This window comes from Breznakiella homolactica, assembly GCF_016616095.2.
GTDB classification, from domain to species: Bacteria; Spirochaetota; Spirochaetia; order Treponematales; family Breznakiellaceae; genus Breznakiella; species Breznakiella homolactica.
In genome coordinates, this window is the sequence record NZ_CP067089.2 from 518115 (window position 1) to 631162 (window position 113048).

115 protein-coding genes and 1 tRNA gene (1 of these 116 only partly in view) are annotated in these 113048 nt (G+C 54.0%); 61 read left to right on the top strand and 55 right to left on the bottom strand.

Annotated elements, in window-relative coordinates:
- The 6 genes from JFL75_RS02575 to JFL75_RS02600 form a co-directional block, all read right to left on the bottom strand.
- Positions 1-1198 carry the 5' portion of a glycoside hydrolase family 127 protein gene (locus JFL75_RS02575; protein ID WP_215625134.1) on the bottom strand. 755 nt of this gene lie to the left of the window's left edge, so only the first 1198 of its 1953 coding nucleotides appear in the window; its start codon is at positions 1196-1198; its stop codon lies beyond the left edge, outside the window.
- 20 nt (positions 1199-1218) lie between these two features.
- The gene (locus JFL75_RS02580; RefSeq protein WP_215625135.1) at positions 1219-2070 is read right to left on the bottom strand and encodes a carbohydrate ABC transporter permease; all 852 of its coding nucleotides are present in this window, start codon (positions 2068-2070) and stop codon (positions 1219-1221) included.
- Between the two features lies 1 nt (position 2071).
- Entirely contained in the window at positions 2072-2959 is an 888-nt protein-coding gene (locus JFL75_RS02585; protein ID WP_215625136.1) for a carbohydrate ABC transporter permease, read from the bottom strand.
- Between the two features lie 71 nt (positions 2960-3030).
- The gene (locus tag JFL75_RS02590; RefSeq protein WP_215625137.1) at positions 3031-4419 is read right to left on the bottom strand and encodes an ABC transporter substrate-binding protein; all 1389 of its coding nucleotides are present in this window, start codon (positions 4417-4419) and stop codon (positions 3031-3033) included.
- 29 nt (positions 4420-4448) lie between these two features.
- Positions 4449-5081 carry a cysteine hydrolase family protein gene (locus JFL75_RS02595; RefSeq protein WP_215625138.1) on the bottom strand — a complete coding sequence of 211 codons (633 nt, stop codon included), beginning with the start codon at positions 5079-5081 and terminating at the stop codon, positions 4449-4451.
- A gap of 182 nt (positions 5082-5263) precedes the next feature.
- Complete coding sequence (locus JFL75_RS02600; protein ID WP_215625139.1) at positions 5264-5914, bottom strand: GntR family transcriptional regulator; 651 nt, start codon at positions 5912-5914, stop codon at positions 5264-5266.
- 188 nt (positions 5915-6102) lie between these two features.
- On the opposite strand from JFL75_RS02600, the gene JFL75_RS02605 reads away from it, so the two are divergent.
- From JFL75_RS02605 to JFL75_RS02630, 6 genes are all read left to right on the top strand, one after another.
- Complete coding sequence (locus JFL75_RS02605) at positions 6103-8883, top strand: SEL1-like repeat protein (protein ID WP_215625140.1); 2781 nt, start codon at positions 6103-6105, stop codon at positions 8881-8883.
- An 87-nt stretch (positions 8884-8970) separates the two neighbouring features.
- Positions 8971-9351 carry a RidA family protein gene (locus JFL75_RS02610; RefSeq protein WP_215625141.1) on the top strand — a complete coding sequence of 127 codons (381 nt, stop codon included), beginning with the start codon at positions 8971-8973 and terminating at the stop codon, positions 9349-9351.
- Positions 9352-9597: 246 nt separating this feature from the next.
- A complete protein-coding gene (locus tag JFL75_RS02615) occupies positions 9598-10515 on the top strand; it encodes an RICIN domain-containing protein (protein WP_215625142.1) in 918 nt (305 codons plus the stop codon).
- Positions 10516-10639: 124 nt separating this feature from the next.
- Positions 10640-11347 (top strand): hypothetical protein, encoded by a 708-nt coding sequence (locus tag JFL75_RS02620; RefSeq protein ID WP_215625143.1) that lies wholly within the window; start codon positions 10640-10642, stop codon positions 11345-11347.
- Positions 11337-11855, top strand: coding sequence for a hypothetical protein (locus tag JFL75_RS02625; protein ID WP_215625144.1), 519 nt, complete (start codon positions 11337-11339; stop codon positions 11853-11855). Before JFL75_RS02620 ends, JFL75_RS02625 begins: the two co-directional genes overlap by 11 nt.
- Positions 11856-11885: 30 nt before the next feature.
- Positions 11886-12407 carry a hypothetical protein gene (locus JFL75_RS02630; RefSeq protein WP_215625145.1) on the top strand — a complete coding sequence of 174 codons (522 nt, stop codon included), beginning with the start codon at positions 11886-11888 and terminating at the stop codon, positions 12405-12407.
- A gap of 119 nt (positions 12408-12526) precedes the next feature.
- On the opposite strand, the gene JFL75_RS02635 is transcribed toward JFL75_RS02630, so the two are convergent.
- Together JFL75_RS02635 and JFL75_RS02640 are read right to left on the bottom strand one after the other, a co-directional pair.
- The gene (locus JFL75_RS02635) at positions 12527-13402 is read right to left on the bottom strand and encodes an AraC family transcriptional regulator (RefSeq protein WP_215625146.1); all 876 of its coding nucleotides are present in this window, start codon (positions 13400-13402) and stop codon (positions 12527-12529) included.
- 21 nt (positions 13403-13423) lie between these two features.
- Positions 13424-14539 carry a C45 family autoproteolytic acyltransferase/hydrolase gene (locus JFL75_RS02640; RefSeq protein WP_215625147.1) on the bottom strand — a complete coding sequence of 372 codons (1116 nt, stop codon included), beginning with the start codon at positions 14537-14539 and terminating at the stop codon, positions 13424-13426.
- Positions 14540-14733: 194 nt separating this feature from the next.
- Here JFL75_RS02640 and JFL75_RS02645 point away from each other — a divergent pair, with 194 nt between their 5' ends.
- Positions 14734-15108: a DUF1304 domain-containing protein gene (locus JFL75_RS02645; RefSeq protein ID WP_215625148.1), complete on the top strand. Its 375-nt coding sequence runs from the start codon at positions 14734-14736 to the stop codon at positions 15106-15108.
- An 18-nt stretch (positions 15109-15126) separates the two neighbouring features.
- On the opposite strand, the gene JFL75_RS02650 is transcribed toward JFL75_RS02645, so the two are convergent.
- The 3 genes from JFL75_RS02650 to JFL75_RS02660 form a co-directional block, all read right to left on the bottom strand.
- Positions 15127-15426, bottom strand: coding sequence for a YciI family protein (locus JFL75_RS02650; protein ID WP_215625149.1), 300 nt, complete (start codon positions 15424-15426; stop codon positions 15127-15129).
- 2 nt (positions 15427-15428) lie between these two features.
- Positions 15429-15761: a TfoX/Sxy family protein gene (locus tag JFL75_RS02655; protein ID WP_215625150.1), complete on the bottom strand. Its 333-nt coding sequence runs from the start codon at positions 15759-15761 to the stop codon at positions 15429-15431.
- 143 nt (positions 15762-15904) lie between these two features.
- Positions 15905-16360, bottom strand: coding sequence for a MarR family winged helix-turn-helix transcriptional regulator (locus JFL75_RS02660; protein ID WP_215625151.1), 456 nt, complete (start codon positions 16358-16360; stop codon positions 15905-15907).
- 137 nt (positions 16361-16497) lie between these two features.
- Between JFL75_RS02660 and JFL75_RS02665 the strand changes: the two genes are divergently transcribed.
- Together JFL75_RS02665 and JFL75_RS02670 are read left to right on the top strand one after the other, a co-directional pair.
- The gene (locus tag JFL75_RS02665) at positions 16498-17631 is read left to right on the top strand and encodes an aldo/keto reductase (protein WP_215625152.1); all 1134 of its coding nucleotides are present in this window, start codon (positions 16498-16500) and stop codon (positions 17629-17631) included.
- A gap of 129 nt (positions 17632-17760) precedes the next feature.
- A complete protein-coding gene (locus tag JFL75_RS02670) occupies positions 17761-18993 on the top strand; it encodes an ankyrin repeat domain-containing protein (RefSeq protein WP_215625153.1) in 1233 nt (410 codons plus the stop codon).
- 12 nt (positions 18994-19005) lie between these two features.
- On the opposite strand, the gene JFL75_RS02675 is transcribed toward JFL75_RS02670, so the two are convergent.
- A complete protein-coding gene (locus tag JFL75_RS02675) occupies positions 19006-19776 on the bottom strand; it encodes a tetratricopeptide repeat protein (RefSeq protein ID WP_215625154.1) in 771 nt (256 codons plus the stop codon).
- Between the two features lie 95 nt (positions 19777-19871).
- Between JFL75_RS02675 and JFL75_RS02680 the strand changes: the two genes are divergently transcribed.
- A complete protein-coding gene (locus tag JFL75_RS02680; protein ID WP_215625155.1) occupies positions 19872-20447 on the top strand; it encodes a hypothetical protein in 576 nt (191 codons plus the stop codon).
- 8 nt (positions 20448-20455) lie between these two features.
- On the opposite strand, the gene JFL75_RS02685 is transcribed toward JFL75_RS02680, so the two are convergent.
- Together JFL75_RS02685 and JFL75_RS02690 are read right to left on the bottom strand one after the other, a co-directional pair.
- Positions 20456-21010: a flavodoxin family protein gene (locus JFL75_RS02685; protein ID WP_215625156.1), complete on the bottom strand. Its 555-nt coding sequence runs from the start codon at positions 21008-21010 to the stop codon at positions 20456-20458.
- A 19-nt stretch (positions 21011-21029) separates the two neighbouring features.
- The gene (locus tag JFL75_RS02690) at positions 21030-21488 is read right to left on the bottom strand and encodes an RrF2 family transcriptional regulator (protein WP_215625157.1); all 459 of its coding nucleotides are present in this window, start codon (positions 21486-21488) and stop codon (positions 21030-21032) included.
- 266 nt (positions 21489-21754) lie between these two features.
- Between JFL75_RS02690 and JFL75_RS02695 the strand changes: the two genes are divergently transcribed.
- Positions 21755-22282, top strand: a complete 528-nt coding sequence (locus JFL75_RS02695; protein ID WP_215625158.1) for a nitroreductase family protein — start codon at positions 21755-21757, stop codon at positions 22280-22282.
- 34 nt (positions 22283-22316) lie between these two features.
- On the opposite strand, the gene JFL75_RS02700 is transcribed toward JFL75_RS02695, so the two are convergent.
- From JFL75_RS02700 to JFL75_RS02730, 7 genes are all read right to left on the bottom strand, one after another.
- Positions 22317-22940 carry a TetR/AcrR family transcriptional regulator gene (locus JFL75_RS02700; protein WP_215625159.1) on the bottom strand — a complete coding sequence of 208 codons (624 nt, stop codon included), beginning with the start codon at positions 22938-22940 and terminating at the stop codon, positions 22317-22319.
- Positions 22941-23052: 112 nt separating this feature from the next.
- A complete protein-coding gene (locus JFL75_RS02705; protein WP_215625160.1) occupies positions 23053-23679 on the bottom strand; it encodes a HEAT repeat domain-containing protein in 627 nt (208 codons plus the stop codon).
- Positions 23680-23757: 78 nt separating this feature from the next.
- Positions 23758-24006: a DUF2200 family protein gene (locus tag JFL75_RS02710; RefSeq protein WP_223292827.1), complete on the bottom strand. Its 249-nt coding sequence runs from the start codon at positions 24004-24006 to the stop codon at positions 23758-23760.
- 66 nt (positions 24007-24072) lie between these two features.
- Positions 24073-24888 carry an EFR1 family ferrodoxin gene (locus JFL75_RS02715; RefSeq protein WP_215625161.1) on the bottom strand — a complete coding sequence of 272 codons (816 nt, stop codon included), beginning with the start codon at positions 24886-24888 and terminating at the stop codon, positions 24073-24075.
- A complete protein-coding gene (locus tag JFL75_RS02720) occupies positions 24888-25529 on the bottom strand; it encodes a TetR/AcrR family transcriptional regulator (RefSeq protein WP_215625162.1) in 642 nt (213 codons plus the stop codon). Before JFL75_RS02720 ends, JFL75_RS02715 begins: the two co-directional genes overlap by 1 nt.
- Positions 25530-25750: 221 nt before the next feature.
- Positions 25751-26356, bottom strand: coding sequence for a DUF6273 domain-containing protein (locus tag JFL75_RS02725; RefSeq protein ID WP_215625163.1), 606 nt, complete (start codon positions 26354-26356; stop codon positions 25751-25753).
- Between the two features lie 4 nt (positions 26357-26360).
- Complete coding sequence (locus tag JFL75_RS02730; protein ID WP_215625164.1) at positions 26361-27365, bottom strand: MerR family transcriptional regulator; 1005 nt, start codon at positions 27363-27365, stop codon at positions 26361-26363.
- A gap of 721 nt (positions 27366-28086) precedes the next feature.
- Between JFL75_RS02730 and JFL75_RS02735 the strand changes: the two genes are divergently transcribed.
- From JFL75_RS02735 to JFL75_RS02750, 4 genes are all read left to right on the top strand, one after another.
- A complete protein-coding gene (locus JFL75_RS02735; RefSeq protein ID WP_215625165.1) occupies positions 28087-28329 on the top strand; it encodes a type II toxin-antitoxin system Phd/YefM family antitoxin in 243 nt (80 codons plus the stop codon).
- Positions 28330-28333: 4 nt separating this feature from the next.
- Positions 28334-28594 carry a Txe/YoeB family addiction module toxin gene (locus tag JFL75_RS02740; RefSeq protein WP_215625166.1) on the top strand — a complete coding sequence of 87 codons (261 nt, stop codon included), beginning with the start codon at positions 28334-28336 and terminating at the stop codon, positions 28592-28594.
- Between the two features lie 306 nt (positions 28595-28900).
- The gene (locus JFL75_RS02745) at positions 28901-29140 is read left to right on the top strand and encodes a CopG family ribbon-helix-helix protein (protein WP_215625167.1); all 240 of its coding nucleotides are present in this window, start codon (positions 28901-28903) and stop codon (positions 29138-29140) included.
- Entirely contained in the window at positions 29137-29547 is a 411-nt protein-coding gene (locus JFL75_RS02750) for a putative toxin-antitoxin system toxin component, PIN family (protein WP_215625168.1), read from the top strand. Before JFL75_RS02745 ends, JFL75_RS02750 begins: the two co-directional genes overlap by 4 nt.
- A 30-nt stretch (positions 29548-29577) precedes the next feature.
- Here the strand turns inward: JFL75_RS02750 and JFL75_RS02755 are convergent, their stop codons facing one another.
- Positions 29578-30147 carry a TetR/AcrR family transcriptional regulator gene (locus JFL75_RS02755; protein ID WP_215625169.1) on the bottom strand — a complete coding sequence of 190 codons (570 nt, stop codon included), beginning with the start codon at positions 30145-30147 and terminating at the stop codon, positions 29578-29580.
- A gap of 131 nt (positions 30148-30278) precedes the next feature.
- Between JFL75_RS02755 and JFL75_RS02760 the strand changes: the two genes are divergently transcribed.
- The 7 genes from JFL75_RS02760 to JFL75_RS02790 all read left to right on the top strand — a co-directional run bounded on the left by JFL75_RS02760 (position 30279) and on the right by JFL75_RS02790 (position 34403).
- The gene (locus JFL75_RS02760) at positions 30279-31334 is read left to right on the top strand and encodes an acyltransferase family protein (protein WP_215625170.1); all 1056 of its coding nucleotides are present in this window, start codon (positions 30279-30281) and stop codon (positions 31332-31334) included.
- A 137-nt stretch (positions 31335-31471) separates the two neighbouring features.
- Entirely contained in the window at positions 31472-31711 is a 240-nt protein-coding gene (locus tag JFL75_RS02765; protein WP_215625171.1) for a DUF6364 family protein, read from the top strand.
- Positions 31704-32120, top strand: a complete 417-nt coding sequence (locus JFL75_RS02770) for a type II toxin-antitoxin system VapC family toxin (protein ID WP_215625172.1) — start codon at positions 31704-31706, stop codon at positions 32118-32120. Before JFL75_RS02765 ends, JFL75_RS02770 begins: the two co-directional genes overlap by 8 nt.
- A 108-nt stretch (positions 32121-32228) precedes the next feature.
- On the top strand, positions 32229-32717 hold the full coding sequence (locus JFL75_RS02775) for a TspO/MBR family protein (RefSeq protein WP_215625173.1): 489 nt from the start codon (positions 32229-32231) through the stop codon (positions 32715-32717).
- A 122-nt stretch (positions 32718-32839) separates the two neighbouring features.
- On the top strand, positions 32840-33070 hold the full coding sequence (gene vapB / locus JFL75_RS02780) for a type II toxin-antitoxin system antitoxin VapB (protein WP_215625174.1): 231 nt from the start codon (positions 32840-32842) through the stop codon (positions 33068-33070).
- Entirely contained in the window at positions 33071-33466 is a 396-nt protein-coding gene (gene vapC, locus JFL75_RS02785) for a type II toxin-antitoxin system tRNA(fMet)-specific endonuclease VapC (protein ID WP_215625175.1), read from the top strand.
- A gap of 313 nt (positions 33467-33779) precedes the next feature.
- Entirely contained in the window at positions 33780-34403 is a 624-nt protein-coding gene (locus JFL75_RS02790) for a DUF6266 family protein (RefSeq protein ID WP_215625176.1), read from the top strand.
- Between the two features lie 32 nt (positions 34404-34435).
- Here the strand turns inward: JFL75_RS02790 and JFL75_RS02795 are convergent, their stop codons facing one another.
- Positions 34436-34663 carry a hypothetical protein gene (locus tag JFL75_RS02795; RefSeq protein ID WP_215625177.1) on the bottom strand — a complete coding sequence of 76 codons (228 nt, stop codon included), beginning with the start codon at positions 34661-34663 and terminating at the stop codon, positions 34436-34438.
- Positions 34664-34809: 146 nt separating this feature from the next.
- Between JFL75_RS02795 and JFL75_RS02800 the strand changes: the two genes are divergently transcribed.
- The 3 genes from JFL75_RS02800 to JFL75_RS02810 all read left to right on the top strand — a co-directional run bounded on the left by JFL75_RS02800 (position 34810) and on the right by JFL75_RS02810 (position 37150).
- The gene (locus JFL75_RS02800; RefSeq protein WP_215625178.1) at positions 34810-35016 is read left to right on the top strand and encodes a helix-turn-helix domain-containing protein; all 207 of its coding nucleotides are present in this window, start codon (positions 34810-34812) and stop codon (positions 35014-35016) included.
- A gap of 161 nt (positions 35017-35177) precedes the next feature.
- The gene (tcmP, locus tag JFL75_RS02805) at positions 35178-36374 is read left to right on the top strand and encodes a three-Cys-motif partner protein TcmP (RefSeq protein WP_215625179.1); all 1197 of its coding nucleotides are present in this window, start codon (positions 35178-35180) and stop codon (positions 36372-36374) included.
- 17 nt (positions 36375-36391) lie between these two features.
- On the top strand, positions 36392-37150 hold the full coding sequence (locus JFL75_RS02810; protein WP_215625180.1) for a radical SAM protein: 759 nt from the start codon (positions 36392-36394) through the stop codon (positions 37148-37150).
- 163 nt (positions 37151-37313) lie between these two features.
- Here the strand turns inward: JFL75_RS02810 and JFL75_RS02815 are convergent, their stop codons facing one another.
- The 12 genes from JFL75_RS02815 to JFL75_RS02870 all read right to left on the bottom strand — a co-directional run bounded on the left by JFL75_RS02815 (position 37314) and on the right by JFL75_RS02870 (position 49292).
- Positions 37314-38612: a HAMP domain-containing sensor histidine kinase gene (locus JFL75_RS02815; protein ID WP_215625181.1), complete on the bottom strand. Its 1299-nt coding sequence runs from the start codon at positions 38610-38612 to the stop codon at positions 37314-37316.
- A complete protein-coding gene (locus JFL75_RS02820; RefSeq protein WP_215625182.1) occupies positions 38605-39306 on the bottom strand; it encodes a response regulator transcription factor in 702 nt (233 codons plus the stop codon). Before JFL75_RS02820 ends, JFL75_RS02815 begins: the two co-directional genes overlap by 8 nt.
- An 81-nt stretch (positions 39307-39387) precedes the next feature.
- A complete protein-coding gene (locus JFL75_RS02825; protein ID WP_215625183.1) occupies positions 39388-40269 on the bottom strand; it encodes a DUF4405 domain-containing protein in 882 nt (293 codons plus the stop codon).
- 141 nt (positions 40270-40410) lie between these two features.
- On the bottom strand, positions 40411-42195 hold the full coding sequence (locus JFL75_RS02830) for a sensor histidine kinase (RefSeq protein ID WP_215625184.1): 1785 nt from the start codon (positions 42193-42195) through the stop codon (positions 40411-40413).
- Positions 42192-42887, bottom strand: coding sequence for a response regulator transcription factor (locus JFL75_RS02835; protein ID WP_215625185.1), 696 nt, complete (start codon positions 42885-42887; stop codon positions 42192-42194). The genes JFL75_RS02830 and JFL75_RS02835 overlap by 4 nt, the downstream gene beginning before the upstream one ends.
- Positions 42888-42899: 12 nt before the next feature.
- A complete protein-coding gene (gene phoU / locus JFL75_RS02840) occupies positions 42900-43556 on the bottom strand; it encodes a phosphate signaling complex protein PhoU (RefSeq protein WP_215625186.1) in 657 nt (218 codons plus the stop codon).
- Between the two features lie 136 nt (positions 43557-43692).
- Positions 43693-44451: a phosphate ABC transporter ATP-binding protein PstB gene (gene pstB / locus JFL75_RS02845; RefSeq protein WP_215625187.1), complete on the bottom strand. Its 759-nt coding sequence runs from the start codon at positions 44449-44451 to the stop codon at positions 43693-43695.
- Positions 44448-45359: a phosphate ABC transporter permease PstA gene (pstA, locus tag JFL75_RS02850; RefSeq protein WP_223292750.1), complete on the bottom strand. Its 912-nt coding sequence runs from the start codon at positions 45357-45359 to the stop codon at positions 44448-44450. The genes pstB and pstA overlap by 4 nt, the downstream gene beginning before the upstream one ends.
- Positions 45359-46552: a phosphate ABC transporter permease subunit PstC gene (gene pstC / locus JFL75_RS02855; protein WP_215625188.1), complete on the bottom strand. Its 1194-nt coding sequence runs from the start codon at positions 46550-46552 to the stop codon at positions 45359-45361. The genes pstA and pstC overlap by 1 nt, the downstream gene beginning before the upstream one ends.
- Before the next feature lie 91 nt (positions 46553-46643).
- Positions 46644-47474 carry a phosphate ABC transporter substrate-binding protein gene (locus JFL75_RS02860; RefSeq protein WP_215625189.1) on the bottom strand — a complete coding sequence of 277 codons (831 nt, stop codon included), beginning with the start codon at positions 47472-47474 and terminating at the stop codon, positions 46644-46646.
- 140 nt (positions 47475-47614) lie between these two features.
- A complete protein-coding gene (locus JFL75_RS02865) occupies positions 47615-49132 on the bottom strand; it encodes a DUF2828 family protein (protein ID WP_215625190.1) in 1518 nt (505 codons plus the stop codon).
- Positions 49133-49179: 47 nt separating this feature from the next.
- Positions 49180-49292, bottom strand: a tRNA-OTHER gene (locus tag JFL75_RS02870).
- Positions 49293-49641: 349 nt separating this feature from the next.
- On the opposite strand from JFL75_RS02870, the gene JFL75_RS02875 reads away from it, so the two are divergent.
- Positions 49642-50445 (top strand): hypothetical protein, encoded by an 804-nt coding sequence (locus JFL75_RS02875; RefSeq protein WP_215625191.1) that lies wholly within the window; start codon positions 49642-49644, stop codon positions 50443-50445.
- A gap of 71 nt (positions 50446-50516) precedes the next feature.
- Here the strand turns inward: JFL75_RS02875 and JFL75_RS02880 are convergent, their stop codons facing one another.
- Entirely contained in the window at positions 50517-51338 is an 822-nt protein-coding gene (locus JFL75_RS02880) for a MerR family transcriptional regulator (protein WP_215625192.1), read from the bottom strand.
- A gap of 84 nt (positions 51339-51422) precedes the next feature.
- Between JFL75_RS02880 and JFL75_RS02885 the strand changes: the two genes are divergently transcribed.
- Entirely contained in the window at positions 51423-52757 is a 1335-nt protein-coding gene (locus tag JFL75_RS02885) for an MATE family efflux transporter (protein WP_215625193.1), read from the top strand.
- Here JFL75_RS02885 and JFL75_RS02890 read toward each other — a convergent pair whose 3' ends face one another.
- From JFL75_RS02890 to JFL75_RS02900, 3 genes are all read right to left on the bottom strand, one after another.
- Positions 52758-54296: a DUF1302 family protein gene (locus JFL75_RS02890; protein ID WP_215625194.1), complete on the bottom strand. Its 1539-nt coding sequence runs from the start codon at positions 54294-54296 to the stop codon at positions 52758-52760.
- Positions 54297-54316: 20 nt separating this feature from the next.
- On the bottom strand, positions 54317-55108 hold the full coding sequence (locus JFL75_RS02895; protein ID WP_215625195.1) for an outer membrane lipoprotein-sorting protein: 792 nt from the start codon (positions 55106-55108) through the stop codon (positions 54317-54319).
- A 162-nt stretch (positions 55109-55270) separates the two neighbouring features.
- Positions 55271-58024 carry an efflux RND transporter permease subunit gene (locus tag JFL75_RS02900; RefSeq protein ID WP_215625196.1) on the bottom strand — a complete coding sequence of 918 codons (2754 nt, stop codon included), beginning with the start codon at positions 58022-58024 and terminating at the stop codon, positions 55271-55273.
- Positions 58025-58170: 146 nt separating this feature from the next.
- Between JFL75_RS02900 and JFL75_RS02905 the strand changes: the two genes are divergently transcribed.
- On the top strand, positions 58171-58551 hold the full coding sequence (locus JFL75_RS02905; protein ID WP_215625197.1) for an ArsR/SmtB family transcription factor: 381 nt from the start codon (positions 58171-58173) through the stop codon (positions 58549-58551).
- A gap of 22 nt (positions 58552-58573) precedes the next feature.
- Here the strand turns inward: JFL75_RS02905 and JFL75_RS02910 are convergent, their stop codons facing one another.
- Positions 58574-59188, bottom strand: coding sequence for a DUF488 domain-containing protein (locus JFL75_RS02910; RefSeq protein WP_215625198.1), 615 nt, complete (start codon positions 59186-59188; stop codon positions 58574-58576).
- Between the two features lie 121 nt (positions 59189-59309).
- Here JFL75_RS02910 and JFL75_RS02915 point away from each other — a divergent pair, with 121 nt between their 5' ends.
- From JFL75_RS02915 to JFL75_RS02985, 15 genes are all read left to right on the top strand, one after another.
- On the top strand, positions 59310-60440 hold the full coding sequence (locus JFL75_RS02915) for an aldo/keto reductase (RefSeq protein WP_215625199.1): 1131 nt from the start codon (positions 59310-59312) through the stop codon (positions 60438-60440).
- 72 nt (positions 60441-60512) lie between these two features.
- The gene (locus JFL75_RS02920; protein WP_215625200.1) at positions 60513-60950 is read left to right on the top strand and encodes a VOC family protein; all 438 of its coding nucleotides are present in this window, start codon (positions 60513-60515) and stop codon (positions 60948-60950) included.
- Between the two features lie 111 nt (positions 60951-61061).
- Positions 61062-62600 carry a sulfatase-like hydrolase/transferase gene (locus JFL75_RS02925; protein ID WP_215625201.1) on the top strand — a complete coding sequence of 513 codons (1539 nt, stop codon included), beginning with the start codon at positions 61062-61064 and terminating at the stop codon, positions 62598-62600.
- On the top strand, positions 62597-63613 hold the full coding sequence (locus JFL75_RS02930; RefSeq protein ID WP_215625202.1) for a LacI family DNA-binding transcriptional regulator: 1017 nt from the start codon (positions 62597-62599) through the stop codon (positions 63611-63613). The genes JFL75_RS02925 and JFL75_RS02930 overlap by 4 nt, the downstream gene beginning before the upstream one ends.
- A gap of 78 nt (positions 63614-63691) precedes the next feature.
- Positions 63692-64972, top strand: coding sequence for an ABC transporter substrate-binding protein (locus JFL75_RS02935; protein ID WP_215625203.1), 1281 nt, complete (start codon positions 63692-63694; stop codon positions 64970-64972).
- A 58-nt stretch (positions 64973-65030) separates the two neighbouring features.
- A complete protein-coding gene (locus JFL75_RS02940; protein ID WP_215625204.1) occupies positions 65031-65939 on the top strand; it encodes a carbohydrate ABC transporter permease in 909 nt (302 codons plus the stop codon).
- Between the two features lie 10 nt (positions 65940-65949).
- Positions 65950-66786: a carbohydrate ABC transporter permease gene (locus tag JFL75_RS02945; RefSeq protein ID WP_223292751.1), complete on the top strand. Its 837-nt coding sequence runs from the start codon at positions 65950-65952 to the stop codon at positions 66784-66786.
- A 176-nt stretch (positions 66787-66962) separates the two neighbouring features.
- A complete protein-coding gene (locus tag JFL75_RS02950) occupies positions 66963-67745 on the top strand; it encodes an IclR family transcriptional regulator (RefSeq protein ID WP_215625205.1) in 783 nt (260 codons plus the stop codon).
- A 119-nt stretch (positions 67746-67864) separates the two neighbouring features.
- A complete protein-coding gene (locus tag JFL75_RS02955; RefSeq protein ID WP_215625206.1) occupies positions 67865-68791 on the top strand; it encodes a dihydrodipicolinate synthase family protein in 927 nt (308 codons plus the stop codon).
- 10 nt (positions 68792-68801) lie between these two features.
- Positions 68802-69686, top strand: a complete 885-nt coding sequence (locus JFL75_RS02960) for a carbohydrate ABC transporter permease (protein WP_215625207.1) — start codon at positions 68802-68804, stop codon at positions 69684-69686.
- Positions 69687-69762: 76 nt separating this feature from the next.
- The gene (locus JFL75_RS02965) at positions 69763-70602 is read left to right on the top strand and encodes a carbohydrate ABC transporter permease (RefSeq protein ID WP_215625208.1); all 840 of its coding nucleotides are present in this window, start codon (positions 69763-69765) and stop codon (positions 70600-70602) included.
- Positions 70603-70655: 53 nt separating this feature from the next.
- A complete protein-coding gene (locus JFL75_RS02970) occupies positions 70656-71942 on the top strand; it encodes an ABC transporter substrate-binding protein (RefSeq protein ID WP_215625209.1) in 1287 nt (428 codons plus the stop codon).
- 33 nt (positions 71943-71975) lie between these two features.
- On the top strand, positions 71976-73508 hold the full coding sequence (locus tag JFL75_RS02975) for an FAD-dependent oxidoreductase (protein ID WP_215625210.1): 1533 nt from the start codon (positions 71976-71978) through the stop codon (positions 73506-73508).
- Positions 73509-73610: 102 nt separating this feature from the next.
- Positions 73611-75377, top strand: coding sequence for an L-fucose isomerase (locus tag JFL75_RS02980; RefSeq protein WP_215625211.1), 1767 nt, complete (start codon positions 73611-73613; stop codon positions 75375-75377).
- A 101-nt stretch (positions 75378-75478) separates the two neighbouring features.
- The gene (locus tag JFL75_RS02985; RefSeq protein WP_215625212.1) at positions 75479-77128 is read left to right on the top strand and encodes a ribulokinase; all 1650 of its coding nucleotides are present in this window, start codon (positions 75479-75481) and stop codon (positions 77126-77128) included.
- Between the two features lie 77 nt (positions 77129-77205).
- On the opposite strand, the gene JFL75_RS02990 is transcribed toward JFL75_RS02985, so the two are convergent.
- Both JFL75_RS02990 and JFL75_RS02995 read right to left on the bottom strand, forming a co-directional pair.
- The gene (locus tag JFL75_RS02990; protein ID WP_215625213.1) at positions 77206-78000 is read right to left on the bottom strand and encodes an HAD family hydrolase; all 795 of its coding nucleotides are present in this window, start codon (positions 77998-78000) and stop codon (positions 77206-77208) included.
- 35 nt (positions 78001-78035) lie between these two features.
- A complete protein-coding gene (locus tag JFL75_RS02995; protein WP_215625214.1) occupies positions 78036-78836 on the bottom strand; it encodes a TrmH family RNA methyltransferase in 801 nt (266 codons plus the stop codon).
- Between the two features lie 114 nt (positions 78837-78950).
- On the opposite strand from JFL75_RS02995, the gene JFL75_RS03000 reads away from it, so the two are divergent.
- The 4 genes from JFL75_RS03000 to JFL75_RS03015 all read left to right on the top strand — a co-directional run bounded on the left by JFL75_RS03000 (position 78951) and on the right by JFL75_RS03015 (position 82555).
- Positions 78951-79691 (top strand): hypothetical protein, encoded by a 741-nt coding sequence (locus tag JFL75_RS03000; protein ID WP_215625215.1) that lies wholly within the window; start codon positions 78951-78953, stop codon positions 79689-79691.
- Positions 79692-79698: 7 nt separating this feature from the next.
- Positions 79699-80826, top strand: a complete 1128-nt coding sequence (locus JFL75_RS03005) for a conjugal transfer protein TraF (protein ID WP_215625216.1) — start codon at positions 79699-79701, stop codon at positions 80824-80826.
- A gap of 2 nt (positions 80827-80828) precedes the next feature.
- Complete coding sequence (locus tag JFL75_RS03010) at positions 80829-81629, top strand: Sir2 family NAD-dependent protein deacetylase (protein WP_215625217.1); 801 nt, start codon at positions 80829-80831, stop codon at positions 81627-81629.
- A 119-nt stretch (positions 81630-81748) separates the two neighbouring features.
- Entirely contained in the window at positions 81749-82555 is an 807-nt protein-coding gene (locus JFL75_RS03015) for a hypothetical protein (protein ID WP_215625218.1), read from the top strand.
- A 46-nt stretch (positions 82556-82601) separates the two neighbouring features.
- Here JFL75_RS03015 and rocF read toward each other — a convergent pair whose 3' ends face one another.
- Both rocF and gltX read right to left on the bottom strand, forming a co-directional pair.
- Positions 82602-83510, bottom strand: a complete 909-nt coding sequence (rocF, locus tag JFL75_RS03020) for an arginase (protein ID WP_215625219.1) — start codon at positions 83508-83510, stop codon at positions 82602-82604.
- The gene (gene gltX, locus JFL75_RS03025) at positions 83507-85000 is read right to left on the bottom strand and encodes a glutamate--tRNA ligase (RefSeq protein ID WP_215625220.1); all 1494 of its coding nucleotides are present in this window, start codon (positions 84998-85000) and stop codon (positions 83507-83509) included. The genes rocF and gltX overlap by 4 nt, the downstream gene beginning before the upstream one ends.
- Positions 85001-85646: 646 nt before the next feature.
- Here gltX and JFL75_RS03030 point away from each other — a divergent pair.
- Positions 85647-87080, top strand: coding sequence for a four-carbon acid sugar kinase family protein (locus tag JFL75_RS03030; RefSeq protein ID WP_215625221.1), 1434 nt, complete (start codon positions 85647-85649; stop codon positions 87078-87080).
- Positions 87081-87082: 2 nt separating this feature from the next.
- Positions 87083-88105, top strand: coding sequence for an L-threonine 3-dehydrogenase (tdh, locus tag JFL75_RS03035; protein ID WP_215625222.1), 1023 nt, complete (start codon positions 87083-87085; stop codon positions 88103-88105).
- Between the two features lie 38 nt (positions 88106-88143).
- Here tdh and treR read toward each other — a convergent pair whose 3' ends face one another.
- From treR to clpS, 8 genes are all read right to left on the bottom strand, one after another.
- Positions 88144-88857 carry a trehalose operon repressor gene (gene treR, locus JFL75_RS03040; protein ID WP_215625223.1) on the bottom strand — a complete coding sequence of 238 codons (714 nt, stop codon included), beginning with the start codon at positions 88855-88857 and terminating at the stop codon, positions 88144-88146.
- 166 nt (positions 88858-89023) lie between these two features.
- Positions 89024-90682 carry an alpha,alpha-phosphotrehalase gene (locus JFL75_RS03045; RefSeq protein WP_215625224.1) on the bottom strand — a complete coding sequence of 553 codons (1659 nt, stop codon included), beginning with the start codon at positions 90680-90682 and terminating at the stop codon, positions 89024-89026.
- Positions 90683-90782: 100 nt separating this feature from the next.
- Entirely contained in the window at positions 90783-92021 is a 1239-nt protein-coding gene (locus JFL75_RS03050; protein ID WP_215625225.1) for a sugar ABC transporter substrate-binding protein, read from the bottom strand.
- A gap of 60 nt (positions 92022-92081) precedes the next feature.
- The gene (locus JFL75_RS03055; protein WP_215625226.1) at positions 92082-92900 is read right to left on the bottom strand and encodes a carbohydrate ABC transporter permease; all 819 of its coding nucleotides are present in this window, start codon (positions 92898-92900) and stop codon (positions 92082-92084) included.
- On the bottom strand, positions 92893-93750 hold the full coding sequence (locus tag JFL75_RS03060) for a carbohydrate ABC transporter permease (RefSeq protein ID WP_215625227.1): 858 nt from the start codon (positions 93748-93750) through the stop codon (positions 92893-92895). Before JFL75_RS03060 ends, JFL75_RS03055 begins: the two co-directional genes overlap by 8 nt.
- 108 nt (positions 93751-93858) lie before the next feature.
- Complete coding sequence (gene aat, locus JFL75_RS03065; protein WP_215625228.1) at positions 93859-94671, bottom strand: leucyl/phenylalanyl-tRNA--protein transferase; 813 nt, start codon at positions 94669-94671, stop codon at positions 93859-93861.
- Between the two features lies 1 nt (position 94672).
- A complete protein-coding gene (gene clpA, locus JFL75_RS03070; RefSeq protein WP_490337720.1) occupies positions 94673-97123 on the bottom strand; it encodes an ATP-dependent Clp protease ATP-binding subunit ClpA in 2451 nt (816 codons plus the stop codon).
- Positions 97124-97220: 97 nt separating this feature from the next.
- Positions 97221-97532 (bottom strand): ATP-dependent Clp protease adapter ClpS, encoded by a 312-nt coding sequence (gene clpS / locus JFL75_RS03075; protein WP_215625230.1) that lies wholly within the window; start codon positions 97530-97532, stop codon positions 97221-97223.
- Between the two features lie 525 nt (positions 97533-98057).
- Between clpS and JFL75_RS03080 the strand changes: the two genes are divergently transcribed.
- The 12 genes from JFL75_RS03080 to JFL75_RS03135 all read left to right on the top strand — a co-directional run bounded on the left by JFL75_RS03080 (position 98058) and on the right by JFL75_RS03135 (position 110078).
- Positions 98058-98834, top strand: a complete 777-nt coding sequence (locus JFL75_RS03080; RefSeq protein ID WP_215625231.1) for an exodeoxyribonuclease III — start codon at positions 98058-98060, stop codon at positions 98832-98834.
- Positions 98835-98857: 23 nt separating this feature from the next.
- Positions 98858-99424, top strand: a complete 567-nt coding sequence (locus JFL75_RS03085; RefSeq protein WP_215625232.1) for a rhomboid family intramembrane serine protease — start codon at positions 98858-98860, stop codon at positions 99422-99424.
- Between the two features lie 97 nt (positions 99425-99521).
- Positions 99522-100211, top strand: a complete 690-nt coding sequence (locus tag JFL75_RS03090; protein WP_215625233.1) for a DUF1538 domain-containing protein — start codon at positions 99522-99524, stop codon at positions 100209-100211.
- Positions 100208-100999: a DUF1538 domain-containing protein gene (locus JFL75_RS03095; RefSeq protein WP_215625234.1), complete on the top strand. Its 792-nt coding sequence runs from the start codon at positions 100208-100210 to the stop codon at positions 100997-100999. Before JFL75_RS03090 ends, JFL75_RS03095 begins: the two co-directional genes overlap by 4 nt.
- A gap of 24 nt (positions 101000-101023) precedes the next feature.
- Positions 101024-101380 carry a P-II family nitrogen regulator gene (locus JFL75_RS03100; protein ID WP_215625235.1) on the top strand — a complete coding sequence of 119 codons (357 nt, stop codon included), beginning with the start codon at positions 101024-101026 and terminating at the stop codon, positions 101378-101380.
- 205 nt (positions 101381-101585) lie between these two features.
- The gene (locus JFL75_RS03105; protein ID WP_215625236.1) at positions 101586-102848 is read left to right on the top strand and encodes an ABC transporter substrate-binding protein; all 1263 of its coding nucleotides are present in this window, start codon (positions 101586-101588) and stop codon (positions 102846-102848) included.
- 153 nt (positions 102849-103001) lie between these two features.
- Positions 103002-103916, top strand: coding sequence for a carbohydrate ABC transporter permease (locus JFL75_RS03110; protein WP_215625237.1), 915 nt, complete (start codon positions 103002-103004; stop codon positions 103914-103916).
- Positions 103913-104770, top strand: coding sequence for a carbohydrate ABC transporter permease (locus JFL75_RS03115; protein WP_215625238.1), 858 nt, complete (start codon positions 103913-103915; stop codon positions 104768-104770). Before JFL75_RS03110 ends, JFL75_RS03115 begins: the two co-directional genes overlap by 4 nt.
- A gap of 78 nt (positions 104771-104848) precedes the next feature.
- Complete coding sequence (locus JFL75_RS03120; RefSeq protein WP_215625239.1) at positions 104849-106291, top strand: hypothetical protein; 1443 nt, start codon at positions 104849-104851, stop codon at positions 106289-106291.
- 121 nt (positions 106292-106412) lie between these two features.
- Complete coding sequence (locus JFL75_RS03125; protein WP_215625240.1) at positions 106413-108236, top strand: class I mannose-6-phosphate isomerase; 1824 nt, start codon at positions 106413-106415, stop codon at positions 108234-108236.
- 10 nt (positions 108237-108246) lie between these two features.
- Entirely contained in the window at positions 108247-109167 is a 921-nt protein-coding gene (locus JFL75_RS03130; protein ID WP_215625241.1) for an ROK family protein, read from the top strand.
- On the top strand, positions 109164-110078 hold the full coding sequence (locus JFL75_RS03135) for a GNAT family N-acetyltransferase (RefSeq protein WP_215625242.1): 915 nt from the start codon (positions 109164-109166) through the stop codon (positions 110076-110078). Before JFL75_RS03130 ends, JFL75_RS03135 begins: the two co-directional genes overlap by 4 nt.
- Positions 110079-110116: 38 nt before the next feature.
- Here JFL75_RS03135 and JFL75_RS03140 read toward each other — a convergent pair whose 3' ends face one another.
- The 3 genes from JFL75_RS03140 to JFL75_RS03150 all read right to left on the bottom strand — a co-directional run bounded on the left by JFL75_RS03140 (position 110117) and on the right by JFL75_RS03150 (position 113036).
- A complete protein-coding gene (locus JFL75_RS03140; protein WP_215625243.1) occupies positions 110117-110980 on the bottom strand; it encodes a MurR/RpiR family transcriptional regulator in 864 nt (287 codons plus the stop codon).
- Positions 110981-111054: 74 nt separating this feature from the next.
- On the bottom strand, positions 111055-111378 hold the full coding sequence (locus JFL75_RS03145; RefSeq protein WP_215625244.1) for a hypothetical protein: 324 nt from the start codon (positions 111376-111378) through the stop codon (positions 111055-111057).
- Positions 111379-111446: 68 nt separating this feature from the next.
- Positions 111447-113036: a P83/100 family protein gene (locus JFL75_RS03150; RefSeq protein WP_215625245.1), complete on the bottom strand. Its 1590-nt coding sequence runs from the start codon at positions 113034-113036 to the stop codon at positions 111447-111449.
- Positions 113037-113048 lie beyond the last annotated feature (12 nt).

A 113048-nucleotide genomic window follows, 5' to 3' on the forward strand; every position in this document is an offset into this window, starting at 1 on the left:
CCGCGGCGCTGGCATGCTCAAACCGCTCGGGAAGGGCGGACAGATAGTTGGCATAAAAGAATTTATTTCCCAGCACGTCCACACTGGCCAGAATTACATTGTAGAGTGTCTGTTCCAGAATATCCGGATACCGGCTGTCGCAGTCAAACTGAACCATCCGGTTTGCCCACATGGCCAGCGCCACCGAAGCGCAGCTCTCATTGTAGGTATACTCGTTGGGAATGTCATAGGCAAAGGTAAACCGTTCTCCGTCTGAGGAAGGGCCTATACCGCCGATAATGGCGTATTGGGTATTGGCCATAGCGTCCCAGATGGTTTTGCACGCGTTGTACAGGGCCACATCATCATAGGCGTCGGCAATATCGCTCATGCCGCTGTAGAGGTACATGGCCCGGACCGCGTGTCCCACGGGTTCTTTCTGTTCCCGGACCGGCAAATGGGACTGGTATTCCGCGTAAGGCCCCCGGCTTTTTAAATAATATTTCAGATGCCTTTTTTGGTTAGCCGTTTTGGTGGTATCCACTCCGTAGGCGAGGGATTCCTGTTCAAAGAAATACGGCTGCGTTCCCCGTTCATCGATAAAATATTTGCTCAGATTAAGATGCTTTTCGTTTTGGGTAACACCGTAGAGCCGGACCAGGGCAAGTTCAATTTCCGGATGGCCGCAGTAACCCCGTTTTTTGCCGGGCTCACTGCCGAAGGTATCATCGATGAGGTCTACGTATCTGCACATGATATCCAGGAATTTTCTTTTTCCCGTGGCTTCAAAATACGCTACCGCCCCTTCAATCAAATGACCGGCGCAGTAGAGTTCATGCATATAATACAGATTGGTAAACCGGTTCTTAATCTCACAGGTTTTAAAATACGTATTCAGGTACCCGTCGGGAAACTGTTCCTGTTCCAGCATATCCACAATACGGTCAACTTTTTCTTCCAGGTCCTCGGAGGGGTTTGTGATTAAGCTGTAGGAAATGGCTTCAATCATTTTTCCGATGTCCGAATCCCAGAAAGGATGAGGCTTGTTGGGATCCCCGGGTTTCCACCGGCAGTATAGTGAATCGATTCTGCCGGTCGTATCCAGCTCATGGTATATATGGGGAACCGTGATCTCGGTATTCAGCTTCTGGCGTTCGGCCAGCAGTCCCGACGTCAGCCGGACGTGTTTCATGTTCACGGGAGTATACTGTCTCATCATGATTTTCTCCTTTTAATGGATTATCCCTTTAACCCTGTGGTGGCAATGCCTTCGACAAAATACCGCTGACCGATCAAAAACACCAGCAATACCGGAACGACGGCAACCAATGACGCCATCATGAGCAGGTTCCACTGGGAAGTATACATGCCGATAAAGGTTCTGAGCCCCATCTGAATGGTGTATTTCCGTTCGTTGCTCAGGAATATGAGGGGGTTGATAAAATCGTTCCAGGTGTTGAGAAACGTAAAGAGCCCCACACTTATCAGTGCCGGCTTCGAGAGGGGCAGTACGATTTTAAGGAAAATGGTGAAATGTCCCGCACCATCCACAAAGGCCGCCTCATCCAGTTCCTTGGGGATGGTCCGGAAAAACTGGCGAAGCAGGAAAATATTGAACATGCCTCCGCCGAAAATACTGGCGGTTCCCATGCCGAACCAAGAGGGCAGCATCAGGGGCACAAAGGTATTGATAAGCCCTAACTTTGTCCAGAGAATAAAATTGGGAATGAGGGTGGCAAAGTATGGAAGCATGATGCTGGACATGAGGATGTAAAAAATCTTGTCCCGGTGTTTCCATTGGACCCTGGAGAAACCGTACGCGCTCAAGGAACAGGAACAGAGAATACCCGTCACACAGACCGCCACAATTAAAAAAGTATTTTTAAAATAGTCCTTAAACGGCAGGGAAGTCAGCGCGTTCGGCAGATTTTCCCAGTGAATGGGATTGGGAAACACCACCGGAGGATAGGAAAATATCTGTTCCATCCCCATGAATGCGCTCCGCAGCATCCAGTAAAAGGGAACCAGCCAGATGAAAGCGATTATAAAAACGATGATGCTGTACAGATACTGTATTGGTTTCTTTGCCATGCTATTCATCTCCGTAGAATACCCAATATTTTGATGACCAGAACAGCAGCGCCGAAACCGCCGCGATCATCACGAACAGAATCCAGCCCAGGGAATTTGCTTTCCCGATTTCCCCGAATTCGAAGGCTTCCCGGTATAGGTTGTAGACGAGAAAATTCGTGGCGTTGTTGGGGCCGCCTTTGGTCATAATGTAAGCCTGGAGGAATGCCTGCATGCTGGAAATCAGGAACATGAGGGTATTAAAGAAAATCGTCGGCGTCATCATCGGCAGCGTGACATGCCGGAATTTCGTAAACGCGTTGCCGCCGTCCACCACCGTGGCTTCGTAGAGCTGTGTCGGGATGCTCTGCAGCCCCGCCAGGAATACCACCATGATGTTCCCGCTTCCCCAGGCGGTCATAATAAGGAGGGAAGGCAGAACCGTTTTTTCCGAATAAATCCATTTGCTGGGTGGAATCCCGAATATTTCAAGAACCGCGTTAAACAGCCCGAAATCGGGGCTCATCATCCACATAAAGATCATGGCAGTGGCGATTATGGGCACAATGGTCGGTACATAGAACATGGACCGGAGCGCGGAAAGCCCTTTTAGGTTTTTGCTGTTTAGGAGCATGGCAATGATAAAGGCCGTTCCGATACAGACCGGAACGTTCATCAGCGCGAAGATAATGGTGACCTTCAGGGAATTGTAGAAAAAGGGATCATTCCCCTGGAAATAGTTCAGGTAATTTTCCGCACCGATAAATTCGAAGGGTCTGGTTATTGAATAGTTTGTAAAACTGAGAACAAAGCTGGCGATCATCGGCCCCGCGGAGAATGCTATAAACCCAATAATTGACGGGAGTATAAACAGCACCCCGACAAGGGTTTCATTCTTTTTCTTTCCCATGGATCCTCCACTGTGCTAAGGGATATCCGAATCACGGGTATGTTTCGGATATCCCGGATTTTTACAGTCCGCTACCAGATATACTTTCCCTGGATCAGTTTGTTTACTTCAGGCTCAATCTTTTTCATAGCCTGTTCCGCGGTTTCCTGGCCAAGGTACATCCGCTCCAGAGCGGGCTGTACCAGAGCGTCAATTTTGGGGAAGTTCATGACATACGATGACGGATGCGTTTTGAGGTTATTCAGTACGGGCAGCATGATTGCGTCGGTGTATCCTTCGGGGTGGGCTTTGTTGCCCCGGGCCCAGAGACTTACCAGGCTATTGTCGGTGTAGTATTTTTTCATCATCGGCATCCAGAGGCCGGCCTTGTGGGTTTCCAGGGAGTTGGCGGGATCGGTAATCCACTTCCAGAAGAGGTAGGCTTCTTCGGGGTGTTTTGTGGTCTTGAAAATACCGATGGTTCCCCAGCCCGGCGACGTTACATAGGTTCCGTAGTTGGGAAGAACACCCACTCCAAAATCGGCGCTCCCCTGGGCGAGGTCGAGCAGTACCCACTGGCCGATCATGATGATGGCCGCCTGTTTGTTGATCAGGCTTACCGCCGCGGAGGGAAGGGCACTGGCTTCCGCGGGTGCCGGGGCTACGCCGTGTTTGACCGTGAGATCCGCCATATTCTGGAGAACCTTCAGTGCCGCGGGCTGGGTCAGCCCGAATTTATTGTCGTCGGTTACGTAATCGCCGCCGTTGGATCTGACCAGAGGCATGTACGCGCCCTGGTTGAAATCAAAGCGGAGACCGTACTGCCGGATTCTCGTCCTGTCAAACCCGGGTTCGGTGGCATTTTTGCCGTTTCTGTCAATGGTAAGTTTCTTTGTAATTTCCACAAACTGATCCCAGGTGAGGGCGCTTTCCATTGTTGTGGGGAGATCGGGGATTCCCGCGTCCCTGAAGGCCTGCTTATTGTAAAACAGCCCGTAGGATTCGGCGGCGGTAAACATTCCGTATGATTTTCCCTTGTCCCAGTACAGGAAGAGATCTTCAATAAAATCGTCCCGCTGGATACTGCTGTCCGCGTCGATGAGGTCAAAAATATTGTAGAGCATATTTTCTTTCGCGTAATCCAGGGCCATCCAGTCCCGGATATACCCAAGATCGGGCGCCTGGTTCCCCGCGACCATGGCGCTCATCTTGGCTTCATAGTCCGCGGGTATATGCTGGCCCTGTACTTTGATGTGGGGATACTTCGCCTCAAATGATGCAATCATATTTTCGATGGTTGGTTTTTCATAGGGACCTCCCCAGTAGGTAAAGTTGAGGACCACCGTATCCTGGGAAGCGGATTTTTCGCTGCCGCCCCCGGCATACACAAAAACACTGAGAGTAAGACACATTAATATGGAAATAAATACTTTGTATTTTCCGACTGTTTCATTCTGCACCTCCAGTTTTTTCCGGAACATAGGGTCTCCCCGTATGTTCCGCGGTTCCGTTATTCTAATGCTTCCAGGAATTGATCAGCGGTCATCACTGTTCCGATCTTGGGGAAGATAACCTCTTCTGCGTATTTCTGTTCCCGCTCCGTATCGGTTGCGGTGCAGTCCGAAATAACCGTTACACGGTACCCATGGTCATACGCGGACCGGGCGGATGATTCAACACACCAATTGGTATGGAATCCGGTGAACGCCACGTGTTCGATTTCATTGGCCCGGAGCAGGTAATTCAGCGGCGTGGAATGGAACGCATCCAGGGTCATTTTTCCCCGGATAACGATATCACCTTTTTCGGGAGTCAGCTCCTTGATGATCTCCGGCCCAGGCGTTCCCGCCACCCAGGCGCCGGTTCCCCAGTCGGCCTTCATTTCCATCTCGATACCGCGCAAGCCGCCGGTCCCGGGTCCGGTGGGTTTCAGTTCCGGGAACCCGGGCTGGAAGGCTTCAAAGGGACAGTAAAAAATCTTTACCTTTCCCCGGGCACCCTTGAGCAGTTTCTGCAAGTTCCCGATCACCCCCCGTTCTTTCAGCTGATCCTCGATGTACTGAAACATGGTGCCGCCCTTTGAAAGAAAATCATTCTGGGGTTCAATCAAAACGATGGCTGTTTTCTCTTTTGGCAGTTTCATTCTATACCTCCTTAAATCTAAGATTTCACCTGCACAGACTTCTCTCCCGCTAAAAATAGAATTGTTAGAGGTTCAAAATATGTAATGGTGTTGGTTTAAATAGGGTATTATTATTAGTTGATTTTAAAATTCAATTTTTCGTTTTAGAAAGAACTATGTAACGCTCTGTATGCGGCTCCTCTTTACACAGAGCCGGAATCGGCTACATTCCGGATAAGGCTTTTCATCCGTTCGTTATGGATACGGAAAGATTCCCTGGCCGCCTGGGGATCTCCGGCCTTTAATGCGTTAAAAAGGATCGTATGATCCGTATACAGATCATTTAATATATCCTGCATGTGCATAACCATGGGGCGCATCTTCTTCTGGATATCCCCCAGAATATCGATGAGGTAATTATTCGTGGATGCTTTGTAAACCGACTCATGGAACAGCGCGTCGAGGCGGCCATAGGCTACCAGATCCTTGGCGGCAATGACTTCCCGCTGTTCCGCCAGGTTTTTTTCCATCCGGTCTATGGTTTTGCCGGTAATGTGCACCGCCGCCAGTTCCGCGGCCATGCATTCCAGGACCTCACGGACGGAATACAGGTCTATGGATTCCTCCGGCGAAAGAACTTTGACAAAAACGCCCTTATTGGGAACGGATACTAGAAGACCCTCCTTCTCAAGTTTACCGATGGCCTGCCAGATAGGTGTCCTGGAGACACCCATTTCTTCTGTAAGCTGCTCCACATTGATCCTGGTTCCGGGAACGAACCTGCTGTCTTCAATCATCTCATGAAGACGTTTGTAAACAATATCCCGCAATCCTTCACGTACAATTACTGCCATGCCTTATTGTACCCCAATACTGTTGGTTGTCAAGAAAAATATTTCATTTTTCATATTTCATTTTTCATGCTGAATGAATGCCTTTTCCTGGTGGAACGCCTAACTCTGGTATGGTATGATAAAACGAAGAAACCGGAGAAAAACGGGGAATGCCGATTCTGAAATGGACAACACCCCGGAGAACAGCCATGGATAACAGAAAAAAAGAAGAAATATCCCAATATCAGACCGCCGCATACCAGGGCGATCCCGAAGCGCAGTTTAATCTGGGCCGGATATTTTACTTCGGGTACGGCGCCGCCATGGACCGCACCGAAGCCCTCAGGTGGTACCGGGCCGCCGCGGAGCAGGGGCACAGCGAAGCCCAGTACCGGCTCGCCGGGATGTACGAAGACGGGCTGGGCGCCGCCAAAGACGCGGCCGAGGCTATCAGGTGGTACCGGAGGGCGGCGGAGAACGGCCACGCCCAGGCTCAGTACGATCTGGGGCTCCGGTATTGGTACGGGCCGGAGGCGGAAATCGACAAAGCCGAGGCTAATAAATGGTTTATCCTGGCGGCGGAGCAGGGCCATGACGCGGCCCGGATCCATCTTAGAGAAAACGGCTGCGCCGAGATTGGGGAAGATCGCAGGAGGGCAGTGCGGCAGATGCAGCTTGACGCGGAACAGGGGGACACCGATGCCCGGTACCGCCTGGCTCTGGCGTACATTTACGGCGCCGGCGTTGAGAAGAATTTAGAAATGGCCCAGAAATGGTACCGCCGTGCCGCCGGGAGAGGCCACGCCATGGCCCTCCGGGACCTTTCCGTGATGTACCACCCGGATTACGAAGGCACCGAGGACGACTACAGCAAACTTATGCAGTTTCTTCTGCTCTCCGCGGAAAAGGGGTATGCCGAGGCGCAGTACGATCTGGGGTGGATCTATGAAACCGGGGACGGGGTGGAGGAAGACCAGGCTGAGTCCTTCAAATGGTACCGGCTCGCCGCGGAGCAGGGGGAACCCTATTCCCAGTTCACGGCAGCCCTGGCCTGCGAACACGGAAGAGGAACGGCGCGGGATATTCCTGCGGCTCTGGAATGGTACCGGAAGGCCGCTGAGCAGGGGAGTATTCCGGCGCGGAAACGGCTGGGGGAAATTTACGCCGGCGAAATCGCCGCGCTGAAGGACGAGGAAACTGCGGCCAAGTGGTACCGGCTCGCGGCGGAACGGGGAGACTCCGAATCCCGGGTTATCCTGGGTTCCTTCTATCTTAACGGGACCGGGGTGGAGCGGGACGCCGGCGAGGCGTTCCAGTGGTTCAAGCTGGCCGCGGACAAGGGAGACGGCAAAGCCCGGATCCAGCTGGGCCTCCTGTACGTTTATGGCCAGGGCACGGAAAAGGACGAGGCCGAAGCCCTGCGGTATTTCAGCCTGGCGGCGGAAAACGGTTACGATGGCCCGGAGGCGGTGCCGTGGTACAAACTCGCCGCCGGAAGGGGCGACGAGTACGCCCAGTTTCAGCTGGGGGTAATGTTCTACCATGGATACGGCGTCACCGGCGACAAGGCCGAAGCGGCGGTCTGGTACCGGCTCGCCGCGGATCAGGGCCACGCCGACGCGCGGAAAAGCCTCTGTATTATGCACGACCGGAAGGACCTTCAGCTGGAAACGGGAGAGTTCCTTGGCTGGTACACGGCCATAGCGGAAGAGGGCGACCGGACCATGCAGCACAACCTGGGGCTCATGTACTACCGGGGCCTGGACGGTATCGAAGTAAACAGGCCCGAGGCAGCCCGATGGTTCCGGCTGTCCGCCGAACAGGGAGACATTGAATCCCAGTATTTTCTCGGCCAGATGTATTCCCTGGCTTTGGGGATTGACCGGGACGAGGCGGAAGCGGCCCGGTGGTTTGCCCTGGCAGCGGAGCAGGGCCACCCCAAGGCGCAGTACGACCTGGGCTGCTTTTACTACGAAGGCAAGGGTGTTCCCCGGGATGACGCCGCGGCCCTGGGCTGGTACCAGAAGGCGGCGGCCCAGGGGGAAGCCAACGCGGAGACCAACATAGGGGTGATGTACGAGAACGGCCGGGGCGTGGAAAAGGATGAAGCGGAAGCCTTCCGGTGGTACGCTCTGGCGGCGGACCACGGGGATACCATGGGGCAGTACAACCTCGCCCGGGCCTACCGTCTGGGTCTGGGTACGCCCAGGGATCCGGGCAAGGCCATCCGGTGGTATTCCCTGGCGGCGGAAAAAGGAAACAAATCCGCGGCAGAGGAGCTTGCCGCCATGCTCGCGGAAATGACCGAGAACCCGGAAACCCTCTACGAACGGGGCATGGACCTCCTGGGCTGGAAGGCCCGGATTGACGGCGCCGGACCGCCGGATTATACGGATACGGCCGCCGCGGAGAAGATAGCCGGGGAATACCGGGCGAACATGGAAACCGCCGTGCAATGGCTGCTGCGAGCCGCCGGCCAGGGCCATCCGGCGGCGCAGTACGAGCTGTCCCGGATATACGGCAGTATTATCTGGCTCCAGCCCGACGGCAAAGGGAACCTTGTCCGTACCTGGGGAAACGCTCCCAACACGGAGTCGATCATCCTCCGGGAACCGGAACCGGCGGAATCCTTCACCTGGAAACTTGCCGCGGCGAACCACGGCCACCCCCTGGCCCAGTACAGCCTGGGCTGGATGTACGAGCACGGCGACTGCGTGGAGTCGGACGACACCGCTGCCGCCGTATGGTACCGGCGGGCGGCGGAACGGGGAGACCACACCGCCCAGTACAAGCTCGGGGAGTTTTACTCCCAGGGCCGGGGAGTGGAACAGGACGATGAAGAAGCCTTCAGGTGGCATCTTATGGCGGCACAACAGCGGAACATCTTCAGCTGTATTTACATCCGGGACGCCTACGCCCGGGGCATCGGCGTGGACCGGGACGAAGCGGAAGCGGCCCGTTGGGACGAGGTCCTGGGGACGTTCCATTAAGGCCGCCTGTCTATAGACTGTTATGTGTCATTTGTCTGAACCTTTTGAAAAACTTTTAAGGAAACTAAAACCATAAGGAGAAATATTATGCCAAGAAAAGCAATTACTGCAAAAAATGCAACTTCTATAGGTCCATATTCACAAGGTATTGATATAGATGGATTGGTATTCTTATCCGGACAAACACCAATAAACCCAAATACCGGTAAACTTATTGAGGGAGATATTAAAGAACAAACGCAACAAGGATTTAAAAATCTATTTAGTGTATTGGATGCTGCTGGATTGAGTGCTGATGATGTACAAAAAGTTAATGTATATTTAACGGACATGAATGACTTTTCCGCCATGAATGAAATATATCAACAGCAATTTAATGAGCCATATCCTGCACGAACGACTATAGGAGTTGCATCATTACCTTTGGGAAGCAAGATAGAAATAGAGATGATTGCAAAGAAGAAATAGAAAAAAAATAAAATTGTTGTTGAAAAGATTAATAAAATATATGTGATCCGAACTTATTTCAGAAGAAAAATGTAAAAGACAAACTACAGAAAACAACGCTATCAGACATTTGTACCGAACTGAAAATAAGAAAGGGAATAAAACCAGGTAAATAAAGAAGGAAAATAAAGAAAAAAAGGAGATAATGGAGTATACATATTGGTGATAATATAAAAATGGTGTACAATAACGTATCTGGAGATATTTATGCGGAAAAGAAATCCACGCATTTCAGCCCTGATCGTCCGATTTATACTAATCGGGGCAGCAGCCTTGATTGCTGCGGCCTGCGCATCCCCGGTCGGCGGCACAGAAACAGGCGGCAAATCCGCGGGAGCGGCAGTCGGCGCGCCCGTGCTGGAGGAAAAATCGCATAACAGCATAATCGTTTCACCGCCGCCTGCGGCGCCGAAAGGGCAGACAATCGAATACGTAAAAAACACCGAAAATTCCGTGCCCGCGGCAGGGTGGCAGGACAGCGTAACATTCAGCGGGTTAACAGCGGAAACCAAATATTACATCTTCGCAAGATCAAAGGAAAACGGCAGTTACAACGCGGGAGCGGCAAGTACACCCCTTGAAGAAACAACCAACAAAGAACCATCCGACCCCAGCAATGACACTTCCTTCCGTCCGCCTGAAACTCCTGGTTTTATAAAAAACTGCGCCAAACACTTACCCTACATGGACAAAGCCTCTGGCGAAAACATGGTCATTGACATGAAGGGTGGAACCATAATCGGCACCGATGCAATACTGTGGATACAAAAGCCCTTTACTTCATCAACAATCCTCACGCAGGTATTCAAATTCATACCTGACGTGAAGGAAGAGTATTTCCAGATCCAATCAAGTTACAACACCCAGTATGTGATTGTACTGAGCGGTGACATAGCTTCAGAAGGAATGGGCCTGAAAGCAGCATATTCTAATACCGCAGATAATTCGCAATGGTGGAAGTTACTGCGTCAGCCGGACGGCAGTTTTGCTATCACAAACAAGACCAACCCGGCGCTTGTCGTCGCGGCGTTGTCGGAGCTCCCATCCGGCAGCAGCCATAATATCCTCACGATGCAGCCCCTGGGTGCCGCGAACAGCACCTGGACCTTCGAGCCGCTCCCATAAACACGCAAATGGGCCTGACACCAAAAACACTTGGCGCCAGGCTGCGCTCCAGTCCATCCATGTACTGGGGCGGCCTGTCATAAATATATTTAACGTGTAATAATGTTTATGATTGGAGAAAAAAATGAAAACATTCACATTTCTAGTATTAATTACTTTTTTTCTCTTTTCCTGTGAAAATAAAGCTGTAAATATTTCCAATTCAGAAAAACCTGCGAGGGATATTCAATTATTGGAACCAAGTGAAGGAATTAAACCTATAGTGAGTAGGGGAAATCTGACTGAGGAAAAGAAAACTCCAACAGAAGAAGAAGTTTATGGGTTTGCATTAACAAATGATGATTTATTAAAATATGTAAATGAAGATATCTTTTTTGGAATACACTCCGATCCGAATTATTATATTAATAACGATGATTACGCAATTGAATATAAACATCTCCCGGAAGACCCTGGATCGGGAATAATGCAAGATACAGATTTGATCATTGCGAGAAATGATTATATGGATATTGAGTTTGCAAATAATGTGCTCATAAATGTTACTATCAAAAAAAAGACAGGGCTTCACTTCTTTGGCAGATTTATTGGAGAAGATATACACGATGTAATCAATATTCTTGGGGATAACTATTGGCATCAGGACCGGGCCTATATCTACCATGGACTGAATCGTACAGAGAAAAAACATCATAGTTTACAGATTATTACTGTTACCAGTAAAAGTAATAAAATCTATCAGTTAAACTTTGGGATAAACGGTATTTTATCAAACGGGCTATTACCAAAAACCAGTGATTATCAAACATCAGAGGAACAAAATGGAAAATAACATTTTAGTAAAAAAATTTGCGGATCGGTTTATTCAGTATTTTAAACAACTGGAAGACATCGTTGAAATATGCCCGGATGGATTATGGAATAAAAAGTCTTCCGGCTATACCTTTTCGCACCAGATGGTTCACACCCTGGGCAATATGTTTTTATGGATGCGGGATGAAGCCATTAATTTCTTTGACGGAATAGAAGATGGGGTAAACGGTTTGAGCATACACAACGAACTGGATATGGAACCAAAGGATATACAGAAACAGCACCATACGAAAAATGACGTGCTGGAAATGTGCGCCGGAACAAAGAACCAATGTGAAAAATGGTTTAATAATAAAAATGATGACTGGCTGTACCTGCCGATTAAAATGGATATCAACAGGGACATCAATTTTACTAATTTCGATGTGACCATGGAAATGGCGCAGCACACCATGTACCACATCGGCCACTGTGAGGCCGTGTTACGAGAGCATACTATAAAGATCAAAACGTATTTGGGGTATTAAGAAAACACGATAATTGCAGGAGGCGGGTTGATGGATATCGCGGCCTTATTGGGGAATGATTCACTGAAATCTCTGGAAAAGCGCGGGCGCCTAATCCAAGCCCTTACGGACAGGACCGTTGCGGTTCAGGATATTATAGCTTTGGATTTGAAGGACAGGGAAACGGGTATTGTCCTGGAAGCCATGGAAGCGGTCTCGGGAACGGACCCCGGCCTTGCCGGCCCGGAATGGCTTGCCTGGGCGGAGCCGTTTATTTCCTCTCCCTCCAACAGCCTTAAGCGGGAAGCTTCACGGATCGCCGGCAACCTGGCCGCCTGTTTTCCCGATAAGCTGGAGGGGGCGGTTAAGCGGCTTCTGGAGAACACCGGTAATGACAAGACGGTGGTCCGCTGGGGCAGCGCCTACGCCCTGGGCCGGATCGTCCAGATTCCCCGGTACGCCGGCGGAGAGCTTTTTACCACAGTCCAAGAGCTTGCTAGGAGCGAAGAGAACCAGGGTGTGAAAAAACAGTACCTGGCGGGTTTAAAGAAGGCGGAGAAGCTCCGGAAATAATCACCGCTTCCGTTTCAGCGTTTTGTCCATAGAATCCCTTCACGGTGGCTATATACAATAATGTCGTTCCATAATCTCAATGCCGGGAAAACCTTCTGCCATAGCGGAGTCCATTATTCTTACCGTATGGGAATGTACAGGTCAAGCTCCGAGTCCGGGTGGTCGTATCCCAGGAAGCGTTCGTCGTAGAGCTCAAAGTCCTCCCGCCAGTCCATTTCTTCGTCGGACGAAAGAAACCAGGTACCCCAGATATAGCTGAAGGTCTGGGTGAGCCGGCGCAGGGTTCCCCGGTGGGTAAAAACGGCGTAGCGTCCGCCGGGGATTTCCTTTTCGACGAACTGGGCGGGCAAACCGTCGAAGGATTCCACCTCGACTCCCGCCACCTCGGTAAAAAGGATTTCGCTGTTCATGCTGTAGAGGGTGTTTTCCCGGCAGGCTTCGCAGATGCCGAATCCCCGGGGTTTCATTTTTTTATTGGGAATCTCCCCGGCCAGGGCGTTGAACCGCTGCCATAGCTGGGGCAGCTTGTTGTCCTTCAGGGTGGTTTCGCCGCGGATACCCGCCACCTTTATGGGAGGCAGTTCCACAATCGCCGGGTGTACCGTGACATTCCGGATAAGATGCTCCAGGAGCCCCGCATCCAGCCGCTCCTTGCCGCTGATGAAGGTGTCGAAGCGGTTGCGCCGGTAGTCCAGAGGGCTTGCCTTGTACACGACCTTGAAGGCCCTGCTGAAGGCCTCAGGGGAATCGAAGCCATTTTCCAGGGCAATGTCGATGACCTTCCTGTCGGAATAGATGAGCTTCTTGGCGGCGTCCGCCAGCCGGCGCTTTTTGATATAGCTCCCCAGGCTCTCCCCGAGGATGGCCGAGAACTGCCGGGTCAGGTGGTAGTAGGAGTAGCCCGCCTTACGGGCCACTCCTTCCACCGAGATATCCTCCCCCAGGTGTTCTTCGATATAGATGATTGCCCGTTCCAGGGCCTGCCGGTAGTCCATCGCCATTCTCTTAATAGTACCTCAGAGAGGTTTAAATTGATACTCCGCCGGGTCCGCTTTTACCGGGTCGATTTCAATGGGCCGTACGCTTTCGGCCAGGGGCTCGCGGATATCGTAGGTGTTCCAGCCGTTTTCAATCCTGCCGCCCCAGCACAGGTCGATGGTTCCCTCCGCCGGGGAAATCACCATACTCTTGGTGGTGCCGAAGTATTCCTCAAAAAAGCGGCAGGAGAGGCCGTCGGGGTATTTGGAAAGCAGTATCTCTTTCAGACGGTCCCTGGTGATGCCGCCAGCGTCCTTCAATTCTTTGCCTATCCATTCGTAGCGCCGGAGCGAGTGGACCAGAGCCTGGGGTTCCAGGGCCCTTAATTCAGGCAGAACGGCGTGGTTGGTGGTCCAGAAGAGCTGTTCCGGAGAGCCGGGGCCGAGCCGCTTTACCGCGGTCTTTCCATCCAGGGTTTCCACCAGTGCCAGGTTGCCCGCCTTGTCCACCAGCATCAGGTTGACGTTGAACGCGATGGGCATCCCCTCCAGATGATCCAGTCCCTCCTCTACATCCTTACAGTTTTCCAGCACACTGCGGATGACCGCCCAGAACTGGAGGCCCGTGATTTTCGGGGGGCGCATATAGGGCATGGGCCCCACGGGGAACCCGCAGGAGGTCATGGTCACCGACAGGCCGTGTTCGTTGAACCCGTCGTCCCGGCCAAAGAAAATAACGCTGGTCCCCATGTGGGTGTGCTTGCCGGTTACGGAGGTTTTCACCAGGCAGAAATCCTCCGCCTCGTGGCTGAACTCGTAGTTCCGGGCCACCAGGGGCCTGCCCTCGGCGGCGGCTCCCGGGAGCACCCCTATCTGGCTGCACCGGGGCAGGAGGTAGGTCATGCCGTAGTAGAAGATCTGTTCCGGGGGCACTGCCAGGGCGTCGGCGAACCCGGTAAGCTCCTCCTCCAGGCCGGGGCACCAGCGCTTAAACAGCGCAGCCGCCTCCGCGGCCTGCTCCTTGCCGAAACCCGCCATGCCGCCGGTGTGCAGTTTCTTAAGCGGCGGGATAGCTCCGGCCATCTTTCCGAGCCGGAACCCGATTTCGTAGCTCGTCCCGGAAAGTTCCATGGTTCTTGCTTGTATGGTTATCATGTTTGTTTCCTCCTCATAGTTTTCCCCAGTCTATAAAAAAGAAAAAGAGTACGCATGATATTTCCTGCTATCTTTCGTATTAATACAGTAAATAGTTATTCTCCCGGCTGACCGCGCCCCGGGGTTTTTTCCTCTGCTTGTTATTTTCCTCCCCGGGGATTATATTTTTTTTATTACAAAAATGAGGTAAAAAAATGAACATAACGATTTTGACCGTATGCGCGATCATCGGCGGCCTGCACTTGTTTATCATGATCCTGGAAATGTTTGCCCCGCCGGAAAAGCAGGGGATGATTTTTAAGATGCCCCTGGATTTTGTCACCCAGCCCAACGCCCAAACAGCCTTAAAAAATCAGGGAATTTATAACGGCGCCCTTGGATTGGCCATCCTGGTTTCCCTGTTTATATTTTCCGGGACAACCCGGCTGATGGTTTTGCTGCTGTTCATGGGGTTTGTATTTATTGTGGGTATCTTTGGGGGGAAAACCGTGACAAAATCCATCTATTTTATCCAGGCCCTGCCGGCGCTCTGCGCCGGGGGCTTAATTATTTTCGCGCTGCTGATATGATGGGGCAAAGTTGATTCGTCACAGCAGATAGTTGTTGTCCCGGTTGGCCGGCCGCATGTCCCGGAGGGTATATGCGGCGTAGCCTTCGGCCACCAGGGGTTCCTGTTTGCAGAGCTCCTCCGCCTCTTCCCGGGTCCCGGTTTTGAAGACCACCATGCCCGCCACGCCGGGGTAGCCCTTGAAGGCCCCCGCCAACTCTATTTTTCCCGCCTCATCCAGAGCCCGGAGGTTCTCGGCGTGCCGGGTAATTACCTCTTTGGTAATTTTATTGTAGGTTTTTCCCCGCTGGATAAACATAACGTACAGCCACTCATGCATACTCAGGTCTCCTTTTGCTTGCCTTCCTTTGGTTTGGGAGCCGGAAGCTCGCCGTACATGGCTTCCAGGAGTTCCGCGAGGAAGGTCCGGCTGTCCACATCCTCCACTACCAGCATCTCTTTGGCTCCGGGGTAGGGGGCTTCCCGGGGAGCCTCGGGCATCAGGGCCAGGGCCGCCGGGACGGGTTTGACCATAAGCCGGTCGTCATAAATTCCTCCGGCTACTTTTTCCCGGTAGTAGAGGACGTATTCTCCCATCATGGCCCGGCAGGAGACGCCGTCCAATTCCGAGAACTGTTCCATAAGAAAATCCGCAAACGCTTTGCTTGAAGCCATACCATTTCTCCCTTTTCTCTTCCTACGGATGGGCTGTCTGAAAAGTTTGATCGGACCTATGGTCCGCAACTTGTTCGGACAGCTTCCATAGTGCGGTATTTTCGTAATACCTCGGCCACTGTATCGTACTATGGAAGTCCGGTTTACCGCGGACCGTTTCCCTGTTCTTTTGCCCGGGCGGCGAGGCCGGCTATCCACTTCCGGTCCTGGTCGGTAAGCAGGTCAATAAAATACCGCTTAATTCCGTTGGCAATCACCGGCCGGACAGCCTCCAAAGCGGCGATCCCCTTCGGGGTCAGCCCCACCTGAACGGCGTTGCCTTTTTCCAGGGACTGCTTTTCCACCAGCTCCCGTTTCTCCATCCGGGTCAGATGGTGGGACAGCCGGCTTTTGGACCAGTCCATTTTGTCCGCCAGTTCCTGCTGGCGGAGCCCACCGGTTCCTGCCCGGGTCAGTAAATCCAGCACCATAAAATCCCCGTCGGACACGCCGGTCGCATCGTAACTGTCTTTAAGGATGCGGTTAAAAATCAGTTTGAAAGTTTCCTTATACATACGCCAGATCTTCATATCAGCTTCGGTCAGCTTTTTCTGTTTCATGCCATCACCCCGGTAATTAGGTTTTTCAAAAATAACTCTATCAAAAAAGAAGTTGACGCGTCAACTTGCTGGTGCTATATTATACATGAGTTGACATGTCAACTCATAGAGTAACGGCCACAACAGGAGATTGGAATATGGAATATTTAGGTGAGAACATCAAAAAACTCGGCTTTGGTTTTATGCGGCTCCCCATGCTCGGGGACAATACGATTGATATCGAACAGACAAAGGATATGGTGGACCTTTTTATGTCCCGGGGATTCAGTTATTTCGATTCCTCCTGGGGATACATGGGCGGAAAATCCGAAGAGGCCATGAAGACGGCCATCGTCGACCGCTACCCCCGGGGATCCTTTCAGATCGCCACCAAGGCCCCGGCCTTTGCGGTGGGCACGGCCGAAGAGGCTAAGGCCATGGTTTGGACATCCCTCAAACGACTCGGGGTGGAGTATATCGACTATTACCTGCTCCATAACCTCGGCGGCACCCGAACGAAAAAGTTCGATGACTTCGCCATGTGGGATTACCTGGCCGAACTCAAGGAGAAGGGGGTAGTGCGGCACATTGGTTTTTCCATCCACGACAACGCCCGGGCCCTGGACAAAATTCTCACGGACCACCCGGAGGTTGAGTTTATCCAGTTCCAGCTGAACTACGATGACTGGGAAAGCCCGTCCATCCAGGCGCGCCAATGCCACGAGGTGGCCATGAAACATAACAAACCCATTGTGGTGATGGAGCCCCTCAAGGGAGGCCTCTTAACAAATCCTCCGGAGAGCGTGAAAAAGGTATTCACCGATGCGGACCCGGATGTGTCCCTGGCGTCCTGGGGAATCCGGTACGCGGCGTCCCAGAAGAACATCATCACCGTGCTGAGCGGCATGTCGACCATGGAACAAATGCGGGACAATGTATCCTTTATGACGGACTTCCGGCCCCTCAGCGCAGAAGAACAGGCGGTCATTGAAACGGCCCGGGAGGCCATCGGCAAGATACACAGTATTCCCTGCACGGGCTGCCAGTACTGCGTGGAGGGCTGCCCGCAGGGTATCCCCATCCCCAAGGTCTTTGGGGCGTATAACCGGAAGCTGGTCTACAACGACATGGCTGCGGCCAAAGGCCAATACGCCATTGAGGTAATCACCGGCGGCAGGGCCTCGGACTGTATCGCCTGCGGAAACTGCGAACGGGTCTGCCCCCAGCACATCGCCATTGTTGATAACCTGGAACAGATAGGCCGCGAGCTGGACGCAGCGCCGTTCTTTTAACTGATAAGAAGTCATTGGTTTATATAAACTGGCGGCGGCGCGGGAATTTCCCGGGCGCCGCCATCATTGTACAACCCGCCGCCCCGTGGTAGCCTTTTGATACCGATACTGTTTTAAAATGGAGCGTCTATGTCCGCTGTTACCTTTGATCCCCTCGGCCGGCTGATAGGCGATCCCGATGCCATTTTTCGCGGGCTGAACCCCGGTTACGGAAAACCGCAAATCGCCGAAGTCGACGCGTATAATTATATGGGGGTCCCGCCTCTTTTGGAGGCCATCTATGATAACGATACCGCCGCGGTCAGCGAGCTTTTGGAGAAAGGCGCCTGGCCAAATGTGATCAGCGCCGGAAGCCTCACCGCCCTGGACGCCGCGGCTTCTTCCGGCAATATTGAACTGGTAAAGATTCTCATAGCCGCTGGGGCTGATGTTACCAAGGGGGCTCCGTATTATTACGCCAAAGACGAAGAGATGCGCGGCTTTTTAAAAGAGGCTGGGGCCGATGCCGGCGCCGGAAGAAAGACCACCAGTATCTCGATCCTCTATCCCGCCCAGGGCGAGGCCATTGAGGCTGTGATTGCCAAAGAGAAAGAGACCGGCGAAATGACCGGTTCTATCCTGATGTCGGTTATCCTCGGCCGGAGCCGTGAAAGAATCGAAGAGCTTGTTGCGGCGGGAAAAGATATAAACGAAACAAGCGAGCTGTTATATACGCCGCTGGTACAGGTCTTTGAGCAGCGGCGCTGGGGCCTGCTGGAATGCCTTTTAAAAGCCGGGGCCGATCCCAATCTCAAAACAGAGCACCGGTCTCCCTTAAGCCAAGCCATTGATAAAGGGGAGAAAGAGACCCTGCTGCTCCTGGAGTACGGCGCGTTTAAGGATAAAAGTCCATATGAATTTATCCGGGCGATAAAGAAAGGGTATCTGAACGCGGTGCCTGTGATGCAGGAAAAGGGAGCCGATCTCAACGGGCCGGACCGCCATGGCGAACTTCCGGTTTTCGCCGCGCTGGGCAATACCGCTATGCTTAAGCTCCTGCTGGACGCCGGGGCGGATCCCGATGTTGCGGGAAACGATCATAACGGCTGCCGCCTCATACACGCCGCTGTTTGTAAAGGAGATGCCGAAGTTGTGCTGATGCTTCTGAAAGCCGGCGCGGATAGTAACGCCCAGGACAGCAGGGGAAGAACGGCCCTGCACAACGCCGTAATGAACAACGATTTTGAGATTGCGGAACTTCTGCTAGACCATGGGGCAAAAAAAAGCATAAAAGATGAGAACGGAAAAACTCCCCTTGATATGGCCCGGCAGTCGGGTTTTTATAATATCGCGGACAGGCTGGAAGAAACCGGGGCAGAATAATGCCGGATTTTTCTATATCAGCAGCTGATCGCTGAGCATTTTTTTGTACCACTCGTTGGCTTTTTCATAATCCTGGGGCACGCCTTCCCCTTTAAAATACATGAGATACAGCTTGTAGAGCGCCGGACTGTGAGGGTCTTGCTCCGCCGACAGGGTGTACCATTCAAAAGCGGCCATGAAATCCTGCGCGACCCCGTGGCCGCAGTAATAACACTCTCCCACCATATACTGGCCGAAAGAATCTCCCGCCTCGGCCCGCACCCGGTACCATTTCAGCGCCTGGGCGTAGTCCTGCTCAAGGTCCCCCTCGACATCCCCGCCTTTAAAATACAGGGCCGCGAGGGCGTCCTGGGCCAGCGGATGCCCCAGCTCGGCGGCATCGGTATAAAAGGCGATTGCCGTATTGATATCAAAGGGAATGCCTATCCCGTTTGTGCTGGACCGGGCGTACTGGTGAATATGGCCAAGCTGGTACAGGGCGTCGGCATTGCCGAGCTCCGCGGCTTTGCTATATAAATCATAGGCTTTCTGAAAATCCCGCCTGACGCCGGAACCGCTGTAATAGTGGCCGCCGAGTTTGTATATCGCGTCGGCATGACCCAGGTCCGCGGCCTTCTGGTAGAACGTAACCGCCTCGGCATCGTCGCCTTTTTGGAAATACTCTTCCGCCAGGGCAAACAGTTCCCGGGCGCCGTGGTTTTCCGTCTCTTTATCCGGCATATCCCCTCCGGCGCTTACACAGACAACCGATACAATGGCAAACAGCGCCAGCGTTTTCTTCATGGCTAATCATACGTGACTAATCCCCGGAAGGCAATGGCGTTTGTCAGTGGTACAATCGGGTTATCGGGCAAGTCTATTTATGGCAGAATAAGCACATGAAACACGCGAAATTCAGTTATGACCGCGGATGGCTGACGGAATGCAACAACATCGAGTATCCGCCAACCGGTCCGGTTCCCGCGCTTTTTAACACGGTAAATCTGTTTACCGGCCAGAGTCTGTCCCTTGAGTATTCGGAAAATGACAAGGGGTTTATCCTCTATTTGATACAGTGCTGCCGCCAAAACGGTGTCTGGAAACTGCCCGAGCATAAACCTGATACCCTGGAGTTCATTTCCCTTGATGAGGCGCTGGCCCGGGTGCAGGCGGAGCTGAATCCCGAAAAGCAAAGCCCTGTACCATTGGCGTTATACAACGGCTGGTGTATCTCCCGGAACCGGCTGCCCCCGGCGCCGGTGGAGGGGCATCTTTTTTTCGCGTCGTGCCGCAAAAAGTATTTTACCGATATCTCTTTTATTGGCGGCAAATACCGGGTCACCACAGGGCAGGGGAGCATTGCCTCTCCCCTGGCGGTAACCGCGGAAGAAGCCCACGACGTGACCGACACGGAATGCGGCACCCTGGACGAGGCGCTTGTCCTGTTTAATAAATATATGGATGAAAGTGATTAGATTGTCTGCTACAGGGAGGCGCCCAGGTCCTCGGCCTGTTTGAGATACGGGGTCTTCTGCACATCCCCTGGCATGTTGACGCCCCCGGCCAGGACCATGCCCCGGTCTATCCAGTTGAGATTCTTAACCAGGCAGGTCTGGTAGTAGGGGACTATCTGGGCGAAGTTTTCTTCCCGAGCGTCCTCGGCGGCGATGAGCAGGGCCGCCTCTTTCTGGGGCATCTGCATGTTGTTGGCGGCGGCCACGGCGAACAGCCGGTCGATGACCGTCTTCATCTGGGCGTTCACCTGCCACCAGTAGAGGGGGGAGGCGAACACCACCGTATCCGCCTGATCCAGGGCGGTGTAGATTTCTTTCATGTCGTCCTTCTGGATACAGGGGGTTCCCTTTCCGGCCAGACACTGGTAGCAGCCGAGACAGGGCTTTATATCCATGGTCCGCACATTTATCTTTGCGGTCCGGTGGCCGGCCTTCTTCGCGCCGGCAATCAGGGCGTCGCACAGGGCTTCGGTATTGCCTTCTGCCCGGGGGCTGGCGTTTATCACAAGAACATGTTTATCCATGGTTTCGCATCTCCTTCATCTATTTATCAGGACAATTTCCGGTCTGGTTTTCAATCATAGTAAGCAATTCCCCGGTCAAAGTATCCAGGGTGACTTTCCGCAGCTGGTCCCGCATGGCCCCCAGGGCCGTATCCATATGGGGAAGCATGAGCTGGTAAATATTCTTTCCCACCGCGCAGCTCCCGGAGCCCTCGTGGAACTTGAAGATTTCATCAATATCATCGGTTTCCACCGCGCTGTACACATCCCAAAGGGAGATATCCTTCTTCGCTTTGGCCAGCCGCACCCCGCCGTTCTTGCCCGTGGCCGACTCTATGAGCCCGTTCTTTTTGAGGGCGATGAAAATATTGCGGATAATAACCGGGTTCGATCCGGTGCTCTGGGCAATCATGGCGCTGGTGGCCTTATCGGTATTTTCAAACCGCGCCATGATAAGCAGGGAATGAACCGCGATGGGAAATTTCTTACTGACCCTCAAATGCTTACCTCTATGTAAAATGTAACATCAAATAATACAAAATACAACTGTAAGTATTGACTTTACAGTTTTCCTGAATTATATTGTAATAATTAGTATTACATTATGGAACTTCTAAAAACTTAAGTTTTTAGAAGTTTTCTTACCCTGTGGAGAAAATCGCCAACCTGTACCCTTTTGTGGGGTAATAATTTTGCGATTTTCTCCAAGGCGCCTATAAAAACCCAACCGGGGTTTATATAGGCGCCCATTATAAGGAGCATTACATGGAAACGTTAAAAACGATTGCGGCGCGGAAATCCACCAGAAGTTTTAATCCGGATAAACGGATAGCCAAGGCGGACCTGGATACTATTGTGGCCGCCGGATGCGCGGCCCCGGTGGGCGGGGCAGATTACAAGTCCCTCCATCTGACGGTGATCGCGGATCCCGCGGCGCTGGATACCGTTGCGCAGGCGGGCCGGCAGATGATGCACAGTGATACCAATCCCTTGTACAACGCCACGGCTTTAGTGGTGGTTTCCGCTTCCGCGGAACAGAAATTCCCCGGCATCGAGTACGCCAACGCGGGCTGCATTGTGGAGAACATGCTGCTGGCCGCCGCGGATCTGGGCATTGACAGCGTGTATATCTGGGGCGTGTCGGTGGGCATGGCGGAAAACCGGGAACTCTGGGAGAAGATGGGTGTACCTGAAGGCTTTCGTCCGGTATCCGCCGCGGCGCTTGGATACGGTACGGACAGCGGCGCCACGGGAAAAGAGCTGTCGGTTTCTCTGGCAACGAATTATGTGTAACAATTAATAGAGACCAGAAACGAAACGGCCGGGATTATCTGCCCGGCTGTTTTTCTTTATGGCCGGCGGTATCTATGCCCAGGTCCTGTATAATCCTGATGCCCTTGTGGGTCAGCAGGGGATAGAGGACGCTCCATACCTGCCCCAGGAACCGTCCGTCAGTCTTGACGCCCTTTAATTTGCAGAAGGGAACCCAGTAGATGCTTACAAGCCACAGGGTATCGACGGTATGGCCGTATTCGCCGGAATACGCTTCCGGCCGTATCCACCCGGCGTCCCGGAAAATCCCGAAGGCCCTGAGCAGGGTTTTGGTGTTTTTCCCGAAGACACCCTTCTGCAGGTCCTCTATGGCTGTGGAAATCTGGGCGAACTGCGCGTGGTGCCAGAAGTAGAAGGCGTTCTCCCGGACCGTCCGCTGGATATCCCTGAAGTATTCGTTCAGCTCCCCCAGGGTTTCCGGCGCCTTTGTTCCGGTGGTACCGGGGGATTCCGCCACGATGGCTTCGATGATGTCTTCCTTTTTCTTAAAATGGTAGGTGAGGTTTCCCTTACTGATTCCCAGGGCACCGGCGATGTCCCGGGTGGACACATTGTTGTAGCCCCGCTGGTTGAATAGTTTTTTTGCCGTGTCCAGGATGTCCCGCCGGGTGTCGCCCATGGTCTTCCCCTTAAAAGTGGTGAATGACGCAAATTCGCACACCGTTGGGGGCCTCAATAAAGGCGCAGCTGCCCACCGACGTGGAAACCGGTTCTTTGAGAATTTTGGCGCCTTATGCTTTTGTTTTCATGGCCGCTTTAACGGCTCCGGCGCTGTGGATACGGACCACCTGGTTTTCATCTCCTTCGGCCATGGCTTTCAGCTTGTCCAGGTAAGGCTCCACCATGGCGGGCTTCCGTTTTCCGATAACCCGGAATAGCTCCGGAGCCTCTATCCTGACCCGGACGGCTTCGTCGTCCAGGAGGGAGGCGAACAGGTCCATGGAATTTTCAAAGGCCTCCGGGTGGTTTACGGCGATATTCTCCGCCGCCCAGATAAGGTTCATCCTCACCAGGGGCGCCCGGTCCCGGGCCCGTTCCAGCATAACGTCCAGATAGGGTGCGGCGAGTTCATATCTGCCCCGGCCAATCCGGCCCAAAGCGCCCAGGGCCCGTTCCCGTATCTTCTCGTCTTCGTCGGAAATAAAACCGGCGATCCGCGGGATATGAGGTTCGGCCTTATTGGGATGACGAAGTCCCATCTCCCCCAGAAACCACAGAGCCTTAGCCCGGATTTTTCCGGAAGGATAATCGAGCAGTAAAACAATCCGGTCCAGCTCCGCTTCCCAATTTTCCTTACTGCCGGACAGGGCTGTTAAGCCGGCGAGGATCTCCTTTTCCTTTTGCCTCTCTAAAGCCAATTATGATACTCCCGCGCCATTTCCCGCAGCGCTTCAAAAAACTGGACCGCATAGTACGTTCCTGGACAGCCTACGGGTTTACTCCCGCAGGATCTTCTCCATACTTTTCCCTTTAGCCAGTTCGTCCACCAGCTTATCCAGGCAGCGGATGTTCTGCATGGTCTTGTCTTCAATCACCTCCACCCGGTGGCCGCATATCATCCCGGTTATAAGGGCAGCCTTGGGGTTCATCAGCGGAGCTGTTTCGAAAAAGGTTTCCAGATCCGTTCCGTCATCCAGCCGGGACTGCAGGCCATCCCGGTCGTAGCCGGTGAGCCAGAAGATGATTTGGTTTACCTCATTCCTGCTCCGCCCCTTGTTTTCCGCCTTTGGATGTAGAGGGGATACACCTGGTTAAAGGTGGTGGTGAAAATCCTCGGCTTCTTCATGGCCTATTCTCCTTATCATGTCCTCAATAGTAATATCCGGATTGCGGTACCGGGTACGGCCTGCGGTGCTCTTGCCATACTCAACGGCCGCTGAGGGGCACCAGTTGAGACAGGCTAGGCATTTTTCACACTTGTGATTCCAGATAGGCGACCGCCGTTCCATGGTAATGTTCTTGACCGGACATACTCTGGCGCAGAGGCCGCAGCCGGTACATTTTTCCGTAATCCTGAACTGCTCGTCCCACTGGTCCGCGTTCTTATAGAGGAAATGGGTGTTGACGAGACTGCTCCACAGCCGGGCCTTGGGTTTTGCCGGCTTGAACTCCCGGCGGGAAAGGGATGCCGCGGTTCGTTTTGTTTTTACCATAGCCCGGGCAAGGAGCTTTTCTATCCGTTCTTTGCCGGGGAGGGGATGGGCGATAATGTAACTTGACGGTACGGTGATTTCATCGGCGTAGGATAGGCGAAGTCCTTTGGAAACGAGGATGCCGTCCAATTGGCTCAAGGTATTTGACCGGGTGCCCCCGGAGCTGGCCAGGGCAAAACAGTAGGCGCCGGGCGATATGGCGAGTTCTTCAATAAAGATTTTTACCAGCCGGGGCAGGCCGTTAAAGTAAACAGGAAACACAAAGCCGACAGCTTCTCCGGCGCCGCCCGCGGAATCCCGTGGCTGGCCTTTTGCCATGGGCAGGAGAGCAACGCTGTCCATTTCCGCCGCCAGGGTTTGGGCGATCCGCAGGGAGTTTCCCGAGGCGGAAAAGTAAAATATTGTTGTACCCATTACTTCCGATCCTTTCCGGTCTTATAGAATATTTTCCGGAGCTCCGCGAAATGACCGTCGATTTTTTCTACAATAGGCGCATAGTCCATGGCGGAATAGCCGGACTTCCTCATTTCTTCCAGTATGTCATTAGTAAAACCGATATTGGCCCAGAGGATAAACTGCTTGCATTGGGCAATGTCCAGTCCGGGCCGGAACGGGGAGTCGTCGGTCATAGCCAGTATGTCGGCGGCGCAGACGGACTGTTTTTTCCGGGCCCTTTTTTTGAGCTCCCGGTTTACCTCATCTGAGCCGGTGGCCGCTGAAAGTTTGTTGAACTCGAAAATCCAGGGGTACTGCCTGAGCAGTTCAATCTGGAGCAGATAGGACTGGCGCAGCCGCCTGAATATATCCTTTTCTGTTAAGTCCATGCGGTCAAAGTATTCCGTATCCAGGAGCTCCGCGAAGTAGTCATACACAAAAAGAAACAGGTCCTGCTTGCTGTTAACGTAATGAAACATCAGGGCTTTGGACATCCCCGATTCTTTGGCGATTGTATTGGTGGACGCGCCGTCGTACCCCTTAAGGCTGAATTCCCTGAGGGCGGCGTTCAAAAGAGCGTCGCGCCGTTGCGGTTCCAAATCCAATAGTTTTACCATCATTTAGTTTCCGTATACTGATTTACCTTTTAGGTCAATATAATATATAGATATTTACCTGATAGGTCAATAGTGTTCTGGGATTATCCTGAACAGGGTTTGGTGAATATGGTAACCCCATCGAAATCGATGGGGTTAAAAGTGAATGTTTTATTATCACCGATTCCAGTAACATTAAAATGAAAGCGGCGGCAGTAGGTTTGCGCGGTCAAGTATAACCAGGCCTACACCTTCAGCCACAGGGCGGGCCGGACGCCGCCGGTGCACCGGCCGTCGGCGATGTTGCCCTTCAAAATATTGTTGCCCTGGATGCCGATGTTGCCGTCGCCGTGGATGTACACCGCCTTAACCCCGAGGCGGCCCGGGGACCGGAGCCACCACCACCAGCCCCGGCCCTGGTATTTCGCCTTCCGCTTGATGTTGTTTTCGTCCTTTCTTTCAAACCAGTACCGCTGGTTTTTTCCCGGGCTGTACAGTTTGGAACTGCTGTCCCCGAAGTATTTACACACCGCTTCCTCGACGCTTAACAGAAATATCTTATCCCTGGTATATTCTCCGCCTTTTGTTTTGTACCATTCGTTGTCCGGGTTTTTGTTTTCCATCGGAATGATTTTAGCTTTATCCGCTTCGGAGAACCGGTTGTAGAATTCTCCGTTGAGGTATTTCCGCAGGGCGCAGTCCGCCCAGGTTATATCCGTGTAAGCGTCATGGTAGGGACGCTGGTCTATAATATCTTCGGTGATAACCAGCATCCTGTTTTTTTGCGTGTCCAATACCCGCCAGGAGTAGAGACCGAAGGGTATGGTTGAGCCGGTGGTAATATCGTCCATTAATCTATTTTGCCCTGATTGGGAATAATAAATCAAGCTGCATGTCTTCCATTTTGAATCCGTTTTTGGCGTTTACCCAGTAGTTGAGCTGTTCCTCAAAACCCTGGCCGGAGCCGGTTTCGTCCGGGGTCCACCGGGGTTCGCCCCAGGCGTTATCGAATTTGCCGCTGGCGTTGACCCATTCCCGCAGGAGGACCCAGTCCTGGAAATCCCAGGCCCGCAGCACATGGGCGGCGTACATACCGCCGCGGAAGGTCCGTTTTATAAGTGGGGCAGGCACTTCCATATCGTCAGGGATGGAGATCCAGGCTTCATACGCCTGGGAGGGCACCCCTGTGCCCTGGAACTCCTTGGAAGCGTCGAAACCGAATTGCCGCAAATCGGGCTTGATTTTTGTCAGGCCGGTGTCGGTGACAAATTTATTGATTGCCCCGTTCGCCTTTTCCTCGCAGCCTTCGCCGCTGGCGAGGCAGGCCGCCACGGTCATGGGGGGAAGGTACATAATCCGCACATCCTTGTCCAGCAATTTGTCCAGGGTTTCGCTGGCCTTGTTCAGTTCATCCATCGATACATTCTCCTTGATTTCCTTGATCTGGTTGTTGGAAAAGGAAAGAGCGCCTACCATGGAGAACAGGGTTTCATCCCCCAGGAGCTGTAACTTGACATCCGCTTTTTCGTTAATCTCCTCAACAAAGCGCGTGAGTATGGATTTGACCGTGGAAAGGGCGGTGATTTCCTTATCAAGCTCGTTGATGTTCCGCCGGAACAGTTCCACTGTGCGGGCGGCGTCGGCGTTGCTGAGGATGCTGATGATGTGCTTTACGGGGATGCGCAGTTTACGCAGGATAATGATTTGCCGTAACCGGGTTATGTTTTTTTCATCATACACCCGGTAGGCGTACCCGCCTTTCCGTTGGCTTTCGAGCAATCCCATCTGTTCGTAATACCGCAGCATCCGCGCGGAAATTCCATAATCCCTTGACACCTGGCTTACTGTCCGCAGCTCCATGATATACCCTCGTTTCTTTTCCTGGACCCCATAGAGTTGTTCGATAACCAACCGGGGTATCGAACAAGTCTAATCATGAAGTGCGACACCGTGTCGCAGTCAAGGCCGTTCAGGTTTTTAAAAAGAAATAATTTTTACGGTCCCGGCGGAACTCCTGGCGGTTCCATCTCAATTATACTCTCAACCGCCGTCGGATTCCCATTAACCGCAATTAAAAAACAACCGTGCGGAATCTGAAAATTCGGATTCCGCACCTGGAGGGGAATTCTTCCCCATCGCAAAGGTACCCGAGTCGTACCCGTACCGTACCTCTTTCCCGTGCACGGCCGGGATAGGACCGGGCGGCGCGGTTTTTGAGGGACTTTATACCCCTTAGATTCGGATTTGTCAGGTAAGTTATTTGCCTGACAAATTAATACAATCGGAATTCCCGCCGCAATTTAATAAGGCGGGAATAATAATTACCGTTATATTACCTGGTACGGAAATGTGGGGTAGAGTTTGTGAGTCTCCCGGCGATTTTTCCGCGGGGGCCTTACCCGGGCGGCATTTTTATGGAGCGGGTGAGCGGTATTTGGGAAAACCGGGCGGTTGGTTGAAGCAAAAACGCGGTGTCTCCCTTTACTTACTATATGCGATAATACCATGACGGCAAAATACCTTGACGGGGCCAGTTATACGCTGTATATTAAAAGTGTACGTAAAAGCGTACGGAGGAAATATGGCAACCATAAATATTACCAACGCAAGGAAAAATCTCTACACCCTTGTTGAGGAACTCCAGGAGTCCCATGAGCCTCTTACCATAACGGGAAAAAAGGGTTCCGCGGTTCTGATTTCCGAGTCGGATTGGGCGGCTATCCAGGAAACTCTGTATTTGACCTCTATTCCCGGGATGAGGGAATCTATTATTTCCGGAATGAAAGAGAAACTGGAAGACGGCGCAGACACCCTTTCCTGGTAACGCCGTGTACAGGGTTGTCTTTACCAAACAGGCGCAGAAAGACGCCGGGAAAGCGGGGCAGGCGGGACTCAAAGAAAAGATAGAAAGTCTCATAGGAATACTTAAAAAAAATCCTTTTCAAACGCCGCCGCCCTATGAAAAGCTTTTAGGAGATTTAACCGGGACCTATTCCCGGAGGATAACTATTCAGCACCGCCTGGTATACCAGGTATATGAAAAAGAAAAGGCCGTAAAAGTCATACGGATGTGGACCCATTACCAATAGGTAATATTTCGTTAACCGATATGGCTAAGAATCGTAACAGGGAGAATAGTTATTATCTTCTCCAAAACATGGATAGATACCGCGGACGCGCCTCACTCCCTATGGAACGTGATTTGACAGTAATATACAAACCTTGTATATTTGACTTATGAGATAACCCGGTCGGTTTTCTCATAAGTCTTGCAAACTGTTTTTCAAACAAAGTCTGAAAAACAGTATTGCGTTTTTAAATGGAAGTTGTTCAGATAACTGGCCCGGGTACGGGCCTTAGGTTATCGAACAACTCTATTAAGGGAGGAGGCAGCCATGGCCGTATCAACCGTAAATATATCCTTTCAGGAGGATTTATTGGAACAGATAGATAAAATCGCCAAAATGGAGTCCCGCTCCCGTTCGGAGTTGATCCGGGAAGCAGCCAGGATGTACATCGAAAGAAAGCAGCGATGGCAGAGTATTTTTTCCTATGGCGAAAGCGCCGCTTCGAAAAATAAGTTATCCGAAAAGGATGTGATGGATGAAATTAAATCGGTCAGAAAGCGGAAATGAAGGTTGTACTAGACACCAACGTGTTCATTTCCGCTTTCTTCTGGAACGGGAAGCCGCGCAGGGTTCTTGAACGAGGTATTGAAGGCCTCGATGAGCTTTATATATGCAATGAAATTCTGGAAGAAATTTCACTGGTTCTGAGGCGGCCGAAATTCAAGGTGCCGGAGCAGGGGATAGACTATTTTATCCAATCCATCGAAGACATTACCCATAAGGTCCTTATCAAGGGCAGCGTAAAAGGGGTCTGCCGCGACAGGGCGGACAATGCCATTCTCGAATGTGCCCTGCTTGGAAAGGCGGACTGGCTCATAACCGGGGATGAGGATTTACTGGTATTGCAAAAGTATAAAAAAATAAAAATTACCACCGCGGCTGACTATCTCGAGTGTGTTCAGAATAAATCCTAACGCCGGGACGGGGGAGGTTCATTGTCAAAATCACTCCTGAGTATAACCGCCGCCCCCGGCGTTGTTGTTTTTTACCACCGTTTCTGCCAGGGTCCGCTCGGACAGGGCGCAGCCGTTCATGATCCAGTAGGTTAAGAGACTCCAGAGGCCGCCGGAATGATACGCCAGCACGCAGAAATACTCCTCCTGATTGGCGTGATCCGCGCCATGGGGCGGAAAGAGCCAGGGCAGTTCCCCCAGGGATGTTAGGTAGGGGGTAAAGATCACATAGGTCAGGTTGTTCTGGTTCAGTAAGGTTAGAAGGGGAGCGTGGGTTTTCCAGAAGACAAAGTACGCTTCAATGACCGCCTCGTAGGGCCGGTTTTTTTGTTCCTTCATCGCCGCGGTAAACTCATCGATGATGCCCCTGGTCTGATAGGCCGCCACCTGGCCGGTGTTATCAAAGTGGCGGTAGAAGGTGCGGCGGGAAACCTGGGAGGCCTCGCAGAGTTCCATGATGGTAATATCCGTAAAGGGCTTTTTTTGCATCAGCGAAAACAGGCCCTTGGCCAGCAGGTTTTTTGAGAGGGTGGCCGCGGGATGGAGCTGTCCCTTTTGCATTCTTTGCCTCCTGTCACATATCCGCCAATTATGAAGCACTATCCGCGGATGTATTGCTTGCCGCCGGCTCGTGCCATATATTTTGATTGTGGCGCAGATGGCGCACAATGTCAATGTGAGGAGGCTTGAACATGCGCAAGGTTTATCTGGATAATATCCGTTGGTTTGTGATACTGATGGTACTGGTGTTTCATGCGGTGAGCACCTTCTGCAGCAACGGCTCACTGATGAGTTATAACTTCCCCGGTATTCCGGCGCTGGATGCCATCGGGTACCTGCTGTATCCCTGGTTTATGCCCTGTATGTTTGTGGTTGCCGGAATCTCCGCGCAGTACTCCCTGGCAAAGAAGACAAGTTCCCAGTTTGTCAAAGACCGTGTCATGCGGCTGCTGCTCCCCTTTATCAGTTACCTTGTGCTCATTGGACCCCTTGTGGCCACGTTGTCATTTGAGGTAAATAACCTGAATGAGGTATTTTCGGCGCTGCCCCCGGTGGCCTTGTTTTTTGTCCGGGTGGTGAACGGCATGGGGCCGTCGTGGTTTTTGCTGCAGCTCTTTGTGGTTTCCCTGGTCCTGGTGCTGGTGAGGCGGCTGGACCGGGCGGACCGTCTGTACACCTGGGCGGGGAAGTGCGGTTTGGGAATTTTGCTTTTGCTCTATATCCCGGTGTTGGGGGCCGCCCAGGTTCTGTACATCGCCTATACCTTCCGGGTTGGGCTGTATCTCCTGCTGTTCCTGCTGGGGTACTATCTCTTTTCCCAGGAGAACATCCAGCGGACGCTGCAAACATACAGTCCTCTATTGTTGGCGGGCGGAATCGTTCTGGGGATTGTGCAAACATATATGTCCTGGGGCCGGCCCTTTCAGCAGGTGGTCAACCACTGGCTGGTTATGCTGTATACCTGGATTATGATACTGGCCGTACTGGGCGCGGCCGGGCGCTGGTTTAACCGGAGCAATACATTTACCGCCTATATGACAAAGCGGAGCTACGGGCTGTATTATTTTCACTATGTTCCCATGACCTACATTGCCTATTGGCTGACCACCGGGCTGGCTCTGCCGTATATCTGGAATTATGTGTTGGTGCTGGTTCTTTCTCTGATCGCCTCAATTGTCCTCTATGAGATTTTCAGCCGGATTCCTGTGCTTAATGTTTTGTTTGGGTTAAAGAAAGTTAAAGAGTGATTTGCTCCGTGGTATTCATAGGATTGCGCGCTAACAGTTCGCCCGGGGTGCGTTGCGGCTTGGCCTCTATCCGGTGTTGAATGTTATTTGACAATACGTATTAAAAGTATTATTATATACGTATATGGAGTGCGCTTATGGAAACAAAACTTACACTTAAGCTGGATAAATCCGTGATCCAATCCGCAAAAAAGTATGCGGAAAAGAACAACCGGAGCTTATCGAAACTTGTGGAAGATTATTTTAAAAATCTCACTTCCGATACGGAGCCAAAGAAAAGATACTCTCCGCTGGTTGAAGAATTAAGCGGTGTGGTATCTGAAAAGGATTTAAATGATATTGATTATGTAAATTATCTGGAAAAGAAATATGAGTAAAAAAATATTCATAGATTCCGATATTGTCTTGGATTTGCTCTGTAAAAGAGAGGGTTTCTATGAATTTGCGGCGGAAATATTTACGCTTGGAGATACGGGAAAAATAGATTTATTTACAACGTCCCTTGTATTCGCCAATGTTTTTTACATTTTAAAAAAAATATTGGGAATAGAAAAGGCAAAAGAATTATTAAGAAAACTGAGGCTACTGGTTCATGTTTTGCCGGTAGGGGAAAAAGCCGTAGATTTAGCCTTGAACTCAAAATTCAATGATTTTGAAGATGGCCTCCAGTATTTTTCCGCGCGGGAAAATAACCTTTCAATATTGCTGACTCGGAATATTAAAGATTATAAAGAGAAAGATTTAATAATACAAACTCCGGAAGAATACTTACAATTACTTAAATAGACTGTATTTTTTTGGCCGATAAATATAGAGAGAGATTATTTACTGTAAAAACAATAAGTTTTTTAAGTGTTTTTTCGGACAAATTATTTATTTAAAAAAGGATTAATCATGCAAAACAAGACCAATGTAAAAACCGTAATTCTTGCTTCTTTTGTCAGTGTGCTTCTCGCGGAAGCGCTGGGTTTCCTGTCTTCCGTTCTGGCCGGGGATATCCGCGGAAAATTTGAACTTCTGACTAAGCCGCCCCTTACCCCGCCGGGCTGGGTTTTCGGTCCCGTGTGGATTGTTCTCTATGCCCTGATGGGAATTGCGGCAGCTTTAGTATTTTCAGTCACGGCCCCGGGAAAGGAAAAGCGGAAAGCGCTGGTTTTTTACGGAATCCAGCTGGTCCTTAATTTTATCTGGTCCATCGTGTTTTTCGGAACCGCTAATTACCTGGCCGGATGCTTTGTCATAGCGGGCCTGGCTGTTTTTCTGGTCCTTACGTTTATCGAATTCCGGAAGGCCAGTCCCGCCGCCTCTTTTTTGCTTATTCCCTACATGGCCTGGATTTGCTTCGCCGCCTACCTTACCGTTGGGGTTACGATTCTTAATTAGGATGGGACTGGGTTTTCCGTATCATCCTGTTTTGACATTGCCGGCATTCAATTATTTGGCAGACCAATAAAGACATTTGACATTGTATATATTTATGTATATACTTTGATTGAGGTAACGATATGCAAAGTACTAAAGTATTTATTAGCGGTAATAGCCAGGCGATACGGCTTCCCAAAGAATATCAGGTTGATGAAAAAGAATTATATGTTCAGAAAATTGGCGGAACAATAATTCTGTTATCAAAAAAGAACCCCTGGGACGCGTTTGAAAAAAGCCTTGATGAGTTTTCCGATGATTTTTTATCATCCGGTAGGAAGCAACCTAAAAGGCAGAAACGGGAATCATTATAAATGTATTTATTGGATACCAATATCTGCATTTATATAATAAATAAACGTCCTCAGGTTGTTATAGAAAAGATTAAAACGCTGGAACCGATAGATATAAAACTATCATCTGTTTCTGTATCGGAATTAGAGTATGGAGTTTCGAAAAGTAAGTTTCGTGAAAAGAATAGGGAAGCATTAATACATTTTATATCGGGATTTGACATAATTCCTTTTAATGAAATTGATGCCGAGGTATATGGACTGATACGGGCTGATTTGGAAAACAGAGGGGAAATAATTGGCCCCTATGATATGCACATAGCTTCACAGGCAATTTCGAGAAATTTAATATTAGTAACAAATAACACGAATGAGTTTCAAAGAATAAAGAATCTGAAGTTAGAAAACTGGGTGTGATCTTCGAAGCACCCCAATTTCATTTAACGGCGTGTATACGCCGCATTCTGCGCCGCTCCTGTTGGCACCGGCCTGCGTTCGCTTAGCTCCGCGGCAGGGCCGCGTCCTCTGCACATTTCCGGTAATCGATCACCTCCCGTTCAATTCCCAGATGGGTTTCCACAATCCGGTACACGGATTCCTTTTTTAAGACAAAAATAATAATTACCGTTATATTACCCGGCGCGGAAAAACAGGATAGTGTTTGAAGGTCTCCCGGCGGATGTTCCGCGGAGTCCTTGTCCGGGGATAATCAAAAACAAAGGAGGACGGTATGGCAATTACCAATATCGTCAGCGGTGAACTCCGCAACAAAGTGGGCGCCATGGTGGGCGCCAAGTGGAAAGGGATTTCCTATGTGCGGGCCTATGTGAAGCAGAAGGACGCGGACACCGAGGCCCAGCGGGCGGTGCGGTCCCAGTTTAAAAAGGTGACCCTCTTTGGGTCGGCCATCAACGAGGGGGTGCTCAAGCCCTACCAGGCCCGGGCGGTTAAGAACATGAGCCCCTACAACCGGTTTACTCAAGTGAACCAGGAGGTCATCGCCGATGAATCCAAGGGCTACGAGTCCATGAGGATCTTCTCCGGCAGCCTGCCGGTGGCCACGGACATGAGCGCCACCGCTTCGGCGGCTTCGGGCACAGTGAAGGTGAGCTACACTCCCTGCCAGCACGGCACCGCCCATAGGCACGACACGCTTATCGTGGTGGTCTACAACGAGACCGGGGATACCTACGGGTTTACCACCGTGGACCGGGGCGAGGGCAGCGGCGCGGTGATGGTGAGCGTGCCCGTGTGGTTCGGCGAGGGGGACAGCCTCCATGTGTACCTCACCGCCAGCCGGAAGGGCAAGGCCAACGGGGGCACCCTGTACGCAGGTGTGACTGCCGGGGTGTAGAGTAGATGTAGTCCTATAACTTTGGGCGGCCTCTATTCGGTGTTGATCAACCGGTAGAGGTCGCCCATTTTCTCCGACATCATTTCCAGGATAAAGGCCAGACCGTTATACATTTCAAAGGGCAGGGGTTTTTCTCTGCAGTTGATGGTGTTGTCCGCCATTTCGTAGATTGTGGAGGACATAAAGAGGTAGCCGGACTGGAGTTTTTCCGCCAGGTCCAGGACCTCCTGGTATTGCGTGTCGTCTAAGGTTTTGGTCATGGGGGGCCTCCTTGGGTTCGAACAGGCAACCCGCAGTATATCCAATATTATCATTATTTTAAGCAAATCTCCTTAAGTGCTCAATATTTAGAGTCGCCCGATTACTACTTACTATATACACTCTAAAAATAGAGTCAAGTAGGTATATGGAAAAACTGACTGAAAAAGTACTAGATAACATTCGCAAAAAGAGGAAGGAAAAGGGTGTTTCTGTCCTGAATCTGGCTGAGGATGTGGGTATCTCCCGCAGTCATTTGTACTATATCGAAAGCAAGAAAGTTGTCCCTTCCATTGATGTGGTGGTGAAAATCGCCAAGGTATTGAAGGTCAATGTGAAGGAGTTTTTTGACTGAAAATATGCTCTCTAAATAAGCATTAATAAATATCTATGTAATACAGAAAAATATGTTTATTGGGGGGCCAATAGCTACTGCTGACAAAATAGTTATTTTTAAATATATATAACCTACGCCAATACACCTTATTAAAATGTTGGAGGGGAGATAATTTAAATATGCGGAATGACAATTTTTTTGTTGTGAAAAAGCCGTGGTCAGAAGTAAAAGATGAATTACTTGGTTGTTACTTTAAACCATATGTATCAAAAATATTACATACATACCGCCCTCTTGTTTATGTTGATTGTTTTGCTGGGAAAGGTAAATTTGAGGATGGAAACCCAGGTTCACCATTAATTGCGCTTGATATTCTCCAGGAATGTACTTCAAGTACTACAATGGAGAAAACAGAAATAAAAACATATTTCATTGATTTAAACTATGCTGAAGATTTGCGGCAAAATCTTGCTACATATCCTAATGTAGAGATAATTTCTGGATGCTATGAGACAGAGATTATAAATATTCTTGCTGGAGAAAATAAAAGTAATGTGTTTCTATATATAGACCCTTACGGGATAAAAGCCTTACACTGCTCTTTATTTGACTATTTCGCTCAATATGGGTTTAATACAATTGAATTACTAATTAACTTCAATTCATTCGGTTTTATCCGTGAAGCTTGCCGTGTATTTGGTTTAGCATATGATGTTACTAATGTTTTTGATGATCTCGTGGAATATGAATCAACCCAGCTGGATACGTCTCAAAATTCATTATTGGAACTTAATGAGATTGCGGGTGGTAATTATTGGCAAGAAATTATTAATGACTACAAAAGAAAGGTTATCAACGGATATGAGGCTGAGGCTTTGTTTGTAGAAGCATATTGTAAGAGATTGCGCCAAAGCTACAGATATGTTCTTAATTTACCATTAAGGATAAAAAAAGGACAGCGTCCGAAGTATCGTATGATTCACGCAACAAATCATCGGGACGGATGTTTATTAATGGTGGATAATATCTGTAATCGTTGGCAAGCTTTACAGGGTATTCAGAATAGAGGACAATTAACATTATGGGAGGAAAGCCCTGATAATTTAAGTATTGATGAAAGTGATATATCTCAAAAAATATTAGCCCACATACCGAATTATAGAGAATGGACGTCTTTGCATGATGTACTTTCCGATTTTTTTGTGGAGTATGGGGCTATATGTTCTACAACGGCTGCAAAAGCTGTAGTTGCCAACCTTGTTTCTCTTAATCGCATTGAATTAGAACGAGACCCTCCATTTACGGAAACGGGGAGAGCCGCAACGTATATGACTGAGGGGAGAAATAAAAAAGTAAGTATAAAGTGGGTACCATGAGGAAAGTAACTCATTATATGCAGAGAAAATCTCTGATATATAAAACAAATGTAGAATATGGTGATTACACCATGAATCATGTACAGGGTTGTTCACATGGATGTAAATATCCTTGCTATGCTTTTCTCCTGGCTAAGCGATTTAAAAAGGTTAAGGATTACGAAGGATGGCTTGAACCTATCATTGTTGAAAATACCTTATCACTTTTAGACAAAGAACTTCCAAAATATAAAGACAAAATTAATATTTTACATCTTTGTTTTACTACAGACCCATTCATGTTTGGGTATGATGAAATTAAAAAATTATCATTACAAATAATAGGGAAAGTGAATGACTCCGGGATTAAATGTTCTATATTAACAAAAGGCATATTGCCGAAAGAACTTATCAAGTACTCTAAAGAAAATGAGTACGGAATTACTTTAATATCATTGAATGAGGATTATAGAAAAAAAGCTGAACCTGGAGCTTCTTCATATATGGAACGCTTAGATTCATTAAGAACTTTACATAAAGCTGGATGCAAAACCTGGGTTAGTATAGAGCCTTATCCTACTCCGAATATCATTGAACAAGACTTGCAGGAAATACTTGATGCAGTAAGCTTTACCGATAAAATTATTTTTGGCCGAACAAATTATAATAAAGATATTTCTTCATATAAAGAACACAAACATTTTTATAATGAACAAGTTCATATTGTTATTGATTATTGTAAAGCTAAAAAAATTGACTATCATATAAAAAATGGAACGTTGACTGATTCTAATTAAAATTATTTTTTGTCAGATTTAATATTATCCGGAAGTTTGACTAAACAATCTTTATCTATCAGTCTTTATGTATCCCTCCTCACCCCAACACCCATATCCCTCCTTGGCGTGGCTCTCCTCCTCACCGCCGCAGGCAGGGGCGATTGGAATTGACCGTATAATCTTACCCCTCAACGACTGGAAAAACCACCCGGGTACGGAAACGCCCGGTCTCCGTGACGGTCTCCACCCGTCCGCCGTGGAGCTCCATAATAAAAGCGCTGATCTTAAGCCCCAGGGATTTTCCCCCGGCGGACGGCCGGGGCTTGAGCACGTTGGTTACCTCCAGCGCCAGGCGGCCGTCTTCATACGTAACCGTCAGTTCCACCGGTTCGGACAGGTCGGCGTGGTTCCGCAGGTTGGCGAGAAGGTTGTCAAACACCCTGGACAGGAGCCGGGAGTCCCCCCGGAGCTTAAGCCCCTCCGGCAGGGAGCCGGAGCGCCGCAGATCCCCCAGGCAGGCAAGCTCCGCGGCAAACTGGTCCAGGAGCGCCCGCGGGTCCAGGTCGGTCATTTCCGGCTGCTGCTGCCCCGAGGACAGGGTGGCGTAGTCCAAAAGCTCCTCGGTACGCTGGCGCATGGCTTCGGCCTTGCTTTCCATAATCCCCAGGTACTCCCGGTGCTCATCCGGGAGATCGCCGTTCTTTTTTAACAGCGGAATAAAACCCAGAATCACCGTCAGGGGCGTGCGGATATCGTGGGAGAGTTCCCCCACCAGCTCCCGGTTGGCGGCGGCGGCCCGTTCCTCCGCGGCGATGCGCTCGCCGATGGTACCGGCCATGGCGTTGATGCTCTCCGCCAGATGGCCCAGCTCGTCCCGGCCCTTAACGGGAACCCGGTGGTTTAAGCCGCCGGATTCCATCAGGGAGACCCCCCGGTCAACCTCGACAATATAGTTTATCCTCCGTTTTATGGGAATATAAAACAGCAGGATGAACACCAGGAAGGATAATATCAGTGAAATGATCAGTCCCAGGTTGCGCAGGGCAAAGACGCCGGTGTGGAGAATCATCACCCTGGCTTCCCCATCGGCAAAGGTGACGGCGGCGAAATGCCTGGCCAGTTCGGGCTTGCTCCGGCTCCTGCCGCCGGAGACAGTCTCCGGTCCGGTGGTCCGGCCCCGGTGCAGTTCCCCAACGGGAAGGATAAGATACTGGCCCGAGGCGCCGTCCCAGGTTTCAATGGCTTCGCTGTCGCCGGAGTCTATGCCCCCGGCGGTGACGAACTCCTGGAACTCCCGTACCGCTCGCTGTGCGCCTTTTTCAAGAAACCTGGTTTCACTCCAGGGCATAATAATGTGGGAGAAGACCAGCGCCAGAAGGCCGAAGACCAGGGCCGCGGCGAAGAAGCAGAAAATGAGGTGAAGGAGAATTTCCACTTTGAGGCTTCCGGCGCGGAAGGGGTTTTTCCGGTGTTTAGGCATCCCGGTCCGCCTTGTACCCCATGCCCCATACGGTTTTAAGATACCGGGGATTGCCGGGGTCGCGCTCTATTTTTTCCCGGAGCTTGCGGATGTGGACCATGATGGTATTGTTGGAACTGTCGTAGTACCGTTCGCCCCAGACTGATTCGTAGATGTTTTCCGCGGAGAACACCTTTCCCGGGGTTTCGCAGAGCAGGAGCAGCACCCGGTACTCCGTGGCGGTAAGGGCCTTTTCCTCCCCGTCAACGGAAACCCGCAGGGCTTCGGTATCAATGGAAAGTCCCCCCAACGTAATGGCGGGCTGTCCCGTTTCGGCGGACCGGCGGCCGCCGTATTCCCGGTACCGCCGGAGCATGGCCTTGATCCGGGCCAGGAGTTCCGACGCGTGGAAGGGTTTGACCAGGTAGTCGTCCGCCCCGGCGGAGAAGCCGAATATCTTGTCGTACTCCTGACCCTTGGCGGTAAGAAAAAGGATGGGCACCGGGGAAGACTTCCGGATGGCCTCGCAGGCTTCAAGGCCGGTCAAACCGGGCATCATCATGTCCAGCACCACCAGGTCGATCCGGTCATCGAAAAGTTCCACCGCCTGGAGGCCGTCCGCCGCCTGGATAACCTGGTACCCGCCGTCGGTGAGCAGCACCGTAAGCAGCCGCCGGATGTCTTCGTCGTCATCGGCTATCAGTATCCGGACCATGGTAGTTCCTCCGTCTGTTTTTAAACTATACCGCCCGGCGGAAGTCACGCCGACTCCGCCGGGCGGATCCTGTAAAAGGGTTTAAGCTTTTCCGCAGGCCGCCAGGGCCGTTGGTGTCCTGCCGCCTTTCCGCTTCCGCCGGCCCGAAAGGCTGTCTATGGCGTATAATACCACGGAAACCGCCGTCAGAACAGCGAGATACGCCGCCGAAGAAATCACGGTGGAGGACGGATTGAATACCATCCTGCCCGCGGGTCCCTTCTGGCCTCCGCCGGTTCCCGGGGCGCCGCCCTGGCCGGTTCCGCTATTGCCCGCCATGTCCGCCGCCAGAATCTCCCCGGACGGGCCGGCGGCGGCCATTACTCCGGAGGTTTCAGCCGGGGCTTCGGTCTGAACACCGCCGGCCATGTACTGCTGGCGCATCTTCTGGTGCTCCGCCTTTTCCGCCGCAAGAGTGTTGAGGCCGTACACGCCGCTTACCATGACCAGGGCCAGGAGACCTCCGGCGAGGATACGCCGGGCCGCGACGGGCATGGGGAAACGGGTCTTAAGGGTGTGGAGAATCATTTTCCAGTGGAGCCCCAGGTGCACCCCGGTGAGGACCAGGGCCAGCATGGCCGAAAGCATGTGGGCGGCTTTCCAGGCCATGGCGCCTTCGAGACCAAAAAGCACTTTGGATATTAAGACGCCGCTGACCCTGCAGACCAGGAAGGAGACCAGGAGAAGCAGGTCCACCACGTAGAGCAGCCGCTGCCGGGAACTGAAGTTTTTGTCGAAGATCCGTTTGCCCGCCTGGACGATCCACCGGCGGTTGTAGAAGAGGTGCACCCCGAACAGGGCAAAGATAACCAGGCCGGCTATTTCATGGAAAATCAGGCCCGTGGCCGATACGCTGTAGACCATCACCAGGAGCACCACCAGGACCAGGTCAAATAGAATCTTTTTCAGGTTGGTATTTTTCATATTTTCCTCCGTTGGATTTCAATTGCTGGTTACAATCTACCGGGCAAATCTTAACTGCCAAGGGGGAAAATTCTTATTTTTTTCTTAATTATGGGGGAAATCAATGATTTGAATCTCACGGGATGGGCTTTTTTGTTTTCCTCACCCCGGTATCCGTATCCTGAACACCGAGCCCTCACCGGCGTGGCTCTCCGCCTCAACACTGCCGTGGTGGAGCAGGGCGATGTGCCGTACAATGGAAAGCCCCAGGCCCGTGCCCCCGGCCTTCCGGCTCCGGGACTTATCCACCCGGTAGAACCGCTCAAAGATACGGTCCAGATGCTCCGGCGCGATCCCCGGCCCCTGGTCGGCCACCTCAATCACCGCCTCGCTGTCTTTGGCGAACGCCCGGAGCTCCACCGCCGTCCCCGCCGGGGAATACTTGATCGCGTTGTCCAGGAGATTAAACACCCCCTGGATGAGAAACGACGGATTGACCTTTGCGTTTAACTCCTCATCGCAGGAAAGGGTAATGGTTATGTCCTTCTTATCCGCCGCGGCCCGGGCCATGCCGGCCGCCTCGGCAAGCAGCTCCTTTAAGGGCGTCTCCTCCAGCTCAAGGCCCGGACCGTCCCCGGCCTCCAGGTTCATCAGCAGAAGCAGGTCCCCGGTGAGATCCTCCATGCGCCGGGCGTTCCGGTGGATTATCTTCAAAAACCGCCGGGTCTGCTCAGTATCGGAAAAATCCGTATCCAGGAGATTTTCGGAAAACCCCTTAACCAGCTGGATCGGTGTTCTGAGTTCATGGGACACATTGGCCACAAAATCCTTCCGTACCCGCTCAAGCCGCCGGAGCCGGGTCACATCCGACAGGACCATCACCAGTCCCTCGAGCGCCCCCTCCGGACCGGAAAGCGGCGCCGCGTACACCCGGAAGTACCGGGTACCCCCGTCTCCGGGGATAGCCAGTTCCGGCTCCGTTGCCTCCTCCGACGGAAGGCCCCGGGCCAGAGCCCGCCGGGCACTCTCCTCCAGGGCCGACGACCGGGTAACCTCCAGGAGGGACCGGGACCCCGGAGTATCGGGAATGGCGAACAGCCGCCGGGCCGCGGGGTTTACCAAAAGGATCTTAAGCTCCGTATCCAGGGCAAACACCGCCTCGTTCATGCCCCCGAGGATTGCCTCAAGCCGCCGGCTCTGGGACTCCGCCCGGTCGATGCGGCGGCTCAGCTCCGCCGCCATGCTCCGCAGGGTGCCGTCCAGTTCGTTAAACTCACGGACATCCGTAACCGCGGGAAGGGGCAGGGTTTCCGGTTCCGGCCGGTCCCGCCCGGCCGCCGCGGCCAGGTCAGAAAGCCGGGACACCGGGGCCGAAAGGCTCCGGGCGAAACCCCAGACCCCCAGCACCGCTATGGCGGAGAGGATGAGCGCCGCCGGGAGAAAGGGCAGGGCTCCCGGGGCCACCCGGGCCCAGAACGAGGGGATGGTCACCGACAGGCGGAATACCCCCTGGACGCTGTCCCCGGCGGAATCATACACCGGCAGGGCAGCGTAGATCTGGGCCTTCCCCAAACTCCGGGACCTCCGCCGGATCGTGAGGGCTTCTCCCCTCAGGGCCGCATCCACCTCCGGCCGGTGGCGGTGGTTCTCCAGGGAATTAGGCGACCCGCGGGTATCCGCCAGGACCTTTCCGTCAGGGGCGATAATTGTGAGCCGGTAAGGCGTTTCCGTCAGGGCGGCGAAAAGTTTATCCGTTCCCGCATGCTCCGCGGACAGGTCCAGGTCCGCAAGGGCCGAAAGACTCCGGGCGCTCTGCCCCAGGTCCCGGCTGTTGGTCTCGTAGTAGAGGGAATTCATCACCAGGAGCATGGCCCCGGTAAAACAGAAGGAAAGCCCCAGGACCAGGGCGGAAAGGATACCCAGGGTTTTGCCGAAGATAGTTTTCATGATGGGGTAAACCGGTAGCCCACGCCGCGGACCGTCTCTATAAAGTCCCCGGCCTCCCCGAGCTTGCGCCGGAGACCCAGAATCTGTACATCCACCGACCGGTCGGTGACGGGGTAATCATCCCCCCGGACCGCGGCGATAAGCTTGCCCCGGGTAAAGACCTCTCCGGGCCGGGAGAGAAAGACCCTCAGCACCTCAAACTCCGTGGCGGAAAGATCCAGGGCCGTGCCCTTCCAGAAAGCCTGGTGGCGCCGGGCGTCCAGGGAAAGACCCCCTTCCTCCCAGAAGCCGGGTTCACCCTGTCCGGCCGGGGCGGCTTCACTGCGCCGGAGGGCCGCCCGGACCCGGGCGGTGAGCACCTTGGGGCTGTAGGGTTTGACCACGTAGTCGTCCGCTCCCAGGTCAAGGCCGGCCACGATATCCGCCTCTTCGCCCTTGGCCGTGGCGAGGATCACCGGAATAGCGTTCCACTCGGGCCTAGCCTTGAGCCGCCGGAGGACTTCCAGGCCGTCTATGCCCGGGAGCATAATATCCAGGAGCAGACAGTCCGCCCCCTTCTCCCGGAGCAGGGCCAGCCCGGCCTCGCCGCTCTCCGCCAGGGAAAGCTCCCAGTCCGTTCCTGCCAGGGAAACGGAAAGCAGTTCCCGGATATCCGGGTCGTCTTCGATAATAAGGATCCGTTCTCCCGCCATCAGGCCGCCCCGTCAGTTAAGTTCTTCATGTTTACTTTCTACCATATAAATCACCGCTTCGCAAATGTTTGTGACATGGTCCCCCAGGCGCTCCAGGAAACCGGACACCGAGAGGATCCGGACGGCCTTTTTCGTAAGCTCCGGATGCTTCCTGATGAGTGTAAGCAGCTCCTCGGTAAGAGCCCGATGCTCCCAGTCGATATCGTCATCCATGGCCGCGGTCCGCCGGGCGGCGGCCGCGTCATGGTTCCGGTAGGCCTCCATGGCCGCCCGGATCATTTGTCCTCCGGTCTTGGCCATACTGTCCAGCCGGTCCAGGCAGCGCAGCGACGGGTCCCCGGAAAGCTTGGCCGCCGCCCTGGCCAGGTGGACCGCGTAATCCCCGGCCCGTTCCAGGTTGCCCGTGAGCTTAAACACACAGACCAGCTCCCGGAGGTCCCGGGCCACCGGGGACTGGGTGGCCATAAGCGCCGCGGTCTCGTCCTCGATGGTAAGCTGCAGGGAGTCCACCAAAGTGTCGGACACCTTAACCATCCCGGCTAGATCCGGATCTCCCTCCCGCAGAGCCGTTGCAGCGGAAGCCAGATTCTCCTCCACCAGGGCGGCCATGCGGAAAACTTCCTCCCGGATGTTATCCAGCTTGGTATTTAAAATAGTCCGGGTATTCATTATAAGCTCCCTTAGAGTTGTTCAACAACTTCAGCTGTTGAACAACTTCTTCTGAAAATACGCACGTTTTACGGCCGGGAGGCCGTAAAACTGCAAAGCCAAGTGAGATAGCCAACCGGGTTATCTCACTTGGCTATTAACCAAAACGGCCTGAGATATAATCCTCGGTCCGCCGGTCCCGGGGATTGGTAAATACATCGGTGGTGTTTCCCCATTCCACCAATTCCCCCATGAGGAAGAACGCGGTCCGGTCGCTCACCCGGGCGGCCTGGTGCATGGCGTGGGTAACAATGATGATGCTGTACTCTTTTTTAAGTTCCCCGATGAGTTCCTCAATCTTGGCAGTGGCAATGGGGTCCAGGGCGCTGGTGGGTTCATCCATGAGGATGACCTCCGGCTCCATAGCAATGGACCGGGCAATGCACAGCCGCTGCTGCTGTCCCCCGGAAAGGCTCAGGGCGGATTTTTTGAGGCGATCCTTGACTTCCTCCCAGAGGGCGGCCTTTTTCAGGGATTCCTCCACCAGGGCCGAGAGGGTTACCTTGTCCCGAAGCCCCTGCATCCGGGGGCCGTAGGCCACATTGTCGAAGATACTCATGGCAAAGGGATTGGGCTTCTGGAAGACCATGCCTACCCGGCTCCGGAGCGCCGTCACATCCATACTGCCGTAGATATTCTCTCCGTCCAGAGTAACGGTTCCGGTGATCCGGCACGAAGGAATAAGGTCGTTCATCCGGTTTAGCACCCGGATACAGGTGGATTTGCCGCAGCCCGAGGGGCCGATAAACGCCGCCACTTCCCGGTCCGCCAGGGAAAAACACACCTTTTTCAGGGCCTGAAATTCCCCGTAGAAAAGGTCCAGGTCCCGGACCTCCAGTTTTACCGCGGTATTCATAATCCGCCTCCCAGCTTTTTCCGGAAATTAGAGGAGATGATCCGGGTGGCGGTGTTGATGATTACCACCAGGATGATGAGCACCGCCGCGGTGGCAAAGGCTATGCCGAAGTCCTCCGGATTGATAGCTTCCTTGGTAAGGTAGTACAGCTGGATGGTCAGGGTCCTGCCGGAATCGAAGATAGACCGGGGCATGTTCTTAGCGATCCCCACGGTGAGCAGCACCGGCGCGGATTCACCCACCACCCGGCCCATGGCCAGGATGGCGGAAGTAACAATCCCCGGCAGGGCCGAAGGAAGAACCACATGGCGGATGGTCTGGAACTTGGTCGCCCCCAGGGAAAGGGATCCTTCCCGGAATGAATCTGGTATGGTTTTTATCGCCTCCTCGGTGGTCCGGATAATCACCGGCAGTATCATGATGCTCAGGGTGCAGGCCCCGGCAATGATGGACTGCCCGAACCCGAGAATCCGACAGAACACCAGGAGCCCGAAGAGGCCGTACAGAATCGAGGGAATCCCCGCCAGAGTTTCGATGGCCAGCCGCAGAATACGGACCCCCCGGGAATCCCCGGCGTATTCGGTCAGGAACACCGCGGTGAGTATTCCCACGGGAAGCGCCAGGATCAGGGACGCGGCCACCACATATACGGTGGTTACCGCCATGGGAAGGATTCCCCCCTGGGAAGCGGAACCCAGGAGGAACCCCAGGTTCAGGTGCCCTAGGGCCTGGCCGGCGATATAGGCCAGAATAAATCCCAGCACGCCGATAACCAGGGCCACCGCCCCGGCCATAATCCACCAGAGGACGCGGTCCGTTAACCGTTGGTTTTTCCGGTCCTTAGGAATGATATTCTTCGGTTTTATCATACCGCCGCAGGTTTCAGCGGGCGAAATTACCAGTTCCATTACGAGGCCTCCTTTTCCAGACGCCGCCGCATATAGAGGATGGCGCTGTTGAGCAGCAGAATCATGATGAACAGAACCACCCCCACTGAAAAAAGCATCAGGCTGTGCCGGCCCTGGGCGTAGCCCATTTCCAGGGCAATGGTGGCGGTGAGGGTCCGGACGCTGTCCAGGGGGCTCCTGATAAGCTGGGCGGAATTCCCCGCCACCAGGATCACCGCCATGGTCTCCCCCACGGCCCGGGAAATCCCCAGGATGATTCCCGTGATCACCCCGGAACGGGCGTGGGGCAGCACCACATGCCAGGCGGTCTGCATTTTGCTGGCCCCCAGGGCCAGGGATGCTTCCCGGCTGGTCCCGGATACGGCCCGGAAGGAGGTTTCCGCGATGGAGGTTACCGTGGGAAGAATCATGATCCCCAGGATCAGTACCGCGGAAAGCAGGCCGTTCCCGGAGGGCACATTGAAGATCTGTTTTACCGCCGGGACCACCACCATGAGGCCGAAGAATCCGTAGACCACCGAAGGAATCCCCGCCAGCAGTTCAATGCCTCCCCGGATCAGGGCGGCGGGTTTTTCGGGAACAAATTCCGCCAGGAACAGCGCGCAGAGCAGGGCAATGGGCACCCCCAGAAGGATCGCGCCCAGGCTGGTCAGGATGGTTCCCAGGATCATGGGAAGGATGCCGTAAACCTTATTGTAGGTGGGCCGCCAGTCCAGGCCCCCAAGAAACCTGAACACACTGTAGGGCGGCTCAGGAAGCAGGATATGTATTTTCTGTTCCAGGCCCGCCATCCGGCCCGGATAGGTGAGGGTGTACACATAGGATTCGGGGGAACTGATTTCTCCGGAACCAAATGTTTCAAAAACCAGCTGTTTGTCAGGGTCCGTTTCCCCGGAATCCACGGTGATATCCAGGGACCGGGATTTCCCGCCGCCGGAAAACCGAATGGCCAGTTCCCGGGTTTCCCGGGGTATATCGATGAAGGTTGAAGGATTTTCGTAAAGCGTCCCGTTCACTTCGATGGCATCAATCTGTTCGGTTACCAGGCGGATTCCCGGGGCGGTGGCGGACACAAAGGGTTCCGCCCCCTGGAAGAACACGAAGAACAGGATCGCCCCCAGGGCAACAACCGCGATCCCCGAGGCCCCCCGGACCAGATACTTAAAAAGAATATCCGTTTTGTAACGGTTCATGCCCACCGTTTTTCTCCCATGGTTTGTTCAGACAGGGGCGGCCGGGGTATATACCGCAGCCGCCCGGACCCATTTTTTTAGATAGATTTTTTTACTTCACCGCAATCCAGCTTGTTCCGGCAATAGCCTGGCCCTGGGGCGACATCATCCAGTCCATGAATTGCTTCGCGCTGCTGCTGGTTTTTGCTTCCCGGTACAGGATGATAAAGGGCCGGGAGATTTTATAGGTCCCGTTGATTACATTGGCGGTAGAGGCCGCAATGTTTTCAACCGGCACGGTTTTGATCGAGTTGTCCGCGGAGCCCAATGAAATATAGCCGATGGCGTTGGGATTTCTGGAAACCTCCGCTTTTATCGCGCCGGTCCCGTCAAACTCGGTGGCTCCCAAAACCAGGGAATCCTTAAAGGCGATGATTTCCTCAAAGGCGCCCCTGGTACCCGAACCGGGTTCCCGGGAAACCACGGCGATTTTCCCCGCCCTGCCGCCTGCCTGGCTCCAGTCGGTGATATTTCCGGCGTAAATATCCCGGATCTGTTCAATGGAAAGGTTGGCCACGGGATTGCTGGGATTGACGATCACCGCGATGCCGTCCAGGGCGATGATAAGCTCAGTCAGGCCGTATCCCTTTTCTTCGGGTTTCAGCGTCCGGCTGGACATTCCCAGTTCGCTGGTTCCCTGGTTGGCCGCGGTGATGCCGTCGGACGACCCGGTCCCATTGATATTCACCGTAATGCTGGAATGTGATTTGGCATATTCTTCCGCGAATAGTTCCATTAACGGGGTAACCGAGGTGGAACCGGAAACTTCGATGGTGTAGGGCTGGGCAGTTCCCTGGCCCGTTTCTTTATTCCCTTCGGCGAAAAGGGACGCGGTAAGCACAGTCCCCAGCAGTATCCCGGTAAGAATCAGATTCTTTTTCATGGATTTATTCTCCTTGCAGGTATTCCGGAGACCCAGGGCCCCCGGTTATTACAAGGCAAATGTACACAGAATATTGTTAGGAGATGATGAGGAGTACGTTAGAAAATAATTAAAAAAGGGCGGGCATAAAGGACGCCGTATCACTCCAACGCAGCTATTACTTCCGCTGCCGGAGCGTACCGTTCATCCTCCAGAATGTCCAGCAGGCACTCATAAGGGTCGAGCTTGGCGGAAAGGACCATGTTGAGGATGTAGATTGAAAACCCGCTCACCAGGGCGACTCCCTGACGGTTTTCCTGTACCGGGATGGTGTTGGTCCGGCTGTTCACGTTCCAGAATACCAGCCGGGGCAGCCGGTAGCCGTTGGTTTCATATTTCTTCTGAATCTGTTTAAACAGATGGGCATCGGCGTTTTCCGCGCAGGCGTCGAATTCCATGTCGCTGATAATAACGATGTTCTTCGGCAGCGTCCCTTGGGGCATCCGGTCCTTAAGGGCTGTGGTGAGGATAAGCTCAAAGACCGCTTCAATGTTGGTGTTGGACACCTCGTTGTGGGTGCGGGCAATCTCGAGTTTTTCCTTAAGATTTTTGACCTTGCCGAGGTCCACCAGCTGGGGCCGGGAACTGAAGGTAATATAGCGGTTTGCGAAGGGACCGCCGCAGCGTTCCGCGAAGTAGATCGCCAGGCCGTTGGCCACCGACAGGGCCGAACAGGAGCCGGTGCCGGCCTTAACGCTCATGCTTCCCGAACCGTCGGCCACCACGATGGTGTTCCCCATGTCCTGTGCCGGACTGGGCAGGGCCTTCCAGAGCTGTTCCAGGGATTCGTCGTACGCTGCGGGGCTGAAGCGGCTGTTCATATAGGCATGGACAATCTCATGGGGGAATACCGCCCCGGCGTTGATTTTTTCTTCCCCGTTTTTAAGGCTTTCCAGGAAAGCCTTCCGCCGTTCCTCGTCGTGCCTGAGAAACGCCTTCCGGTATATCACGTTAGCCCTGGACGGGACCGTTCCGTAATGGATTTCCCCGAAGGCCTTCCGGGACATCTTCTGTTCCACCACGTCCAGGTACTTCCGCAGAGCGGAAAGGGTAGTGCGGTACTGTTTTTCCGTCATCCCCAGGTGCTTCGCGATGATCCTGGCCTCCAGCTTTGCGGCAGCGCTGGAGGCGTTGACGCTGGGGAGCCATTTCGCCAGAAGGGATACGGAACTGCCGGTTTCCATGGCCGCCCGGTCCCGGGCCAGCTGTTCTTTAAAAAAATCCAGGACAAGGTTCTGCTGTTTCGTTCCCATAAGGCACAGCAGATCGTCAAAACGTCCGTATTCGGGAACTAAGGGTATCAGTTTTTTGAAGGGAAGTTCCCCGTGGTGAATGGCCAGATAACTGAGAATCATCCTGAACAGCCGCCGTTCCCCCAGGCCGCCGCGGATGTCCCGGGCGTAAAACAGCCACAGAAGCGCGGCCCGGCGGTCATCAAAATATGCTTTCATATACCGGCCGGCAAGGTCATTTTCACTGGCAGCTCTGAGGGAGGGTACGGCGAAGTTTAAATCCACCAGGTTTTTTCCCGAAGTCCTGCTGCCCAGGGCGTTGTTTTCCGTTCGGGATACGTTCATTTCGTTATTCAGCGTGTTCCGCAGTTTTTCGAAAAAATCCACCCTGGACCTCCTTTAATTATTTTTCCGCCCATGCGGGAGGCTTTTAATGGAAGGGGCCGGACTCGAACCGGCGACCTAGTATTTTGCTGTTAAAGCCTGTTGCCAGGCTTATTGTTACTGCTCTACCCGAGCCGCAGAAGCGGACCTGAGCTACCCTTCCGGTAAAACACGGCGCATTTTATCTTTACGGATTGATGTTTGCTGTCAGCGCCGTTCGTGAACAGTATAAACGGAATCGGAAGCAATGTAAAACGGTATTTGGCGGCGGCGGGGCTGGGTACTTGTTAGTCAATGCTAATTGTGATAAGATACGAATCAACATTGGTTAATTTGCGTCATGAAAATTTAGAGATTTTCTGGAAAATATTTGCCTTAAAGGTGCAAATATGGTATTTGGCCGTGTTACAAAGTGTGATATGGATTCATACATAATGTATCCGTATTTAAGCAGAAACCACCGCCTGTATAGACGGGAAAATTTTTCAGCATCGGAATTATGGAGTTTTACGATGAAGAAGATTGTATTGAGTGTTCTTTTGTTTTGTTTTGTCTTTGGTTTTGCAGCGGCCATTGATGATCGTGGCGTCGGTTTTACCGCCGGGGTTGATGTGAGTCTTGGGGATGTCGCCGACGATGTTGTTTTTAAACTTATTCCCAACGTCGAATACGCCAATTCCTTCGGGGCCTTTGATATCCTGGCCTATCTCGAATACGGCATCGCATTTGACGATCCCGACAACGTTCAGAACCTGTACGGAGAGCTGGAAGGTTTTTATAACCTCAGGATCAGCAATCCCGGACTGCTGACCGTCGGGGTGTACACCGAACACGATCTTCACCTCGCGCCGGATTTGGGTGATGATGTGCGGACCTATAACCTGATTATCGAACCCCGGGCTATGTACACCCATAGCTTTGATTTCGGCGACCTGTTCGGACGGGTCGGAGTTCCCATAACCCCCATGCATCAGGGAGTTCTGGACGACGATGATGAACTTGGCCTTGGCGTGAATTTCAGGCTGGGATGGCAGTCCACCTTCGGTCTGGGAGCGCACGTAACCGCTAATATGGACTTCAAACCCGATTCGGAGTACACCGGAACCGATCTGCTGATCTCCTACGAAATGGAAGATTTCGGACTCTACGCGGAAGTTGAATTCAGCGCGAACAAAGATTTTGATATCTTCAGCATTACTCCCAAAGTTGAGTACCATATCACCAACATGTTCTGGGTCTGGGGCGAAGTTGAATTCAGCGGTCTGGGCGACGAGGCTGTTGTTGTTCCCACCCTGGGTGTCAAAGCCAGCTTCTAATCTTACATCTTAGTCAGAAAAGAATGAAAAGCGGTTCCTTCGGGAACCGCTTTTTTCGTGTAGCCGCCGCGTTATTTCTCTTCAACCCGAATGCTTATCCTCAGCAGGTACTCCGCAGGGTCCGGTACCGAAATCTCATCAAGCATGAATTCCTCATAGGCGTTTCCTGCGGGCCTGAGTTCCCGCTTTTTCATAACGGAAAATAGTTTTTTGTACAGATCCCCGGTAAAAGCGTAATCCGTCCGGGCATAGCCGATAAGATACAGTCCCGCGGGCTTTGTCCCGTTTGCGGAATAGCGGCCCCGGGGAAGGCGGTAAAAGTACCGGCTCGGCCGGTGCCATTCGCCCCGTGCCAGGGCCTTTCGGGAGACCAGGGTCCCCACGGGAAAGCCCATGGGTATTCCCGCCTTAAGACAGGCCCGGTAGAAATCCGGGAGAAAGTCCCAGCCCTCGGCCAGGTTGTAGGAAGCGGGCAGCGGCGGCCCAAAAAACAGAGCTTCCTTTTCCTGGCGGACCAGTACGGGCCTGGCCGTGTCCGCGGTCCGGCTCTCCCGGGCCAGGGCCAGCCGCACGTCGATAATATCCTGTATTTTCTTAAGCCCCGCGATCTGGGCCTCCAGCCTTTCCCGCTGGCCCAGAAAAGTTGTTTCCAGCTTCTCCGGGGTGCGGGCAGCCAGGTAGGCCTTGATTTCCTTTAAGGGCATGCCGATCTCCCGGAGGGCGTTGATCACGCTGGCCGTGTCGATCTGCCGGTAGGAGTAGTACCGGTAACCGTTGGCCCGGTCGGTTCCCGCCGGGGGGAGGAGTCCGATCTTATCGAAAAACAGGAGATTGTCCCGGGAAATCCCGGAGAGGGCGGCGAATTCACTGATCCGCAGGGTCTTTTTTACCATGTTTTCCGGTTTGTCCTTGACTGTAAAGTTACTCCATAGTTTACACTCCCAAAAGTACCCGGTCAATCCGGGCGAGGAGAATCTATGACTCTGGAAGCGAACAGGAAAACTATCCTCAGCTATGTGCTGCCCTCCATCTGCGCCATGATAGTGTCCTTTACCTACAACGTGGTGGACGGGATCTTTGTGGGCCGGGGCGTGGGGGAAAACGCCCTGGGGGCGGTGAACCTGGCGGTGCCCTTTACGGAAATAATGACCGCCCTGGCATCCATGCTCACCATCGGCGGCGGCACGGTCATGGCCATCCGCAAAGGCCGGGGAGAGTACGAAAAGGCCAAAGAAGCCTTCATGGCAAGTATCTTTCTGCTTTCCCTGGTGGCGGCGGTGCTGACGATTATCGGCGCGGTCTTTCCCTACCAGGTGGCCCGGGCGTTCGGCGCCACGGAGGTCCTGCTTGAGGACACCGCGGTGTATATCCGGTGGTACTTCCTCTTCGCTATCTTTTTTACCATCTCCATCCTGGGCTGCACCTTCGTACGGAACGACGGCAGTCCGGGCCTGGCTTTCTGGGGTATGATCAGCGGCGCCGTCGCGAATATTTTCCTGGACTGGCTATTTATCTTTCCCTTCGGCATGGGCATCAAGGGCGCGGCCATTGCCTCCGGTCTGGGGCAGATCATCGCCTGCCTGGTCCTGTCCACCCACTTTATCAGGAAGAAAGGCATCCTCCGGTTCCGGCGGTTCCGGCCGGGCCGGGAACTCTGCCGCAAGGTGGCTGTAAGAGGACTCCCGGAGTTCGTGGTTCAGCTCAGCCAGCCGGTAACCATCTTCTGCTACAACCAGGTGATGCTCAAGCTATCCGGGGAACCGGGGCTGGCGGCCTTTTCCGCAATATCCTATCTTATCACCATCATGATGGGCCTTTTCTTCGGCATCTCCCAGGGACTGCAGCCCCTGATCGGAAACAGCTTCGGCGCGGGGAACCGTTCCCATGTGTCGTATTTTTTCCGCTCCGGGCTCAAGATCAATCTAGTTTGTTCAACCCTTTTGTACCTGGTGTACTTCTTCCTGGGGGACAAGGCCCTGTCGCTTTTTCTGAGCAGCCCCGGGCTGGTCAAAAGCGCCCATAGCTCCTTAAAGGTCTACGGCCTGGCCTTTATAATCGCTTCGGTGAGTATCATCTATATGACATACTTCCTGTCCACTAAGCGGACGGCCCAGGCCCTGGTGATTTCCGGCGCCCGGGGCTTTGTGCTCAATTCCATTTTGATTTTTACTTTGCCGGTGATCTTCGGCGCTTCGTGGCTCTGGTATCCGCTTATTATCTCCGAAGCGCTGACCATGCTGTTAGCCGTGATTCTCAAAAAGTATTACGATGCCGTCCATAGCCCGCTCCCGGTACGGACGGCATGCCGGTGATCAGAACTTGTAGCTCATGCCGATCTGGACAAAGCTGTTGTCCCGGTAATCGTAAAATTCACCGTCGGTATTGCTGTTGATGTACATCCCCGAGACAATAAGGTTGAGCCCGTCGGTGATGTTCCAGTCAAGTTTGGGCAGCAGCAGGAATTCCTTTCCTTCAATGCCCCAGATGAAGTTGCAGGACAGCTCAAGCTTATCCCGGAGAAAGGTGTCGCTCACCAGGAAGGAGATACGGTTGGATGTGGCTTTGCCGTGGCTCCGGTAGTCAGTGTCGTACTGTTCGGGAACGGCGCCGCTGCCTATCTTATCGTGGTTCATGATCCATGACCCCTGGTTCTGGATATTCAGGTTGATGTTGTGCACCGGCAGGTCCACGTCAAACCCCGCCACCCAGTTGAAGCTGTTGTTCCGGACCCAGGGATCGTCCCCGTTCGTGTCGTCGGTGAGGTAGTAGGCTGCTTCCCCCCGGAGGTTAAAGCGGCCGGCCGCGGCCGCCGCTTCCAGGCCGAAAACCTGAAGCCGGTCGTAGTGCAAAGAGGGAAGCGCCGTGTCGCTGGCCAGAGCCGCGGGATTTCCCGAGGCCTTTGCCGCCAGATAACCCGAGAGATCTGCCGTGGGCTGTTTGTAGTGTCCGTAATAGTAGGACGCTCCCAGGTCAACCGGTCCCAGTGTATGGGTGACCCTGAGGCCGGCCTGGCCGTAGTCGAAACTGCTGGTGGCCGGAAGAAGGCTGTCCGCCTTGGCGGCGGCGGCCAGCAGGGCCACTGCGTCGTTGTTCTGCAGGGCAATATCCGCCTGGGCTCCTAAGACTTCTCCCGTAACAGCGGTGATAGACCCCAGGCTTCCCGGGGCCCAGATCCCCGAAGCGGCGCTCCGGTCGGCGGTCATCATGGGAGCGTAAACCCCCTCGAGTCTCAGTCCCGCGGGGCCGTTCCACGCCACCCGGAACATGGGTTCGGCGATGCGCCGGTCGATATAATCCGGGATGATAAAGTCCGTATAGTCGTTGGCGTTGAAGTTATCCACCACGTGAAGTTTGTCCCCCTTGCCCCAGACGAGCTTCATCTTTCCGCCCTCGATAACAAAGTTCCCGGCGTACAGCCGCAGGGTCAGCTCCTCCAGGATATCCTCCGGGTAATCCCGGATGGATGCCTCATCGAATTGCAGGGTTCCCGAAAGTTCCGCTAAGCCCCCGGAGTAGCCAATATCCAGGGACAGGTTTGGGAAGAGGTATATTCCGTCACCGGCCTCGTCGATATCGAAATAGTCCTTATACGCGTCTCCCCCCAGAATGGCCCGGGCCTCGAAGGATGCCTTTCCCCCGATGGTAAGAGCGCTGCCGCCGGCGAAACCGAAACCTCCGCCTCCGAAAGCGTCATCCGCAAATCCGCCGAAGCCGTCGCCTCCAAAGGAGTCGTCGCCTCCAAGGGAGGCGCTGTCAAAGCCGCCGAATGATTCCTGGGCAAAAAGCGCCGGGGAAACCAGGGCCAGCAGAACCGCCGCTGCCGCCGTGATATACCGTTTTTTCATGTTCATAAATTTTCACTCCATAATGCCTAGAGGCGTCCGGTATTCAGGAAGTTCTGGGTAAAGACCCGGTCGCTCACGGGTTTGTCCACTTCGATGTTGGTGATCACCAGTCGGGTGGCGTGGCCCGTCTGGACATTGGTCAGCAGGGTATTTATGGGAATATCGTAGCCTCCCACGTTCCGCAGTTCCTCCACGGTAAGTTCCTTGTAGAGGTTTCCCCGTTTGTCATACATCAGGCTGTGCACCGGGGTGAGGGTGGCCTTGTCCACACAGACGATCCGGTAGGAATATTCCGAAGAGGAAGCGACCTTTGGGGTGGACTTTACTTCCCAGCAGTCGAAGCCGTTTACGGTCTTTTCCGACAGCAGCTCATGGGTGTCCTCGTCCACCTCCCGGCTGCTCATATCGTCGTAGGAGGCGTCGGTTCCCATGAAGGACTTGCTCCCCTCGGAGGCGGCTATGCGCCGGGTTGTCCGGAGTGCGGGCAGGTAGATCCATTTATCGTCGTCCCGGCCCTTGTTTTCAATCTGCAGAAACCGGGTGTCCCGCACCGAAGCGGGGCTGCGGAATATCATTACCATGGAGGTAAGATCGTCGGCGGTCTTGCTCCATTCCTCCACGGTCCGACTTTCGGTGGAACCGTTCGCCTCAATCAGGTCCATCCGGACCATGGTGTGGAGGTACGCCGGTTCGGGCGCGTCGTACACGTTCTGCATGATGGTCCGCCCATCCTGGGCAAACAGGGAAACCGGCAGGATAAGGGCCATCCCCGCCAGGGCGGCCATCCGGATACGTTTTTTAGCGTTTACATGTTTCATAGAATTCTCCCTATGTTTAGTTTTTATTCACACGTGGGTTTAATACCCCGCCATTTATGGCGTTTGTTGGTAAGTAAGGAATGCTATCCGGGGTATTAAACCCGCTACAATCCATACCTTGCAGAACCAACATACCCCGTCCTTTAGGGCGGGGTTGTTGATTCACGCCTCTTCGGGGCGGTTCTTTTTCCGTTTCATAAACTTGAAGTCGAAGATATTCAGCAGGCCCGGGATGACCGTCATGGCTAGAACCGAACTGGTGAACATCACCACCGCCACCAGGATGCCGATGTACCGGAGCACCACGAAACGGGACAGGCAGAGCACCAGGAATCCCAGACCCACGGACAACGCGTTGGTTACGATACCCCGGCCGCTTTTTTCCAGGGTCTTCCGGGTCACCTCCTGCAGATTGCCGGAGAGCTGCCGTTCCTCCCGGTAGTTGGTCATAAAGTGGATTGTGTAATCGATGCCGACCCCCACGGCGATGGATGCGATGAGGCTGGTGAACATATCCAGGTTTATATTGAAAATGCCCATGGCCATGTAGTTCAGCAGGATCGCGAAGAGCAGGGGGACCGCCCCCACAAGACCGGCCAGAGGCGACCGGAAGTAGATTGCCAGGATGAGGAACACGCTCACCAGAGAAAAAAGAAGACTCCGCATCTGGCTGGAGATGATAAGTTCGGTCATGACGTATTCCAGCTGGGCGTTTCCCGTGGCGTGGACCGTGTACCCTTCGGGGAAGTGGGCCGCGGCGTAGGCTTCCGCGTCGTTGATGATGCCTTCGATAACCGTGGTGCTCCGGGTCCGCAGCTGTATGGCCACCCGGCCGGTCCGGGGAACCAGGGAGTCGTCGATAAAGTTATCCAGGGACCCGCTGAAAAGCAGGAGGTACTGGGACACCAGATCCTGGAGTTCCTCGGTGGTGGCCGCGGGATATTTCGCGGGATCGTAGGGAATTTCGTAGTAGGCCGCGCCGTTGTAGTTGAGTTCTTTTTCCAGCTCCCGGACGATCCCCTGGACCGTGGCAGCGCTGCCGCCCGCGGTGGAGTAGGCTTTTTCCAGCAAAGCCATACCCTCCCGGAAGGTCATGGGTTCGCCGAGTTTTGTCGCGTAGGCGATATTGGGATCGATATAGCCGTCATCTGTTCCGGACCAATCGTCATCGCCGCCGAAGGAAAATTCATCGTCAAAAGATGAAAGCCCTGAACCGCTGTCATCAAAGGATGAAAAACCAAAACTTTCTAACCCCTTATCTCCAGAGAAGTCATCCTCCCAGTTCGTTTCGTACACCGCCGGGTTTTCGGGGATGTGCATCACCTGGTTCATCCGCTTGACAAAGGTTGAGAAGGAAACGGTCTTGCCTATTTCGCCGTAGGTCTCCGACAGATGGGTCTGGAGCTCGTCCAGGGGTTTGAGAATCTCCGGCCTGGTCATGTCCCCCTTTTCCTGGCCTTCCACGATGAGGTAGATGCTGTTGGTTCCGGCGAAACGTTCGTCCACAAAGTCGATGTCCTGCCTCACCTGGGAATCCGCCGGGAAGTAATTTACCAGAGCGGTGTCCACGGTGATCCGCCGGATACCAAAGGCTGATACGGCGATGATCACCATTGAAAACAGAACCAGCCGCACCGGACTTCCCGCCAGTATCCGGTAGAGCCGGTACAGGATGGATGGTTTTGAAGGAGCCTCTGTCTTCACGGCAGTATCCGTCTGCGCCGGGGTGCCTTTGGCTTTCAGCTTCGCCTTGATCCCGTCAAGGAACCCCGACCGCCTGCCGATGCTTTTTTCCGGTTTTACCATCAGCAGGGCGGGAATAAAACTTATGGACAGGAGCAATGAGAAAACGATGCCCAGGGCGGTGAAGACCGAAAAACTGCGCAGGGGAACCAGGGGGCTGCCTACCAGGGAGATGAATCCCGCTACGGTGGTGACCGCCGCCAGGATGACCGCCGGGAGAACTCCCGTAAGTCCCTTCAGAATAATCTCCCGGTGGCGTTCCCTGCCGACAGGTCCCGGTTCTTTGTCCAGGGCGGCGTAATAGTGGTTCATCACGTGGATGCCGTAGGCCGAGCCGATGGCGATGAGCGCCACGGGGATAACACTGGAAACAATCGTAAAGGTTACATTGAGCATGCCCATGATGCCCAGGGACCAGATGCTGCTCAGCAGGACCGTAATCAGGGGGAGGACTGTGCCCTCAACACTGCCGAAGGACAGGAAGAGGCAGATGATCACCACCAGCACCACCAGGGGAATGAGCCGGGCCATGTCGGAACGCATGAACTGTCCGGCGCTCTCGCTCACCACCGGGTCTCCCACGTAGGTAACTTTGATGTTGGGATCAACGGCAGTTTCCGCGACAATAAGCCTGACCGCGTCTAGGGCGGCCTGCTTTTCCTTTGAACCCAGGCCGGTTTCCAGGGTTACGGACATCTGGGTGCTCTTCCAGTCGTCGGAGATTATGACCCGGTGGTACATATCGTCCCAGCCGGCGATCTTTTCCCGGATGTCCCGGAGTTCCGCCGGGGTACCGGCAAAATCGTCCCCCACCAGGCTGCCGGCGATAAGGCTGCCGTCCCGGCCGTAGATGTAGTCAATATTTGCCAGGGATGTGACCTCGTCCACCTGGAGCACATCCTCAATCCGTTCGGTGATATCCCGGAGCAGGTTAACGTAGTCCGCCGTGAGGATGCTGCCTTCCCGGGCTTCAAGGACGATGCCGATAATATCGGTGCTGCCGAATTCCGCCTCCATCTCCTCCAGCCGGACGTAGGATTCATGCTCCACCGGAAGGTAGATCCGCAGGGAGTTGTCGATTTCCAGCTTTCCCAGCTGAGTGGCGAAACCGGCGGTTATAACCAGGGCAGTGACGATGATAATCCAGGGATGTTTGAAGAACCTTTTTCCCATACTCTTTTCTCCTTGATTTTAAAAGTTTAAGAGTTTAAGCGTTTAAGTATTTAAACATATAAACGAAAATATTGACAACAAGAGAAATTGTCAATACATTTTTACTGTGAAGCTTAAATATTTTCCGGAAGGGAATGAGGTGGGGTATGATAAACCAGAAGGAAATAAAAAAAGCCGCGGAAAAATTCAAACACCTGGGACCCAGTTTTATAGCCCTGGGGGATGAAAACCGGCAGCGGATCGTGCTGATTCTGGCTGAGGCTGGTGTTGATGGAATGAACGTATCGGATATAACCGACCGCTGCCATCTTTCCCGTCCCGCGATTTCCCATCACCTGAAGATCCTGAAGGATGCCGGGATTATTTCTTCCTATAAAAAAGGAACCCAGGTTTTTTATTATATTTACCTCACTGAAAAACTGGCAAAATTCAAAGACCTTATCAGTACCATTGAGACCATTCTTTCCTATGTGGATCAGGAAGAACTGAAACAGAAAGCGCCCTGGATACAGGGGAACCGGGTCTGAGGTTTTATGAAACGCTGTGTTTTTAGGTCTGTTCTTCGCTGAACCGTTTCCCCATGTCTTCGTTTCTTTTCCGGTAAGCCAGAATCAGGGCTTCTTCGCGGTTCATGGCGGATTCAAACAAAACAGGCTGCTCCGGCGCCGGAAAATACCGCGCCAGAAGGCGTTCTTCAATATCTTCCTGGGTCATTTCTTTGTTGTCAGGCAGCAAATGAATAACCTTGAATCCCGCCTCATGGAAGACCCGGGCAATCATGATGGCCCGGTGACAGTTGAAGGGATCTTTTTCGGCGCACATCAGGCTGATGGAATAACCCCGCTCGAGGCTTTGTTTTACTTTTTCAAATCCCGCCGCAAAACTTTCCGACTGCGCGTACCGTTCAAAATCGAAGTATGTCCCAGCGGTGTAATACCGCCGGTCGGTCTGTTTCCCGCCGAGCTCCGCGGCGTAGCTCCGGTAATGGATGCGACACCGGCTCAGGACCTTCTCCAGGTTTTCCCGGTTGTATTCATTGTAATACCGGGAAAAAGGCTGACTGCGGACATCGATGACCAGGGATATTCCGCGGGCCGTGATGGTCTGGATAAACGCATCCAGGGAAAACCCCGAATAGCCAATCGTATATACCGTGTCCACCACCGGCTCCCTCCTTGCCTGATTCAGGAAGAATACCACGGAACCGGCAGGAAACCTACTCTCTGGCGGACTATCCATGAGTTCACTCTATACGTATAGTTATTGAAAACAACAGGAGATCACTATGCAGGAATACCTCGGCAAAGACATCCCCAAATTAGGCTTCGGTCTTATGCGGCCGCCAATGATCGGCGAGGATGTGGATATGGAACAGTTAGCGCGGATGGTGGATCTGTTTATGGAAAAGGGATTTTCCTACTTCGATACCGCCTGGGGCTATTTGAATGGCAAATCGGAACTGGCCGCCCGGGAAGTTCTGGTCGAACGGTATCCCCGGGAACGTTTCCAGTTCGCCACCAAGCTGCCTGCCTGGGCGGTTTCCACGGCGGAGGAAGCCAAAAACATGTTCCGTACCTCCCTGGACCGTACGGGTCTTGAGTTTTTCGATTTTTACCTCCTCCACAACCTGGGCGGCACCGGAAATGTCCGCACCGAAACCTTCGACCGTTTCGGTATCTGGGACTTTCTGGCGGAACAGAAGCGGGAAGGGCGTATCAGGCATCTCGGATTCTCCATGCACGCCAAGGCTGCCCATCTGGATGAGGTTCTTTCCAAGCACCCGGAAATGGATTTTGTCCAGCTCCAGATTAACTATGCCGACTGGGAAAACCCGGTGATTGAGTCGCGGAAATGCTATGAAACCGCCATGAAACACGGTAAGCCCGTGGTTATCATGGAACCCGTCAAGGGCGGCGCCCTGGCGAACCTGCCGGAACCGGCGGCGGAGATTTTCTCCCGGGCCGAACCGGGCCGCTCCCAGGCTTCCTGGGCCCTGCGCTACGCCGCTTCCCTGGAGGGAATTGTCACGGTACTCAGCGGGATGTCCACGGTTGACCAGATGAAGGACAATCTTTCGGTGATGGAAAACTTCCGTCCCCTTAACAAGGAAGAACGGACCGTCATTGAACGGGTGCAGCAGGCCCTCTCCGCCATTCCCCAGGTGCCCTGCACCGACTGCCGGTACTGTCTCAAGGGCTGCCCGGAACATATCTCCATCCCCGGAGTTTTCGCTGCCGTCAACGATTATCTGGTGTACCGGAATATGGCCCGGGCAAAGAGCCGCTACGGGTTTGAAACAGCCTCCGGCGGAAAAGCCTCGGCCTGTATCCGCTGCGGCGCCTGCGAAGAGGTCTGTCCCCAGGGAATTCCCATTATTGCGGAACTGGCCAAGGCGGCGGAAATCTTCGGGATGTAGCCGTACCCTCTGGGTACGGCCGCACCGCGGCTTCAGCCGTATTTTCCGGAGAACGTCAAACCAGGAGAAAAAATGAACAGAATCAACCTGATCTGTCTCGGAGTGGCGGACATAGAAAAATCACTGCTTTTCTATAAAAACATTGGCTTTAAAACGTATGAGCAGGGCAGCCGCCCAGCGATCGTTTTTTTCGATACCCAAGGCACCAAACTCGAACTGTTTCCGCTGGAGGGGCTGGCGGAGGACATCGATCCCGATAATCCCCCTGAAACAGCACCGGGAAAATTCGGGGGCATTACCCTGGCCATAAACATGAAGTCCGAAAAGGAAGTGGACGATTTTATCGAGCTGGTCCGGAAGAGCGGCGGTACGGTTGTTAAGAAACCGCGAAAACTCTTGACCTGGGACGGCTACAGCGGATATTTCAGGGATTTGGACGGATATTACTGGGAAGTTGCCTACGGCAAAAACTGGAAATTTGATGAAAATGATATGCTCATAATTGATTAATCAAACCGGCGCAGGACTTTTGTAATCCGGTGCTGTTTTTTCTTGACATATCTCTGTACCGGATCTACTATGTACACACCAGTGTATATAAACAGGAGTGTATATCCGGATATGGAGAAGAAACGCCAGGTTGTATTCATCATGACCGATACCACCCGATGGGATATGGTCGGCTGCTACGGGTACCCCGATATGAAGACCCCCTGCATCGACGCCCTTGCCCGGGAAGGGGTGCGGTACGACAAGGCTTATACCTGCCAGCCCGTCTGCGGGCCCGCGCGGTCGGCGATTTTTACCGGGCTTTTCCCGCATTCCAACGGCAGTTTTACCAATACCGTGCCCCTGCTGAACGGGGTAAAAACCGCGGGGGAATATCTGACCCCGGAAAACGTACACTGCGCCTATATCGGAAAATGGCATCTGGACGGCGGGGATTATTTCGGCAGCGGGATTTGTCCCCCGGGATACGATGACGCCTATTGGTATGATATGCGCCGTTATCTGGACGAACTCTCCCCCGGGGAACGGCTCAAAAGCCGGAAGGAAAACTCCTCCCTGGAAGACGGCGGGATCGATGCGGAGTTCACCTTCGCCCGCCGGGTAAGCAACCGGGCCCTGGATTTTCTTGAAAACCACGGCGGAGAGGATTTTTTCCTCTGCGTCAGCTACGATGAACCCCACCAGCCGTACCTGTGCCCCGAGCCGTTCGCGTCCATGTATAAAGATTATGAAATGCCCAAGACCCCGAATTACTACGATACCCTGGAAGGCAAACCCCTGTACCAGAAGCTTTGGGCCGGGGACAGCCTCCATGAGGACAAATCAAAATTATCCGTAAAACCCCAGCTGTTTCTGGGATGCAACTCCTTTGTTGACAGTGAAATCGGAAGGGTTATCGATAGGGTGAAGCGGTCCGCGCCGGACGCCATGATTATCTTCACCTCCGACCACGGGGAAGCGTTGGGCGCCCACTCCCTAACCTTAAAGGGACCCACGGTCTACGAGGAAGTCGCCCATATTCCCCTGATAATAAAAGGCGGGGCTTACTGCCGGTCACCCGAAGGCGCGGTCTACCCGTCGGTGGCGACCCATATCGATATGCTGCCGACGATTCTGGATTACTTTGATATTCCCACGCCGCCGGTGCTGCAGGGAACGAGTATGCGGCCTGTCATTGAGGATCCCGAGCACAATAAACTGCACGATACGGTGTTCTGTGAGTTCCACCGCTATGAAATCGACCACGACGGTTTCGGGGGAATCCAGTTTATGCGGGCGGCGGTAACCGATACGGATAAGCTGGCGGTCCATCTCCTGGACGAAACCGATGAACTCTACGATACGGTGAACGACCGGTACGAAATGAATAATCTGATCAACGATCCTGATAAGAAGGAACTGCGGGATACCCTGCACCAGAGAATAATTGATTTTATGAACAATACCCGTGACCCCTACCGGGGATATCAATGGGAGGTCCGTCCGTGGAACAGCGCTTACCGGCGGCCTTCCTGGGAAGTGGACGGATTTACCCGTCAGCGGCCCGCGGGACCGGGAGAACAGATCCAGCTCGACTACGATACGGGACTCGAAATTACCGAAACCGTACGGTTCAAGAAAAAGGCGGATAAGCCCGCGGGACAGGTATGAGCGGTCCCAATACCTTAAAGAGGGTCACCCGGGCGGATGTCGCTAAGGAAGCCGGGGTAAGCGAAACCATCGTTTCCTATGTGATCAACGGTAACCGGTACGTGGATGATCTGAAACGCCGCAAAGTCCAGAAGGCGGTGGCAAAGCTGAATTACCATCCCTCTCCAATGGCCCGGGCTCTCAAGGGAAAAAAAAGCAATCATATTCTGTTCATCGCCGACGATCTCATGTCCGAACACTTCGGAAAGATTATCAGTGAGATGGAAAAGATCGCCTACGATGACGGATGTTTCATTTCCCTGTGCAGCGACCGGACGGACAGGAACTTTCTCAGCAGTGTTTATAACCGTTCCTTTGACGGGGTAATCATCGGTTCCGGGACGATCCCCGATACTTCAATACAGACCCTGATCGACAGCGGGGTTCCGGTGGTGCTGCTGGAGATCAGGAGCTACAGCAGGATCCGGGGGGTCTACGGCAAGATCAATACCGGACTGTACGGCGGGGCACGGAAATGTGTGGAGCTGCTCCAAAAAAAGAACCGCCGGCACATTGTCTACGCGGACAGCCTTTCCCCTGAGGGCCTGAAAATCAACAAGGCTGACTTCCGTTACCAGGGATACCGGGACCAGATGGAGGCAAAGGGGCTTCCGCGGGCGGTGATCGACGGCTGCAGAACCGAAGATGAGCTGGCCAAACGGTTCCTCGCGTATTTTGGCCGCCATGAGGTGGATGGGGTGTTCTGCAGAACCGATACCATCGCATGTACTGTTATGCGGGCTCTCCAGGATAAGGGTATACGGATACCGAAGGATGTGTCCATTGCGGGGTTCAACAATTCCCGCATCTCCAGATACGTGACCCCCCGGCTTACTACCATGGAAATCCGTAGGGATCTTGTGGGCCAGAATGCCATGGCAATTCTAAAGCGGCTGACCGATGAAAAAAAAGAGCTCACCAAACCGCTGTTTGTCCAGCTCGAAACGGAGCTGGTGGAACGGGACAGCGTTTAAAATGCATTGCTGCCGCCGGCGGGGCGGCTTTGAATTAAGTTAAGAAATTAGGTAAGACCTAAAAAAGGAGAGTGGAGAATGAAAAAAACTATCTGTGCATTGCTGGCGCTGCTGCTGGTATGTTCCGCGGCATTCGCAGGCGGCTCCAGTGAGCCGGCCGCCGCGGGCGGACCGGTCACGATTAAAGTCGCGAATTACGCGCTCCTGGAAAGCGGATACGAAGCTTTCTGGAAGGGAATCAAAACAAATTTCGAGGCCCAGAATCCGGGCATCACCATCGAATGGGTTACCGCTCCCTACGGTGAAATCATGAACCAGGTTATCAACATGGCCGGCGGCGGCGACAAGGTGGACGTGATCTTCGGGGAAATTGACTGGGTGCCGGGACTCGAGGACGCGGGGCTCGCCGCGCCGATAACCGATATACTGCCCCAGGAATTCATCAATGATTTTTATCCCGATGTGATCAATTCCTTTAAAATCAACGGCAAAGCCTATGGAATTCCCCTGTATATTTCGCCCTATGTTCTGTATTACAACAAGGAACTGTTCCGGCAGGCCGGACTCGATCCCAATAAACCGCCGGCGACCTACGACGAAATGCTGGCCATGGCGGAGAAGCTGTCCCAGCTGAAGGATTCCAACGGGAACAAGGTCTACGCCTTCGGACAGACCACCGCCTCCGTGCCGGTGTCGGGGGCGTCGCTGAACGCCATGGTGTTCAACTTCGGCGGCCAGATCCTGGATGACGCGGGCAGGCTGTCGGTGGACAATGACGGTTTCCGCCAGGCCTTCTCCATGGTTAAGCTCCTGGACGAACGGGGCTACAATCCCCAGAACGCGAAACTCAAGGACCTGCGCAACCTCTTTGCCCTGGGCCAGCTGGCCATGTACTACGATCAGAGCTGGGGTTTCAACGGCGTTAAATCGATCAATGCCGACGCGGTCAACTTTACCGCCAGCGCCTCACCGCTGCGGGGCGGCAGCGGAACCGGTCAGAGCCTGCTCCAGGCCCACTGTTTCGTCCTGGTGGACAACGGCAAAGCCCGGGCCGACGCTACCTCAAAGTTTGTCCAGTTCGTTATCAATGAGAACCAGCTGAACGATTACCTGGCGAACCTGACCCCGGCGTATCCCGCCAAGAAATCTATGGCGAACATGACCGGTGTGGTTAACAACGGCGTGCTCAAGGGCGCCGCGGCTTCCGCCGGGAACGTCAAGCAGCAGACCTTTATCCCGCAGCTGAGTGACCTCAACCTTGAACTCTGCACCCTGGCCCAGGCCGTAACCGTGAGCCGGCAGAACGTGGACACCGCAATAGCTACCTTCAAAAGAAACATTCAGGCAAAACTGAACTAACGGCATTCAGCCCGGGATTTATTCCCGGGCAATCAGTCCACCGATAACGAGGTATCAGATGTTAAAACCTCTCAAGAAGGATACCGGGGACACGCTGTATTCGATGGCGCTGACCGTTCCCACGGTTCTGCTGTCCGTCTGCTTTATCCTGATTCCCATCATCGATTCCGTGATCAAAAGTTTTATGCAGTATGGGGTAAAAAATATTATCAGCGGCAGACCCGGTGTTTGGAATAATTTTGAGAATTACCTGCGGCTGTTCCGGACCGACGCCATGGGCAATGCGGTGGTCAATACCGTTCTGTTTGTGGTCTTCGTCATCATCAGCCAGTTCATTCTCGGTTTTGCCCTGGCGCTGATCCTGAATTCAAACATCAAAGGGGCACGGTTTATCAGAAGTATCATGATGACCCCCTGGGTGGTTCCCACGGTAATCTCCGCGCTGATCTGGATGTGGCTGTTCCAGCCGCAGTACGGACTGTTCCGGTATCTCGTGTCGGTATTTTCCGGAGGCAGGGTGCCGGAGTTTGCCATGCTCAACAACCCTTCCACGGCGCTGCTGGGAGTGGGGATAGCCGCTCTCTGGAAACAGATTCCCCTGATGACGCTGCTGCTGCTGGCGGGACTCCAGAATGTTCCCGACGATATCCTGGAAGCCGCCAAAATCGACGGTGCCGGAATCGTCCGCCGGTTCTTCAGCATTGTGATGCCCTATATGTCCTCGGTTATCAAAGTGGCCGTGTCCATGTCGATCATCGAGAATTTCAAACAGTTCCCGCTGTTCTGGACCATGACCGGCGGCGGGCCCAACGGAGCCACCACAAACCTGGCTATCCTCAGCTACCGTGAAGCCTTTGTCAGCATGAACCTCGGGTCAGGCGCCGCGGTGACCACCGTCTGGATGCTTCTGATGATTGTGACCATCGCCTTGTACAACCGGGTGTTCAAAACCCATGACATGACCTAGGGGGACGGCAATGATAAAAAGCAAAATCTTTTCCATATTGAAATACTTCCTCATGGCGCTGATCCTGCTGTTCCTGCTGTTTCCGCTCTACTGGATGGTGGTGACATCATTCAAAACCAATATGGAGGCGTACCGGTATCCTCCGTCCTTTTTTCCGAAAAACTTCGTAACCGACGGCTACCGCAAGCTCTTCCTTGAGAACAACCAGTTCTTTGTGTACTACTGGAACAACGTTATTGTCTCGGCGGTTTCAGCGCTGCTGAGCTGCCTCGTGGCGATCTTTACGGGGTATTCCCTGGCGCGGTTCCACACGAAATGGAACAAGCTTATCTTCGCGCTGCTCTTATCCACCCAGATGTTTCCCATCGTGAGCCGGATGATTTCCCTCTATTCGCTGATGGGGCGGATCGGCATCATCAATACCCGTTCCGGACTTATTCTCGCGATCGTGGCGGCGCAGATTCCCTTCTGCAGCATCCTCATGTCCAGCTTCTTCGCCAACATCCCCCGGGAAATCGAGGAAGCCGCATACGTGGACGGCGCTTCCCGGAATACCATCCTCTTCAGGATTATCACGCCCCTGGTTACTCCGGGGATCCTGGCGGTGGGGATCTACGCGTTCCTGATGACCTGGGACGATTACCTCCACGCCGCCACGCTGATCCAGAGCGATTCCCTCCGGACTCTTTCTGTGGGGATTGCCCTGCGGTACCTCGGGGAACTTTCCTACGACTGGTCTCTGATCAACTGTATCTCCGTGGTGGGAACCATACCCATGGTGCTCCTGTTTTTCTTCTTTCAGAAATATATGGTTAAGGGACTCGTGGCTGGAGCGGTCAAAGGGTAGGGCTGATGTTCCGGCAGCCGCCGGTCCCGCGCTGCCTTTGGCGGGGCTGGCGGGCCGGTATTTACAATGAGCGGCTCTTTTTTTTAAAAAAAATCTTATTCCCGAAAATTATGCTTGCAAAGTACCCGGGACCGTGGTACCATGATTTATAAGAAAAGAGAACAGTGTTCTCTATTGTGGAACAAAAGCAAAAGGGCGCGGAAGAGATGGATAATGAGCCGAAACTGAAGTCACTGGAAAAGACCTTCAAAATACTGGAGTGTTTTACCAGTGAGGAGCCGGGCCTCGGCATTACCGAGATCAGCCACCGGCTGGGGCTGTATAAAAGCAATGTCCACAATATTCTCACCACCCTGGAACGCATGGGCTACATCGAACAGGACAGCGAAACCAGCAAGTATTACCTGGGCCGGAAGTTCATCAAGATATCCCACGCCGCCATGTCCGCAGCGGGATTCAACAGCCGGGTCCGCCAATACCTGCGGGAGATCAGCGCCATGGTGGAAGAAACGGTCTACTACGGTGTTCCCGACGGGCATTCGGTCATTTATCTCGACGGCGCTTATCCCGACGCTTCCCGCAATACCAATATCATTACCGGTATTACCGCGCCCCTGGTCTGCACCGGGATCGGCAAGGCCATCCTTGCCTTTAAGGATGACGCTTTTATTGAAGCGGTGCTTGCGGATCCCCTGGAACGTTTTACCGATAATACCATCACCGACCCGGCGGTGCTCCGGGAAAATCTGGCCCAGACCAAAGCCCGGGGATACAGTATCGACGATATGGAACACGAATACGGCATCAAATGCGTGGGAGTCCCGGTGCTCAACCGTTTTAAGGAAGTTATGGCAGGGATCAGTGTCACCGGTCCGTCCCTCCGTTTCGGCGAAGAACGGATTCTGGAAATAGCCGGAATCCTGAAAAAAAAGGTCACCGCCCTGGCCAGCGAAGTATGATTGAAATTATCCGCCCGGTGCGGAGTTACCCTGAATCAGGGAGCTGGAAAAAAGGTTAATTTTTTTTAGCTATAAAAGAGAACGGCGTTCTGTATTGTAGAACAAAATGGAGTATTACCATGAACCTGAATTTTCCTGACGGCATCTGGCCGGTAATGCTGACACCCTTTACCGAAGAAGGTTCAGTTGATTTTGCGAAATTAGAGGAACTGATTGAATGGTACCAGGCCAATGGTTCAGCAGGGCTGTTTGCGGTCTGTCAGTCCAGTGAGATGTTTTTCCTCAGCCAGGACGAACGGGCTGCGGTGGCAAAATTCGTAAAGGAACACGCCCGTATTCCGGTGATTGCCTCGGGCCATATATCCGACGGAATGGACGAACAGACCGAGGAGCTCAACCGTATAGCCGCATCGGGGGTGGATGCCCTGATCCTGATCAGCAACCGCCTGGCGGCGCCGGAGGAAGGGGACGCTGTTTTTCTGGAACGGCTGGAACGGCTGATGGAAAGACTTCCGCCGGACCTGCCCTTGGGGGTGTATGAATGTCCCTATCCCTACAAACGGCTGCTGAGCCCCGCGGTGGTGCGTTACATGGCCGGAAGCGGCCGGTTTCATTTTATAAAAGATACCAGCTGTGACATGGACAATATCCGGGAAAAGCTGGAGATAACCAAAGGCAGCGGTTTAAAACTCTACAACGCCAATACCGCGACCCTGCTGGAATCCCTGCGGGCCGGCGCGTCGGGGTACAGCGGGGTGATGGCCAATTTCCACCCCCGGCTGTACCGGCTCCTGCTCGGTCATTGGGAAGCGGCTCCCCGGGAAGCAGAGGTGCTGCAGGAACTGCTGACCATGTGTTCCCTCATCGAATGCCGGAGTTATCCCCGGAACGCGAAATACATGCTCCAGCTTCTCGGCCTTGGCCTTACCCAGTATACCCGGAAGCCGGATATGCCGCCCCTTTCGGCGGCGGAGCGTGCCGAGGTACAGCAGCTGGCAGGACTTTCTGAAGCAGTCGAAAACAGACTGGCGGAAGCCGGTTGGTAAGGAGGCAACGGTGGCGGTTAATTCTTCAAAAAAACTGATGCGGGAAGAGCGGATCCTTTCGGTCCTTTTTTTGGGGCCCGCGGTTCTGCTGATTGTATGCATCACCCTGATACCGATCGTGTACGCCATAAATACGAGCCTGCACAACACCAGGTTTACCGAGGTGCGGGAGTTTACCGGCCTGACCCATTATATCGCTATCCTCGGATCTTCCGAGGGCTGGCAGGCTATTTTTAATTCCGTTACCTACGTACTTATGTCCCTGGTTATTGTGATTCCCCTGGGGGTGGTGGTGGCGGTTCTGCTGAACCGCAAGATGATGGGCCGTACGGTTTACCGCACCCTGATCATCATTCCCTGGGTGCTGAGCCAGACCGTAACGGCGCTGCTGTGGAAATGGCTGCTGAACAGCAGCTACGGACCGATAAGCTACCTGAACTACCTGTTCACCGGACAGAAACTGGATGTGTTCAACACAGCCCTGGCCGCGAAGCTGGTGGTGGTATTCGCCAATGTGTGGAATTCCTTTCCCATTGTACTCATCCTGATTCTGGCGGCGCTCCAGTCGATTTCGTCGGAGATCTACGAAGCCGCCGAGGTGGACGGCGCTTCCCGGGGACAGGTGTTTTTCAGGATCACCCTGCCGCTGCTGAAGCCGACCATCCTCACCGCTGTGGTGCTCCAGAGTATGGAATATTTCAACATGGTAACCCTGATTTATACCCTGACCTCCGGGGGACCCTTCGGGGCTACCCGTACCCTCAGCGTTCTCGCTTTCCAGGAAGGCTTTGATTACTGGCACCTGGGATACGGCTCTGCGGCCAGCGTGATTATCCTGATGCTCAATATGGTCTTCAGCATCGTATATATCCGCATTTTGCGGCGGAAGGATTAAGCCGGCCGCGGCCATGGAAAAACGCCGCGGACAGCGGTCCGGCGGCGGCGCTGCATCAACAAATAGGAGTAATGCAATGGTAAAGAAAAAGGACGGCAGGCTTGAAGCGGTACTTGTTTATATAGTTTTAACCTTTTTCGCGCTGCTTATCCTGGTTCCGATTGTATGGGGCCTTTCTACATCCTTTAAATCCACCGGGGAAGTAAGCCGTTTTCCGCCGAGCCTTATCCCGGATTCCCTGAACCTGGAAAATTTCATCAAGGTCCTGTTCCATTCGAATTTCAGTACGTATTTTGGAAACAGCCTTCTGGTTACCGGTATCTGTATCGTCATATCAACTATTGTGGCCGGCCACGCGGCGTATGCCCTGGCCCGTTTCCGGATAAAGCACCGGGAACAGATCATGTTTGCCATCCTCATGACCGGCATGGTCCCCGCGGTGGCGCTGCTGATACCGCTGTATATCATGTTTGTGCGGATGGGGCTGTACAATACGCGGATCGTATTGGTCCTGGTGTATACGGCCTGGCGGACCCCCATGCTTACCTGGATGCTGAAGGGCTTTTTTGAGTCCACCCCTCAGGCGATAGAGGAAGCGGCCATGATTGACGGCAGCACCCGGGTACAGACTTTTTACCAGATAATCGTGCCGATTTCGCAGCCCGCGATTTCATCCAGCGCCCTGCTTACCGCGGTCTACGTGTGGAACGACTTTCTGGTTTCTTTCACCTTTGTCACCAAGGAAAACCTGCGGACCGTATCGGTAGGACTCTACGGGTATATCACCCAGTACGGTGTGCAGTGGGGTGAATTAATGGCGGCGGTGATGATAACGATCATCCCAATCATCATTCTCTTTGTCTGTCTCCAGCGCCGTTTCGTTGACGGTATGGCAGCCGGGGCAGTGAAAGGGTAATGGGCGGCAGCCCATACCTTAGAAACAATCCAATGAAAGAAGGAGTGTGCAAAATGAAAAAAAGAGCGATTTCTATTCTCGGTGTTTTTGCTATGCTGGCGATGGTTCTCATCTTTGGCGCCTGCGGCGGCGGCACGGACAAGGCTTCCGGCGAAGGTACGGAACTGACATTCTGGATCTTTCTGAATCCCGAATCCGGTGAGGATCCCCGCAACCTGGTTCTCCGTGAAATCGTGGAAGAGTACAACGCCACCAATACCATGGGCAATACCGTAAAGGTGGAAAGCATCCACTGGAGCCGTTTTGAGTCCCAGGCAATCCAGGCGGCGGGAGCCCAGACAGGCCCCGACATCATCAATATCTACACCGATATGCTCAAACAGCATATCGCCGGCGGTACAGTCCAGCCCATCACCCGGTACGCCGAAGCGTATATTCCCCAGATTGAAGGGTACAGCTACAGCGCCGATTCACTGAAAATTGAAGGCGAGATTTACACCCTTCCCTGGGAAAGCCGTACCTTTACCTACTGGTACCGCACCGATATTTTCCCCCAGGCTCCTGCAAACCTCGAAGCCCTCGCCCGGGAAGGGGGCAGCAAATCCACCGCCATAGCCCAGGGGTTTGTGATCGGCCTTTCGGAAAACAGCAACGCCGCCAGTTTTATGGAAAGTTTTATTCCCTTTATCCGCTCCGCCGGCGGCAGCCTCTTTGACGCGAACGGTAAGGCGGTATTCAACAGCGACGCCGGGATCAGGGCTATGGAATACTTCAAAAGCCTGATCACCAGCGGCGCCATGGACAGGACCAGCCTGAGCATGACCGTCGACGAGATCGTGGACGCCTTCAAGGCGGGTACCATCCTTTCCTGCAACGCCGGGACCCAGCGCGCATCCGCGATCCGTTCATCGGAACTCAACGATAAAATCGCATCCGCTCCCATCCTCGGTTTTTCCAGCGGCGTGAACCCGAGCCCCGCGGTGGTGGCGGGCCAGAGCCTCGGTGTCGGAAAATTCTGCAAAAACCCCGAAGCGGCTTTTGATTTTATCAAAACCTTCTACACCCAGGAAAATCAGGTGAAGTGGCTCAAAGCCAATGTGCTTCCCGTGCGGGCCACCGTATACGACGATTCCCAGATCAAGTCCCTGAAAAACTACAGCGAGCTGCGCATGTGGAACGAATACGCCTCCGGCGGACAGGTAGAGTTTTATCCCGAGGATTATTCGGAGCTTTCCGCCAACCTGGTGCGGGCCGCCCAGGAAGTGGTCTTCAACAACGCCGATGCCAAAGCCCAGCTCGACCGGGTGGCAAACTGGTATAACGGCAAAAACGGTTTTTAAGTATAGTAAGCAATTATATTGAGAGGTGTACCTGTGGGTGCGAAAGATGAAATGAAATATAAGCCCGGCTACGATGTCATCGTAGCCGGGGGCGGTCCGGCGGGAATTATGGCGGCCCTGGCCGCGGCCCGTACCGGCGCTTCGGTGCTGCTCTTTGAACGGAACGGCTTTCTCGGCGGCGCGGCGACCAACTCCGTGCTTGGACCCATATCGCCCTTTATGTTCGGCGACGAGCAGGTGATCAACGGAATTCCCCAGGAATTCGTGGATGAACTGATGAAGGTGCACGGCAGCACCGGCCATATGAAGGCTCTGGATCCCTACGGCAGCGGCGCGTATCTGGGGTTCTATGACCGGGAAAAATACAAGTACGTGGCCGAGGAAATGCTCCTCAAGGCGGGGGTGGATATTTTCTTCCACACCCTGCTGCGGGACCTTAAAATGGAGGACGGCTCCGTAAAAGGAGTGGTGCTCCACACCAAGAGCGGTGCGTACAGCTTCGGCTGCAAAGTCCTGGTGGATGCCACCGGAGACGGGGACGCGGCGGTTATGGCCGGGGAAGAGTATGTGTACGGCAACGCCGACACCGGCAAAGCTCAGCCCGGTTCTGCCATGTTCGAAATGGTGGATGTGGATACGGACAAGGTTTACGACTATATCTTCGAAAACCCCGATGACTTTGAATGGAAAAGCGATATTGTTCCGGTGCGGCCGTACAGCGGCCGCCTGAAGCAGCATTACTTCGTTGCCCAGGGATTCAAGAGCCTGGTGAAGAAAGCGGTGGCAGCGGGGGATCTGAACTTCGGCAGGGACAGTGTCATTGTGCTGAACGGCATCCATCCCGGTAGTATCCACTTCAACGCCACCAGGGTTTCGGGGTATAATTCCACCGACGCGGTGGAAAAATCCTACAGCGAAATCGACGGCCGCCGCCAGATCGAGTCGGTGTCGGAGTTTATGATCAAGTACGTGCCGGGGTTTGAAAAGTCCTATGTGAGCGTCACCAGCAATGAAGTTGGGGTCCGGGAAACCCGGCACATTAAAGGCCTGTACACCCTTACCCAGGAAGATGCCGGGGAAGGCCGCAAGTTTGACGATGTGGTGTCCCGGGGGTACTTTCCCATGGACGTCCACAATCCCGACGGGGTAACGGGCTATACCGAAGGAGGGCATAACGGCGGCTGCTGGTTCGATCTCAAGGATACCTATGATATTCCCTTCCGGTGCCTTATTCCCGCGCGTATCAAGGGGCTGGTGCTGAGCGGCCGGTGTATTTCCGGCACCAGCGTCGCCCACGGCTCCTACCGGACCCAGGGCGGCATCATGGGTATCGGTCAGGCTTCGGGGGTAATCGCCGGTCTCGCGGCGGTTTCCGGCACGGAACCCCGGGATCTGGATGTCAAAAAAGTACAGGAAACCCTCATCGGCTACGGCGCGTCGGTATTCCGGGATGAGGAAAAGAAAGCCCGGGAAGAAGCCCATGCCCGGGAATCCGTGCGGGAATATATGAAGGGGCGGACAAAGTACATCACAAAAAAAGAAATAATTGACGGTTTTATGAAATAACCGGCAGGGGCAAGGGGCGCTCCGGCGTTTAGCTTGCCCTTCCGTTTTTGCCGGGGCGCAGACGCGCTTCCGGCGGGGACAAACACAGGAGACAGTGGAACCATGAAACAATACCCGAAAATCGGCATACGGCCGATCATCGACGGCAGGCAGGCGGTCCGCAGCGGACTGGAAGAGAAAACCCGGAACATGGCCGAGGCGGCAAAGAAGCTGATCGAAAGCAATGTCTTTTATGCCGACGGAACCCCCGCTCAGGTTGTTATATCCGAATGCAGTATCGGCGGCGGGGAAGAAGCTGCCCGCTGTGACGCGCAGTTTACGGCGGAGAATGTTTGCGCCACCCTGAGCGTAACCCCCTGCTGGTGCTACGGCAGCGAGACCATGGATCTCAATCCCCTGACAATCAAGGCTGTCTGGGGTTTCAACGGCACCGAACGTCCCGGAGCTGTCTATCTGGCGGCGGTGCTCAGCGCCTACAACCAGCGCAGTTTGCCGGCTTTTTCCATTTACGGAAAGGATGTCCAGGATGTGGATGACCATAGTATCCCCGCGGACGTGGAGGAAAAGATCCTGCGTTTCGCCCGCTGCGCCGTCTCCGTCGGCCAGATGCGGGGCAAAGCCTATGTGGGAATCGGCGGCGTTTCAATGGGTATCATGGGCAGTTTCCTGGATCCTCAGGTTATGCAGGATTATTTCGGTATCCGCGCCGAATGGGTGGATATGAGTGAAGTAGGCCGCCGGCTGAAGAATGAAATTTACGACAAGGTCGAATTTGAGCGGGCATACGCCTGGACAAAAAAGAACTGCCCCGAAGGTTTTGACAAAAACCCCGGCAATTTAAAGCACACCGCGGAACAGAAAGCGGAAGAACTGGCCACGGTAGTCAAAATGACCATGATCATCCGGGACATTATGCTGGGCAACGAAGAACTCGCAAAGGCGGGCTACACCGAGGAGTCCCTGGGCCGGAACGCCATCCTGGGCGGGTTTCAGGGGCAGCGTATGTGGAGCGACTGGATGCCCAACGCGGATTTCTGCGAAGCCATACTGAATACCAGCTTCGACTGGGACGGCAGGCGTCAGCCCGTAATTCTCGCCACGGAAAACGACAGCAGCAACGGTATGAGCATGCTCTTTGCGAATCTTATTACCGGCGCGGCCAGCCTCTTTGCGGATGTACGCACCTACTGGAGTCCCGATGCGGTAAAGCGGGTAACCGGCTGGACCCCCGAAGGACTCGCCAAGGACGGTTTCATTCACATGATAAACAGCGGCGCCGCGGCGCTGGATGCCACCGGCGCCTCGAAGGACGGGGCGGGCAAAGGGACTATGAAGAAGTGGTGGGAAATGACCCCGCAGGATATCGATGCCTGCCTGTCCGCCACCGACTGGTGTCCGGCGGCGCTGGATTATTTCCCCGGCGGCGGGTTCTCGAGCCATTTTAAGACTCTGGCGGAAATGCCCCTTACCATGATCCGGCTTAACCTGATCGGCGGTATGGGAGCTTCGGTTCAGATTGTTGAAGGCTACAGCTGTGTGCTCCCGGATGCTGTGCACAGTACCCTGGAACAGCGTACCGACCCAACCTGGCCGACCACCTGGTTCGTTCCGCGGCTCGATACAACCGGTCCCTGTAAAACCGTATACGATGTGATGGCAAAATGGGGAAGCAACCACGCCGCGTTCGCGTACGGCCATGTGGGCGCGGATGCGGCTACTTTGGCGTCGATGCTCCGTATCCCCGTCAGTCTCCATAACCTTCCGGCGGACTCCCTGTTCCGTCCCCATGCCTGGGGCGCCTTCGGAACCGCCGATCCGGAGGGAGCTGATTTCCGCGCCTGCGGGACCTACGGACCTTTGTATAAATAAACGGAAAGCCGCGGCAGCGGTCCTTTCCTGTGCCTCATATTGAATAAGCGCCCGATGAACGGAGCTGTACCCTCCGGTTATCGGGCCGGAAGGCGGATAACATGAGCAAATACGCGGTGGGAGTGGATTTCGGGACCCTGTCTGCCCGGGCCATCCTGATCGATGAACGCGGTGCGCAGCTGGCGGAACGCGTAATGGATTACCCCCACGGGGTGCTGGATAAAACACTGCCCGGCGGCACGCCCCTCGGCCCTGACTGGGCTCTCCAGGTGCCCCGGGATTATATTGAGTGCCTGACTGCCGTGGTGCGCGGCTGCATGGAAGAGTCTAAGGTTCCCGCGGAAAGTGTGGCGGGGATCGGTATCGATTTTACCTCCTGCAGCGTGATGCCCGCCTTATCCGACGGAACGCCTCTGTGCGAGGTTTCCAATTTCCGAGATGTTCCCCACGCCTACGCGAAACTGTGGAAACACCACGCGGCCCAGTACTGCGCGGACATACTGAACGAAACCGCCGCGGCCAGAGCGGAGTCCTGGCTGCCCATGTACGGCGGAAAAATCTCCAGCGAATGGCTGATACCCAAGGCGATGCAGATTGTAAAGGAAGCGCCGGATGTTTACGGCGCCATGGATCGGTTTATCGAATGCGGCGACTGGGTGGTGTGGCAGCTCTGCGGCAAGGAAATCCGCAGTGCCTGCAACGCGGGATACAAGGCTCAGTGGCGGTACGGCGAAGGATATCCTTCAAAGGAATTCTTCAAAGCCCTGGATCCCCGGATGGAAAATTTTACCGGGGAAAAACTCTCTCCGGATATCCGGCCCCTGGGAAGCAGGGCAGGGTTCCTGACCCCGGAAATGGCCGCCGCCATGGGACTGACGGTGAACACCGCGGTGGCCGTGGGAGTCATCGATGCCCACGCTTCGGTCCCTGCCTGCGGCATTGCCTCACCGGGAAAAATGCTCATGGCTATGGGTACCTCCACCTGTCACCTGCTGCTGAGCGAGGATGAAAAACCCGCGGCGGGGGTCTGCGGGGTGGTGAAGGACGGTATTATCCCCGGGCTTTTCGCCTATGAGGCGGGACAGAGCTGCGTAGGGGACCACTTCAGCTGGTTCGTGGAAAATTGTGTCCCCGAAAGCTACGCTCTTGAAGCGAAGGCCGCGGGGATCAGCCTCCACCAGCTGCTTCGCCGGAAGGCCGAAGGCCAGAAACCCGGCGGGCACGGCCTTGTCGCCCTGGACTGGTGGAACGGGGTCCGCAGCACCCTGATGGATTTTGACCTTTCCGGCGTGATCGCCGGAATGACCCTTCAGACAAAACCCGAAGACGTGTACCGGGCGCTGATAGAGGCAACGGCCTACGGCACCCGCAACATCATCGGCGCCTTCCGCTCCGGCGGGGTGCCGGTGGATGAATTGTACGCCGGCGGCGGTATCGCCCGTAAAGACCCCATGACCATGCAGATATACGCCGACGTGACGGGCTGTGACATTAAGATAGCAAGTTCAGCGCAGAACGCCGCGGTGGGAGCTGCAATTTACGGTTTCGCCGCGGGAATGCCGGAAAAAAACATTGCCGGCATAGTCAGGGATATAGGCGCCGTCGGTGATGTGGTGTACCACCCGAACCCGGAGCATACGGAAACCTACAGCCGGCTGTTTGCCCTGTACATGGAGCTCCACGATTTTTTCGGCAGGGAAGAACCGACTATTCTGCACCGGCTCAAAGCTATCCGTACGGGCCAGGGCTGATTCCGCCAGCCTGATCCCGGCGGCGGGCGTTCATAAAAAACGTTGGCCGCGGCGGCCGCCGCAAAACGCAATTCCGGTTAAAAGCAAAACCGGCGGATCGCCTCCAGCACGCCCAGGCCATACTGGTTTTGGCAGACGTAGTCCGCGGCGTTCCTGACCGGCTCAACGGCGTTTGCCACCGCCGCGCCGATTCCGGCTTCCCGGACCATTTCAAGGTCATTGGCGTTGTCCCCGACCGCCAGGGTGTTTTCCATTGGGACCTTTACGATGGAACACAGCTCCCGCAAGCCTTCGGCTTTGTTTATTCCCGGCGCGGCTATTTCGCATCCGAAACCATCATACAGGGCAACCGAAAAAAGAGAGAGCAGCGGTTCGAGTTCCTTCCGGAAAACCGAGAATTCCATGCCGCCGGGAGGAGACATGATGTTTACTTTTTCCGCGGTCATGGTTTTCCAGTCACCGGGGCTCATGGATTTAACCGGAAGAGACCGGCCCCCTTTGAACCGGTCCCGGGTCCATTCTGTTTCGGAAAGGGTATATTCGGTATCGCCGCTGTAAAAGAGGACCGTCATTCCCAACGCGGCGGATTTTTCCATGATTTCCCTGAGAAGCCCCAGTGAAAAAGAATGGCGCGCCAGCACCAAATCCCCGCGGTAGATAACCGCGCCGTTGCAGCCGACCAGGGGACCGGTAACCGGTACCTGTTCGGCATAGGGCTGTATGCCGTAGGGCGGGCGGCCGCTGATAAATGAAAAGAGGATATTCCGTTCCTTCAGTTCCTCAACACACCGGATCAGTTCGGGGATAACCGTCTTCTCCTTGTTCAGAAAGGTGTCGTCAAGGTCGCTTACGACGAGTTTTATTTCTTTCATGTCCCGATTATACCATCCTGAACAATACTGTCATACTATGGACCGCAGCCGTGATCCGCGGGAAATCCCCTTCCGGTGTCTTCCGGGCGGCCTTCCCAGAGGAGAATGGCGGCGGCGGCGGCTACATTAAGGGAATCCACCATGGTATTCCGCACCTGGGGTATATATACCTCCATACTGCACTCGTCCCGGAGTTGTTCCGGCAGCCCGAATCCTTCACTGCCGAACAGTATTGCCAGTTTTTCCGCGGACGCCAGCGCCGCCGGCGGCAGCGCCTTTCCGCCGATGGCCGCTCCGGCAAGAACCCAGCCTGTATTTTTCAGATACGCCATATCACCGGGGCCTTCAAAATATCCAAGTTCCAGGGAAAGGGCGGCTCCCATGGAACACCGGAGGGTCCTCCGGCTGAAGGGATCGGCGCAGTTTCTGTCCATGAATACGCCCTCCCATCCAAGGGCGGCGGCGCTCCGCATGATGGTGCCCAGGTTTACCGGATCGCCGATTCCGGCGCAGACGACAATCCGCCGGCCTTCCCGTGGTACCCGAAGGCCCTCCAGAGAAGGGATTTCCGGACGCCGGGCGGCCAGGAGCATTCCCCGGTGGAACCCGTATCCCGCTGTTCCGGAAAGTTCCTCCTGGGAAACTTCGTAGAGCGGGCATTGCCCCCGGATAATGGTTTCCATTTTTTCCCGGGCCTTGGGAACCGCCGCGGCGGCCACCAGGGAACACGATGCCGCGATCCGTTCGGCCAGAAAACGGCCCTCACCGATGATTAGTCCCTCCCGGGCAAGATCCCGGTCGCGGAGGGATGAAAAAATTGAAATATCCCGAAGCATGACAGTATCATACCCCGCTTATCAGCACAATTTAAACTATCCCGGAGCTGTATTCCTCTGTAATATGTGTTATATTTTATATGCCGATTTGTTTTTCAGTGAGGGGGTGTCAAAATGAAAAAGCCGCGGTTCCGCCGTATAGTTTTGTTTCTGGCCCTGCCGGCAGTCTTTTCCCTGTTTTTTACCGCATGTACCGACTTTTTTTCCACATCCCTGGGATCCTGGGCTGCCAGGGACTGGTCGGGTAAGACCATCCCCGTGAACAGTGACAACGTACACGACCTCATCGCTCAAGCCGAAAACGACCCGGATATGTCCCTCGCGGTGCTGCGGGGCATTGAAGACGCTGTTTCAAAAGCCTCAGGCAAGGATAAAACCGATCTCCAGTCGGCGGCCCTGGAAGCCGCCACCAACGCGTCGGGTATCGGCAATGAGATCATCGGCAATGTGGGGGATATTTTAAAAGCGTCCGATGAAGACGACAACGGCAAGATTTCCGCAATAATAAACAGTACCATCGACAGTCTGGGAAACCTCGGCGAAACCAGTGATATCCTGGTCAGGATACTGCCTGATCCCGATACGGACCCCGCCGGGTTCCAGGCGTTCCTCGACAATTCCGCCGCTGAGGATCTGGGTATGGCGGCGGTGATTCTGCTGGCCGCTGAGTCTAAAAATAACGGCGGCGCCGATGAGTATCTTGAGAACGGCTTTGATCCCGCCAATCCCAAAAATGATAATGAAAAAATGGCCCTGGCCCTGGCCCAGGGGGTGGGAGATAAAATCGGGGCCGGCACCGGCTCGGACGGTGAAAAAGCCCTGAGGGATATCCTGGAAGAATTGGGATTGCTGTAAGGTTTATATGAGGAATAAAACCCGGTTAATTCCGGCGGCTCTGATTTTTATTTTCTGCGGCGCGGCCCTTTCCGCCGAAAAAATAGCCCCTTTTACGATGCCCTCCGCCCGGCTCAACGCCATGGGCGGATCCCATGTGGCTTTTGCCGAGGATGTTGATGTTCTTCTGATAAATCCGGCGTCCCTGGCGTCGGTAAAACAGTTCAGTGTCGCCGAGATAACCCTGGGAACCCACGGACCTATACTGGAATTAGCCGATTTTATCGGGGAAATAGCAGACTGGATAGAAGACGACTCTGACAATCCTTTGGATTTATCCGGGATTTCGAAGCTTCTTGATAAAAACGGCCGGATGGCCCTGGGCCTTGATTTAGGAGGCCCCGTTTCCCTGGCCTTTGTGAGGAACGGCTTCGGAATAGGTTTTTTCGACCGGGCTTACGTTGATATAGCCATAAATGGAATGTCCATGCGGGCAACCGCCAACGCGGACGCAATACTGGTCGGCGGGTACGGATTCCGGCTCATGGAGAAGGGCAGCCATATCCTTGACGCGGGATTCACCCTTAAGGGCCTTTTCAGAATCGGTTCAACCAGCAGTTATTCCCTTCTGCGGTTCACCCAATTCGGAGATCTGCTTTCGATGGATACCACCGCGGGCATCGGCCTCGATCTTGGGGTCCGGTATGAATTCGCCAAACTGTTTTCAGCCGCCGTTGTCTGCAACGATGTGTATTCTCCGGTTTATGTGACTCCGGATCTGATGAAAGACCCCGATGAACGGCGGGACCCCTATTGGGATACGGTCGCGCCCCGGCTCAACCTGGGGGTTATGGTGAATGCCCTCAACTGGAAATATCTGGGTATCAGCGTGATGGCGGATTACCGGGACATTCTGGATTTTATGAATCCGATTCCGCGGAACCCCATTCTTAATATAAGCCTTGGGACGGAGGTAAGGATCTTAAACCGGATATTTCTCCGCGCCGGTATCCAGGATGCCCTTCCGGCCTGCGGTATCGGGCTTGACCTGTGGATCTGCAAGCTTGATTTTGCCCTTTACGGCAAAGAACTGGGGATGGACCCGGGTACCCGCCCGGTTTACGCCATGACGCTGGGCCTTCTTTTCCGGTATTAACCATGGATACTTCTCCTGAACTGAAAGCGCTCGCGGAATTGATCCGCAGCGCCCGCTGCTGTACCGCCCTCACCGGCGCCGGGGTGAGTACCCTTTCGGGCATCAGGGATTTCAGGGGGAAAAACGGCCTATATACGGAATTCGACGCTGATAAGATATTTGATATAGAGTATTTCCGCAGGGATCCTTCATATTACTACAATGCCGCCAGAACGCTATTTTATACCCTTGATGAAATTCAGCCTTCAATTGTGCATATCGGCCTGGCACGGATGGAGCAATCGGGGCTGCTCGAGGGTATTATCACCCAGAATATTGACCTGCTCCACCAAAAAGCCGGAAGCCGGCGGGTTGTCGAAATCCACGGCTCCCCGTCACTGCATTACTGCCTGAACTGCATGGACGGCTGTTCCCCGGAGGACTTTGATGCGGATGATGCGGTCCGCGGCAATCCCGCTGTTATGGGCTTTTCCGAGGCGGCGGCTATTGTGCGGGCAGGGGATATGCCCCGGTGCGGTATCTGCGGTTCGGTGCTTAAACCGGGAATAACTTTTTTCGGCGAGGCCCTTCCCGCAAAAGCCCTTAAAAACGCGGAAGGGCTTGCGCGGAAATCCGACCTTATGCTGGTCCTGGGAACGAGCCTTACGGTATATCCCGCCGCCTTTCTTCCGGAATACACCCTGCGGGACGGCGGGGACATTGTCCTGGTCAACAATATGGTTACCCCCATGGATTCCCGGGCCATCCTGCGTTTCGACGATCTGGAGACGGTTTTCTCATTTCTTACATCAGAAGCCGGATAAAAAATTTGTTATATTTCAAAATTACGTCTTTATTAAATTGACATAAACAAGTATCATTATAGGCAATGGATTTTAAGACGGCAATTCTAAAATCATTAAATTATATTTAGGAGGGTTTGATGAAAAAATTACGGAAAGCTGTTGTTTTATTGTTTGTTCTCGCAGTTGTGTCCCCTGCTCTGATGGCACAATCCCTTAAAGGAATGAGCCTTAACGGTGCGACGGGGTTATACAATATACCGTCCGGCCGCATCGGATGGGAACGGAGCGCCGACTTAGGACTCGATGTAGGCTACCATGCCATGATCAAGGACGGGGCAAACCACATCGCAAAGCTCAACCTGAGCCTCTTTAAATGGGTGGAAGTGTCCGCCGCTTTTGATTTCCAGGAAAAGTACGATACTTCGAACGAAGACTGGGAACCGAACAATGACATGATCATCGGCGCTAAGCTGCAGCTGCCCACCACAAGTACCGCCATTGCCATCGGCGGTAATCTCCAGCTGATTGATATGGGGAATGACCTGACAAAGGAAACCCGCGGCCAGATTTATCTCGCGGCAACCTACGCCGGCACGTTCTTCAAAATGCCCGCGGAAACCACCATGGTGGTGGGATACACCTTCCACGAAGACATGGAAAGCGATATCGACTTTGGTATGGGTTTCGATCTCTTACTGTTCCCCGATATTTTCCAGCGGTACGTCCATTGGCTCGTGGATTTCTCCAACTTCCCCTACAGCACCGGCGCCATCCGGGGCAGCAATCCCGCCAGGGGCTGTCTGAATACCGGTGTCCGCATCGACCTCGCGGCTATTCCCGCGCTCAGCAAGTACAAACTTGTTATCGATGCCATGATTATGGATGCCTTTGATTCGGACCGGGCGTTCTCAATCGGCGTAGTCTTCGGACTTCCCATTATGTAATCAGATTCTATCGAATATGAAAAAAGGCGCCTCAGGGCGCCTTTTTTCAGTATATGGTTCCTCCCAAAAGGCGGCTTATTATTTCCACCGCCATCCGGGCAGTCTGGTTACGCACATCGAGGACCGGGTTGACCTCCACAATCTCCGCGGAGCCCAGGAGCTTCGATGTCCCCAGCTCTTCCGCCAGCAGCAGCACCTCCCGGTAGGAGAAGCCTCCGGTCAGGGGGATGCCGACGCCCGGGGCAATCATCGGGTCCATGGCATCCATATCAACGCTGACGTGGAGAATATCCACCCGTTCCCTGAAGAAACTGATAATCCTGCGGGCCGCTTCCGCGATGCCCAGGCGGTCAACTTCGGTCATGGTAAAGACCGTAACCCCGGCTTCGCGCATATTGTCCTTTTCAAAGGTATCCAGGTCCCGGACACCCACCAGGGCCACATTGCGGGGGTCGAGTTTCCGGAAATTACCATGAAGGGAACACAGTTCCTCCCTGCCGTATCCGCAGGCCGCCGCCAGGGACATGCCGTGGATATTCCCGGAAGGGGTGGTTTCGGGGGTATTGAAGTCGCCGTGGGCATCGACCCAGAGGGTTCCCCATATTTTGCTCCGTTTTTTATACGCCGAACCGAGGCCGGCCAGGCTTCCGATAGCGATGGAATGGTCCCCCCCGAGAACCAGGGGAAACACACCGTCGTCCACGGCCTTTTCCACCCGCTTCGCCAGTTCACCGCAGGCTTCGGCAATGGGGGCCAGATATTTATACCGCTCATTTCCTTCTTCCAGGTATTCCTGAGCCGGAACCGGTATACCCGGAAAGCTCTCTTCACTTTCGTGGCCTATGTCGGCCAGAGCCTGTTTAAGCCCCGCCAGGCGTATCGCCGAGGGCCCCATATCGCTCCCCCGGCGGCTCGCCCCGAAATCCAGGGGAAGCTCTATTACCCGTACTTTCATGCGGCTCCGCCGGTTTTTTTAAGGGCTTCCAGCGCCCGGTCCAGCCTTTTAAGGGATTCCTCCGCACCCAGGAGCCGGACCGACCCGAACAGCGGCGGACTGACCCGGGCGCCGGTTACGGCAACCCGGAGGAGCATCATAATATCCCCCAGCTTGACCCCTTCTTTTTCCGCCCATTCCTTGATGAATATCTCCGCTTCCGCGTCATTCATGGATGCCATGGGAGCAATTAGGGGCCGCCCCTGTTCAAGGAGTTTCACGGTACCGGACAGGTCGCCCTTTTTCGGGATAAAATCCTCCGCCGGCGGCAGCGGCGGCAGGGAAAAGAGGTATTGTATTTTTTCCGGAACCTCATGGAGAAAAGAAATCCGTTCCTTGATCAGATACATGGCTTCCGTAAAAAGCCGTTCCTGTTCCGGTGACGGTTCCTGGCCCTGGGTGCCGAAAAGCCCTGACGCGGCCGCGTAGGGCAAGGATAAGGCCGCCAGTTCTCGGTCATCCTTCATGCGGATATACTGCCCGTTGTACCATTCAAGTTTTTTATAATCGAAAATAGCCGGCGCCTTGTTGAGTTTCTCCAGGCTGAAACGCTCCGCCAGTTCCGGGAGATTATATATCTCCTTGCCTTCTTCATAGGACGCTCCCAGAAGGGCGACGTAATTGATAAGCGCCTCCGGAAGATAGCCCTGGCGGCGGAATTCGTCGATACTGGTCGCCCCATGGCGTTTGCTCAGTTTTTTCCCGTCCTGGCCCATCACCATGGGCAGATGGCAGTATTCAGGATGGTCCCAGCCGAAGGCCCGGTACATGATTACGTGGAGCGGCGTTGAGGGCAGCCATTCCTGGGCCCGGAGGACGTGGCTGATTTTCATCAGATGGTCGTCCGCCACGTTGGCAAGGTGGTAGGTGGGAAACCCGTCGGACTTGAGGAGCACGGGATCGGGGTTTACGTCATCGTTTTTCCATTCAATATCTCCCAGGAGATGGTCATGGAAACGGGTCACTTCCCCGAGGGGTATTTTGAGGCGTACCACATGGGGTTCGCCCGCGGCAGCCCGTTCGGCGGCGGCGGCCGAATCCAGACTCCTGCAGTGGCGGTCATAGCCGGTTTCACTGGACCGGGAGGCCTCCCGTTCTTTCCGGATCTCCTCAAGCCGCTCGGAGGAACAGAAGCAGTAATAAGCTTTATCCATCCGGATGAGTTCATTGGCGTATTCCCGGTACGTTTCGGTCCGTTCCGACTGTACATAGGGCGCAGCCGGTCCGCCGATATCGGGCCCTTCGTCCCAGGCCATACCCAGCCAGTTAAACGTGTCGTACAGGTTCTGTACAAAGGATTCGTCAAACCGCGTCCGGTCGGTATCTTCCAGCCTGAGTATGAATTTCCCGTTTTTTGAACGGGCAAAAAGGTAGTTGAACAGGGCGGTGCGAACCCCGCCTACATGCTGCAAACCCGTGGGGGAGGGGGCGTACCGGTCTCGTATTTTCATCTGCAAACTCCGCAATTTAGATTCTCCCTAAGTATACCGAGCTTAGCCCGTTGAGTCCACGTTGCGGGGGAGCACTGAGTCTGGCAAACCGGAAGGCACCACCCGTGTGTTACCGGGTCCGCGGGGCCCGTCGGGGAAAAACGGTGTTGGCTCCTCGTCGGCCTGCGGCCTCGAAAGTCGCTCAACACCGTTTTTCCCCGACACCCGGCGCAGCCAGTACGGGCGGGGTGCCTTCCGGCTTAACCGGCTCTGTGCTGCCCGGTCGCGCGGGCGGCTCCCCCTCGCTCCAGCCTTGCCGCAGTAAGTGTGGAATTTTGCTTTGCACAACTCCTAAAAAACTTGACGCCATAGGCGGCAAGTCTTACGCTGCCCCCACTTCTGGTTCCCGGATACGGAGGCAAAACCCGGAATAATTAAATATACCTATCGTTAGGTATATATTTTTTTCAGACCCTATCTTGTTCAGTGATGAATTCTTTTGAAGGCGTTGTAATTTAACTCACAATGGAGATTTTTCTGTGCCCAATAATTGACCCTAGCGGAAAGCCGGAGTACAATTATTCTGTCTATAAGAAAATAGGGATTTGTCAAAATATTTCTGCTGAAAGCATCTGTACAACGCTTCGCAATGCATGAGAGGTTTTGCATGAACGGAATTAAAGGACTCACCCTATCGGAGCTTGCCGCCCGGTATCCGGCGTATGATACCGCTGAAATCGACAGGATACTTATCCCGGCGCTGAAGTCACTGGACCGCCAGTTTATTGTCCTGGATGATGATCCCACGGGTATTCAGACGGTCTATGATGTAGCGGTACTGACCGTATGGGATACCGAAAGTATCGCCGCGGAAATGCGCGGTGAAGGAACCATGTTTTTTATACTTACCAATTCCCGGAGCCTGTCCCATGATGATACGAAGGAGCTTCACCGCACCATCGCGCGGAACATCGCGGAGGCGTCGAAGCTGACCGGCCGGGATTATATCCTGGTGAGCAGAGGCGATTCGACCCTGCGCGGCCATTATCCCGCGGAAACGGAAACCCTCCGCCGGGTGACCGAGGAAATGCTGGAAATACCGGTGGACGGAGAAATAATCTGTCCCTTCTTTCCCGAGGGCGGCCGCTATACCGCGGATGACATTCATTTCCTCGAAGAGAATGGAAAACTCCTCCCCGTGGGAGAATCGGAATTCGCCCGGGACAAAACCTTCGGGTATACAAGTTCAAACCTTAAGGACTGGGTAGCGGAAAAAACCGGCGGGACCTTCGGGGCCGGGGATGTGGTTTCCGTGAGCATCGATGAACTCCGCAGGGAAGATTACCGGGCTATTACGGAAAAACTGACCGGGCTTTCGGGATTCCGTAAACTGATTGTCAATGCCCTGGATTACGATGATATAAAGGTTTTCGTGATTTCCTTTATCCAAGCCGCCGCCTCGGGCAAGCGGTACATCCTCCGGTCCGCGGCGGGAATTTTAAAGGTCCTCCTGGGTAAACCCGGCCGGCCCCTTCTCGGCGGCGCTGAACTCCGGAGCGGCAGTTCAAGGGGCGGCATAATCATTGCCGGTTCACATGTAAGCAAAACCACCCGGCAGCTGGAAAAGCTTAAGGAACTGCCGGATGTGGTGTTCCTCGAACTGAACCAGCATCTGGCGCTGGACAGCGCCGCCTTCGCCGGTGAGATAAGCCGGGTGCAGAACCTCGCGGAAAAGGAAATCGAAGCGGGCCGTACCGCGGTGATCCAGACCCGGCGGGAACGGTTCGATCTCAATACCGGGAACCGGGAGGATGAACTCCGGCTGGCGGTTACTATTTCCGACGGCCTTACGGGGATCGTCGCGAATCTGCGGACGGCCCCGGGGTTTATTATTGCCAAGGGCGGCATAACCTCCAGCGATGTGGGAACCAAGGGGCTCAAGGTCAGGAGGGCCATGGTAATGGGACAGATTCTTCCGGGAATCCCTGTCTGGAAGACCGGTCCTGAAAGCCGTTTCCCTGGTATAGCCTATGTGATTTTTCCCGGAAATGTAGGGAGTGACAATGCTTTGAAAGAAGCGGTAGAAAAACTTCGGGGGTAAGTATGAAAGCGCTGGTAAAAAAAGAAGCCGGGGTGGGTATCTGGATGCAGGATGTGCCCGTTCCCGAGATCGGCCCCAATGATCTCCTGGTTAAGATCAGAAAAACCGCCATCTGCGGCACCGATGTCCATATCTACAAATGGGATGCCTGGTCACAGAAGACAATTAAGCCCCCCATGGTTATCGGCCATGAATTCGTCGGTGAGATTGTGGAAATCGGCTCCTCGGTCACCGGCTGGTCCGTGGGGGAACGGATTTCCGGGGAAGGCCATATTGTCTGCGGAACCTGCCGTTCCTGTCTGGCGGGCCGGCGCCACCTCTGCCCCAATACCAGCGGAATCGGGGTCAACCGGGATGGGTGCTTCGCCGAATACCTGTGCCTGCCCGCGTCAAACGCCTGGCGGGTCCACCCCTCCATATCCGATGAAGAGGCGGCGATTTTCGATCCCTTCGGAAACGCGACCCACACGGCGCTTTCCTTTGAAATGATCGGCGAAGACGTTCTGATCAGCGGGGCGGGACCCATCGGCTGCATGGCTGCGGCGATCTGCCGCCATGTGGGCGCCCGGCGGGTCGTTGTTACGGACCTCAATCCCTGGAGACTCGATCTGGCGAAAAAACTGGGCGCTACCCATACCATCGACGTAAAGAACGATTCGGTGGCCGCATTTATTAAGCGGGAAGGGATGCACGGGTTCGATATCGGACTGGAAATGTCCGGATCCGGAGACGCCTTCGAGTCCATGCTGGAAGGCATGTACCACGGCGGGCGGATAGCTCTCCTGGGAATCCTTCCGCCGGAAACGAAGATCGACTGGGATCAGGTTATTTTTAAGGGGCTCCATCTTAAGGGCATTTACGGCCGCGAGATTTTTGAAACCTGGTATAAAATGCAGGCCATGCTCACCAGCGGATTATCGATTGCTCCGGTGATAACCCACCGATTTGCTTTTGATGACTTCCAGAAAGGGTTTGACGCCATGCTCAGCGGGGAAAGCGGCAAGGTTATTCTCAGTTTCGAATAGCGTGCCGCGGGTCCGGACGGTTTTTAACTCCGCCGGGATCAGTGGATTCTTCTGGCAAAGTCGACGAAGCGGAAGCGGTCCGGCCGGTGGCGGGATTCGCTGTACTGGAAGATTTCACCGTCCTGCAGGTACACCAGGGACCTGACCACCACCAGAAGATCGTACTGGTCGAGGTCAAGGTTCTGACGGTCCTCTTCGGTGGAATGCTCCACCACCACTTCCTTATGGGCAAAACTGATTTTAAGCCCCAGCTCTTTTTCAAGATATTCGTAGAGTGAATTTTCACAGACCGCGGTGTTCAGCATCGGAACAAACCGGTCGTTGAGGTAATCCTTGTCCAGAATTATCCGTTTGCCGCCGATCTCCCGGCTCCGGGCGATAAACCAGAGCCGGTCCTTGGGTTCCATGCGGAGCTTCTCCCGTATATGGGAAGGGCCTTCTTCCAGCGCCAGGTTGATGACCCGGGTTTTTGTGGGAAGCTCCATATGCCGGCTCAGTTCCCTGAAACTGATAAGGTTGGAAACGGAAAAGTCATACCGCGAGAGGCCGAGTACCACCGAGCCTTTTCCCTTTACCCGGGTGATATATCCCTGGGATTCCAGAAGGTTGAGGGATTTTCTCACCGTGTCCCGGGAGTAGGTGTAGGCTTCCATGAGTTCGCTTTCCGACGGCAGAAGGCTGCCTTCCGGGAATTCACCCTGTTCTATCCGGTCCGCCATTTGGGCGTATAAATGCATATATTTTCTGTTCATGGCACTGCTATGGAAACCTCGGCATTAATTATACCATATTACCGGAAATCCTGAAACCCGGAATGCCGGTTCCGGGTTTCAGGCGGACCGTTTCTGCCGGCGGAAAACGCCGGTGCAGGATTCCGGTCCGGGATGGGTACCGCTGCTGTTTCCCGGGCATGAGGTATCAGAAATTTCCGTAGACCACCGCTTCATAGGGCTTCAGGGAAAGGCCTGCCTGACCCGGCACGGCCGGATCGGCGTAATTACCGAAAACGGCTCGGAATCCTTTCAGTTCCATTCCGGCGCCGGGAATATCCAGCACAAGGGAATCCCTGGAAAGATTGCAGAAGATCCAGGCGGTATTGGCTCCCAGGCAGCGGCGGTACGCGTAGACGTTTTTTTCCGCAATTGCGATTGGTTCGAATGTTCCCGATGAAAGGACCGGATAGGTTTTCCGCATCCCGAGCAGCCGTTTATAGTAGACCAGAATGGAATCGACGTCCTGTTCCTCGTCCCGGACATTGGCTTTCGTACCCTGACCCAGGCCGATCCAGGGTGTCCCCCGGGTAAATCCTCCAAGGTCTGATCCGTCCCAGCGCATGGGCAGCCGGCCGTTGTCCCGGGATTTCTGCCGGAAAATACCGAGAATTTCCTCTTCCGTTTTGCCTTCGTTTTTCAGAATATCAAAGTGGTTTATGGTTTCCACATCCCGGTACTGGCCGATGCTTTTGAAGCCGCCGTTCATGGCCCCGATTTCTTCACCCTGATAAATAAAAGGAACCCCATTGAGAAAGTACATCAGAGTGGCAAGCATCTTGGCGGATTCCTTCCACAGCGGACCTTCGTCACCCAGCCGGGAAACAATCCGGGGCTGGTCATGGTTTGACCAGAAGAGGCTCATATTGCCGCCGCCCCGCTGCATGCCGGTCTGCCATTCATTCAGAGTGTTCCTGAGTTTATCCGTATCCGGCGTTCCGGGCTCCCATTTCCGGTCGTTGGTGTAATCGATCCGCAGGTGGTAAAACTGGAAGGCCGTGTTGAACTCATGGTTTTCCGGCCGGGTGTATTGGATACAGTTCCCGATATTGGTGGAACTCAGTTCCGCCACGGTAAGCATTTCCGGGTGGCGGCCGAAGGAATTCTCGTTGAGTTCCCGGATGTAGGCGTGAACATTCGGCCCGTCGGTATACAGATGCCTGCCGTCACCGCCAGGGGCATCCTCAAAAACAGCGGGCTTTGAAATGACGTTGATCACATCGAAACGGAAGCCGCCGGCACCTTTGCCGATCCAGAAGTTGACCACATCCTGGAGTTCCTTCCGGACCGCAGGGTTGTCCCAGTTGAGGTCCGCCTGTTCCCGGGCGTACAGATGGAGGTAAAACAGATCCAGGCCGGGTACGTATTCCCAGGCGCTGCCCCCGAATTTGCTGTTCCAGTTTGTCGGAGGCTGTCCGTTTTTTCCTTTGCGGAAAATATAGTAGTTCAGGTATTTTTCGTCCCCCGCAAGGGCCTTCTGAAACCACTCATGGGCTGTGGATGTATGGTTGATAACCATGTCCATCATGATCTTGAGACCCCGTTTTTCCGCTTCCGCTACAAGCCGTTCGAAGTCTTCCATTGTGCCGAAGACCGGTTCAATGGCGCGGTAATCCGCGATATCGTAGCCGTTGTCCTTTTGGGGTGATTTGAGAAAGGGTGTGAGCCATACGTAATCAACCCCGAGGCTTGCAATATAATCCAGTTTCTCAATTACCCCGGGCAGGTCGCCGAAGCCGTCGCCGCCGGAATCCCGGAACGACCGGACATACACCTGATATACCGCCGTGGTGCCCAGATTTTTCATAGATATGATCCTTGCTGTGTGAGTTTTAAAAATCCGTCCGGAGTTTTTTTTGTAATCCCGGAGGTCCGGCCCCGTATTCCGGGACCGGATTTCCGGCGGGTTACTGCGCCGCCGCCCGGGCGGTGGCAATTACCTGGGCGTATTTGTTGAGGGTCGTCCGGACATCCCTGCGGTCCAGGAGGATTTCCTTGCAGGCGTCGTTGACAGCCTGGGAAGCCGTTGCCCAGTAGGGCACGTTGGGCAGGGGTTCCGCCACGGCCAGGGCCTTGACGGTGACATCGAAGTAGGGCTTCTGCCACGCTTCCACATTGCCGTACACGTCGTTCCTGAAGGACGGCCAGCCGTTCTGCTTCATGAGGATTTCCTGGACTTCCCGGCTCTGCAGGTACTTGATGAATTCAATAGCCAGATCCTTGTTGGGGGAACCCACGGGAATACCGAGCATTTCTCCGCCCAGGGTCTTAACGTAGGACACCGGGCCCCGGAGCCCTTCATTGGCTTTGATCTCGGTCTTCCCGCCGTCCTTGACGATGATGTTAACACCGAAGGGCCAGTTGGGAGCGTAGTACACTTCCTCTTTCGCTATAAAGCCGTTGGTGGAGCTGAAAGATGCGTTGAGGGTGCTTTCCGAAAGGTAGGGCCACAGTTCCTGGAGGAAGGTGAATGCACGGATACTGCCTTCGTCGTTCAGTATCAGGGGATCGCCGCCGGCGCCCCGGATGAACTCCGCCGCTTCGATAATGTCACCGGACATCTTCATCTTCAGCAGCACCCGGTTGATCCCTTCTTTTTCCCTGAAGGCTTTAGCCACCGCCAGCAGGCTGTCCCAATCCGTGGGAGGGGTCAGACCGTACTGGCTGAACTTCGCTTCATTATAATAATTGATTTCAACATTCGGACGGTAAGGGAGAAAGTACGTTTTCTCCCCGAATTTTCCCGCCGCCGCGAGCCGGCCCACGGATTCCGCGGGGATGATGGAGACGTATTCGGAAAGATCCTCCACCAGACCGCCGTATACCAGGGCCGCGGTATTGTTCACGTCCTGGGCCAGCAGGTCGATTTCCATTTTTCCCGCTCCATGCATGGCCTGCAGTTTCTTGACCACGTCCGCTGCTTCCACCTGGATCGCCTTGACCGTGGCGTTGTGCTGCTTTTCGAAGGGGGCGATTACATGCTGGCGCATGACTGCCCATTCTTCTTCGCTCAGCGCCATGGTTACGTTCAGGATCCGCTGTTCCCCGGATGTTCCGCTGCTTTTTCCTGAACAGCCCGCGAATGTCAGGGCAATCAGAACCATACAGATCAGCATCAGCAGGCTGTTATTAAAAAGCCTTTTCATTTTCAATTCCTCCAAAAAATATAGGTTCCGGAAACCCCGCCGGGCCCGGTTGCATACAAATCAGCCTTTTACCGCGCCGCTCAGGTAATCGGATTTCAGATACCGCTGCAGCACAAAGGTAATGATCATTACCGGAATGGCCAGAATGGTGGCGTAGGCCGCCTGCTGGAAGAAGCCGCCCCGCTGCACATAGTAGTAGACACTCAGGGGCAGGGTCTTTGTGGTCAGGGACAGGTACAGCGCGTAGGTAAACTCATTCCAGGAATTGAGCCACACGTACATTGCGGCGGTGGCAATGCCCTGCATGGCCACGGGAAACACGATCCGCATCAGGGTCTGCATTCGGTTGCATCCGTCAATGGACGCGGCTTCCTCAAGATCCCGGGGGATGGCTGAAAAGGTGGAAACGAGGATCCACGCCATAAAGGGGATCTGCTGAATGAGATGGGCCAGGACCAGGCCGGTGTTGGTGTCCAGGAGATTCCATTTTAAAAAGGTGATGGAAATGGGCAGGGCGATGCCCACGGTGGGGAACATTTTCGTAAAGAACAGCACCATAATAAAGCCGTACTTTACCTTCGGGGACAGACGGGAAATAGCGTACGCGCCGGGGGCCACGACGAGGATCGAAAAGAACATGGTGGAAAAGGCTACCACCAGACTCTTGTAAAGGGCCGGCCAGAGATTTCCCGAGGTAATGACATTGGTCCAGTGGCGCAGGGTAAATGAATGGGGAAGCAGGGTCGGATGCTGGGTCAGGACTTCCCAGGGTTCGGCAAAGGAAACCTTTACGATAATGTAGACCGGAGCGATCATCACAAAACAGATTGCCGCGATAAGAAGGGTAAGCCCGGTTCTGGCCAGTATTCTTTTAGCCATTGCTGAATCCTTCGCCCCTGTCGATGAACTTTAGATAGAGCAGGGCAAATACCAGGATGATCACCAGAAGCACCGTGGACGCCGCCCCGGAGGCGTTGGTATTGTTCAGGGCGTATTCCTCATAGGCGTAGGTGGCGATAAAGGGAATCCGCCGCCCCACGAGAATCTGGGGGAGTTCAAAAATCCGGAAGGCGTCCACCGCCCGGAACAGCACCGACATGGTGATCGTCGATTTCAGCAGGGGCAGGGTGATGAACCGGAAGGCCTTGGCCTCGGTGGTACCGTCAATTTTCCCCGCCTCGTACAGTTCGTCGGGGATGGATTCAAGCCCCGCCAGGAGCAGCAGTACCATGGTGGGAAGCACCTTCCAGGTATCCGCCACGATAATGACCAGAAGACTCCGCAGTCCGCCGCTGGTCCAGTTTATGGGAACAGTAATCAGCCCAAGCCGGAACAGTATTTCGTTCAGATAACCGGAGGTCCCGAAAATATAGAGTGCGATGATACCCGATACCAGTGTAGGGATACCCATGGGGGTCAGCACAATGGCCCGGACAATACCTTTTCCCCGGAACTTCTTTTTCAGCACCAGGGCGATGATTAATCCGAGGCAGAGCTGGAATGCCAGGCTGACCAGGGCAACGAAGATGGTATTGAATATGGAATTGGTAAAATCCGGCCGGTTGAACAGGTATTGATAGGTCTGCAGCCCCCACTTGCCGGTAGTTCCATCCTGGAAGCCAAGAAGTATCGACTGGAAAATCGGCACAATGGTCATGCCCAGGATATACACGGACATGGGAAGCAGAAGCAGGATTTCCATAACCGGGATCTTTTTTTTAAGCGGCATACAGTTCCCCTCGTACTATACGTACAAATTACTCTGAAATGATAACCTGTACGTATAGGTTCAGTCAAGAAAAAACGAGGTTCTTTTTGTTAAGATTACTGATTTTCGCTATTTTCCCGGCTGAAGCGCGGGGAGATACGGATCAGGGTACATGGTTCCCCAGTTGCCCCGGCGGTCGGCGGCATCGGCTTTTCCGTAAAAAACCGCTTCGTTTCCCCGGTCCTCCGGAACCCACCGGCGGGAGAGAGTACTCTTCAGCAGGGCTAGGAAATCACCGCGGTGTATCTCCATCCCGCCGAGGCTCCGCAGATGCTGGGTGGGAACCTGGCAGTCGATAAAGGCGACCCCATCTGAAAAAAGAAGTCTGGCCAGGGGGAGAAACGCGGCTTTCGATGCGTTGGGCATTTTTGCAAACATGGATTCGCCGAAGAAAACATCTCCCAGCCGTATACCGTAGCAGCCGCCGGCAAGTTCCCCGTCATGGTAGGTTTCCGCCGAATGGGCCCATCCCAGGCGGTGCAGCCTGCAGTAGGCGCTGATCATGTCATCGGTTATCCAGGTACCGTCCTGGCCGGGCCGGGCCGCGGCGGCGCAGTTTCGGATAACCCCTTCAAAATCCCGGTCCAGGACAAATTCAAATTCACTTTTTTTTAAAAGACGGTTCATGGATTTTGAGATATGCAGATTCTCAGGGAAAATTACGAACCGCGGGTCCGGGGAGTGCCACAGTACCGGATCTTCCGGGTTATACCAGGGAAAAATTCCCTGTTCATAGGCCGAAAGCAGCATCCCCGGGGAGAGGTTTCCCCCCAGGGCAACGATACCGTCCCCGTCCTTTCCGGGAACGGGGAAGGTATAGCGCTGATATTCGTCCAGTACCGGAAAATCCGGATCAGGGCCAGGTCTTATCCGGCCCCGCATATCAGGACAGCACCTCTATGCGGTATTCACCGTCCACCCAGTCCGCCCGGGCTTTGCCGCCTTCGCTGAGCCTCCCGAAGAGCACTTCGTCTACGAAAAAGGCCTTGATTTTATCTTCAATAAGCCTTCCCACGTTGCGGGCGCCGAATTCCCGGCTGTAGCCTTCCTGGGCCAGCTGGTTGGTAGCGGCATCGGTTACTTCCAGGGTGACCTTTTTTTCGGCCAGCTGGTTTTTGAACGCCTCCAGTTCTTTGGATACAATGGAAACCATGATATCCTGGGAAAGATGGCCGAACCGTACCACACCGTCCAGGCGGTTCCTGAATTCCGGGGTGAATATTTTTTCCACGGCGCTGTCCACTTCGGACTCGCCGGTGGTCCGTTCCCCGAATCCTATAAGCTGTTTGCCGATATCCCGGGCGCCGGCGTTGCTGGTCATGATGAACACTACGTTTCTGAAATCCGCTTTCCGGCCGTTGTTGTCCGTCAGGGTGGCGTAGTCCATGATCTGCAGCAGTATGTTGTATATATCGGGATGGGCCTTTTCGATCTCATCCAGGAGCACCACGGCGTGGGGCTGCTTGCGGACCGCTTCGGTAAGGAGGCCGCCCTCTTCGTAACCCACGTATCCCGGCGGGGACCCGATGAGCCTGCTGACGGTGTGCCGTTCCTGGTATTCGCTCATATCGAAGCGGTGCATGGAAACACCCAGTATGTCCGCCAGACTCCGGGCAAGCTCGGTCTTTCCGACCCCGGTGGGGCCCACAAAGAGGAAATTCGCCACGGGTTTGTTCTCCGCACGGAATCCCGCCCGGGAACGTTTGACCGCGTTAACCACGGCGTCCACCGCCGCGTCCTGGCCGAATATCCGGGCCCTGAGTTTCGGTTCGAGGCTGCGGAGCTTGTCTTTTTCACTTTCTCCCACTGACCGCTCGGGTATCCGGGCGATCCGTGAGACCACGGTCTCGATCTGAGGCAAACCGATTTCGATTACCTGCACATCACCGGTTCCGGCGGAAACGGTTCCGGCGGAAACGGTTTCGGCCGCGGCCTTTTCGGTTTGATCTTCCCGGTCCAGTACTTCCGCGGCGGCGCCGCCGTTTTCTTCAGCCTCACGGTCATTCCCGTTTGCGGCGCTCTCCTTGAAGGCCTGTATCCGGGCAAAGGCTCCGGCTTCGTCGATAACGTCAATGGCCTTGTCCGGCAGCCGGCGTTCGGTTATGAACTGCGCGGACAGCCGTACCGCGCCTTCCAGGGCATCATCGGTATAGCGGACCTTATGGTAATCCTCGTATTTGTGTTTCAGGCCCTTCAGAATGGCAATGGCATCGGATTCAACCGGTTCCGGAATGTCGATTTTCTGGAACCGCCGGGAGAGCGCCCGGTCCTTGTCAAAGAATTTTCCGTATTCCTCGTGGGTGGTGGAACCGATGCACCGGATCTTGCCGGAAGTAAGGGCCGGCTTTAGCAGATTGGACGCGTCCAGGGAACCGCCGGAAACCGAACCGGCGCCCACCAGGGTATGGATTTCATCAATAAACAGGATGGCCCGTTCTTTTTTGAGAATTTCCTCGATAACCCGCTTGATCCGTTCCTCAAAGTCGCCGCGGTATTTCGTACCCGCCACCAAGGCTCCCATATCGAGGGAATAAATCAGAAAATCCTTAAGCACCGGGGGGACTTCTCCGGCCACAATGCGCTGGGCCAGTCCTTCGGTGATGGCGGTTTTCCCGACTCCGGAATCACCCACGTGGACGGGGTTGTTTTTGAGACGGCGGCACAGTACCTGTATGGTCCGTTCAAGCTCGAGTTCCCTGCCGATAACCGGCTCAAGCTGGCCGTCCCGGGCAAGGGCGGTAAGCTCCGTGGCGTACCGCTCCAGGGCGCTCCGCTTGCTGGTCTTTCCTTTCTGTCCCTGGTCCGGAGGAGCGTCTCCGGCTGGATCCTCCGGCTGCTGTCCGCTGTCGTCTTCCCCGAAGGATTCCTGGTCTTCTTTTGTATAGTCGTAATCGGGGTCATCGGGATTTTCGGTCCCGTGGGAAATTACTTCCAGGAGTTCCAGGCGTTTAATACCCACCTTTCTGAGGTAATAGGCACAGTAATTGCGTTCTTCATCGTAGAGCGATACCAGAATATCCGCCACATCCAGGGATTCCTTATGCGAGGACTGGCTCTGGAGCACCGCCCGTTCAAGCACACTCTGGAAACCCACGGTCTGAGTTGGTTCGGTGTTTTCCAGGACCGGTACTTTCTGCTCAAAGTAATTTTCCATACCGAGCTTAAGCTGGTCCAGGTTGGCGCCGCAGGCGGTGATAATTTCCTGTACCTCATCAAAAGCAAGGGCCGCGTACAGAATGTGTTCGGGGGTCAGGTATTCGTGGTTCCGGACCTTTGCCTCATTGTACGCCGCGTTTATTATAGCCTGCACATGGCGGCTTATTTTCATACTCATAAACTCCTCTGGGGATACTATACCCCTCACGTAGTAAATTTACAAAAAAATGACAAATAAAACAAATTCTTCTCTCCTGCGGCCGGAGAAAGCGGGTTTAGACCTTTTCTACCAGGCAGCGGAGGGGGAATTCGTTCTGCCGGGCAAGGCTGTGGACCTGATCAGCCTTGGTAAGGGCAATATCATAGGTGTAAATTCCCACCATTCCCCGGCCTTTCAGGTGGACATCCAGCATAATTCTGGTGGCGTCTTCCAGGGATTTATGGAATATATGCATAAGAACTTCAACCACAAAATCCATGGTTGTGTAATCATCGTTAAGCAGAATTACCCGGAATTCTTCTGGTTCCTTAAGCTGTTCTTCAATTTTTGAAGCTAGTTGTGTTCCGTTCCCCATGTTTTCCGGCATATATAAAACCTCTGAAGCGGCGATAATGTTACAAGTATAGGTTCCTTTCTATAATACTCAAAAAACCGCAACAAAACAATGGTATGGGGGAGCACCGGGTCTGACAAGCCGGAAAGCACCCGGCGTTGCCGTTCCGGCCCGGGTGCTTTCCGGCTCAACCGGCCCGGTGCTGCCCCGTCAGGGAGGGCTGCTCCCCCTCACTGCAGCCCCGCTTCGCGTGGCTTCCGTTACCCCCACTTCTGGTCACTAGGTGAGGGTAACAATCCCCGGATAGCGCTTTACCCCTAACAGAAAAATCTGCCCATACCGATTCTTCCCTCCTCAACAGAAAAATCCCCAACACCGAGTACCCCCGGGGAGGGCGCAAAGAAGCATGGAGCCGTACCGGTAACGAGGGGTGTCGTATGAAAAGAAATACCGCTCTGCGGGATTTTTTTCATACGACGGGCCCCCCGGACCCGTTATCCCCCATGCTTCTTTGCGCGGTTCTTGCCATACCGGGGTTGGGTCTTTATACTGCACCTAATGCGGATTATTTCTTGGAATGTCAACGGAATCAGGGCTGCGGAAAAGAAGGGTTTTCCGGCCTGGATACGGGATGAGGACGCGGATATTGTCTGCCTCCAGGAAACAAAGGCCCATCCGGGACAGCTTTCCCCGGATCTGCTGCGCCCTGCGGACGGTTCCGGGAAGCCCTATTATTCCTATTGGAGCAGCGCCAGGAAAAAAGGGTACTCCGGCGTGGCGGTATACAGCAAAACCGAACCAAAGGACGTACAGCCCCTGGGAATCCCGGAATTCGACGGCGAAGGACGGGTTCTGCGGGCCGATTTCGGGGAATTCGTGCTTATTACCGCGTATTTTCCCAATTCCCAGGAGGCAGGCGTCAGATTGGCGTACAAACTGGCTTTCTGTGATGCGATTTTAAAGCTCTGTGATTCCATAGCCGCGGAAAAACGGCATTTTGTCCTCTGCGGCGACTACAATATTGCCCATACGCCCATCGATCTCGCCCGGCCGGATGAAAATGAAGGCAGCGCGGGGTATCTGCCGGAAGAACGGGCCTGGATGGACCGGTTTACCGGAGCGGGGTATATTGATACCTTCAGGCATTTCCACCCCGGTGAGATCGGCCATTACAGCTGGTGGTCCTACCGTACCCGCGCCCGGGAGCGGAATGAGGGATGGAGAATCGATTACCACTGTGTTGACCCGGCGTTTCTGCCCCGGGTGCGGCGCGCGGTTATACGCCCCGATGTGGCGGGATCGGACCACTGCCCGGTGGAACTGGAATTGCTGTAAAACCTGTAATTAAGGAAATAGCGATGCGGATAAAGTACAATTCACCGACGGTTCTTACCTACGCGTTTCTGAGCGCCCTGGTGCTTATCCTCTCCCAGACGGTCCTGCCCAGCCTGACCCGGGACTGGTTTATGGTTCCCGGGAAGAATACCTTCTCTCCCTCAAGTTTCCGCAACTGGGTCTGTGTTTTTACCCATGTCGTCGGACACGCCAACTGGAATCACCTGATTTCAAACTTTTCCTTTATCCTTCTGATCGGCCCGATCCTGGAGGAAAATTACGGTTCCCTGTCGTTGATTTTCATGATCGCCGTTACCGCCGTGGTGACGGGGCTGCTTAACGCGTTTCTGTTCCCCACGGCCCTGCTGGGAGCCTCCGGGGTGGTGTTTATGATGATACTGCTGGCTTCGTTCACCAACTTCAACCACGGTGAAATCCCCCTGACCTTTATACTGGTGCTGTTCCTCTATCTCGGCAGGGAACTGTTTAATTCATTTTCCTCGAATAATATATCGGAATTTGCCCATATCGTGGGGGGCTTCTGCGGCAGCCTTTTCGGGTTTTTCCGGCCCGCCGCCCGCAAATACTGATCAGCGCCGGGATCCCTTTTGTTTTCCGTCCCGGCGGTATTTTCTTGCGTCCCCGGGATGGGTTTCCTATACTGTAGGTAAATAAAAAGGGGAACCAGTGGAAAAAATAAAATCCACCCTGCTGGAAGTACTGTACGGGGTCATCCCCATCGTGATACTGATTTCTATTCTCCAATTTACCATCGCCCGGCTGCCCTGGGATTATTACTTTGATTTTTTGGCGGGAACCGTTTTTCTGGTGGTGGGGCTTACCATGTTTCTCATCGGCCTTGAAATAGGGTTTATTCCCTTCGGGGAATCTTTCGGGTCTTCCCTGGTTAAAAGCGGAAAGATGCGCATTATTCTGCTCTTCGGATTCATCATCGGTGTGGTGGTAACCCTTCCCGAACCCGATGTCCAGGTCCTTGCCGCCCAGGCGGATGCGTATCTGGATACGGTCAGCAAGCCTGCGCTTATCCTGGGCATCGCCCTGGGGGTGGGGCTCTTTGTTGCCCTGGCGCTGTTCCGGATTTTCAAGGGGATTGAGGTCAAATACATTCTCACCGCCGGATACGGAATCGTCTTTATCCTCCTTATATTCTGTCCTCCGGAATTCGCGAGTCTTGCCTTTGACGCCGGCGGGGTCACCACCGGCTCGCTGACGGTTCCCTTCATCATGTCCATGGGGGTTGGTGTGGCTTCGGTAACCTCCAAGGGCAGTTCCTCGGCCAATAATTTCGGTATTCTCGCCATCGCGTCTTTGGGACCGGTGATTACCCTTCTGGCCATGGGGGTGCTTAACCGATGATGCAGCGGCTTTTTGCGGGCTACACCGCCGTACTGGAGGAAACCTCCCTTGCCCTGGCGCCGGTGCTCCTGATTTTTACGGTGTACCATATTTTTTATCTCAAAGTTACCCGGCGGTATTTCGTGAAGATCTTCCTCGGGGTGGTGATCGCCTTTGCCGGGCTTACCCTGTTTCTGCAGGGGGTCAATATCGGCTATATACCCGTGGGCGCCGCCCTGGGGGAACTGCTGGCGGATCTTCCTTACCGCTGGATATTGGTGCCTATCGGGTTTTTCCTGGGGTTTTCCGTTACCACCGCGGAACCTTCGGTGCATGTGCTGGTTCAGGAAATCGATAAAGTAACCGCCGGGGCCATTCCCAAGCGGATAATGTTCTTCGCGCTGTGTATCGGGGTTGCGGTGGCCATTGCCCTGGCGATGGTAAAAATCCTGGCGGGGCTGTCCCTGTGGTACTTTCTGATACCCGGGTATGTCCTGGCCCTCATTTTGAGCTACATCGTCCCCCCGGTATTTACCGCCATAGCTTTTGATTCCGGGGGTGTCGCCACCGGGACCATGACGGCTACTTTTCTGCTTTCCCTGGCGATCGGCGCGGCGAGCCGTATCGAGAACGCCAATCCCCTGACCGACGGTTTCGGCATAATCGCCCTGGTGGCGGTCATGCCCATCCTGACGGTTCTCGGGCTGGGTTTGCTATACCGGTTTAAGGAACGGAAATCCCGGAAAAACGCTTCGGCAGCCGCGGATATTGACAGAATAACGGTACCCCCTGCGGGGACCGGGAAATGAAAGTTTTTTTGACAGGACGGGGCCATGAAAGTTTGTGAAGGTACATTCGATCTGATCGTAAGTATAGTTAAAAAAGGCGACGCCGAAGTTCTGATGGAACACGCGAAGAAAGCCGGCGCCGAAGGCGGAACCATCCTCAACGGCAGGGGGACGGGAATTCATGAGGGCATGAAGATTTTCGGTGTCGCGTTCCAGCCGGAACGGGAGGTGATTCTCATTCTGGCCGAGAGATGCCATTCCGACGCGGTCTTTAAGGCGATTTACACTGCGGGAAAGCTCGATGTATCCGGAAATGGCATAAGTTTTATGGTGGATGTATCGAAGGTTGCGGGAATTGTGCATCTGCCTGCGGTTGATTTTTCCGGCGGCGGCGAAACCTAGCAGTCCGGAAATAAAACTCGTTTATATTTATTTAGTTTATTTCTTCTGCTGTTTTCTGGGGCCCGATGAAAATAATTTTCTTCCCTAACAACAATTTTTAGTGATCTATATGTACTCCGTGAAAAATATTTTCTTGACGGGTGGGGGAAGCTCTGCTACCATAAATAGTGATTTTAATGCTGAAAACGCAAAAGGAGTAACAGTGATGAAAAAGGGTCTGTTGGTAGTAATGGTTCTCATCCTGACCGCCGGTCTGCTGTTTGCAGGGGGATCCGGGGACAGCGGGAACAAGGTTCAGCTCACATTCAGTTCCTGGAGAACCGAAGACGTGGCTGTATACGAAGAACTGATCGGTATGTTCCAGAAGCAGAATCCCGATATTTCCGTTACATACCGGTCGTATAAGACCGAAGAATACCAGACCGTGCTGGCCACCAACTTCAAAGGCGGTTCCGCGGCGGATGTTATCCACCTCCGGGCGTACGGCAATTTCGAACAGTTCGCCCAGCCGGGCTATCTGATGCCTCTTACCGAAGAAATTATCCCCGAACTGAAAGTTTTCAGCAAGCAGTCCCTGGGGGGCAGCACCAGTATCCACGACAATAAAGTCTACGGCGTTCCCTATGCCAGTATGTCTATTGTTATTTACTACAACAAGGCTATTTACGACAAACTCGGACTCAAGGTTCCCGAAACCTGGAATGAGTTTATCGCCAACCTCGAGAAATGCAAAAGCGCCGGCATCACCGGCCTGGCCAACGGAACCTACGCCGGATGGGCTTCGGAAGTTGCCTGGGGATCGGTTGCCCCCAATGTATACGGCGGGAACGATTTTTATGACGCCCTTATTGCCGGCCGGACGAACTTCCTGGATCCCCGGTTTATCGCGTCCCTGGATACCTTCGCGGGCCTGTCCAAATACATGCCCAGCGGATTTACCGGTCTCGATTACGTGGAACAGCAGATGCTCTTTATCAACGATATGGCGGCCCACTTCCTGGGCGGTACCTTTGAAGCCTCCTATTTCCAGGCCCAGAATCCTGACCTGAACTTTGACCTCTTTGTCTGCCCTCCCGCGAAAAAGGGCGATACCCAGTATATTTCGTCCTACATGGACGGTTCCTACGGTATCAACAACGCGTCACCCAACAAAGAAGCGGCTATCAAATTCGTGCGGTTCCTGGCTTCCAAGGAAGCCCAGCAGTTCCTCTGCGACAAACTCGGTGTCATCATGGAACACCCCGATACGGTTCCGTCTTCTCCTTTCCTCCGGAAGGTGGCGAACAATCCCGCTCTGACCCCGACTCCCTACGTATTCCTGGTGGGATTCCGGTATGAACAGCCCAGCGGTTCCGCCCTGATGCAGAGCGGCCTCCAGGCGCTGCTTGGCGGACAGGCCAACAGCAGAAAGGTCGCCGAAGATATTCAGACGGGGATTGCAATTTATTACAAACCCTTCCAGAAGTAAGCAGTCTCGTTTTATTAACCGGCGGACCGTTATACGGTCCGCCGGCCTCTTTCACCGGTCCGATTTGCTGCCCAGACCAAAATCTGACGCAGTGTGCTGCGGGTCATGATGGGGCTTGCCCCGCGGAGGCTCATTCCCCAGGAGAAGCTTTTCATGCAGAAGAATAAGACCCAGAGTTTATGGATTCTTTTTTTTGTATTTCCCGGTTTGCTGATCGTTTCCGTCGTCATAATCTATCCGCTTTTTGCGTCGCTGCTTAACAGTTTTTTTTCCTGGCAGGGATTTGAACGCCAGGATTTTGTAGGGTTCAAGAATTTCAAGGCTATTTTTACCCAGTTTCCCCACAATGTCCGTTTTTTCAACGCCATAAAAAACAACGGAAAATGGTTCCTGGGAAGCATGCTGATCCAGAATACTATCGGCCTTCTGTTCGGGTATCTGCTGAGCAGGAATATCCGGGGCCATGGGGTTTATAAGCGTCTGTTCTTTATGCCCGTACTGCTTCCGATTATCGCGGTGGGGTTTCTCTGGAAACTGTATTACAACCCGCAGTTCGGCCTTTTCCTTAAATTGTTTACCGCTCTCGGGATCGAACACCTGTTCCAGCCATGGCTGGGCAATCCATCGACCGCCACATACGCCATAATCGTTATGAATATCTGGCGGTGGATCGGTTTCCCGACCCTGGTCTTTCTTGCCGCCATCGACAACGTTCCCGGCGAGTGTCTTGAGTCGGCCCATCTCGACGGAGCGTCGGAATGGCGTACCTTCTGGCGGATTACCTTTCCACTGATTATTCCGTCGGTGATGGTCATCACGGTGCTTACCCTCATCGGAAGTGTCAATGTTTTTGAACAGGTCTATTCCATGGCGGGCCTGGACGGCAGCCCTAACTACGCCACGGATACCCTGGGAACGCTCTTCTACCGGACCGCCTTCGGCAGTCAGGCGTCGACGGTTCCTGAGGTTTCCATAGGTTCCGCTCTTTCAGTAATTATATACCTGCTCTGCCTCATTCTTTCGGTGCTGAACATCCTGTTTTTCCAGAAAAAGGAGGTGGAGCTGTGATCCTGGATCTGCGCTTCCGGCATTCCACGCCGGCAAAAAAAATTCTGTATATTTTCTTCCAAATCCTGCTGATCAGCTACGCCGTGGCGGTTATTTTCCCGGTGATCAACATGTTTATTTCTTCTTTTAAGACAACCCGTGAAATATTCCTCAACCCCTTCAGTCTGCCCAAACAATGGCGGTACCAGAACTATATCAAAGTGTGGCGAAGCGGCGGCTTCGGCATGTATTTTGTAAACAGTATCCTGATCACCGCAGTTTCCATGTTTTTTGTTATCCTCTTCGGGTCCATGGCAGCAAACGGGGTGTCCCGGTATACCTACAAAATGCGGCTGGTGGTGTATTTGCTGTTCCTCTCCGGGATTGTTCTGCCCCTCAAGGCAGCCATCATTCCCCTGTTCCTGCTCATGGGCAAACTCAACCTGACCAATACCCGTATAGGGCTCATGCTGATATTTACCGCCATGGGTCTGCCCTCAACGGTTTTTATCCTGTCGGGTTTTATGAAGGGTATTCCCAAGGAACTGGAATACGCCGCGCGGATAGACGGGTGCAACGATCTTTCAATTTATAAGAATGTGGTCATGCCTTTGTCCATGCCGTCGATTACCCTAGTGACTATCTACAACATCGTCCCGATCTGGAACGACTTCTTCTTTCCCCTGGTGTTTATTTCCTCGGAAAGCAAACGGACCCTCCCGCTGGGGGTGGCGTCCTTCTTCGGGCAGTTCCAGATCGAGTGGGATTCGATTTTCGCCGCCCTTTCGATTTCCATAATTCCAATGATTATTATTTATATGTTCATGTCAAAATATTTTATCAAGGGAATGACCGCTGGCGCAGTCAAAGGCTGATAGGACCGGAACAGAATATTCTCAGAACGGCCCGGGCTCAAATCCCGGGCCGGTTCAAAACATTCAAGGAGGTTATCGATGAATGTTGCTGAAAAATCCCGGAAACCGAGGATCGGTTTTCTTTTTATAGGTTCCCGGCGTTTTAAGCCCCTGGGTGAGGGAACGGCGTCAGGGACGTACGTGGACCGGGTAGGGCGCGAGACCGATGCCATTACCCGGGAGCTGTCCGGGGCGCTGGAAATCGTCAACCCCGGGGATGTCTACGATGCCGCCGATATGGACCGGGCGATCCGGATTTTTTCGGAAAAAAAAGTCGACTGTATCCTGGCGTTGTTCCATTCCTGGGCGGAGGACAATATCTGGGTCCGTTTTCTCAGGGACGCGGATATATCCATTCCCCTGATCTATTATTACCCTTCAAAAGAATCCATTCCCTTTGAGGACTGCGAAGACGAAAACGACCTGATCGAATTCCTGGCCAGCGGAGGGCTGGTGGGTATGCTGGTGGGATCCGGTTCCATTGTAAAAATGGGGCGGAACGCCAAGGTACTGGTGGGTACCCCGAAGCAGCGCCGGGACGATATTATCCGGCACGCGACGCTCTGCAAAATACGGAGCCTCCTCAGGACTTCCCGGTTCGGGGTTATGCCGGCGTACAACGAGATCATGTGGAATACCTACTTCGATCCGTACCAGCTCTTCAATTTCGGGCCGGAAATAACCTTTATTCCCTATGATGAGCTTGCGGCGGTTTCCGACGCCATTCCCCAGGACGCGGTCCTGGCCTGGAAGAACGAACTCAAAGCCAAGTACCCCATGGACGGTGTAATCGCGGAGGAGAAATTCGACGCCTCGGTGCGGTATTCCATGGGTCTCCAGAAGGTGATGGAATCATACGATCTGGATGCCATGACCTTAAACGATGTGGATATGCGCCTCTTCGAGAAAATCGGCCTCCGGCCCGGTTTTTACCCCGACGCTATCAACAAGAATCTTTCGATCCTGTGCCCGGAGGCGGACCTCGGTATCGCCCTGGCCATGTACTACCTCAAGCTTCTGACCGGCAAGCAGATTAATACGGTGGAGCCTTTCTACATCGACGATTCCCGGAACCTTTTCTGCGGCGGCCACGCGGGACCGAATGATTACAATTACCCCGAAAGCGATAAATACGTCAAAATATCCTTTGACGCCCGGTTCGCGAAAACGAAATACAAGTACGCCGGGGCGCCCCTGGCGTGGCTGCGTATTCCCCCGGGGGAGAAAACCATGGTGCACATGTCCCAGGGGGACGGTGAAATCAAGGTTGTGGCGGGCAGGGTGGAATGCATTGACGGCCCCCACCGGATCAACGGGTACAGCCATTCCGAATTCAGGCCCATCGGCTGCGATATGCAGGAGTTCTTCACCAAGATCCTGTCCATCGGGACGACCCAGCACTTTGTGGTGGTCCCCGGGGACTATATCGATGACCTGAGGGACCTCTCGGAACTGTGCGGTTTCTCGTTTTACGGTCTGTAGACGAAGCTCCCGGCCCGCGGGCCGGACAGCGCCTCTCCGGAATCCGGAGGGGCGGTAACAATAGTATATAACCTGCCGCGGGGCAGTTTTCTGTGTAACCCGCGGCAACTGAGAGATTGCCATGAGTTTTATGTTCAACCCCTTTCCCTATGACGACTATTCTGCGGTTAACACACCCCGGTGGGAAGGGGCTCAGAATTCCCGGGTAATAACGGGAAACCTCCAGTCCGCGTCGCACATAACCAAAGCGGTACTGGATGCAGCCAAAAAGAAGTCTTCCGTCGTGGTAGGCATCGACGGATACGCCACGGCTCAGTTCGATGATCTCGTCCGTCTGATCTCCCGGAATATTTTCCAGGCCGGCCTTTCGGTGCTCGCCGTTCCCGTGTCAGAGGCCTACAAGGATGCCGACGTAATCGAAAGCCAGTTCAGCCAGTATCTGCCCCGGGACACGGATGAGGATCCGCCCCTTTTATACGGGCGGCTGTTTCACGGCAGGGAAGACTCCTTTTTTGACAATGACCGGTTTGCGGAGCTTCTCAAGACCATCGGCGGCGCCGCGGCCGGGACCGTGGTGCTAGTCTACGGCAATTTTACCGGCACCGAAAAAATACGGGAAAAACTCGACTTCCTCGCGTATATCGATGTGATCCCGAAAAACGCCGTCCTGCGCCTCAAATCGGGCAGGGCGGCCAACATCGGGACCTCCGCCCCGCGGACCTACCGGGAGCTTATGCGGCGGTCCTATTACGTTGATTTTGAAACGTCCCTCAAGCTCCGGGGTGAACTGCTCAAGTCCAATGAAATCGACTGGTATATCGCGGGAAACGACGAAGACAATCTTATGCTTGTCGAATGGGACGTGTTCAGAAAGGCCTGCGACGCCCTGGTCAAACAGCCCTTCCGGTGCAAACCCGTTTACAATGAAGGTGTCTGGGGCGGATATTACGTCATGCATTACCGCAACCTCCCGGAAACCATGAAGAACTGCGCCTGGGTGTTCGACCTGATCCCGTCGGAGGTGAGCCTCGTTCTGGATATCGGCGGAACCCTGGTGGATATTCCCTTCTATACCTTTATCCGGATGGAAGCCGTTAAACTGCTGGGAAAGGAAAGTGTGGCGAAATTCGGGGAGTATTTCCCGATGCGTTTTAATTACGACGATACCATGCATTCCAGCGGAAACATGTCCATCCAGGTTCATCCCGGCGAAGCCTATAGCAAGGAGCACTTTGACGAACTCGGCCGGCAGGATGAGAGCTATTACGTGGTTGCCGCCGGTATGGGCGCGAAAACCTACTGCGGTTTCAGGGACGGAGCTGACAGCGGGAAATTCGTTTCGCTTATCAAAGAGTCTGAAAAAACCGGCAAAACCGTTCCCTACGATGATTACGTCCATGCCGAGCAGTCCGTCCCGGGAATGCAGTTTCTGCTTCCCGCGGGAACAATCCACGCGTCGGGGCGGAACCAGCTTATCCTGGAAATCGGCAGCCTCACCGTGGGATCCTATACCTTCAAAATGTACGACTACATGCGGAAAGATCTCGACGGTACCCCGCGGCCGATCCATTCGGCTCACGGGGAACGGGTCCTGGAACATGAACGGAACGGATCCTGGGTCAGAGAAAACCTGGTGGTTCCCCCCAGGGACGCGGATGCCGGAGACGGCTGGAAGGAAGTTATTGTCGGGGAACACGACCTTCTGTATTTCTCCCTGCGCCGGATAGAATTCCTCAAGGCGGCAAAACAGGACACCAAGGGCAAATTCCATGTCCTGTGCCTGGCGGACGGGGAATCGGTCCGGGTCGTTTCGGAAGCCGATGATTCCCTGTGTTATACCATGCGGTACCTGGATATCATTGTGGTACCGGCAGAGGTCGGCGCCTACCGGATCGAGAATCTGGGCAGCCAGCCGGCGGCGGTGCACAAAACCGTTCTTAAGTAAAAGGGAATTTATGAAAGCTTCCGGAACCGTAACCCTCGCGGTGGACGCGGGGGGAACATACTACAAAGCGGCCCTGGTGGATGCGGACGGTACCATCCTGCCGGAAAGCTTCCGGGAGCTTCCTTCCCGGTCCGAGGGTGATCGGGAAACCATCCTGTCCGCGCTCCGGGCCATGCTCGCTGAAATGATGGGAATCGCCGCCGCCGGGCCGGTCAGGATCGGCAAAGTGGCCTTCGCCTTTCCCGGTCCCTTTGACCATGGAAAAGGGGCCTGCATTATGAAGCATAAGTTTACCGCGGTATACGGCGAACCCTTAAAGCCGCATATCGATGCAGTCCTCGGGGCCCCGGCGGTGCCGGTTTCCTTTCACCATGATCTGCACGCCTGTACCTATGGGGCTTATCTCTACGACGCCGCACAGGGCTTTTCCAGTGTTTTCTGCGTTGCCGTCGGAACCGGACTGGGTACGGGGTACCTCAGGGACGGGACCATTGTTATGATGCCCCACGGCGGTCCCATGTATCCCATTTTCCAGCGGCCCTATAAAGACGGTATCCTCGAGGATATTGTATCCAACCGGGGTATTGCGGGCGAATACCGCCGTCTCACCGGTACAGCGGAACTGCCCGACGCAAAGGCGATTGAAATTCTTGCGACGGAACACGGGGACGAAGCCGCCCGGGAGGTATACCGGAATATGGGGCAGGTGCTGGGGAGTGTCATCGCGCCCCTGCTCGACGAGCTTGAAGTTGACTGCCTTGTGCTGGGAGGCCAGATATCCAAGGGGTACCCTTTGTTCGGACCGGCCCTTGAGAAAGAACTTTCCGGAAAAGGGGCGCTGCGTTTTATCGGGCCCCTTCGGGATTTTACCTATGTAGCTATCCGGGGGCTGGCGGCGCTGCCGGTCCCGGAACGCTACGGAGAACGATGATGGAAACAGTGACCTTCCGGGCTATGGTCCCCGGTGACGCCGGAGCGGTGTACCGGCTGTGGGGCGGCCTTTTTCCGGCCCATCCCCTCAGTTTCGGGGAATTCAACGACCTCCTGTTCTGCGCCGGGCCCATTGATTTTTCCCTGTACCGGGTTGCCTGTACGGAACAAAAAATTGCGGGGGTTGCCTGCGGCGCCGCGGACCGGGAATCGGAAACAGGTTTTATCCAGTTTATCGGAGTGGCGGAGGGCTGCCGGCGCCACGGCATAGGCAGGAACCTTATGGATTACCTCGCCGGCGAATTCAGAAAACAGAATATCCGGAAAGTGGTTTTTTCCGGGTACCCCAGGAACTATCTCGTCCCGGGCCTCGATGCGCAGCAATATCCCATTGGGCTGCCGTTTTTTGAGTCCCTGGGATTTACGGTCCAGTCACGGCCTGTTTCCATGAGAATACCCCTGGACAGGTATTCACCACCGCCCAATCCCATGCCCGGGGACTTCACCCTGGAACCGTTCGCGGACGAACACCTGGCAGGGGTTCTGTGGCTCTGCCGGGAATACCTCCACCCCGAATGGGTGGAAACTGTCCAGAAAGGGTATATCAAAGGGGCTCATTCCTGCACCGGAGTTGTCTGCCTCGGCCCCGGCCGGGAAGTCGCGGGGTTCGCGTTTTACGGTATGGTGGGCGACGATCCCAACCGGTTCGGACCGATAGGGGTTGATCCACGGCACCGGGGAAAATCCATCGGGGCGGCGCTGCTCCACGGCTGTCTCCGGTCACAGAAAGAAGCCGGCTGTCCGGAGAGTTATTTTCTCTGGGGTGACGAAGGGTCGGTGGCTGTAAACATGTACACCAAAAACGGCTTCTCCGTATTCAGCTCCATGGCAATTCTCGAAAAGGAACTTTGAGGCAATTTCAAAAAATCAGCCAAGTATTGAAAGAAACCTTACTCAGTAATTTCGTGGTCGATTGAATGCCAGGTCTTATTGAGGAGCGGCACTGAATTTTCAAAATCACTGACAATCAGGGATGAAAAGATAATATCCACGATAATCAGCTGGCAGAGGCGGGAAATCGAAGCTCCCTCCCGGTAGAGTGATTCCGTATCCGGAACGTACAGGACCGTATCGGCCTGTTTGACCACGGTGGTATCCTTAAACCGGGTTATGGCGATAATATAGGCCTTATTTTTCTTGGCTTCCATGATGCTCCGGATGACGTTTTTCCGTTCCCCGGAGTAGGAGATGGCCACCACCACATCCTCCGGCGTGAGGGTACAGGCGCCGATGGTCTGGATGTCCATATCTTCGTTAAAGCTTGAAAGATACCCCAGGCGGCACAGCTTCTGGTGCAGATCCCGTCCCACAATACCCGATGCCCCGGACCCGACAATCAGAATGGACCGGGCTTTTTTTATTTTTTCCACCACCACGGAAATATTGTTCCGGTTGATGAGCTTATCCGTATTTTTTACCGCGTCGGAAACAACATCGAGGATATTGGAAACGATCTCGCCCACCGTGGATTCACTGTCGTAATTCAGGGACGTCTGGCGGTCCCGGTGCGTAACGTACCGTTTTGTGTATATTTCCTTGGCTATGGCAATCCGGAATTCCTGGAATCCCTTATAATCGAGTTTTTTGCAGAGCCGGACAATGGCGGCGGTGCTGGTTCCCGCTTTTTCCGCCAGCTCGGTTATGCTCATGCTGATAACCCGGTTAGGGTTTTCCAGAATGAATTCGGCGAGTTTTTTTTCCGTCGCAATCTTGCTTTGTTCAAGCTTTTTAAGTAAATAAAGCGGATTTGCCATGTTTCTGTATTATAACAGAGCTCCTATGAAAAAAGCAAAATATTTTTTAGTTTGCCCGCTGTTTCTGCGAAAAATTAGTACAGATGAATTTTTCCGCCCTCTACGGCAAAAAAGTTCGAACCGCTGCTGAGCAGGTTTACTTCAATATAGAAATATTCGATCCGGGCGTCGTAATTGCTTATCAAATGGCGGAAATCATCTTCGAGCTGTTCCATTCTTTTTTTATCCGCCTTGATCCAATACAGGGTGGATGAAATCTTGCTGCCGGACAGGGTTCCAAACTGTTCTTTAAAGAAATTTTCCAGATCCCGGTAAAGGCTGTGGGAATCAGCCATATCGTCGTGGATGGTGTATTCAAGAAAATAGTCAGCCGGTTGTTCTTTTGCGGGGGAATCCATTTTTTACCTCTTTTTTACATTTTCGCCGCCGGAATAACCCGGCGGCGCTTTTTATTTACTGAAAGAACCTATTGCTTCCGTTCCGTGAGATCACTGGGATTGAGGATCAGCACGGAACCGTCATTCCGCTGGGTAAGCAGCATGTTTCCCTGGAACAGTACCGAAGCATAGGGATGCACCGGGACGGCGGAGCGGGCCTGCCTGACGAGGTCAATGCTGAACCGGGTAAGGTAGTTACTGCCCGACGAAACCGTTATGGCGTAGATATTGTTTCCATTCATCCAGAGAAGGCTTTCGGGGTGGATATCGTCATCTCCCTGTTTTACCATTTCCAGGGTGTCGGGGTTGATTTCCACGAGCCGTACGGCGCCGCTGCCGCGGTTTTCACCGGCCACGGCCAGAATCCGGGTACCGGAAAAACTGAGAGTCCGGGCGCTGACCGTATTGAGGGCGGACGTGCGGAGTTCTTCTCCGGAGGATGGGTTAACCTTAACGACCCGGCCGAGCCGGGAATTGCCGTCCGCCATACGGAGGCCGATTACCCCGGTAACCGCTCCGGTCTGGGCGTCCTGCTGGACAATAATATCCTGCTGGTCCCGGGCTATTTCTTCCCGTTCCTGCTGGGCTTCCTCTGCTTTCCGGTCCGCCCGTTCCTGGGTTTCCTGGGCTTCCTTCCGCTGCTCATCCAGAGCCTCTTCCCGCTGGGTTAATTCTTCCTGTTTCTGTTCAACAGCCTGTTCCCGCTGGTCGAGCTGCTGTTCCTGCTGGGCTTTTTCCTCCGGCGTGGTATCCTGGGACTCCCGGACCTGCTGGCGTTCTTCCGTAATACGCTGCTGTTCCTGCTCCGCGGCGGCCCGTTCTTCCTGGATTTTTTTCTCTTCTTCCCGGATGGCTTCCCGCTGTACGGCGGCGCTCTGTTCGGCTTCTTCGGCCTCCCGTTCCTTGAGATCCACCATATCCTTGCGCTGTTCAATGCCCCGGTCATCGTCCTTCCGCATTTCTTCGATTATTTCGGGCCGGGTCAGTGAACTGGTATCGACGGCGCTGAGGGATCCCGGTTTTCCCGTTTCCATGGGGATCAGCATCAGCGTCTGTCCGGGCCACTCGTCAAAGCGGGTGGAAAGACCGGCTTTTTCCGGGGTCAGGTATCCGATTACCGGGGTTTTGTACCGGGACGTGAAGTAGTTCCAGCTTCCCCGGAAAACGGCATTGTAAATAGTAATATATTCCGCCAGAAGGGACGCGTCCCGGACGCTGTAATCGTAAGCCCCTTCGAGATAGCCCTGGATGATGAGCCGCAGGTTGCGGATATGGTCAACCCCGATATCGATACCCAGGCCCATGATATCGGCGTCGAGTTTATCGCCCTCCGCCGCGGACACGGAATGGATTATAAAATACCGCCCGGTGGATCCGTTCCGGATGGCGCCGGATTTTACCGCCAGTCCCATGGAATAGCCGATTCCCCGGATCTGATCCAGGGTTTCAATCCTGCTGTGGGGACCTTCATAGTTAATGAAGACAATCCGTTCGTTCAGGCCTTTCTCAAGCTCTTCGGTATCAACCTGCTGGGCGGATACAGTTCCTCCCGGAATGTTCAGAATGTATATGCCGAGAAAGAGGAAAAACGAAAACCGATGCCATCGGATCTGCTTCATTTTTTTTGCTCC

Excerpts from the sequence above, each read along its gene's own strand:
- JFL75_RS02580 (WP_215625135.1), bottom strand. The coding sequence starts at position 2,070 with ATGGCAAAGAAACCAATACAGTATCTGTACAGCATCATCGTTTTTATA.
- JFL75_RS02585 (WP_215625136.1), bottom strand. The coding sequence starts at position 2,959 with ATGGGAAAGAAAAAGAATGAAACCCTTGTCGGGGTGCTGTTTATACTC.
- JFL75_RS02590 (WP_215625137.1), bottom strand. The coding sequence starts at position 4,419 with ATGTTCCGGAAAAAACTGGAGGTGCAGAATGAAACAGTCGGAAAATAC.
- JFL75_RS02595 (WP_215625138.1), bottom strand. The coding sequence starts at position 5,081 with ATGAAACTGCCAAAAGAGAAAACAGCCATCGTTTTGATTGAACCCCAG.
- JFL75_RS02600 (WP_215625139.1), bottom strand. The coding sequence starts at position 5,914 with ATGGCAGTAATTGTACGTGAAGGATTGCGGGATATTGTTTACAAACGT.
- JFL75_RS02605 (WP_215625140.1), top strand. The coding sequence starts at position 6,103 with ATGGATAACAGAAAAAAAGAAGAAATATCCCAATATCAGACCGCCGCA.
- JFL75_RS02610 (WP_215625141.1), top strand. The coding sequence starts at position 8,971 with ATGCCAAGAAAAGCAATTACTGCAAAAAATGCAACTTCTATAGGTCCA.
- JFL75_RS02615 (WP_215625142.1), top strand. The coding sequence starts at position 9,598 with ATGCGGAAAAGAAATCCACGCATTTCAGCCCTGATCGTCCGATTTATA.
- JFL75_RS02620 (WP_215625143.1), top strand. The coding sequence starts at position 10,640 with ATGAAAACATTCACATTTCTAGTATTAATTACTTTTTTTCTCTTTTCC.
- JFL75_RS02625 (WP_215625144.1), top strand. The coding sequence starts at position 11,337 with ATGGAAAATAACATTTTAGTAAAAAAATTTGCGGATCGGTTTATTCAG.
- JFL75_RS02630 (WP_215625145.1), top strand. The coding sequence starts at position 11,886 with ATGGATATCGCGGCCTTATTGGGGAATGATTCACTGAAATCTCTGGAA.
- JFL75_RS02635 (WP_215625146.1), bottom strand. The coding sequence starts at position 13,402 with ATGGACTACCGGCAGGCCCTGGAACGGGCAATCATCTATATCGAAGAA.
- JFL75_RS02640 (WP_215625147.1), bottom strand. The coding sequence starts at position 14,539 with ATGATAACCATACAAGCAAGAACCATGGAACTTTCCGGGACGAGCTAC.
- JFL75_RS02645 (WP_215625148.1), top strand. The coding sequence starts at position 14,734 with ATGAACATAACGATTTTGACCGTATGCGCGATCATCGGCGGCCTGCAC.
- JFL75_RS02650 (WP_215625149.1), bottom strand. The coding sequence starts at position 15,426 with ATGCATGAGTGGCTGTACGTTATGTTTATCCAGCGGGGAAAAACCTAC.
- JFL75_RS02655 (WP_215625150.1), bottom strand. The coding sequence starts at position 15,761 with ATGGCTTCAAGCAAAGCGTTTGCGGATTTTCTTATGGAACAGTTCTCG.
- JFL75_RS02660 (WP_215625151.1), bottom strand. The coding sequence starts at position 16,360 with ATGAAACAGAAAAAGCTGACCGAAGCTGATATGAAGATCTGGCGTATG.
- JFL75_RS02665 (WP_215625152.1), top strand. The coding sequence starts at position 16,498 with ATGGAATATTTAGGTGAGAACATCAAAAAACTCGGCTTTGGTTTTATG.
- JFL75_RS02670 (WP_215625153.1), top strand. The coding sequence starts at position 17,761 with ATGTCCGCTGTTACCTTTGATCCCCTCGGCCGGCTGATAGGCGATCCC.
- JFL75_RS02675 (WP_215625154.1), bottom strand. The coding sequence starts at position 19,776 with ATGAAGAAAACGCTGGCGCTGTTTGCCATTGTATCGGTTGTCTGTGTA.
- JFL75_RS02680 (WP_215625155.1), top strand. The coding sequence starts at position 19,872 with ATGAAACACGCGAAATTCAGTTATGACCGCGGATGGCTGACGGAATGC.
- JFL75_RS02685 (WP_215625156.1), bottom strand. The coding sequence starts at position 21,010 with ATGGATAAACATGTTCTTGTGATAAACGCCAGCCCCCGGGCAGAAGGC.
- JFL75_RS02695 (WP_215625158.1), top strand. The coding sequence starts at position 21,755 with ATGGAAACGTTAAAAACGATTGCGGCGCGGAAATCCACCAGAAGTTTT.
- JFL75_RS02700 (WP_215625159.1), bottom strand. The coding sequence starts at position 22,940 with ATGGGCGACACCCGGCGGGACATCCTGGACACGGCAAAAAAACTATTC.
- JFL75_RS02715 (WP_215625161.1), bottom strand. The coding sequence starts at position 24,888 with ATGGGTACAACAATATTTTACTTTTCCGCCTCGGGAAACTCCCTGCGG.
- JFL75_RS02720 (WP_215625162.1), bottom strand. The coding sequence starts at position 25,529 with ATGATGGTAAAACTATTGGATTTGGAACCGCAACGGCGCGACGCTCTT.
- JFL75_RS02725 (WP_215625163.1), bottom strand. The coding sequence starts at position 26,356 with ATGGACGATATTACCACCGGCTCAACCATACCCTTCGGTCTCTACTCC.
- JFL75_RS02730 (WP_215625164.1), bottom strand. The coding sequence starts at position 27,365 with ATGGAGCTGCGGACAGTAAGCCAGGTGTCAAGGGATTATGGAATTTCC.
- JFL75_RS02735 (WP_215625165.1), top strand. The coding sequence starts at position 28,087 with ATGGCAACCATAAATATTACCAACGCAAGGAAAAATCTCTACACCCTT.
- JFL75_RS02745 (WP_215625167.1), top strand. The coding sequence starts at position 28,901 with ATGGCCGTATCAACCGTAAATATATCCTTTCAGGAGGATTTATTGGAA.
- JFL75_RS02750 (WP_215625168.1), top strand. The coding sequence starts at position 29,137 with ATGAAGGTTGTACTAGACACCAACGTGTTCATTTCCGCTTTCTTCTGG.
- JFL75_RS02755 (WP_215625169.1), bottom strand. The coding sequence starts at position 30,147 with ATGCAAAAGGGACAGCTCCATCCCGCGGCCACCCTCTCAAAAAACCTG.
- JFL75_RS02760 (WP_215625170.1), top strand. The coding sequence starts at position 30,279 with ATGCGCAAGGTTTATCTGGATAATATCCGTTGGTTTGTGATACTGATG.
- JFL75_RS02765 (WP_215625171.1), top strand. The coding sequence starts at position 31,472 with ATGGAAACAAAACTTACACTTAAGCTGGATAAATCCGTGATCCAATCC.
- JFL75_RS02770 (WP_215625172.1), top strand. The coding sequence starts at position 31,704 with ATGAGTAAAAAAATATTCATAGATTCCGATATTGTCTTGGATTTGCTC.
- JFL75_RS02775 (WP_215625173.1), top strand. The coding sequence starts at position 32,229 with ATGCAAAACAAGACCAATGTAAAAACCGTAATTCTTGCTTCTTTTGTC.
- vapB (WP_215625174.1), top strand. The coding sequence starts at position 32,840 with ATGCAAAGTACTAAAGTATTTATTAGCGGTAATAGCCAGGCGATACGG.
- vapC (WP_215625175.1), top strand. The coding sequence starts at position 33,071 with ATGTATTTATTGGATACCAATATCTGCATTTATATAATAAATAAACGT.
- JFL75_RS02790 (WP_215625176.1), top strand. The coding sequence starts at position 33,780 with ATGGCAATTACCAATATCGTCAGCGGTGAACTCCGCAACAAAGTGGGC.
- JFL75_RS02795 (WP_215625177.1), bottom strand. The coding sequence starts at position 34,663 with ATGACCAAAACCTTAGACGACACGCAATACCAGGAGGTCCTGGACCTG.
- JFL75_RS02800 (WP_215625178.1), top strand. The coding sequence starts at position 34,810 with ATGGAAAAACTGACTGAAAAAGTACTAGATAACATTCGCAAAAAGAGG.
- tcmP (WP_215625179.1), top strand. The coding sequence starts at position 35,178 with ATGCGGAATGACAATTTTTTTGTTGTGAAAAAGCCGTGGTCAGAAGTA.
- JFL75_RS02810 (WP_215625180.1), top strand. The coding sequence starts at position 36,392 with ATGCAGAGAAAATCTCTGATATATAAAACAAATGTAGAATATGGTGAT.
- JFL75_RS02815 (WP_215625181.1), bottom strand. The coding sequence starts at position 38,612 with ATGCCTAAACACCGGAAAAACCCCTTCCGCGCCGGAAGCCTCAAAGTG.
- JFL75_RS02820 (WP_215625182.1), bottom strand. The coding sequence starts at position 39,306 with ATGGTCCGGATACTGATAGCCGATGACGACGAAGACATCCGGCGGCTG.
- JFL75_RS02825 (WP_215625183.1), bottom strand. The coding sequence starts at position 40,269 with ATGAAAAATACCAACCTGAAAAAGATTCTATTTGACCTGGTCCTGGTG.
- JFL75_RS02830 (WP_215625184.1), bottom strand. The coding sequence starts at position 42,195 with ATGAAAACTATCTTCGGCAAAACCCTGGGTATCCTTTCCGCCCTGGTC.
- JFL75_RS02835 (WP_215625185.1), bottom strand. The coding sequence starts at position 42,887 with ATGGCGGGAGAACGGATCCTTATTATCGAAGACGACCCGGATATCCGG.
- phoU (WP_215625186.1), bottom strand. The coding sequence starts at position 43,556 with ATGAATACCCGGACTATTTTAAATACCAAGCTGGATAACATCCGGGAG.
- pstB (WP_215625187.1), bottom strand. The coding sequence starts at position 44,451 with ATGAATACCGCGGTAAAACTGGAGGTCCGGGACCTGGACCTTTTCTAC.
- pstA (WP_223292750.1), bottom strand. The coding sequence starts at position 45,359 with ATGGAACTGGTAATTTCGCCCGCTGAAACCTGCGGCGGTATGATAAAA.
- pstC (WP_215625188.1), bottom strand. The coding sequence starts at position 46,552 with ATGAACCGTTACAAAACGGATATTCTTTTTAAGTATCTGGTCCGGGGG.
- JFL75_RS02860 (WP_215625189.1), bottom strand. The coding sequence starts at position 47,474 with ATGAAAAAGAATCTGATTCTTACCGGGATACTGCTGGGGACTGTGCTT.
- JFL75_RS02875 (WP_215625191.1), top strand. The coding sequence starts at position 49,642 with ATGAAGAAGATTGTATTGAGTGTTCTTTTGTTTTGTTTTGTCTTTGGT.
- JFL75_RS02880 (WP_215625192.1), bottom strand. The coding sequence starts at position 51,338 with ATGGTAAAAAAGACCCTGCGGATCAGTGAATTCGCCGCCCTCTCCGGG.
- JFL75_RS02885 (WP_215625193.1), top strand. The coding sequence starts at position 51,423 with ATGACTCTGGAAGCGAACAGGAAAACTATCCTCAGCTATGTGCTGCCC.
- JFL75_RS02890 (WP_215625194.1), bottom strand. The coding sequence starts at position 54,296 with ATGAACATGAAAAAACGGTATATCACGGCGGCAGCGGCGGTTCTGCTG.
- JFL75_RS02895 (WP_215625195.1), bottom strand. The coding sequence starts at position 55,108 with ATGAAACATGTAAACGCTAAAAAACGTATCCGGATGGCCGCCCTGGCG.
- JFL75_RS02900 (WP_215625196.1), bottom strand. The coding sequence starts at position 58,024 with ATGGGAAAAAGGTTCTTCAAACATCCCTGGATTATCATCGTCACTGCC.
- JFL75_RS02905 (WP_215625197.1), top strand. The coding sequence starts at position 58,171 with ATGATAAACCAGAAGGAAATAAAAAAAGCCGCGGAAAAATTCAAACAC.
- JFL75_RS02915 (WP_215625199.1), top strand. The coding sequence starts at position 59,310 with ATGCAGGAATACCTCGGCAAAGACATCCCCAAATTAGGCTTCGGTCTT.
- JFL75_RS02920 (WP_215625200.1), top strand. The coding sequence starts at position 60,513 with ATGAACAGAATCAACCTGATCTGTCTCGGAGTGGCGGACATAGAAAAA.
- JFL75_RS02925 (WP_215625201.1), top strand. The coding sequence starts at position 61,062 with ATGGAGAAGAAACGCCAGGTTGTATTCATCATGACCGATACCACCCGA.
- JFL75_RS02930 (WP_215625202.1), top strand. The coding sequence starts at position 62,597 with ATGAGCGGTCCCAATACCTTAAAGAGGGTCACCCGGGCGGATGTCGCT.
- JFL75_RS02935 (WP_215625203.1), top strand. The coding sequence starts at position 63,692 with ATGAAAAAAACTATCTGTGCATTGCTGGCGCTGCTGCTGGTATGTTCC.
- JFL75_RS02940 (WP_215625204.1), top strand. The coding sequence starts at position 65,031 with ATGTTAAAACCTCTCAAGAAGGATACCGGGGACACGCTGTATTCGATG.
- JFL75_RS02945 (WP_223292751.1), top strand. The coding sequence starts at position 65,950 with ATGATAAAAAGCAAAATCTTTTCCATATTGAAATACTTCCTCATGGCG.
- JFL75_RS02955 (WP_215625206.1), top strand. The coding sequence starts at position 67,865 with ATGAACCTGAATTTTCCTGACGGCATCTGGCCGGTAATGCTGACACCC.
- JFL75_RS02965 (WP_215625208.1), top strand. The coding sequence starts at position 69,763 with ATGGTAAAGAAAAAGGACGGCAGGCTTGAAGCGGTACTTGTTTATATA.
- JFL75_RS02970 (WP_215625209.1), top strand. The coding sequence starts at position 70,656 with ATGAAAAAAAGAGCGATTTCTATTCTCGGTGTTTTTGCTATGCTGGCG.
- JFL75_RS02980 (WP_215625211.1), top strand. The coding sequence starts at position 73,611 with ATGAAACAATACCCGAAAATCGGCATACGGCCGATCATCGACGGCAGG.
- JFL75_RS02985 (WP_215625212.1), top strand. The coding sequence starts at position 75,479 with ATGAGCAAATACGCGGTGGGAGTGGATTTCGGGACCCTGTCTGCCCGG.
- JFL75_RS02990 (WP_215625213.1), bottom strand. The coding sequence starts at position 78,000 with ATGAAAGAAATAAAACTCGTCGTAAGCGACCTTGACGACACCTTTCTG.
- JFL75_RS02995 (WP_215625214.1), bottom strand. The coding sequence starts at position 78,836 with ATGCTTCGGGATATTTCAATTTTTTCATCCCTCCGCGACCGGGATCTT.
- JFL75_RS03000 (WP_215625215.1), top strand. The coding sequence starts at position 78,951 with ATGAAAAAGCCGCGGTTCCGCCGTATAGTTTTGTTTCTGGCCCTGCCG.
- JFL75_RS03005 (WP_215625216.1), top strand. The coding sequence starts at position 79,699 with ATGAGGAATAAAACCCGGTTAATTCCGGCGGCTCTGATTTTTATTTTC.
- JFL75_RS03010 (WP_215625217.1), top strand. The coding sequence starts at position 80,829 with ATGGATACTTCTCCTGAACTGAAAGCGCTCGCGGAATTGATCCGCAGC.
- JFL75_RS03015 (WP_215625218.1), top strand. The coding sequence starts at position 81,749 with ATGAAAAAATTACGGAAAGCTGTTGTTTTATTGTTTGTTCTCGCAGTT.
- rocF (WP_215625219.1), bottom strand. The coding sequence starts at position 83,510 with ATGAAAGTACGGGTAATAGAGCTTCCCCTGGATTTCGGGGCGAGCCGC.
- gltX (WP_215625220.1), bottom strand. The coding sequence starts at position 85,000 with ATGAAAATACGAGACCGGTACGCCCCCTCCCCCACGGGTTTGCAGCAT.
- JFL75_RS03030 (WP_215625221.1), top strand. The coding sequence starts at position 85,647 with ATGAACGGAATTAAAGGACTCACCCTATCGGAGCTTGCCGCCCGGTAT.
- tdh (WP_215625222.1), top strand. The coding sequence starts at position 87,083 with ATGAAAGCGCTGGTAAAAAAAGAAGCCGGGGTGGGTATCTGGATGCAG.
- treR (WP_215625223.1), bottom strand. The coding sequence starts at position 88,857 with ATGAACAGAAAATATATGCATTTATACGCCCAAATGGCGGACCGGATA.
- JFL75_RS03045 (WP_215625224.1), bottom strand. The coding sequence starts at position 90,682 with ATGAAAAATCTGGGCACCACGGCGGTATATCAGGTGTATGTCCGGTCG.
- JFL75_RS03050 (WP_215625225.1), bottom strand. The coding sequence starts at position 92,021 with ATGAAAAGGCTTTTTAATAACAGCCTGCTGATGCTGATCTGTATGGTT.
- JFL75_RS03055 (WP_215625226.1), bottom strand. The coding sequence starts at position 92,900 with ATGGCTAAAAGAATACTGGCCAGAACCGGGCTTACCCTTCTTATCGCG.
- JFL75_RS03060 (WP_215625227.1), bottom strand. The coding sequence starts at position 93,750 with ATGCCGCTTAAAAAAAAGATCCCGGTTATGGAAATCCTGCTTCTGCTT.
- aat (WP_215625228.1), bottom strand. The coding sequence starts at position 94,671 with ATGCGGGGCCGGATAAGACCTGGCCCTGATCCGGATTTTCCGGTACTG.
- clpA (WP_490337720.1), bottom strand. The coding sequence starts at position 97,123 with ATGAGTATGAAAATAAGCCGCCATGTGCAGGCTATAATAAACGCGGCG.
- clpS (WP_215625230.1), bottom strand. The coding sequence starts at position 97,532 with ATGCCGGAAAACATGGGGAACGGAACACAACTAGCTTCAAAAATTGAA.
- JFL75_RS03080 (WP_215625231.1), top strand. The coding sequence starts at position 98,058 with ATGCGGATTATTTCTTGGAATGTCAACGGAATCAGGGCTGCGGAAAAG.
- JFL75_RS03085 (WP_215625232.1), top strand. The coding sequence starts at position 98,858 with ATGCGGATAAAGTACAATTCACCGACGGTTCTTACCTACGCGTTTCTG.
- JFL75_RS03095 (WP_215625234.1), top strand. The coding sequence starts at position 100,208 with ATGATGCAGCGGCTTTTTGCGGGCTACACCGCCGTACTGGAGGAAACC.
- JFL75_RS03100 (WP_215625235.1), top strand. The coding sequence starts at position 101,024 with ATGAAAGTTTGTGAAGGTACATTCGATCTGATCGTAAGTATAGTTAAA.
- JFL75_RS03105 (WP_215625236.1), top strand. The coding sequence starts at position 101,586 with ATGAAAAAGGGTCTGTTGGTAGTAATGGTTCTCATCCTGACCGCCGGT.
- JFL75_RS03110 (WP_215625237.1), top strand. The coding sequence starts at position 103,002 with ATGCAGAAGAATAAGACCCAGAGTTTATGGATTCTTTTTTTTGTATTT.
- JFL75_RS03120 (WP_215625239.1), top strand. The coding sequence starts at position 104,849 with ATGAATGTTGCTGAAAAATCCCGGAAACCGAGGATCGGTTTTCTTTTT.
- JFL75_RS03125 (WP_215625240.1), top strand. The coding sequence starts at position 106,413 with ATGAGTTTTATGTTCAACCCCTTTCCCTATGACGACTATTCTGCGGTT.
- JFL75_RS03130 (WP_215625241.1), top strand. The coding sequence starts at position 108,247 with ATGAAAGCTTCCGGAACCGTAACCCTCGCGGTGGACGCGGGGGGAACA.
- JFL75_RS03135 (WP_215625242.1), top strand. The coding sequence starts at position 109,164 with ATGATGGAAACAGTGACCTTCCGGGCTATGGTCCCCGGTGACGCCGGA.
- JFL75_RS03140 (WP_215625243.1), bottom strand. The coding sequence starts at position 110,980 with ATGGCAAATCCGCTTTATTTACTTAAAAAGCTTGAACAAAGCAAGATT.
- JFL75_RS03145 (WP_215625244.1), bottom strand. The coding sequence starts at position 111,378 with ATGGATTCCCCCGCAAAAGAACAACCGGCTGACTATTTTCTTGAATAC.
- JFL75_RS03150 (WP_215625245.1), bottom strand. The coding sequence starts at position 113,036 with ATGAAGCAGATCCGATGGCATCGGTTTTCGTTTTTCCTCTTTCTCGGC.